Source organism: Amycolatopsis sp. 505, from assembly GCF_031625235.1.
Taxonomy (GTDB): domain Bacteria; phylum Actinomycetota; class Actinomycetes; order Mycobacteriales; family Pseudonocardiaceae; genus Amycolatopsis.
This window is the reverse complement of the sequence record NZ_JACKQP010000005.1, coordinates 309,554-422,193: the sequence shown is the minus strand read 5'-3', so window position 1 is coordinate 422,193 and position 112,640 is coordinate 309,554. Positions and strand designations below refer to the sequence as shown.

122 protein-coding genes and 4 pseudogenes (1 of these 126 cut by a window edge) are annotated in these 112,640 nt (G+C 70.6%); 74 read left to right on the top strand and 52 right to left on the bottom strand.

Annotated features, from left to right (window positions below):
- Positions 1-269 carry the 3' portion of a M20 family metallopeptidase gene (locus tag H5965_RS21230; RefSeq protein WP_310971783.1) on the top strand. 874 nt of this gene lie to the left of the window's left edge, so 269 of the gene's 1,143 nt are visible here — the last part of the coding sequence; the start codon falls outside the window, past its left edge; its stop codon occupies positions 267-269.
- A 12-nt stretch (positions 270-281) separates the two neighbouring features.
- On the top strand, positions 282-1,568 hold the full coding sequence (locus H5965_RS21225) for an MFS transporter (RefSeq protein ID WP_310971782.1): 1,287 nt from the start codon (positions 282-284) through the stop codon (positions 1,566-1,568).
- Here H5965_RS21225 and H5965_RS21220 read toward each other — a convergent pair whose 3' ends face one another.
- Genes H5965_RS21220 through H5965_RS21200 form a run of 5 tightly spaced genes read right to left on the bottom strand, consistent with a single transcriptional unit; the run spans position 1,569 to position 6,497 of the window.
- Positions 1,569-2,594 carry a zinc-binding dehydrogenase gene (locus H5965_RS21220; RefSeq protein ID WP_310971781.1) on the bottom strand — a complete coding sequence of 342 codons (1,026 nt, stop codon included), beginning with the start codon at positions 2,592-2,594 and terminating at the stop codon, positions 1,569-1,571.
- Complete coding sequence (locus H5965_RS21215) at positions 2,591-3,388, bottom strand: MaoC family dehydratase N-terminal domain-containing protein (RefSeq protein WP_310971780.1); 798 nt, start codon at positions 3,386-3,388, stop codon at positions 2,591-2,593. Before H5965_RS21215 ends, H5965_RS21220 begins: the two co-directional genes overlap by 4 nt.
- Entirely contained in the window at positions 3,385-4,530 is a 1,146-nt protein-coding gene (locus H5965_RS21210) for a CaiB/BaiF CoA-transferase family protein (RefSeq protein WP_310971779.1), read from the bottom strand. The genes H5965_RS21215 and H5965_RS21210 overlap by 4 nt, the downstream gene beginning before the upstream one ends.
- A gap of 24 nt (positions 4,531-4,554) precedes the next feature.
- Positions 4,555-5,346, bottom strand: coding sequence for a CoA ester lyase (locus tag H5965_RS21205; protein WP_310971778.1), 792 nt, complete (start codon positions 5,344-5,346; stop codon positions 4,555-4,557).
- Positions 5,343-6,497 carry an acyl-CoA dehydrogenase family protein gene (locus H5965_RS21200; protein WP_310971777.1) on the bottom strand — a complete coding sequence of 385 codons (1,155 nt, stop codon included), beginning with the start codon at positions 6,495-6,497 and terminating at the stop codon, positions 5,343-5,345. The genes H5965_RS21205 and H5965_RS21200 overlap by 4 nt, the downstream gene beginning before the upstream one ends.
- 86 nt (positions 6,498-6,583) lie before the next feature.
- On the opposite strand from H5965_RS21200, the gene H5965_RS21195 reads away from it, so the two are divergent.
- The 4 genes from H5965_RS21195 to H5965_RS21180 all read left to right on the top strand — a co-directional run bounded on the left by H5965_RS21195 (position 6,584) and on the right by H5965_RS21180 (position 8,497).
- Positions 6,584-7,498 (top strand): LysR family transcriptional regulator, encoded by a 915-nt coding sequence (locus tag H5965_RS21195; RefSeq protein ID WP_310971776.1) that lies wholly within the window; start codon positions 6,584-6,586, stop codon positions 7,496-7,498.
- A gap of 162 nt (positions 7,499-7,660) precedes the next feature.
- Positions 7,661-7,846, top strand: a complete 186-nt coding sequence (locus H5965_RS21190; RefSeq protein WP_310971775.1) for a cyclase family protein — start codon at positions 7,661-7,663, stop codon at positions 7,844-7,846.
- A 91-nt stretch (positions 7,847-7,937) separates the two neighbouring features.
- Positions 7,938-8,060 (top strand): hypothetical protein, encoded by a 123-nt coding sequence (locus tag H5965_RS21185; RefSeq protein WP_310971774.1) that lies wholly within the window; start codon positions 7,938-7,940, stop codon positions 8,058-8,060.
- Between the two features lie 119 nt (positions 8,061-8,179).
- Positions 8,180-8,497 carry a hypothetical protein gene (locus tag H5965_RS21180; protein WP_310971773.1) on the top strand — a complete coding sequence of 106 codons (318 nt, stop codon included), beginning with the start codon at positions 8,180-8,182 and terminating at the stop codon, positions 8,495-8,497.
- 73 nt (positions 8,498-8,570) lie between these two features.
- On the opposite strand, the gene H5965_RS21175 is transcribed toward H5965_RS21180, so the two are convergent.
- Positions 8,571-9,434: an oxygenase MpaB family protein gene (locus H5965_RS21175; protein ID WP_310971772.1), complete on the bottom strand. Its 864-nt coding sequence runs from the start codon at positions 9,432-9,434 to the stop codon at positions 8,571-8,573.
- 341 nt (positions 9,435-9,775) lie between these two features.
- Here H5965_RS21175 and H5965_RS21170 point away from each other — a divergent pair, with 341 nt between their 5' ends.
- On the top strand, positions 9,776-11,155 hold the full coding sequence (locus H5965_RS21170) for a DUF2867 domain-containing protein (RefSeq protein ID WP_310971771.1): 1,380 nt from the start codon (positions 9,776-9,778) through the stop codon (positions 11,153-11,155).
- 22 nt (positions 11,156-11,177) lie between these two features.
- Here the strand turns inward: H5965_RS21170 and H5965_RS21165 are convergent, their stop codons facing one another.
- Both H5965_RS21165 and H5965_RS21160 read right to left on the bottom strand, forming a co-directional pair.
- Positions 11,178-13,964: a hypothetical protein gene (locus tag H5965_RS21165; protein WP_310971770.1), complete on the bottom strand. Its 2,787-nt coding sequence runs from the start codon at positions 13,962-13,964 to the stop codon at positions 11,178-11,180.
- Between the two features lie 134 nt (positions 13,965-14,098).
- Entirely contained in the window at positions 14,099-14,521 is a 423-nt protein-coding gene (locus H5965_RS21160) for a hypothetical protein (RefSeq protein WP_310971769.1), read from the bottom strand.
- Between the two features lie 418 nt (positions 14,522-14,939).
- On the opposite strand from H5965_RS21160, the gene H5965_RS21155 reads away from it, so the two are divergent.
- The 6 genes from H5965_RS21155 to H5965_RS21130 all read left to right on the top strand — a co-directional run bounded on the left by H5965_RS21155 (position 14,940) and on the right by H5965_RS21130 (position 18,686).
- A complete protein-coding gene (locus tag H5965_RS21155; protein ID WP_310971768.1) occupies positions 14,940-16,166 on the top strand; it encodes a cytochrome P450 in 1,227 nt (408 codons plus the stop codon).
- Between the two features lie 441 nt (positions 16,167-16,607).
- Complete coding sequence (locus tag H5965_RS21150) at positions 16,608-16,805, top strand: hypothetical protein (protein WP_310971767.1); 198 nt, start codon at positions 16,608-16,610, stop codon at positions 16,803-16,805.
- Positions 16,802-16,990, top strand: a complete 189-nt coding sequence (locus H5965_RS21145) for a hypothetical protein (protein WP_310971766.1) — start codon at positions 16,802-16,804, stop codon at positions 16,988-16,990. Before H5965_RS21150 ends, H5965_RS21145 begins: the two co-directional genes overlap by 4 nt.
- Positions 16,987-17,292, top strand: a complete 306-nt coding sequence (locus tag H5965_RS21140) for a hypothetical protein (RefSeq protein ID WP_310971765.1) — start codon at positions 16,987-16,989, stop codon at positions 17,290-17,292. The genes H5965_RS21145 and H5965_RS21140 overlap by 4 nt, the downstream gene beginning before the upstream one ends.
- Positions 17,289-17,579 (top strand): hypothetical protein, encoded by a 291-nt coding sequence (locus H5965_RS21135; protein WP_310971764.1) that lies wholly within the window; start codon positions 17,289-17,291, stop codon positions 17,577-17,579. Before H5965_RS21140 ends, H5965_RS21135 begins: the two co-directional genes overlap by 4 nt.
- 304 nt (positions 17,580-17,883) lie before the next feature.
- Positions 17,884-18,686, top strand: a protein-coding gene (locus H5965_RS21130; protein ID WP_310971763.1) for an IS5 family transposase whose coding sequence is annotated in 2 segments (ribosomal slippage) — positions 17,884-18,220 and positions 18,220-18,686 — 804 coding nt in all. Because the reading frame shifts where the segments join, the coding sequence is not laid out codon by codon here.
- Between the two features lie 548 nt (positions 18,687-19,234).
- Here the strand turns inward: H5965_RS21130 and H5965_RS21125 are convergent.
- The 5 genes from H5965_RS21125 to H5965_RS21105 form a co-directional block, all read right to left on the bottom strand.
- Complete coding sequence (locus H5965_RS21125; protein ID WP_310971762.1) at positions 19,235-20,137, bottom strand: endo-beta-N-acetylglucosaminidase H; 903 nt, start codon at positions 20,135-20,137, stop codon at positions 19,235-19,237.
- Between the two features lie 274 nt (positions 20,138-20,411).
- Positions 20,412-21,287: an SAM-dependent methyltransferase gene (locus H5965_RS21120; RefSeq protein ID WP_310971761.1), complete on the bottom strand. Its 876-nt coding sequence runs from the start codon at positions 21,285-21,287 to the stop codon at positions 20,412-20,414.
- Positions 21,239-21,883: an isochorismatase family cysteine hydrolase gene (locus H5965_RS21115; protein ID WP_310971760.1), complete on the bottom strand. Its 645-nt coding sequence runs from the start codon at positions 21,881-21,883 to the stop codon at positions 21,239-21,241. The genes H5965_RS21120 and H5965_RS21115 overlap by 49 nt, the downstream gene beginning before the upstream one ends.
- A complete protein-coding gene (locus H5965_RS21110; protein WP_310971759.1) occupies positions 21,880-22,941 on the bottom strand; it encodes an isocitrate/isopropylmalate family dehydrogenase in 1,062 nt (353 codons plus the stop codon). The genes H5965_RS21115 and H5965_RS21110 overlap by 4 nt, the downstream gene beginning before the upstream one ends.
- Positions 22,942-22,956: 15 nt before the next feature.
- Positions 22,957-23,712 carry an EF-hand domain-containing protein gene (locus tag H5965_RS21105; RefSeq protein WP_310971758.1) on the bottom strand — a complete coding sequence of 252 codons (756 nt, stop codon included), beginning with the start codon at positions 23,710-23,712 and terminating at the stop codon, positions 22,957-22,959.
- 79 nt (positions 23,713-23,791) lie between these two features.
- Here H5965_RS21105 and H5965_RS21100 point away from each other — a divergent pair, with 79 nt between their 5' ends.
- Positions 23,792-24,652, top strand: a complete 861-nt coding sequence (locus H5965_RS21100) for an SDR family NAD(P)-dependent oxidoreductase (protein ID WP_310971757.1) — start codon at positions 23,792-23,794, stop codon at positions 24,650-24,652.
- A 10-nt stretch (positions 24,653-24,662) separates the two neighbouring features.
- On the top strand, positions 24,663-25,160 hold the full coding sequence (locus tag H5965_RS21095) for a MerR family transcriptional regulator (RefSeq protein WP_310971756.1): 498 nt from the start codon (positions 24,663-24,665) through the stop codon (positions 25,158-25,160).
- Positions 25,161-25,166: 6 nt separating this feature from the next.
- Here H5965_RS21095 and H5965_RS21090 read toward each other — a convergent pair whose 3' ends face one another.
- Complete coding sequence (locus tag H5965_RS21090; protein WP_310971755.1) at positions 25,167-26,342, bottom strand: NAD(P)/FAD-dependent oxidoreductase; 1,176 nt, start codon at positions 26,340-26,342, stop codon at positions 25,167-25,169.
- A gap of 109 nt (positions 26,343-26,451) precedes the next feature.
- The gene (locus tag H5965_RS21085) at positions 26,452-27,519 is read right to left on the bottom strand and encodes a hypothetical protein (RefSeq protein WP_310971754.1); all 1,068 of its coding nucleotides are present in this window, start codon (positions 27,517-27,519) and stop codon (positions 26,452-26,454) included.
- A 386-nt stretch (positions 27,520-27,905) separates the two neighbouring features.
- Here H5965_RS21085 and H5965_RS21080 point away from each other — a divergent pair, with 386 nt between their 5' ends.
- From H5965_RS21080 to H5965_RS21070, 3 genes are all read left to right on the top strand, one after another.
- Positions 27,906-28,856 carry a Leg1-related protein gene (locus tag H5965_RS21080; protein ID WP_310971753.1) on the top strand — a complete coding sequence of 317 codons (951 nt, stop codon included), beginning with the start codon at positions 27,906-27,908 and terminating at the stop codon, positions 28,854-28,856.
- A 173-nt stretch (positions 28,857-29,029) separates the two neighbouring features.
- A complete protein-coding gene (locus tag H5965_RS21075; protein ID WP_310971752.1) occupies positions 29,030-29,569 on the top strand; it encodes a hypothetical protein in 540 nt (179 codons plus the stop codon).
- Between the two features lie 217 nt (positions 29,570-29,786).
- Positions 29,787-30,488, top strand: a complete 702-nt coding sequence (locus H5965_RS21070; protein WP_310971751.1) for a methyltransferase domain-containing protein — start codon at positions 29,787-29,789, stop codon at positions 30,486-30,488.
- 336 nt (positions 30,489-30,824) lie between these two features.
- Here H5965_RS21070 and H5965_RS21065 read toward each other — a convergent pair whose 3' ends face one another.
- Positions 30,825-31,667, bottom strand: a complete 843-nt coding sequence (locus H5965_RS21065; RefSeq protein ID WP_310971750.1) for a sigma-70 family RNA polymerase sigma factor — start codon at positions 31,665-31,667, stop codon at positions 30,825-30,827.
- 75 nt (positions 31,668-31,742) lie between these two features.
- Complete coding sequence (locus H5965_RS21060) at positions 31,743-33,065, bottom strand: MFS transporter (protein WP_310971749.1); 1,323 nt, start codon at positions 33,063-33,065, stop codon at positions 31,743-31,745.
- Positions 33,066-33,119: 54 nt separating this feature from the next.
- On the opposite strand from H5965_RS21060, the gene H5965_RS21055 reads away from it, so the two are divergent.
- Positions 33,120-33,833 (top strand): helix-turn-helix transcriptional regulator, encoded by a 714-nt coding sequence (locus tag H5965_RS21055; RefSeq protein WP_310971748.1) that lies wholly within the window; start codon positions 33,120-33,122, stop codon positions 33,831-33,833.
- Here H5965_RS21055 and H5965_RS21050 read toward each other — a convergent pair.
- Positions 33,818-34,252: a hypothetical protein gene (locus H5965_RS21050; RefSeq protein WP_310971747.1), complete on the bottom strand. Its 435-nt coding sequence runs from the start codon at positions 34,250-34,252 to the stop codon at positions 33,818-33,820. The two genes, H5965_RS21055 and H5965_RS21050, sit on opposite strands and share 16 nt — an antisense overlap.
- 34 nt (positions 34,253-34,286) lie before the next feature.
- Positions 34,287-35,414, bottom strand: a complete 1,128-nt coding sequence (locus tag H5965_RS21045) for a Vms1/Ankzf1 family peptidyl-tRNA hydrolase (RefSeq protein ID WP_310971746.1) — start codon at positions 35,412-35,414, stop codon at positions 34,287-34,289.
- Between the two features lie 108 nt (positions 35,415-35,522).
- On the opposite strand from H5965_RS21045, the gene H5965_RS21040 reads away from it, so the two are divergent.
- On the top strand, positions 35,523-35,987 hold the full coding sequence (locus H5965_RS21040) for a hypothetical protein (RefSeq protein WP_310971745.1): 465 nt from the start codon (positions 35,523-35,525) through the stop codon (positions 35,985-35,987).
- Here H5965_RS21040 and H5965_RS21035 read toward each other — a convergent pair.
- The 5 genes from H5965_RS21035 to H5965_RS21015 all read right to left on the bottom strand — a co-directional run bounded on the left by H5965_RS21035 (position 35,968) and on the right by H5965_RS21015 (position 40,636).
- Complete coding sequence (locus H5965_RS21035; RefSeq protein WP_310971744.1) at positions 35,968-37,320, bottom strand: PepSY domain-containing protein; 1,353 nt, start codon at positions 37,318-37,320, stop codon at positions 35,968-35,970. The genes H5965_RS21040 and H5965_RS21035 overlap by 20 nt on opposite strands.
- A gap of 719 nt (positions 37,321-38,039) precedes the next feature.
- Positions 38,040-38,213 carry a hypothetical protein gene (locus H5965_RS21030; protein WP_310971743.1) on the bottom strand — a complete coding sequence of 58 codons (174 nt, stop codon included), beginning with the start codon at positions 38,211-38,213 and terminating at the stop codon, positions 38,040-38,042.
- 44 nt (positions 38,214-38,257) lie between these two features.
- On the bottom strand, positions 38,258-39,127 hold the full coding sequence (locus H5965_RS21025) for an aldo/keto reductase (protein WP_310971742.1): 870 nt from the start codon (positions 39,125-39,127) through the stop codon (positions 38,258-38,260).
- Positions 39,096-39,764, bottom strand: a complete 669-nt coding sequence (locus H5965_RS21020) for a dienelactone hydrolase family protein (RefSeq protein ID WP_310971741.1) — start codon at positions 39,762-39,764, stop codon at positions 39,096-39,098. The genes H5965_RS21025 and H5965_RS21020 overlap by 32 nt, the downstream gene beginning before the upstream one ends.
- Positions 39,765-39,778: 14 nt before the next feature.
- Complete coding sequence (locus H5965_RS21015; protein ID WP_310971740.1) at positions 39,779-40,636, bottom strand: NAD-dependent epimerase/dehydratase family protein; 858 nt, start codon at positions 40,634-40,636, stop codon at positions 39,779-39,781.
- A gap of 139 nt (positions 40,637-40,775) precedes the next feature.
- Here H5965_RS21015 and H5965_RS21010 point away from each other — a divergent pair, with 139 nt between their 5' ends.
- Entirely contained in the window at positions 40,776-41,633 is an 858-nt protein-coding gene (locus H5965_RS21010; RefSeq protein WP_310971739.1) for a LysR substrate-binding domain-containing protein, read from the top strand.
- A gap of 29 nt (positions 41,634-41,662) precedes the next feature.
- Here H5965_RS21010 and H5965_RS21005 read toward each other — a convergent pair whose 3' ends face one another.
- A complete protein-coding gene (locus tag H5965_RS21005; protein WP_310971738.1) occupies positions 41,663-42,241 on the bottom strand; it encodes a TetR/AcrR family transcriptional regulator in 579 nt (192 codons plus the stop codon).
- A gap of 104 nt (positions 42,242-42,345) precedes the next feature.
- Here H5965_RS21005 and H5965_RS21000 point away from each other — a divergent pair, with 104 nt between their 5' ends.
- Positions 42,346-42,723, top strand: a complete 378-nt coding sequence (locus H5965_RS21000) for a VOC family protein (protein WP_310971737.1) — start codon at positions 42,346-42,348, stop codon at positions 42,721-42,723.
- 208 nt (positions 42,724-42,931) lie between these two features.
- Entirely contained in the window at positions 42,932-43,384 is a 453-nt protein-coding gene (locus tag H5965_RS20995; RefSeq protein ID WP_310971736.1) for an ATP-binding protein, read from the top strand.
- 299 nt (positions 43,385-43,683) lie between these two features.
- Here H5965_RS20995 and H5965_RS20990 read toward each other — a convergent pair whose 3' ends face one another.
- Positions 43,684-44,505, bottom strand: coding sequence for a GAF and ANTAR domain-containing protein (locus H5965_RS20990; RefSeq protein ID WP_310971735.1), 822 nt, complete (start codon positions 44,503-44,505; stop codon positions 43,684-43,686).
- A 395-nt stretch (positions 44,506-44,900) separates the two neighbouring features.
- On the opposite strand from H5965_RS20990, the gene H5965_RS20985 reads away from it, so the two are divergent.
- Complete coding sequence (locus H5965_RS20985; protein ID WP_310971734.1) at positions 44,901-45,272, top strand: STAS domain-containing protein; 372 nt, start codon at positions 44,901-44,903, stop codon at positions 45,270-45,272.
- 155 nt (positions 45,273-45,427) lie between these two features.
- Here H5965_RS20985 and H5965_RS20980 read toward each other — a convergent pair whose 3' ends face one another.
- Both H5965_RS20980 and H5965_RS20975 read right to left on the bottom strand, forming a co-directional pair.
- Complete coding sequence (locus tag H5965_RS20980) at positions 45,428-45,721, bottom strand: hypothetical protein (RefSeq protein WP_310971733.1); 294 nt, start codon at positions 45,719-45,721, stop codon at positions 45,428-45,430.
- A gap of 262 nt (positions 45,722-45,983) precedes the next feature.
- Complete coding sequence (locus H5965_RS20975) at positions 45,984-46,916, bottom strand: hypothetical protein (RefSeq protein ID WP_310971732.1); 933 nt, start codon at positions 46,914-46,916, stop codon at positions 45,984-45,986.
- A gap of 265 nt (positions 46,917-47,181) precedes the next feature.
- Between H5965_RS20975 and H5965_RS20970 the strand changes: the two genes are divergently transcribed.
- Entirely contained in the window at positions 47,182-47,940 is a 759-nt protein-coding gene (locus tag H5965_RS20970) for a trypsin-like serine protease (RefSeq protein ID WP_310971731.1), read from the top strand.
- On the opposite strand, the gene H5965_RS20965 is transcribed toward H5965_RS20970, so the two are convergent.
- The gene (locus H5965_RS20965) at positions 47,927-48,481 is read right to left on the bottom strand and encodes an AbfB domain-containing protein (protein ID WP_310971730.1); all 555 of its coding nucleotides are present in this window, start codon (positions 48,479-48,481) and stop codon (positions 47,927-47,929) included. The genes H5965_RS20970 and H5965_RS20965 overlap by 14 nt on opposite strands.
- 111 nt (positions 48,482-48,592) lie before the next feature.
- Positions 48,593-49,039 carry a hypothetical protein gene (locus H5965_RS20960; RefSeq protein ID WP_310971728.1) on the bottom strand — a complete coding sequence of 149 codons (447 nt, stop codon included), beginning with the start codon at positions 49,037-49,039 and terminating at the stop codon, positions 48,593-48,595.
- A 55-nt stretch (positions 49,040-49,094) separates the two neighbouring features.
- Between H5965_RS20960 and H5965_RS20955 the strand changes: the two are divergent.
- Positions 49,095-49,318, top strand: a pseudogene (locus H5965_RS20955) (IS5/IS1182 family transposase); the annotation flags it as partial.
- A 53-nt stretch (positions 49,319-49,371) separates the two neighbouring features.
- Positions 49,372-49,845: a hypothetical protein gene (locus tag H5965_RS20950; protein ID WP_310971727.1), complete on the top strand. Its 474-nt coding sequence runs from the start codon at positions 49,372-49,374 to the stop codon at positions 49,843-49,845.
- On the opposite strand, the gene H5965_RS20945 is transcribed toward H5965_RS20950, so the two are convergent.
- Entirely contained in the window at positions 49,823-50,059 is a 237-nt protein-coding gene (locus H5965_RS20945; protein ID WP_310971726.1) for an ABC transporter permease, read from the bottom strand. The two genes, H5965_RS20950 and H5965_RS20945, sit on opposite strands and share 23 nt — an antisense overlap.
- On the opposite strand from H5965_RS20945, the gene H5965_RS20940 reads away from it, so the two are divergent.
- Entirely contained in the window at positions 49,959-50,216 is a 258-nt protein-coding gene (locus tag H5965_RS20940; RefSeq protein WP_310972041.1) for a hypothetical protein, read from the top strand. The genes H5965_RS20945 and H5965_RS20940 overlap by 101 nt on opposite strands.
- A gap of 26 nt (positions 50,217-50,242) precedes the next feature.
- A complete protein-coding gene (locus H5965_RS20935) occupies positions 50,243-50,485 on the top strand; it encodes a hypothetical protein (protein WP_310972040.1) in 243 nt (80 codons plus the stop codon).
- A 392-nt stretch (positions 50,486-50,877) separates the two neighbouring features.
- On the opposite strand, the gene H5965_RS20930 is transcribed toward H5965_RS20935, so the two are convergent.
- Positions 50,878-51,549 (bottom strand): TetR/AcrR family transcriptional regulator, encoded by a 672-nt coding sequence (locus H5965_RS20930; RefSeq protein WP_310971725.1) that lies wholly within the window; start codon positions 51,547-51,549, stop codon positions 50,878-50,880.
- Between the two features lie 91 nt (positions 51,550-51,640).
- Here H5965_RS20930 and H5965_RS20925 point away from each other — a divergent pair, with 91 nt between their 5' ends.
- The 5 genes from H5965_RS20925 (at position 51,641) to H5965_RS20905 (ending at position 56,373) form a co-directional block, all read left to right on the top strand.
- Positions 51,641-53,092 carry an MFS transporter gene (locus H5965_RS20925; protein ID WP_310971724.1) on the top strand — a complete coding sequence of 484 codons (1,452 nt, stop codon included), beginning with the start codon at positions 51,641-51,643 and terminating at the stop codon, positions 53,090-53,092.
- Positions 53,093-53,109: 17 nt separating this feature from the next.
- Positions 53,110-53,517, top strand: coding sequence for a PPOX class F420-dependent oxidoreductase (locus H5965_RS20920; protein WP_310971723.1), 408 nt, complete (start codon positions 53,110-53,112; stop codon positions 53,515-53,517).
- Between the two features lie 15 nt (positions 53,518-53,532).
- Positions 53,533-54,447, top strand: coding sequence for an NADP-dependent oxidoreductase (locus H5965_RS20915; protein WP_310971722.1), 915 nt, complete (start codon positions 53,533-53,535; stop codon positions 54,445-54,447).
- Positions 54,448-54,471: 24 nt separating this feature from the next.
- Positions 54,472-55,152 (top strand): SDR family oxidoreductase, encoded by a 681-nt coding sequence (locus H5965_RS20910; RefSeq protein WP_310972026.1) that lies wholly within the window; start codon positions 54,472-54,474, stop codon positions 55,150-55,152.
- 237 nt (positions 55,153-55,389) lie between these two features.
- Positions 55,390-56,373: a YdcF family protein gene (locus tag H5965_RS20905; RefSeq protein WP_310971721.1), complete on the top strand. Its 984-nt coding sequence runs from the start codon at positions 55,390-55,392 to the stop codon at positions 56,371-56,373.
- An 86-nt stretch (positions 56,374-56,459) separates the two neighbouring features.
- On the opposite strand, the gene H5965_RS20900 is transcribed toward H5965_RS20905, so the two are convergent.
- On the bottom strand, positions 56,460-56,669 hold the full coding sequence (locus H5965_RS20900; RefSeq protein ID WP_310971720.1) for a CsbD family protein: 210 nt from the start codon (positions 56,667-56,669) through the stop codon (positions 56,460-56,462).
- 182 nt (positions 56,670-56,851) lie between these two features.
- Between H5965_RS20900 and H5965_RS20895 the strand changes: the two genes are divergently transcribed.
- From H5965_RS20895 to H5965_RS20850, 10 genes are all read left to right on the top strand, one after another.
- The gene (locus H5965_RS20895) at positions 56,852-57,304 is read left to right on the top strand and encodes an Asp23/Gls24 family envelope stress response protein (protein ID WP_310971719.1); all 453 of its coding nucleotides are present in this window, start codon (positions 56,852-56,854) and stop codon (positions 57,302-57,304) included.
- Complete coding sequence (locus tag H5965_RS20890) at positions 57,301-57,576, top strand: hypothetical protein (protein WP_310971718.1); 276 nt, start codon at positions 57,301-57,303, stop codon at positions 57,574-57,576. The genes H5965_RS20895 and H5965_RS20890 overlap by 4 nt, the downstream gene beginning before the upstream one ends.
- Positions 57,577-57,587: 11 nt before the next feature.
- Positions 57,588-57,764: a hypothetical protein gene (locus H5965_RS20885; protein ID WP_310971717.1), complete on the top strand. Its 177-nt coding sequence runs from the start codon at positions 57,588-57,590 to the stop codon at positions 57,762-57,764.
- A 3-nt stretch (positions 57,765-57,767) separates the two neighbouring features.
- A complete protein-coding gene (locus H5965_RS20880; RefSeq protein WP_310971716.1) occupies positions 57,768-58,142 on the top strand; it encodes an Asp23/Gls24 family envelope stress response protein in 375 nt (124 codons plus the stop codon).
- Positions 58,139-58,666: a DUF6286 domain-containing protein gene (locus H5965_RS20875; RefSeq protein WP_310971715.1), complete on the top strand. Its 528-nt coding sequence runs from the start codon at positions 58,139-58,141 to the stop codon at positions 58,664-58,666. The genes H5965_RS20880 and H5965_RS20875 overlap by 4 nt, the downstream gene beginning before the upstream one ends.
- A complete protein-coding gene (locus tag H5965_RS20870) occupies positions 58,663-59,220 on the top strand; it encodes an alkaline shock response membrane anchor protein AmaP (RefSeq protein WP_310971714.1) in 558 nt (185 codons plus the stop codon). Before H5965_RS20875 ends, H5965_RS20870 begins: the two co-directional genes overlap by 4 nt.
- Before the next feature lie 64 nt (positions 59,221-59,284).
- Positions 59,285-59,548, top strand: a complete 264-nt coding sequence (locus H5965_RS20865) for a PhzF family phenazine biosynthesis protein (protein ID WP_310971713.1) — start codon at positions 59,285-59,287, stop codon at positions 59,546-59,548.
- Positions 59,442-59,927 (top strand): PhzF family phenazine biosynthesis protein, encoded by a 486-nt coding sequence (locus H5965_RS20860; protein ID WP_310971712.1) that lies wholly within the window; start codon positions 59,442-59,444, stop codon positions 59,925-59,927. The genes H5965_RS20865 and H5965_RS20860 overlap by 107 nt, the downstream gene beginning before the upstream one ends.
- A gap of 91 nt (positions 59,928-60,018) precedes the next feature.
- Positions 60,019-60,645 carry a hypothetical protein gene (locus H5965_RS20855; protein ID WP_310971711.1) on the top strand — a complete coding sequence of 209 codons (627 nt, stop codon included), beginning with the start codon at positions 60,019-60,021 and terminating at the stop codon, positions 60,643-60,645.
- Between the two features lie 659 nt (positions 60,646-61,304).
- Positions 61,305-62,222, top strand: a complete 918-nt coding sequence (locus H5965_RS20850; RefSeq protein ID WP_310971710.1) for a DUF1996 domain-containing protein — start codon at positions 61,305-61,307, stop codon at positions 62,220-62,222.
- 52 nt (positions 62,223-62,274) lie between these two features.
- Here H5965_RS20850 and H5965_RS20845 read toward each other — a convergent pair whose 3' ends face one another.
- From H5965_RS20845 to H5965_RS20825, 5 genes are all read right to left on the bottom strand, one after another.
- Complete coding sequence (locus H5965_RS20845) at positions 62,275-62,814, bottom strand: DUF305 domain-containing protein (protein WP_310971709.1); 540 nt, start codon at positions 62,812-62,814, stop codon at positions 62,275-62,277.
- Positions 62,815-62,867: 53 nt separating this feature from the next.
- Positions 62,868-64,208, bottom strand: a complete 1,341-nt coding sequence (locus tag H5965_RS20840) for a GH1 family beta-glucosidase (protein WP_310971708.1) — start codon at positions 64,206-64,208, stop codon at positions 62,868-62,870.
- Between the two features lie 33 nt (positions 64,209-64,241).
- Complete coding sequence (locus H5965_RS20835) at positions 64,242-65,081, bottom strand: carbohydrate ABC transporter permease (RefSeq protein WP_310971707.1); 840 nt, start codon at positions 65,079-65,081, stop codon at positions 64,242-64,244.
- On the bottom strand, positions 65,074-65,913 hold the full coding sequence (locus H5965_RS20830; protein ID WP_310971706.1) for a sugar ABC transporter permease: 840 nt from the start codon (positions 65,911-65,913) through the stop codon (positions 65,074-65,076). The genes H5965_RS20835 and H5965_RS20830 overlap by 8 nt, the downstream gene beginning before the upstream one ends.
- 126 nt (positions 65,914-66,039) lie before the next feature.
- Entirely contained in the window at positions 66,040-67,356 is a 1,317-nt protein-coding gene (locus H5965_RS20825) for a sugar ABC transporter substrate-binding protein (protein WP_310971705.1), read from the bottom strand.
- Positions 67,357-67,517: 161 nt separating this feature from the next.
- Between H5965_RS20825 and H5965_RS20820 the strand changes: the two genes are divergently transcribed.
- From H5965_RS20820 to H5965_RS20800, 5 genes are all read left to right on the top strand, one after another.
- Positions 67,518-68,675: an ROK family protein gene (locus H5965_RS20820; RefSeq protein WP_310971704.1), complete on the top strand. Its 1,158-nt coding sequence runs from the start codon at positions 67,518-67,520 to the stop codon at positions 68,673-68,675.
- 176 nt (positions 68,676-68,851) lie between these two features.
- The gene (locus H5965_RS20815; protein ID WP_310971703.1) at positions 68,852-69,205 is read left to right on the top strand and encodes a hypothetical protein; all 354 of its coding nucleotides are present in this window, start codon (positions 68,852-68,854) and stop codon (positions 69,203-69,205) included.
- A gap of 243 nt (positions 69,206-69,448) precedes the next feature.
- Positions 69,449-70,708 carry a lipase gene (locus tag H5965_RS20810; protein ID WP_310971702.1) on the top strand — a complete coding sequence of 420 codons (1,260 nt, stop codon included), beginning with the start codon at positions 69,449-69,451 and terminating at the stop codon, positions 70,706-70,708.
- Between the two features lie 11 nt (positions 70,709-70,719).
- Positions 70,720-71,775: an alpha/beta hydrolase gene (locus H5965_RS20805; protein WP_310971701.1), complete on the top strand. Its 1,056-nt coding sequence runs from the start codon at positions 70,720-70,722 to the stop codon at positions 71,773-71,775.
- Between the two features lie 28 nt (positions 71,776-71,803).
- On the top strand, positions 71,804-72,331 hold the full coding sequence (locus H5965_RS20800) for an AAA family ATPase (RefSeq protein ID WP_310971700.1): 528 nt from the start codon (positions 71,804-71,806) through the stop codon (positions 72,329-72,331).
- A gap of 231 nt (positions 72,332-72,562) precedes the next feature.
- Here H5965_RS20800 and H5965_RS20795 read toward each other — a convergent pair whose 3' ends face one another.
- Both H5965_RS20795 and H5965_RS20790 read right to left on the bottom strand, forming a co-directional pair.
- On the bottom strand, positions 72,563-72,901 hold the full coding sequence (locus tag H5965_RS20795) for a 3'-5' exonuclease (RefSeq protein ID WP_310971699.1): 339 nt from the start codon (positions 72,899-72,901) through the stop codon (positions 72,563-72,565).
- Positions 72,853-73,938, bottom strand: coding sequence for a UvrD-helicase domain-containing protein (locus H5965_RS20790; RefSeq protein ID WP_310971698.1), 1,086 nt, complete (start codon positions 73,936-73,938; stop codon positions 72,853-72,855). The genes H5965_RS20795 and H5965_RS20790 overlap by 49 nt, the downstream gene beginning before the upstream one ends.
- Positions 73,939-74,003: 65 nt before the next feature.
- Between H5965_RS20790 and H5965_RS46190 the strand changes: the two are divergent.
- Positions 74,004-74,211: pseudogene (locus H5965_RS46190) on the top strand (RNA polymerase sigma factor SigF); the annotation flags it as partial.
- A 30-nt stretch (positions 74,212-74,241) separates the two neighbouring features.
- Here the strand turns inward: H5965_RS46190 and H5965_RS20780 are convergent.
- On the bottom strand, positions 74,242-75,165 hold the full coding sequence (locus H5965_RS20780) for an alpha/beta fold hydrolase (RefSeq protein WP_310971697.1): 924 nt from the start codon (positions 75,163-75,165) through the stop codon (positions 74,242-74,244).
- A 57-nt stretch (positions 75,166-75,222) separates the two neighbouring features.
- Here H5965_RS20780 and H5965_RS20775 point away from each other — a divergent pair, with 57 nt between their 5' ends.
- The 4 genes from H5965_RS20775 (at position 75,223) to H5965_RS20760 (ending at position 79,453) form a co-directional block, all read left to right on the top strand.
- Positions 75,223-75,747 carry a helix-turn-helix domain-containing protein gene (locus H5965_RS20775; protein ID WP_310971696.1) on the top strand — a complete coding sequence of 175 codons (525 nt, stop codon included), beginning with the start codon at positions 75,223-75,225 and terminating at the stop codon, positions 75,745-75,747.
- Between the two features lie 211 nt (positions 75,748-75,958).
- Positions 75,959-77,503, top strand: coding sequence for an alpha/beta fold hydrolase (locus H5965_RS20770; protein ID WP_310971695.1), 1,545 nt, complete (start codon positions 75,959-75,961; stop codon positions 77,501-77,503).
- Between the two features lie 118 nt (positions 77,504-77,621).
- Positions 77,622-78,782 (top strand): histidine kinase, encoded by a 1,161-nt coding sequence (locus tag H5965_RS20765; protein WP_310971694.1) that lies wholly within the window; start codon positions 77,622-77,624, stop codon positions 78,780-78,782.
- Positions 78,779-79,453 carry a response regulator transcription factor gene (locus tag H5965_RS20760; protein ID WP_310971693.1) on the top strand — a complete coding sequence of 225 codons (675 nt, stop codon included), beginning with the start codon at positions 78,779-78,781 and terminating at the stop codon, positions 79,451-79,453. Before H5965_RS20765 ends, H5965_RS20760 begins: the two co-directional genes overlap by 4 nt.
- On the opposite strand, the gene H5965_RS20755 is transcribed toward H5965_RS20760, so the two are convergent.
- Positions 79,437-80,258, bottom strand: coding sequence for a CPBP family intramembrane glutamic endopeptidase (locus H5965_RS20755; protein WP_310971692.1), 822 nt, complete (start codon positions 80,256-80,258; stop codon positions 79,437-79,439). The genes H5965_RS20760 and H5965_RS20755 overlap by 17 nt on opposite strands.
- Positions 80,259-80,379: 121 nt before the next feature.
- Positions 80,380-80,961, bottom strand: a complete 582-nt coding sequence (locus H5965_RS20750) for a helix-turn-helix domain-containing protein (RefSeq protein WP_310971691.1) — start codon at positions 80,959-80,961, stop codon at positions 80,380-80,382.
- A 109-nt stretch (positions 80,962-81,070) separates the two neighbouring features.
- Between H5965_RS20750 and H5965_RS20745 the strand changes: the two genes are divergently transcribed.
- Both H5965_RS20745 and H5965_RS20740 read left to right on the top strand, forming a co-directional pair.
- The gene (locus H5965_RS20745) at positions 81,071-82,633 is read left to right on the top strand and encodes a GMC oxidoreductase (RefSeq protein WP_310971690.1); all 1,563 of its coding nucleotides are present in this window, start codon (positions 81,071-81,073) and stop codon (positions 82,631-82,633) included.
- Positions 82,634-82,829: 196 nt separating this feature from the next.
- Positions 82,830-83,840 (top strand): lipase family protein, encoded by a 1,011-nt coding sequence (locus tag H5965_RS20740; protein ID WP_310971689.1) that lies wholly within the window; start codon positions 82,830-82,832, stop codon positions 83,838-83,840.
- Between the two features lie 37 nt (positions 83,841-83,877).
- Here H5965_RS20740 and H5965_RS20735 read toward each other — a convergent pair whose 3' ends face one another.
- The gene (locus H5965_RS20735; protein WP_310971688.1) at positions 83,878-84,852 is read right to left on the bottom strand and encodes an amidohydrolase family protein; all 975 of its coding nucleotides are present in this window, start codon (positions 84,850-84,852) and stop codon (positions 83,878-83,880) included.
- 140 nt (positions 84,853-84,992) lie between these two features.
- On the opposite strand from H5965_RS20735, the gene H5965_RS20730 reads away from it, so the two are divergent.
- Both H5965_RS20730 and H5965_RS20725 read left to right on the top strand, forming a co-directional pair.
- Positions 84,993-85,430: a MarR family winged helix-turn-helix transcriptional regulator gene (locus H5965_RS20730; protein WP_310971687.1), complete on the top strand. Its 438-nt coding sequence runs from the start codon at positions 84,993-84,995 to the stop codon at positions 85,428-85,430.
- Between the two features lie 177 nt (positions 85,431-85,607).
- The gene (locus tag H5965_RS20725) at positions 85,608-86,057 is read left to right on the top strand and encodes an SRPBCC family protein (protein WP_310972025.1); all 450 of its coding nucleotides are present in this window, start codon (positions 85,608-85,610) and stop codon (positions 86,055-86,057) included.
- Positions 86,058-86,112: 55 nt separating this feature from the next.
- Here the strand turns inward: H5965_RS20725 and H5965_RS20720 are convergent, their stop codons facing one another.
- On the bottom strand, positions 86,113-86,427 hold the full coding sequence (locus H5965_RS20720; RefSeq protein ID WP_310971686.1) for an alpha/beta hydrolase: 315 nt from the start codon (positions 86,425-86,427) through the stop codon (positions 86,113-86,115).
- Positions 86,428-86,492: 65 nt separating this feature from the next.
- Here H5965_RS20720 and H5965_RS46185 point away from each other — a divergent pair.
- Positions 86,493-86,681, top strand: a pseudogene (locus H5965_RS46185) (TIGR03769 domain-containing protein); the annotation flags it as partial.
- A 147-nt stretch (positions 86,682-86,828) separates the two neighbouring features.
- Here the strand turns inward: H5965_RS46185 and H5965_RS20710 are convergent.
- The 3 genes from H5965_RS20710 to H5965_RS20700 all read right to left on the bottom strand — a co-directional run bounded on the left by H5965_RS20710 (position 86,829) and on the right by H5965_RS20700 (position 89,782).
- Positions 86,829-87,125 carry a hypothetical protein gene (locus H5965_RS20710; protein ID WP_310971684.1) on the bottom strand — a complete coding sequence of 99 codons (297 nt, stop codon included), beginning with the start codon at positions 87,123-87,125 and terminating at the stop codon, positions 86,829-86,831.
- Positions 87,126-87,161: 36 nt separating this feature from the next.
- Positions 87,162-88,064: an exo-alpha-sialidase gene (locus tag H5965_RS20705; RefSeq protein ID WP_310971683.1), complete on the bottom strand. Its 903-nt coding sequence runs from the start codon at positions 88,062-88,064 to the stop codon at positions 87,162-87,164.
- Positions 88,065-88,525: 461 nt separating this feature from the next.
- The gene (locus H5965_RS20700) at positions 88,526-89,782 is read right to left on the bottom strand and encodes a beta-ketoacyl reductase (protein WP_310971682.1); all 1,257 of its coding nucleotides are present in this window, start codon (positions 89,780-89,782) and stop codon (positions 88,526-88,528) included.
- On the opposite strand from H5965_RS20700, the gene H5965_RS20695 reads away from it, so the two are divergent.
- Entirely contained in the window at positions 89,747-90,130 is a 384-nt protein-coding gene (locus H5965_RS20695) for a hypothetical protein (protein WP_310971681.1), read from the top strand. The genes H5965_RS20700 and H5965_RS20695 overlap by 36 nt on opposite strands.
- A 47-nt stretch (positions 90,131-90,177) precedes the next feature.
- Here H5965_RS20695 and H5965_RS20690 read toward each other — a convergent pair whose 3' ends face one another.
- On the bottom strand, positions 90,178-91,056 hold the full coding sequence (locus tag H5965_RS20690) for an alpha/beta hydrolase (protein ID WP_310971680.1): 879 nt from the start codon (positions 91,054-91,056) through the stop codon (positions 90,178-90,180).
- Between the two features lie 112 nt (positions 91,057-91,168).
- Between H5965_RS20690 and H5965_RS20685 the strand changes: the two genes are divergently transcribed.
- Positions 91,169-93,130 (top strand): BTAD domain-containing putative transcriptional regulator, encoded by a 1,962-nt coding sequence (locus H5965_RS20685; RefSeq protein WP_310971679.1) that lies wholly within the window; start codon positions 91,169-91,171, stop codon positions 93,128-93,130.
- Here the strand turns inward: H5965_RS20685 and H5965_RS20680 are convergent.
- The gene (locus H5965_RS20680) at positions 93,085-94,383 is read right to left on the bottom strand and encodes an FAD-binding protein (protein ID WP_310971678.1); all 1,299 of its coding nucleotides are present in this window, start codon (positions 94,381-94,383) and stop codon (positions 93,085-93,087) included. The two genes, H5965_RS20685 and H5965_RS20680, sit on opposite strands and share 46 nt — an antisense overlap.
- 368 nt (positions 94,384-94,751) lie before the next feature.
- Here H5965_RS20680 and H5965_RS20675 point away from each other — a divergent pair, with 368 nt between their 5' ends.
- The 6 genes from H5965_RS20675 (at position 94,752) to H5965_RS20650 (ending at position 101,978) form a co-directional block, all read left to right on the top strand.
- Positions 94,752-96,407 (top strand): lectin, encoded by a 1,656-nt coding sequence (locus tag H5965_RS20675; RefSeq protein WP_310971677.1) that lies wholly within the window; start codon positions 94,752-94,754, stop codon positions 96,405-96,407.
- Between the two features lie 421 nt (positions 96,408-96,828).
- A complete protein-coding gene (locus H5965_RS20670; RefSeq protein ID WP_310971676.1) occupies positions 96,829-98,076 on the top strand; it encodes a recombinase family protein in 1,248 nt (415 codons plus the stop codon).
- Between the two features lie 281 nt (positions 98,077-98,357).
- Positions 98,358-99,728: an NAD-dependent succinate-semialdehyde dehydrogenase gene (locus tag H5965_RS20665; protein ID WP_310971675.1), complete on the top strand. Its 1,371-nt coding sequence runs from the start codon at positions 98,358-98,360 to the stop codon at positions 99,726-99,728.
- Between the two features lie 16 nt (positions 99,729-99,744).
- On the top strand, positions 99,745-99,918 hold the full coding sequence (locus H5965_RS20660; RefSeq protein WP_310971674.1) for a hypothetical protein: 174 nt from the start codon (positions 99,745-99,747) through the stop codon (positions 99,916-99,918).
- Between the two features lie 46 nt (positions 99,919-99,964).
- Positions 99,965-100,828 carry an NAD(P)-dependent oxidoreductase gene (locus tag H5965_RS20655; protein WP_310971673.1) on the top strand — a complete coding sequence of 288 codons (864 nt, stop codon included), beginning with the start codon at positions 99,965-99,967 and terminating at the stop codon, positions 100,826-100,828.
- A gap of 4 nt (positions 100,829-100,832) precedes the next feature.
- Positions 100,833-101,978, top strand: coding sequence for a permease (locus tag H5965_RS20650; protein WP_310971672.1), 1,146 nt, complete (start codon positions 100,833-100,835; stop codon positions 101,976-101,978).
- On the opposite strand, the gene H5965_RS20645 is transcribed toward H5965_RS20650, so the two are convergent.
- Both H5965_RS20645 and H5965_RS20640 read right to left on the bottom strand, forming a co-directional pair.
- On the bottom strand, positions 101,979-103,064 hold the full coding sequence (locus H5965_RS20645; protein ID WP_310971671.1) for an acetate kinase: 1,086 nt from the start codon (positions 103,062-103,064) through the stop codon (positions 101,979-101,981).
- Complete coding sequence (locus H5965_RS20640) at positions 103,052-105,343, bottom strand: phosphoketolase family protein (protein ID WP_310971670.1); 2,292 nt, start codon at positions 105,341-105,343, stop codon at positions 103,052-103,054. The genes H5965_RS20645 and H5965_RS20640 overlap by 13 nt, the downstream gene beginning before the upstream one ends.
- A 146-nt stretch (positions 105,344-105,489) precedes the next feature.
- On the opposite strand from H5965_RS20640, the gene H5965_RS20635 reads away from it, so the two are divergent.
- The 7 genes and pseudogenes from H5965_RS20635 to H5965_RS20615 form a co-directional block, all read left to right on the top strand.
- Entirely contained in the window at positions 105,490-108,684 is a 3,195-nt protein-coding gene (locus tag H5965_RS20635) for a chemotaxis protein CheB (protein WP_310971669.1), read from the top strand.
- Positions 108,685-108,692: 8 nt separating this feature from the next.
- Positions 108,693-108,890, top strand: coding sequence for a hypothetical protein (locus tag H5965_RS20630; RefSeq protein ID WP_310971668.1), 198 nt, complete (start codon positions 108,693-108,695; stop codon positions 108,888-108,890).
- A gap of 374 nt (positions 108,891-109,264) precedes the next feature.
- A complete protein-coding gene (locus H5965_RS20625; RefSeq protein ID WP_396136919.1) occupies positions 109,265-109,855 on the top strand; it encodes a hypothetical protein in 591 nt (196 codons plus the stop codon).
- A 267-nt stretch (positions 109,856-110,122) separates the two neighbouring features.
- The gene (locus H5965_RS20620) at positions 110,123-110,557 is read left to right on the top strand and encodes a hypothetical protein (protein ID WP_310971666.1); all 435 of its coding nucleotides are present in this window, start codon (positions 110,123-110,125) and stop codon (positions 110,555-110,557) included.
- Positions 110,554-110,829 (top strand): annotated as a pseudogene (locus H5965_RS46180) (DEAD/DEAH box helicase family protein); the annotation flags it as partial. The gene H5965_RS20620 and the pseudogene H5965_RS46180, both read left to right, overlap by 4 nt.
- A gap of 52 nt (positions 110,830-110,881) precedes the next feature.
- The gene (locus tag H5965_RS46175; RefSeq protein WP_396136918.1) at positions 110,882-111,007 is read left to right on the top strand and encodes a DEAD/DEAH box helicase family protein; all 126 of its coding nucleotides are present in this window, start codon (positions 110,882-110,884) and stop codon (positions 111,005-111,007) included.
- Positions 110,967-112,640 (top strand): recombinase family protein (locus H5965_RS20615; protein ID WP_310972023.1); only part of this gene is annotated, 1,674 nt, incomplete at its 3' end. The genes H5965_RS46175 and H5965_RS20615, both read left to right, overlap by 41 nt.

The following is a 112,640-nucleotide window of genomic DNA, read 5'->3' as shown; positions in this document are numbered from 1 at the left end:
TGGGCCGCACGTTCCCGGACTACCCGGACAAGCTCTTCGGCTCGACCGACATGGGCAACGTCTCGCAGGTGATCCCCGCGCTGCACCCGATGCTGTCGTTCGACCTCCCGGCGGAAGACGGGAACCACACCGCCGCCTTCGCGTCCGCGGCCGGCAGCGCGGAAGGCGACCGGTTCGTCCGCGACGGCGGCCTGGCGATGGCGCTCACGATCGCGGACGTCGCGCGGTCCGCACCGATCCGGGCCCGGCTGATGGCCCCCGAAAACTGAGGGAGAACGACCATGGAAGCCACTCGGCTCGGCACCGCGGCGGAAGCGACCGGGCGGGGCAACCGCCGGGCGCTCGTCGCCGGCAGCATCGGCAACGCCGTCGAGTTCATCGACTGGGCGGTGTACACGACGTTCTCGTCCGTCTTCGCGCACCACTTCTTCCCGCCGGGCAACGACAGCGCGGCCCTGCTGTCCACTTTGGCCATCTTCGCCGTCGGCTTCGTCGTGCGGCCGATCGGCGCCGCGATCATGGGCGCCTACGCCGACCGGCACGGCCGCAAGAAGGGCCTGGTGCTCACGATCGGCCTGATGGCGGCGGCGACGTTCGTCATCGGCGTCTCGCCGTCCTACGCCCAGGTCGGCTTCGCGGCGCCCGTCATCCTGGTGATCGCGCGCATGGCGCAGGGTTTCGCCGCCGGAGGCGAATTCGGTTCGGCGTCGGCCTTCCTCGTGGAGTCCGCCGGCCCCGGCCGCCGGGCGTTCGCCGGCTCGTGGCAGCAGGTGTCGGTCGGTGTCGGCATTCTCATCGCTTCGGGTATGGGCGCGATCGTGACGTCGGCGCTGCCCCGGCAGGCGGTGGACAGCTGGGGCTGGCGCCTGGCGTTCGTGGTCGCTTCGCTGTTCGGGCTCATCGGCCTCTGGCTGCGCCGCTCGGTGGCGGAAACGGCGTCGTTCCACCGCGCCCGCGGCCCCCGGCGCAACGCCCTGGTGACGATGCTTCGAGAGCAGCCGAAAGCGGCGTTGCGCGTCTTCGGCCTCAACATCGCCGGAGTCGTGCTCTACAACATGTGGCTGACGTACCTGCCCACCTACGCGGCCGTGTCCACGCACATCCCGCTCAATCAGGCGTTGCTGGCCAACGTCATCGGGCTCGTCACCTTCGTCGTCCTGCTGCCGTTCGCCGGGATGCTGTCCGACCGGATCGGCCGCAAGCCCACCCTGGTGGCGTTCGCCGGCGGGTTCCTGCTGCTCGCGTGGCCCGCGTTCCGGCTGCTGAACGGGGATTTCCGGCTGCTGCTCCTCGTCCAGGTGGCCGGGCTGGTCCTGCTGCTCGGCTACTCGGCCAACGTCGCTGCGGTCATGGCGGAGCAGTTCCCGCCGGAGGTCCGGGCGACCGGCATCGGTCTCCCCTACGCGTTGTCGGTCGCGGTGTTCGGCGGCACCGTCCCGTACCTCACGACGTGGCTGACCACCCACGGGCTCGGGTCGTGGGTGTGGCTGTACTGCGCGATCGCCGCCGCGATCGGCCTCATCGTCTACCTGACGATGCCCGAGACGAAGGACAAGGCGATCGGCTGATCAGCCGATCATCAGCACGACCTTGCCGAAGCGGTCCGGGCTCACCAGTCGTTCGTGGGCCCGGACCAGGTCGGTCAAGGGGAACACCGAGTCGACCACGGGCCGCACCTTCCCCGCGGCGAGCAGCGCGAGGACGTCGGGGACTTCGCGCAGGTCCCCGGCGTGGGCCCCGCGGAAGTCGATCTCGTGGCGGTAGAGGCTGTACAGGTCGATGTCGGCGCGCGGACCGGAATGCGATCCCATGCCGATCAGCCGGCCGCCGGGACGCAGTGCGTGGATGGACTCCTGGATGGTCGCGCCGCCCGCCGAGTTGTGGACGAGGTCGACGCCCCGCCCGTCCGTCAGCGAGCGGACCGCGGCGCCGAATCCCGGCACCTGCCGGTAGTTCACGACGTCGTCGGCGCCGATTTCCCGCAGCAGCTCTCGCTTGTCTTCGGTGCCGGTCGTGGCGATGACCCGCGCGCCGACGGCGTGGGCGAGCTGCACCGCGGCTGTGCCCACGCCGCTCCCGGCGCCGACGACCAGCGCGGTTTCACCGGGCTGCAGGCCGCCGCGTGTCACCAGCATGTGCCAGGCCGTCAGGTACGCGAGCAGGCTCGCCGCCAGGTCCAGGTAGGTCAGCGACTCCGGCGCCGGGATGGCGTTGCGGGCCGGGACGGCGAGGTATTCGGCGTAGGTGCCGTCGGTGTGCTCGCCGAGGAACTTCAGCTCGCGGCAACGACTGTCCCCATCAGACCGGCAGGCGGCACACACGCCGCAGCCGAGCATGGGCAGCACGACCACGCGTTGCCCGACCTCGACGTTCGTGACCGCGCTGCCGACCGCCGCGACGTCTCCGGCGCCTTCGACACCGAGGATGATCGGGAATGGCGGTTGTTCGGCGAACTTTCCGTCCCGGACGAGCACGTCGGCGCGGTTGAGCCCGGCGGCCCGGATGCGGACCAGGACGTCCCCCTCGTCGATCGAGGGACGAGGCACGTCGTCGATCTCGACGACGCCGGCTTGCCGGACGATTGCGGCCTTCATCGTGCTTTCCCTTCTCCAGTAAGCGTTTCGACCTGGCCGGTCGCGGTGATCCGGCCACTGTGGTCACGAACGGAAACCCCGTCGCCGATGGCGCGCACCACCAGACCCTGGTGGTCGAACAGCGGCGCGACGACGCGGTAGCCGATCGAGGTGGCCGTGGCGCCGGTTGCGCGGACGGTTTCCGCCATGGCCAGCGCCTGCAGCGGGCCGTGGACGACCAGCCCCGGGTAGCCCTCGACGTCTCGGGCGTAGTCGCGGTCGTAGTGGATGCGGTGGGCGTTGTAGGTCAACGCCGAGAAGCGGAACAGGACGGTGGGGTCGACCGGGAACTCCCGCTCGTCCGCTTCAAGGGGCACCGGCGGGCTCGCCGACGCCGAGACCGGCGTGGAGGCGGCGGCGCGGTAGACGATGTCCTGGTCCTCGACGACCTTCACCGCGCCGTCCTGGCTGATGGTGTGCCGGACGACGACGAAGGTCAGCGGGCCCGAACGGCCCGCCTTGTCCGTCGTCGACACGACTTCGCTGCGCCGGGTCGCAGGCCGCCCGACGACCAGCGGCGCGATGCGGGTGACCCGGCCCCCGGCCGCCATGCGCCGGCGGCCCGGCGCCGGGACGACCCCACGCACGGGATGGCCGTCCGGCCCCAGTTCGGCCTGGTGCGGCCGATCGAGCAGGTAGACCCAGTGCCACAGCAGCGGAAGTCCGTCGGTCTCCAGGTCCGGCAGATCGACGCCGAGCAGCCGGGCGAGGGCCACGGCGGGCTCCGGTTGCAGCACTTCGGTGTGCTCGGTCACGGGGTGACCTCCTCGAATTCGGCGCGGAGGGCGTCGTTGTGCTCGCCCAGCCGGGGCACCGGGCCCGGCACCGGCTCGACTTCGTCGATGTCGACCGGCGGCAGCAAGGCCCGGACGGCACCACCGGGAGTCCGGACCTGCAGCCAGCGATCACGCCCGGCGAGCTGCGGATGGTCGAGGAGCTCACCCGGCCGGCGGAGGCGGGCGCAGGCGATCCCGGCCTCGCCGAGCAGTGCGACGACCTGGTCGGCGCCGGACGCGGCGAACGCCGCTTCGATCAGCGGCCCGATCAGGTGGTCGTGGGCGACGCGTTCCGGGTTGTGGGCGAACCGCGGGTCGTCGGCCAGGTCCGGCCGCCGGAGCACCTCCCGGCACAGCCGAGCCCATTCGCGGTCGCTTTGGACGGCCAGGAAAACCTGGTTGCCGTCGCCGGCCCGATAAGGACCGTAAGGGGCGATCGACGCGTGCTTCGCCCCGGTCCGGCGGGTCTCCGCACCGCCGTAGACCGCGTTATACGCCGGTTGCACCATCCACTCCCCCAGCGCGTCGAGCATGGCGACCTCGACGGTCGCACCGACGCCCGTGGTGGCTCGGCGCAGCAGCGCGGTGAGGATGCCCGAGTAGGCGTACATGCCCGTCGCGATGTCCGCGACCGAAATCCCGGCCTTGCTCGGCTCCTCCGGCGTGCCGGTGGCGGCGACGAGCCCGGCCTCGCACTGGATCAACAGGTCGTAAGCCTTCTTCCCCGCGTATGGGCCGCCGGAGCCGTAGCCCGAGATCGAGCAGTGGACGAGGTCGGGACGGGCCGCCCGCAGCGTCGCGGCGTCGAGCCCGAGGCGGCCCACCGCACCCGGTGCGAGGTTCTGGACCACCACGTCGGCGGCCGCGATCATCGCGTCGAGCACCCGGCGGTCGGCCGGGTCCTTGATGTCCAGCTCGATCGACTCCTTGCCACGGTTGAGCCAGACGAAGTAGCTGGAGTCGCCGTGGACCGTCCGGTCGTAGCCGCGGGCGAAGTCCCCGGCGCCGGGGCGTTCGACCTTGATGACGCGGGCGCCGAGGTCGGCGAGCTGCCGCGTCGCGAAGGGCGCGGCGACCGCTTGTTCCAGCGCGACGACGGTCGTGCCTTCGAGAGGAAGCATGGAAACCCTTTCTTAGCCGCCGTTTCAGAACCGGAGGATCGCGTGGGCCCGGTCGAGCACCGGTCTGTCGATCATTCGCCCGTCGGGACCGGTGACCGCGCCTGCCGATCCCTCGGCCGCCCGAAGCACTGCACGAGCCCACGCGATTTCGTCTTCGCTGGGGGCCAGGCCCCGGCCCGTGGGCGCGATCTGGGCAGGGTGGATGCAGAGCTTGCCGCGGAAACCGAGGCTCCGGGCGTAGCGAGCCGCCGTGGTGACCGCGTCGGCGTCGTCGATGACGGTCGTGACGCCGTCGATCGGCGCCGGCAGGCCGGCCACCCGGGAGGCGAGCACGATCGTGCTTCGCGCGAACAGCATCGCCTCGGCGGTGTCGTCGGCTCCGAGGTCGGCGGCCAGGTCGAGCGAGCCGAACGCGAGCCGGGTCACCCCGGGCGCGGCGGCGACGTCGTGCACGCGGTGCAGTCCGGCCGCGGTCTCGACCAGCGCGACCACCGCGGTGTCCAGCCGCGCCGACAACGCGGCCAAGGCCGCCGGGTCCTCGGACTTCGGCACGAGCACGCCGAGTAGCCCGGACGCGCCGGCGACAGCGTCGACGTCCGCGTCGAACCACGGCGTTCCGGCGGCGTTGAGACGAACCCAGGCCTGGCCGCCTTCGGACAGCCAGCGGAGCGTCTCGGCACGGGCGGTGTCCTTGTCCTCGGGCCGCACCGCGTCTTCGAGGTCGATGACGACGGCGTCGGCGCCCGCGGCCGCCGCCTTGGCGAAGCGCCGAGGGACGTTGCCGGGCACGAAGAGCCAGGTGGCTTCGGGCCTCATCGGACCGGGTTCCGCTTGATGAGCTGGCGCGCGATGACGGTCCGCTGGATCTCGTTGGTGCCCTCGCCCACGATCATCAGCGGCGCGTCGCGGAAGTACCGCTCGACGTCGAACTCCGTCGAGTAGCCGTAGCCGCCGTGGATCCGCACCGCGTCGAGCGCGATCTTCATGGCCGTCTCGGAGGCGAACAGCTTCGCCATCCCCGCTTCCATGTCCGCGCGCTCGCCGGAGTCGTAGCGGCGGGCGGCGTACTGCACGAGCTGCCGGGCCGCGGTCAGCCCGGTCGCCATGTCGGCCAGGTGGTTGCCGATCGACTGGTGCTGCCAGATCGGCTGCCCGAAGCTTTCGCGCTCCTGGCTGTAGCGAATCGACCGGGCGAGCGCGGCGGCGCCGACCCCGAGCGCTCGCGCCGCCACCTGGATGCGGCCGATCTCGAGCCCGCGCATCATCTGCGTGAACCCCTCGCCTTCGACGGTGCCCAGCAACGAGCTGCGGGGCACGCGGAAGTCGCTGAAGGACAGCTCGCAGCTTTCGACGCCCTTGTAGCCGAGCTTCGGCAGGTCCCGGGACACTTCGAAACCGGGCCCCTTCTCGACCAGCAGGATGCTGATGCCGCGGTGCTTCGGCTCGGCGGTCCGATCGGTGCGGCACAGCAGCGCGACGAGCTGGGCGCGGCGGGCGTTGGTGATCCAGGTCTTGGAGCCGTTGACGACGTAGCTGTCTCCGTCCTTGCGCGCCTCGGTCCGGATGGCCTGCAGGTCGGAGCCGCCGCCGGGTTCGGTGAGCGCCATGGTGGCCCGGATCTCGCCGGTGGCCAGCTTCGGCAGGTAATGGTCCCGCTGCGCCGGGGTTCCGTAGTGGAGCAGGAGCTTGGCGACGACGCTGTGCCCGCCCATGGCGCCGGCGAGGCTCATCCACCCGCGGGCGAGCTCCTCGGTCACGGCCGCGTAGCACGGGGTGGACACCCCGGCGTCGTTCCACGGCTCCGGGACGGCGAGCCCGAAGATGCCCATGCGCTTCATCTGCTCGATCAGGGCTTCGGGGTAGGTGTCGGCGTGTTCGAGGTCTCGCACCACGGGCTCGACCTCGCGGTCGACCCACTCGCGGACGACGTCGACGATCGCGGTCTCGTCTGCGCTGAGTTCGTACATGGCTGTCATCCTGACCTGTGATGACAAGTCGAGGGAAATGCCAATCCGTGATATCCCTAGACCGGTCCGGCATGGCGGGAGGACGGGTGGAACTCAAACAGCTCTTGGCGCTGGTGACCGTTGCCGACACCGGGAGCGTCACCAAAGCGGCGCGCCTGCTCCACGTCGTGCAGCCCGCGGTCAGCCGGTACATCCGCGCCCTCGAGGACGAGATCGGGGTGCCGCTCTTCGAGCGCAGCCGCCAGGGGATGACCCTCACCCCGGCGGGCGAGGTCCTCGCCGAGCGCGCGAGACGCGCGCTGCTCGAACTGGACCGGGCTCGCGCCGAAATCCGCCCGGACCGCGAGCACGTGCGCGGCATCGTGACGATCGGGCTGCTGGAGAGCACCGTCGAACTCGTGGCCGCGCCGTTGGTGGAGGTGCTGGGGCGCCGGCACCCGGGCATCGAGGTGCGAATCCTGAGCGCGTTTTCCGGTCACCTGCGGCAGTGGCTCGACGACGGCGCGGTGGACATGAGCCTGCTGTACAACGTGAACTCGACACCGTCGATCGCCGTCACCCCGTTGCTGAGCGAAGCTTTGTGGGCGATCGCTCCCCCCGACGCGGAACTCGGCCGCGAAGCGCTCACCTGGGACCGGGTGTGCGAGAACCCGCTGATCCTGCCGGTCGCGGGACACGGCCTGCGCACCCTCGTGGACGAAGCACTCGGCACGGTGCCCACGATCGCGTGCCAGACCAACTCGATGCCGGTGCAGAAGAAGCTGGTGGCCGCCGGCACCGGGTGGAGCGTCCTCCCCGCGGCGGGCGTCGCCGAAGACGTGGCAGCCGGGCGCCTGCGAGGCGGCCCGATCGCCGATCCCGCGATCTCCCGCACGATCGTCCTGGCATTGCCGCGAGCCGGCCGTATCCCGCCCGCTGCCGAGGTAGCCGCCACCGAGGTCCTCCGGGTCACCCACCGCCTGGTCGAGGACGGCACCTGGCCGACCGCCAGCGTCGCCTAGCCGCCGCGGGCGATTCGTCCGCGCAGCCTGCTGATCGAACGGCTGGAGCACCATCCGGGACGCGGAACTGAGGTCGAACAGCTATTCCGGGAAGGCGTCGTCACGCTAACGGGTTGACCTCGCGAGGCACCGTAGACACCGTTCGACCTGCAGCGGCACAGCATGCCGGGTGCCTGGGCGACCCACGTGGACGCGCCCGCGCACATGTGTGCGGGCGGACGCACAGTGGATCAGTTGCGGCCGGACGAACTGGTGCTGCCGTTGGTGGTCATCGACCTGTCCGCCGAACCGTCCCGCCGGAGGCTACGAGACGATCGACACCGACCCGGGCCACCGGGTCACCCGTGACGCCGACGGATCGGACGCCGAGGAGATCGCCGGCAGGCAACACCCGGCGGAGGCCCGGATCTTCGAGCACGACCGCTACCAGGTGGAGATGATGGCCGGCCTGTCCGAAGTGCCGCCGCTCGGCGCCACGGTCGTCGTCGGCGTCGGCGTCGGCAAGGCCCGTAGCGCCACAGCGTTTCCCGCCCGCGTTCTGGCGTTGGTGCCGGGCGCATGAGCCGGGATGTCGACAGGGCTTGCTGGCTCCGATACCCGGCTTGCCGGACATGGTGTTCACCGCCCACGGCGCGGTCGTGGTCGGCGGCCGTGCGTTCGTGGCACGGTTACACCGTCGCGATGTCCGAAGCGCTCGGCGAGGGAGAGGGCGATTTCCCCTTCACCGGACGGCATGTCCTGGCGGGCACCGGCTTCCGCACCGAACACGACACGCATCTGGAGGCTCAGGAGTTCCTCGGCTACCCGGTGATCCCCCTGCGGTTGGTCTACGCGTGCTTCTACCACCTGGACACCGCCCTGCTGCCTCTCGACGCCGACACCATCGCCCACTACCCCGGCGCGTTCTCGGCAGGCAGCAGACGCCTGCTCGACCGGGGCTACGAACCTGCACCCTGGAACTGCGCCCAGCCTGATGCCACCATCTCGGTTGCCGCCTGATCGGCGCGGCGGCGAGGATGAGCAGAATCCCGGCCCTACGCATCGACGTACGGGATGCGGATCCGGGCGCCGCTCAGGCCGCGGTCATCGCCCAGCGCACGACCTTCACCAAGCTGTGCCCGGCAAGCCGGACGACGGTCGCTTCGGCGACCGGCAGCCGCGGGAGGCGCAGTTGCGGCCGCGTCCACGCCGGCAGCATCGCCACCGCCGAGGCTGCCAGTGCCGCGTAAGGAAGCCGCGCCGGCCACGGGACCGGCGGGGTGAGCAGGAGGAACCGGGCGGCTTGCCGAGCTTCCGGGGTACCGCGCAACTCCGGCCGGTACGCGGCGAGCGCCAGGTCGAGCCCGGCCCGGGTCACCGGCGGGTCGGGCACCCCGAGTGCCCGGGCGATCACGGCTGTCTCGGCGACGTAGGCGTCGCACCCCGCCTCGTCGAGAGGCTGCGCACCGTACCGCTGGTGGGCGCGCAAGAAGCTGTCGACTTCGGCGATGTGCACCCACGCCAGCAGCTGCGGGTCGTCGGCCCGGTACGGCCGCCCGTCCGGGGCCACTCCCCGCACCCGCCGGTGGACCGAGCGCACGGTCTCGACCGCGCGCTGGGCGTCTTCGGCCGTGCCGAACGTCGTCTCGGCAAGGAACGTGCTCGTGCGCTGCAGCCGGCCCCACGGATCGCCGCGGTAGCCCGAGTGCGCGGCGACCGCCGCCATCGCCAGTGGGTGCAGTGACTGCAGCAGCAGCGCGCGCAGACCGCCCACGAACATGGCCGTGTCCCCGTGCACCCGCCGGATCGCGCTGTCCGGCCCGAACCAGCGTTCCCCCGGCGCACCGTGGATGCGGGCGCGGTTGCGCGGCCCGTCGGGTCCCGCCACCCGAGCGAAAAGTGCGTCGCGCATCCGTTCCCGGATCAGCGACACCCCGAGAGGGAAGTTCGGCTGCATGGCACCTCCGCGGCGCGGTGTCGAGCCCGCCATCCGGCACTGCGATACAAAGACGATGCAAATCCTTGGGCTGGGCGACATCCAGGGTAGTCGTCCGACGCTGAGTCTACCTGCACTTATCCCGCACAGCGCGCGAGAACCAACCGGCAGCATCGCTTGCCCCGAGCGCGTGACAGCTCCTCTCCCCAGGCAGTCGCGGCCCCGACGCCTTACGTTTGTGACGCCTCTGCATCGCCTAGGGAAGGACGCCGCATGGCCGGCAGCAGCCCGCCGCACCCTTACGCCTGCCCCGGCGACGCCGGGCGCGGCACCGTCGTCGGCCGGCCGATCCCGGGCTCGCGATGACGCCGGAACCGCACGCTCCCCGCTGCACGGTGCTGGGCGCGACCGGTTTCGTCGGCCGGGCGCTCGTCGCCGACCTTGCCGCCGCCGGGCACCCGGTCCATGTCCTCTCCCGCACGGCTGAGCACGGCTTCCCGCACCGGATCGGCGTGACGCTCGGGGACGCCGCGGACCCGCGCGCCCTCGAGACCGCGTGCGACGGCGCGGACGTGGTCTTCCACCTCGTGCACTCGCTGGCCCGCCCGGACTTCGCCCGCCGAGACCGCGTCATCGCACAGCGCCTCGCCGCCACGGCCTCAGCCGCCGGGGTCCGGCAGCTCGTATACCTGGGCGGGCCACGACCGGCGGCCACGACGTCGCCACACCTGGCGTCCCGCTCCGAGGTGGCCGGCATCCTGCTCGACGGCGAGGTTCCGGCCATCGCGCTGCAGGCGTCGATGATCCTCGGCCGCGGATCGGCCGGGGTGGAGCTGCTGTCGCGCACCGCCCGGCTGCCGTTCCGGCCGCGGCCCCGGTGGACCGCCCGCCGCAGCCGCCCGGTCGCGCTCGCCGACGTCCGCCACTACCTGCGGGCGGCGGCCGGCCACTCGCCGCTGCGAGGCCGGTTCGATGTCAGCGGGCCGGAAGCCATCAGCTACGACGGCCTCGTGCGGCGCTGCGCCCGCCTCCTGCGGCGGCCCGCCGCGCTCGCCTTGCCGGCACCGTTCTGGTCCCACCACGCCGCCGCGCGGATCGCCGGGCTGACCTCGCCCGTGCCCGCCGCCGTCGCGGGCCCGTTGTTCGCGTCGCTCGAACACGACCTGCTTCCGGCCGACACCCCGGTCGAATCCGTCCTGCCGCCCCCGCCCGGCGGACCGACAAGCCTCGACAACGCCCTGCGCACGGCACTCGGGGTTCCGGTGCAGCAGGCACCCGCCGGTCCGGCGTACCTGGAGGAGCACACGCGGCTCGCAAAAGCGGCCCCGCAACGGCTGTGGCAGGCGATCACCGCCCTCGGCGGCGACCACGGCCGGTTCCCACCCGCACCGGCTTGGGCCCTGCGCGGGCTGCTCGACGGGCTGCTCGGCGGAGCGGGGGCCTACCGCGGTCGCCCCGACCGGCCGGTGACCGGGGACGTCGTCGACTTCTGGACGGTCCGCCGCCGCGACGACACCCACCGCGAGCTCGTGTTGACCGCGGACATGCGCCTGCCCGGCGACGCCGAACTCACCCTGCGCGCGGACCCGGCCGGTTCCGGGAGCCTGCTGCGGCAGCGGGTGCGGTTCGCCCCGGCCTCACCACTGGGCCACGCCTACTGGCACCTCCAGAAACCGGCGCACAACCAGGTGTTCGCGTGGCTCGCCCGCTCGATCGTCCGCGACGCCGAACGCGCGACCTGATGCCGGACCGGCCCGCAGCTGCTCACCGAAGGCGCACCTGAAGTTCGCCCGAGCCGCTGGCGACGTCCGCTTCGACCTGGTCGCCTCGGGCAGTGGAGAGCAGCCGGTAGGGCACCGGACGGCCGCCGAAAGAGACGCCGGTGACCGTTCTCCCCGGCGGCAGGACGGCGCCGACCGTGATCGCGGCGGTTCCGGTCCAGGAGAACCAGGTGGTCAGGCTCGCCCCGGTGGTCGTCGCCCGGACGGCGAGGGAGCCGGTGCCGAGCCGGAGGTCCGAACCGGAGATGCGGTTCTGCCCCTGCGGGATCTGGGGAACGACCGCGATGCGGCCGTGGGGCAGGTCGGGGTCGACGCCGAGTTGCTGGTGCACGACCGGCCAGAGCACGCCGTAGGTCCCCCACGCCTGCAGCACCATCGAGCGGTCGGTGAAGGGCCGGTCGATGTTCGCCGCGAAGTCGGGCGACGGAGCCACTTCCGGCATCGCCCCCGGCTTCTCCCAGATCGCCGGATCGAGCTGGATCCGGGTGTTCGCGGTGGTGTAGCGCTGCTGCTGGGTGCGGCCGAGCCGGCCGTGGTTGCCTTCGGCCACGGCCATGATCGCCGTGTTCAGCGAGTACACGGCCCGCTCGGCCGGCACCGCGGTGACAACCTGGTCGCAACTGGGGCCGGGGTTGCCGCCGGGAGCGCTGGTCGGGCCCGTCCCGGTGTGGTAGAGGCCGAGGTCGCCGCTGTAGCAGGCCTGTTCCCGGCGTCGCAGGGTTTCCTGCGCGTGGCGCCGGGATGCCAGTTCCCGCGCGCCCGGCACGGCGGCTTCGAGCGGGGTCAGGCCGATCCAGTGCCGCTGGAAGACGGGCGTGTTGTCCTCTCCCAGCGAGTCGCCGTAGCCGGCGGCGTCGTCGCCCGCCCACCAGGTGGCGTCGAACCGGCCGCGCAGATCGTCGAACCGGGCTCGGGCCCAGCGGGCGGTCGCGTGGTCCCCACGGCTCTCGGCCATGTCGGCGAGGTCGGCGAGGCCGCGGAGGTAGTAGACGGCGTTGTCGAGCTTTTCCGCGCCCATGCCGGGACGCTCGACGTTGCCCAGCCCCTCGGGCCAGCCGTCGTGGTCGGCGTCGAGGTTCGTGGCGATGTACTTCAGCGCGCGGGCGGAGAGGTCGTAGAAGTCGTCGAGGACCCGGTTGTCCCCGGTCCACCGCCACAGCAACGCCACCACGCTCGGGAACTTCGCGGTCTCGTCGGTGTTGCCCGGGTCGCCGTTGGCGCCGAAGTACACGTCACCGGTGGAAACGACCTCGTGCACGATCTTTCCGCTGCGCTGGTTGACCAGGTCGCTGACGTCGCGCAGGGCACGCAGGTGGTCGCGGACCAGGTCGAAGCGGCCGGCCGCCACGGCCGCGAAGGCGCTGTACTCCCCGTCGGTGCCGAACAGCCACGGGTAGTCGGGAAACCCGGCACCGATCCACCGGGCGGACGATACGGTACCGGCCGCTGGCGGGTAGCTCGTTCCCGCCGACACCGGCCGGACCTGCAGGTTCCGGGCCTGCTGCACCGAATCCGCGAGGTTGCTTTTGCTCCACCGGACAGCGGCCTGGAGCGCGCGGTCACCCGGCAGATCCACCTGGGTCGGCGCGACGGCGGCACGTCGTCCGGCGAGCTTGCCCGCCCAGGCGGCGGCCGGGCCGGCCAGCGCCGTCTGGACAGAACGAGTCGCTTCGGTCACGTTCGTCGTCGAGCCGGCCACCGCGAACCACAGCGTTTCCGTGCGGCGGGCCGAGACGTCGACCCGGTAGTCGAGGGCACCCCCGGCGCCCTTGCCGGCATCGCTGTCATCGCAGCGAGGCGGAGCCGTCCCGGTCGGCGGGCACAGCACGGGCGGGTCCTGCGGACCTCGGTGCGTGCCCGTCGTGGCGGTCGCCACCGGTCGCCGGCTGCCGGCGACGACCGCGCTGTAGTCGTGCGGGCGCGCTCCCGGCGACGTCCCGGTCTCGCGGAAAGTCAGAGCCGTTCCGTCGGTGCTCACGGTGTCGGGCAAGTCGACGGCGGCCGAGGACGGCGTGGTCGACGTCCACGGGTAGGCCGGCAACAGCTCCGAGTGAGCGTCGACCCGCAGATCGACCGTGCGGCTCACCGGGCTGCGCAGGCTGAGCGCGATGAGGGTGGTGGCGGATCCGTCCGGCACGAACTGGACGCGCTCGGCTGTCAGGCCGCCCGTGGTCTGGTAGCGGAAGCGTTCGTAGCCGTCGCCGCTGGTGTAGCCGACGGCGGTGGTACCGCTGCCCAGCCACTGGTCCCCCACCCGGAACCAGAGGCCGTCGAGCAGTTTGATCGGCGGCGCCCAGAACCCGCCCATTTCCCCGCGGATGTGGAACCCGGCGGCCGGGTACTGCCCCGACGCGTCGCCCAGCACGTACGCCCCCGGACCGGTGATCAGCGAACGCCGGTCGGCCAGGCGGGTGCTGGTGGTCAGTTCGCTCGCCCCGGAACCCGCGACCAGCGCGGGGTCGAGAGGGCTCTTCCCATCGTGTGTCCCCGCCACCGCGGCGGCGGGGACACCGGTCAGGCCGAGCGGGATGAGTACGGCGAGCACCCCGAATCGCGTGCGCAACACGGATACCTCCAAAAGTCGCGTCCGGCGCGGCACGGTGACGACGACACCGGCCGCCATCTGCGTGGCGAAGGGCTGGTCGAAGCTGCACGCGCCGTAACAGCATGAGGCGTAGAAGCGACTGCTGCACCGCGGTGCCCCGATCGGCGAAGTCTCCGGCCAGAAGCCGTCCCACGTGTAGTTGTGGCGGTAGGGCGCTCGCGTCACCGTGCCACCCGCCTCGGTGGCCACCAGGATCCGGGTGATCGTGTCCGTGTTGTACGGGTGGCCGGTGTTCTTCTCGGCCTGGGCGTAGGCGACCGTGAGGTCGTACGGCCCGGGGCCGCTGGTTCGCGGGATCGTCAGCGTCCCGCCGTTGCCGAGATAGCCGACGTACGAGCCCCCCAGACGCCCAGGCGCCGGTCGCCGTCGCCGCGCCGCCCGCGAACTGCCCCGATCCGGCCTCGACGTGGACCGCGTTCCGGAGCGCGCCGGTGCCGTGGTCCACCGTGCCGCCCGAGCGGCGGGCGTCGGCGAGCGGGTACTCCGCCCGTTCCGGGCCGGTCGTCTCGGTCAGGTCGGTCGAGCGTGACGTCCGGCGAGCCGCCGAGGAAACCGCTCGGATCGCTGGTGCGCACGGAGACGTGGTGCCGGCCCGCGGCCAGCGCGAGCGGGGTGTCCAGCCGGCCGACGAAGGTGTTGGTGCCGTAGAACACGCCCAGCCGGTACGTCCCGGCACGCGGGACGTCGACGTCCACCGTGTCGCGGGACGCGGGCGTGTTCATCGACCCGAGTCCGTGCGGATGTCGATGCTGCAAGGGTAAGCGTGTGCGGTTGTTCCTGCACCACTCTTCAAGAAGCTGCGTCGGCGGACGTCGTAGCTGGGGCGGACGGAAACTCGGACTGCCCGTCAAGAAATCGAATTGGTCACCCATTGTTCACCTGATCCGGGCTCTAATACCCCCCATGCGGGTGACTCCATTGGGATGGCGAATCAGCACTGTTCGCTCGTCATTTCACTCGTTGAGGGCACGCGAGCCACGTCCTCGCGATGGCACAATTATCAATGCTGTCGATCGCGCGATCCTTAGGGGGTGACACCATAGCGAGAAACCGGAAGGCCATGTACTGGATCACCGCCGCAGGCGTATTCCGTATCCCAGTTCGGCCGGGATCCGCGCGAGAACCGGTGGGGAAATGAGAATGGAACAGCCGATCACCCTCGACATCCACGCCTCCGACGTGCACGCCGAGGGTGCCCGCCTGCGAGAACGGGGGCCGGTCACCCGGATCGAACTGCCCGGTGGCGTTCCAGCCTGGGCCGCCACCGGGAACGACGTCCTCCGTCGGCTGCTGGCCGACCCCCGGGTGTCCAAGGACGCGTTCCAGCACTGGCCCGCGTTCACCAACGGCCAAATCGCCGACGACTGGCCGCTGCGGATCTGGGTGTCGATCCGGAACATGTTCACCGCCTACGGTGCCGACCACCGCCGGCTGCGTTCCCTGACGGCCGCCGCCTTCACGGTCCGCCGCACCGAGGCGCTCCGTTCGAAAGTCGAAGAAATCACCCGGGACCTGCTCGACGCCATCGAGGCGGATTCCCGTGACGCGTCCGTCGACCTGCGGGCGCGGTACGCCTACCCGCTGCCGATCGAGGTCATCTGCCGGCTGTTCGGCGTCCCGGGCGACAAACAGGCCGGAATCCGCGAAGTAGTGGACGGCTTCTTCGACAGCGCGATCACCGCCGAACAGGCCCAGGCGAACGTGGCGGCGGCATACGCCCTGTTCACCGAACTGATCTCGCAGAAGCGCGCGGCGCCCGCCGACGACCTGACCAGCGCCCTGATCGCCGCGCGCGACGACCGGGACGGCGCGCTGACCGAAACCGAGCTCGTCGACACGCTGATGCTGATGATGACCGCCGGCCACGAGACCACGGTGAACCTGCTCGACCACGCCATCACCGCGCTGCTGACCCACCCTGATCAGCTCGCCCTGGTCCGGTCCGGGCGAGCGTCCTGGACCGCCGTGGTGGAGGAGACGCTGCGCTGGCAGGCGCCGATCCCGTACACGCCGCTGCGGTACGCGGTCGAGGACATCGAGGTGGACGACACGGTGATCCGCCGCGGCGACGCGATCCTGGTCGGATTCGGCGCCGCCGGGCGCGACCCCGCCCAGCACGGCGACACCGCCGACGAGTTCGACATCACCCGCGCGGCCGCACCACACCTCACCTTCGGCTACGGCGTGCACCACTGCCCCGGCGCGCCGCTGGCCCGGCTCGAAGCCGAGGTGGCGCTCCCGGCGCTGTTCGACCGCTTTCCGGACCTGACCCTCGCCGTGCCGCCGGAGAAACTGACCACCCTGCCCACGTTCCTGTCCAACGGGCACACCAGCCTGCCCGTCCACCTCCGGACCGCACCTCGCTGACACCGAAACCGTGAACACGGACGCCTGACACCGATCACCGGGACCACGCAGTGATCGGCTGGCACTACGAGCACCTCGCCGACCAGACAGCAGTCTGCCCTTCGATGCTCATCCCTGACCTGGTTCGCACACCGGAACACGACCTCAGTGTCCACCAGCACCTACATCACCGACTCCGATGCACTGAGCCGCTAACGCGAACCCGCGACCCGGTTGCGAACCTGGGTCTGATCACCGTCGGCGACACAGCGGAACAACTGCGGCTGGGCGCACCACTTCCCGCTGGCCCCTGTCTCCGGGACCATCGTGACCTACGCCGCTCTCTGCCAGTTCCGCTTGCACCGCGGCACTGTCGCAGTAAGGTGCACGCCGGGCACGTTCTGTCATTTTCGGCAGAACCTGGAGTAGGGGAATCAGTATGTACACCGTCGTGGCGCCATCATGACCGCACCACACCGCGACCTGCGGCTTCTACAGCAGCAAGCCGCCGAAATCGACGCGCAGCTGGCGGCCGGACGCCACACCGCGCACTCAGCCGACCAGCTGATCACCGCGACCGTGACCGGCCAGGAAAGCTCCTCGACCTGCGTATCGACGACCGTGCCCTGCACGGCGCTCACGTCCAGAAGCTCGGGTTGAGCATCGTCGAAGCCGTCCGCGCCGCCCGCACCGCGGCCCATGCGTCGGCGCTGCCACACCTGAACGACCTTTTCGGCAAACAACCGCCGCCGTCGCCCACCACCACGCCGGCCGACGACGAGAGCTTCGAGGAACTCGACTTCCTCACCGACGACAAGCCCGAGGCCGGAGGTGGTCGCTGGTGAACAGCGAAGAGCGGCTTTACCACCTCGCGAAGGAAATCGACGCCCGCGTCGCCGCCGTCGAGCATGCTGCGAAGACCGGGGAAAGCTTGCCGCTGGTCCTCGACATCGGCGCCAACCTCGGCACGGTCGCCGTCGACGGCCTGGGCGGTCTCGTCTCGGTCGACCTCGACCAGAACGCGGTCGCCGCGCAGACCGGCGCCAGCCTCGCCGGGCACGTGCTGCGCGCGATCACCAACGCCGAATCCGCGACCGCGACCCGGCGCAAGAACATGCTCGACGATGCGGCACGGGAGACCCGATGAGCAGCGGCAACTTCAACCCGTACGGCAACGCCGCAGCCGGTTCGAGCTTCGAGGTCTACCCCGAGGCCCTGCGCAAAGCCACCGACGACATCTGCGCCGCCCGCGACAAGGTCGCAACGTTCGCCCTGTTCGGGCAAGCCTTCGAAACCTTGGGCAAGTTGCGCGGGCAGGCCATCGCCTTCGTCCAAGGCAATACCGAATTCCCGGACATGCCCCCGATGCCGGGCAACTCCGGCATCGACGACCAACGGCAATGGCGGGTCGACCCGTCGGCGGCACCGGCATGAGGGCACCCGCGATCGCGTGCGCGACACTCCTGTCGGTCAGCCTGCTCGCCGGCTGCGGACCGTCCGCACCGGAACGAGTGCTCTCCCAGCCACCAGCACCGGCACAGACCGGCGCTCCCCTGCCGCTCGACCGCGTCGACACCCCCGTCGACCTGGCGAAGTTCGACGCCGACCCGTGCAGCCTGCTAACCAAGGAGCAAGCCGCAGCCGTGGTGTCCGACCCGCCGGACGGGCTAAGGGGTCAGTTCAGAATGAGTCGGCGTGTCGTCTTGCGTGACCTGCCGGGGTTTCCAGAATCTTTGGTATGCGTGAGGAGGTTCTGACCGATCAGCTGCGGGAGCGGCTCGAGCCGCTGCTTCCGGTGCATCCGCGGCGGTTCCGCTATCCCGGTCGCAAGCGTGCCGATGACCGTGCCGCACTGGAAGGCATCCTGTACGTGATCCGCACCGGCATCGGCTGGAACCGCCTGCCCACGGCGCTGTTCGGCGCGTCCGGGGCCACCTGCTGGCGGCGGCTGACCGAATGGCACGAGGCCGGTGTCTGGCAGCAGTTGCACGAACGCCTGCTCGCCGAGCTGCGTGCGGCTGGGCTGCTGGACCTGTCGGCCGCGCTGGTCGACTCCACCCACCTGCGTGCTCTCAAAGGGGGGACCACACCGGGCCCAGCCCGGTCGACCGCCGCAAACCCGGCTCCAAGCATCACCTGATCACCGACGCCACCGGCATCCCGCTCGCGGTCACGCTGACCGGCGGACACCGCAACGACGTCACCCAACTGATCCCGCTGCTCGACGCCATCCCACCGATCCGCGGCACGGTCGGCAAACCCCGGCGCCGGCCACGCCGGCTCTACGCCGACCGCGGCTACGACCACGACAAGTACCGCCGCCTCGTCAGCGCCCGCGGCATCACCCCGCTCATCGCCCGCCGCGGCGTCGAACACGGCTCAGGCCTCGGCACCATCCGCTGGCCGGTCGAACGCACCTTCGCCTGGCTCAAGAACTTCCGACGCCTGCGCATCCGCACCGAACGACGAGCCGACGTCCACCAAGCCATCCTCAGCCTGGCCTGCTCCCTGATCTGCCTCCGCAAACTCATTCTGAACTGACTTCTAAAGCCGTTCAGGCGCACGAGCCTCCCGGCGTTCGGGGTGCTCCTGGCCGAACCCAGCCGGCGCTCTGCTGGTGGCGTTGAAGCCGGTCCAGGCCCGAAAACGCTCACCGAGCTCTCGACGTCCCCGTTGAAGCGCAGCGGCGAACTGGAGCCGTGTACGGAAACGTCGATCCGCGGTCTCCCCGCAGTCGTCTACCACCAGTTGGGGTCGACCACGGATGGCTTCACGACCTGTTCCACCCTGACAACCGCGACCGAACCGCAGCAGCCCTATTGGGATCGGACGGCAGCCCGGCCAGCGGCGGGCCGCTGGAGGCGGCGCGAAACCGGCCGGCAGACGCGGAGGCGCGGCTTCAGCGCTACCAAGCGGCGATTACGGCCGGGGTCGAGCCCGAAGCACTCGTCGACCCGCTGCGCCGGACCTGCGGCTATCGGTGTGGTTCGACGAACCCGCCTTCCCGTCCACCCAGCTGATCAAGGTGCACGCCAGGGTCACCGACGTCGAGACGGCGACCGCGGTAGCCGGCCCCGGCACCGAGGTGACTAGGGCCGGTACACGGCGTCCTTCCCGTACAGCGGCTTGGTGAAGCTCGAGATGTAGGTGTGCGAGTCGGCGGCGCCGAGGTTGTAGGTCAGGTACACGCCGTAGCCTTCGTTCACGGTTCGCTGGGCGAGACTGGCGGCGGTGCTGGTGGAGGTCGCCGCGATCTGGACCGCCGCGGGGGAAAGCCCGGATTTGGGGAGGGCGATGTTCGGTACGCCCCAGGTGCCGTAGTACGGATTCCAGGCGTAGTTGAACTTCGAGGTGATGTCGGTGCCGCCGTAGGACAACCGCGATGCGGCCGGGCCGATGTTGTACAGCGAGATCAGCTTGGTGGGCATCGCCGCCCGCAGGGCCGTGACGAGGTGGACGAACGAGCTGGCGTTGGGCTGGCCGGTACCGTTGTTGCCGTACTCGGCGTATTCGTCGTCGAAGTCGATGCCGTCGAGCCCGTACTTGGCCACGGCGTCGGACAGCTGCTTGGCGAAGGCCGCGGCCGCCTGCTGGGACGGGAAGTTGGCGAACCCGGCGCCCTGATGGTTGCCGAGGATCGACAACATGACCTTGATGCCCTTGGCCTGCAGCGGGCGGACCTGGGTGCTCACGTTGTCGAGGACGCGCTGCACGTTCGGGTTGAAGTACAGGTACGCCGACTTCGTCGCGGTGTCGTAGTTGATGTTGGCGGCGAAGATGACGCCGATGTCGAACACGTTGCCGCCGTCCTGGGCGAGGGCGTACTTGCCCACGTTCAGCATGCTGTTGTTGTTCACCTCGACGTAGGCCACGGTGATCGGCCCGCTCTTGCGCGACGCGGCGGACGTGCTCGCCGCGCTCGTGCCTGTCGTCATGGCCGCCAGGAGGGCGGCGCCTGCCAGCAACGCGGTGATCCGGCCGAGTTTGACCACGATAGCTCAACTCCTGACGAGTGGTTTGAACCACTGTCCATGTATGGGCTTTTCCGGCTCCTTGTCAAGAGAAGTGATCAAGCAACGCGATCGGCACCTCGATCGGCCCACGCCGTTCGTCGCATCGACCCACGGCACTTCTCGAATTCAGGCGAGTTTCCTCGGGGCCGCCGGTGTCGTCGGGTTGCTCACGCTGACTGCCGCTGCGCAAGCGGCGAAGGTGCCCCTCTGCGTGGTCACCGACCAGCGCCCTGACCGAACTGGCCCATGACGCCTACCTGAGCGCGAAGACCCACCGGTTGCTCGCCAACGAGTCGTCAGGCACCGGATCCAGACCGGCGCCGAACTCCGCCGAGAATGCGAACGGCGTGCGCACCGACGTCGCCCAGCCGCGGGCTCGCAGCGCCCCCGCGGAGTCCGGGCGGGGTTCGGCGTCGAACAGCGCTGTCAGGTCCACCCCGATCTGCTCGCGCGCCGCGCGGTAGACCGGTCCCGAGCGGACCGCCGGCGTCTCGTGCCAGAACTTGGCCTCGAACGCGCACGCGCTACCCGGCGCAGCCCACCCGTCGACCGTCTCGACGAGCCGGCGCTCGGCGTCCGCGGGCAGGTAGAGGAACAGTCCCTCCGCCAGCCACACGGACGGGCGATCCGGATCGAACCCCGCCTCGCGCAGCGGTCCCGCCCAGTCGCCGCCCAGGTCCACCGCCACGGTCACCCGGGCCGCCTCCGCCCTCGCCCCCGCGTCGTCGAGGACGTCCTGCTTGAACGCCAGCACGCCGGGCCGGTCCAGCTCGAAGACCCGGCACCCGGGCGGCCAGCCGAGCCGGAAAGCCCGCGTGTCCAGCCCGGCTCCCAGCAACACCACCTGCCGAGCTCCGTCGCGGGTGACGCCGAGCAGGAAATCGTCCAGCACCCGGGTGCGCAGACCGAAGTACCGGCCCAGCCGCCCCCACAGCGGGTTCGCCGGCCCGCCGGGTACGTCGCTCCAGCGCACCGGCCACCGGCCCGAAGGCGCCGCAGCGCGCACGAAATACCGCGCCAACCCGTCGTGCGCCAGCGAATCGGGGCGAGTCGCCTCGATCGCCCGTGCTGCGGCGACCATCAGCGCGGTCCGGCCGACTCCGTGGTCGAGGTCTGCGGTGGTGCCCACTCGTCCTCCTCCTCGGGGAACCTCGTCCAGCTCGCCGGCTGGTCGTGCGTGGCGGTCCGGGCGCCGTAGACGACCTCCATGAACCGCACCGCCTCCTCGTCGCCGCGGTGCAGCGCCGTCGTGCAGTCGGTCAGGATCGTGAGGTGGAAACCCAGCTGGAACGCGGTTCTCGCCGTCGAATCCACGCACACGTCGGCGTAGACACCCGCGAACACGAGGTGACCGATCCCCCGGTGACGCAGGTACCCGCCGAAGCCGTCGACGAGGAACGCGTCGAAGCACGCGCGTTTGGTGAAAACGCGTTCGCCCACCGCCGGCGCCACCCGGTGGAACTCCGCACCCCAGCTGCCTTCCCGGCACTTCGGCCGCTTGCCGAGGAGCCGGTCGCGGCGCCGCCAGCTCGGCCGCTGGAACTCGACGTCCCCGGCGAACCGCACGAAGACGACCTCGACGCCGGCCTCCCGCGCGAGGTCGATCGCGCGCGCCGCGTTCGCCGCGAGCCGCTCCAGCTTCGCCGGGTCACCGTGCCGGGCCGTCGCGACCGGACCGGTGCAGAAGTCGTTCTGCAGGTCCACCACGACCAGCCCCGACCTCACGTCCCGGCCACCGGGAGCTGATCGGTGGCCGGCCGCAGCTCCGCCAAGACCGCCGCGACGACCTCGTCCGTCGCATGCGTGCCACCGGTGTCCGGGGTGCCCACGCCCCGGCTCCGGGCCGCTCGCAGGGCGTCTTCGAGCGCCGCGATCGCACCCGGGCAGCCCGCGTGGCGCTCCGCGATCGCCGCCGCGGCCCGCAAGGTCGCGGTCGGGTTGACCCGGCCCGTGCCGGCCAGGTCGTCGGCCGACCCGTGCACGGTCTGGTACTCGACCAGGCCGGCCACCTCCGGGTGCAGGTGCACGTTCTCAGTGCACCGGTCCTCCTGCCGCGCCCCGCCGAACCGGTCGAGCAGCACCACGTGCATGACGTCGCCCCACTCGTTGCCCGCCACGACCAGCGTCCGCCCGGTCAAGCCGTGTTCGATCAGGTTCCGGTTCACGGTGTCCGGCTGGCACAGCTCGACGCGGACGCCGTGGCGGTGCGCGATCTCCGCCACCCACGCCCCGAACGCGCCGTCGAGCAGGTGGAACTTGTACGCCAGGACGATCCGGTCCGGCCCGGCGCCCGGCCACTGCGCCCGGGCCCGGCGCAGCGCGAACACGATGACCTTCTCGGTGAGCTCACGGGTGAAGATCGTCGTGCGGGTCACCGTTCCGGGCCCGTGCCGGTTCTCGCCGGTGTAGAAGCCCTGCACCTGGTCGCGGACCATCAGCAGCGACGGCGTCACCGCATCGACCTTGACCGCCTGCAGCCGCTCGCGGACCAGGTACAGCGACTGCGCGTTCATCGCCGTGCGGAAGACCGCGGTGACGCCCGCCCGGGCCTGTTCGCGGCAGAACCGTTCGTAGTGCGCCGCGTCGGCACGGGTGATACGGCGGATCTCCTCGGCGCCACCTTCCTCCGCCAGCGAGAAATAGGAATGGTAGGTGCGAGCCGAGCGGGTGATTCGGATTTCCGCCGAGAACAGGTCGCCGATCCGGTCCAGTGCGGCGGCGAAAACGTCGGCCAGTTCCGGTCCGGTTCCGCGGCCGACCGCCAGTCCGACGGTCGCTCGCACCCGAGGGTTTCCCATTCAGCGGGCCGCGTTCGCGACCAAGTGATCGCCCGCGATCCCGACCTTCGCCGGGTCGTAGTAGTCCTTGATCCCTTCGGCCCACACCTCGACCCCGATGCGGTCTTCGCCGTCCGGCCCGAACGCGTCGAAGAGCGCGTCGATGTTGGGCCGGCCGAACCCGATGGCCGTCATCAGGGCGGTGAACACCGGACGTTCGATCTTCCCGTCGCCGTCGGGATCCCCAAGGGCCGCCAGGGATTCCGCGAAGTCGGCGACCGTGCCGCCGAACCGCTCCGGCGACAGCACACAGGTTGTGAACTCCTCGTAGCTCACCCGGCCGTCCCGGTTCCGGTCCAGTTCGCGTTCCAGGGTCCGCCAATAGTGCACGAAGGCGCTTTCCATCGCCTGTTTCGCGGCCGCACCGGATCCCTCGGCCGCGCGCACCACATTCGCCGCCATCGCCGAGAAGTCACGCTCCTCCAGGTAGCCGTTACGGTCCACGTCGAACAGCGAGAAAATGATCTTCACCCGATCTTCGGCCGTCACACTCATCGAACGATCGCCTTCCCGTCGAATTGCCCCCTTGATCAATCCTGCCCGAGAAAGGCGTGCTCCGGAATCATCGTCAACCCAAGGTGGGACGGCATCCCGTCCAGCCGGTTCCGGAAGTAAAGCAACGCAGGGCAGGCCCTGGGACAAACGGGGAGCGACTGCCACCGCCGGGTCAGCCAGCACGAGATTCGCGCACTGACCGTGACGGCTTGCCGAAGCCACGCCGCACCCGCACGGGCCGGACGTCCGCTTCGCCTACGGCCTTGCGTTCGAGCGCGCTCGAAGCCTTAACGTCGCCGGCATGACGACACAGACCTGGATCATCACCGGCGCGACCCGCGGCCTCGGGCGCGCCCTGGCGGAATCGGCGCTCGCGGCGGGTGACAACGTGGTGACCGCCGTGCGCCGGCCCGAAAGCATGTCCGCCCTGGAGGCCGAGTACCCGAAACGCTGCCTGGTCGTGAAGTTCGACGCCCGCGACACGACCGCGGCCGCGGACCTCGTGAAGGACACCATCGACCACTTCGGGCAGCTGGACGTCCTGGTCAACAACGCCGGCCGGGCGGTGGTCGGCGCCGTCGAAGAAATCAGCGACGCGCAGCTGCGGGAGCTGATGGACCTGCACCTGTTCGGCCCGGCCGCGCTGGTCCGCGCGGCGCTGCCAGCCATGCGCGAGCGCGGGACCGGGACGATCGTGCAGATGAGCAGCCAGGGCGGGCGGCAGTCCTTCCCCGGGGTGTCGGCGTATTCGGCGTCGAAGTTCGCCCTCGAAGGCTGGTCGGAGTCCCTGGCCGGCGAGGTCGCCGGGTTCGGGATCCGGGTGCTGCTCGTGGAGCCGAGCCGGTTCCGCACCGGGTTCAACGAGGCCGACGTCCTGGAGTTCGCCGAGCCGTCCGAGACCTACCGAGACGTGCTCGCCCGGGTGCGCGCGGACATGGCCGGTGCCGACGGCCGCCAGGAAGGCGACCCGGTGCGGGCCGCGGACATTCTCGTGTCCCTCGTGCACGGCGACGACGTGCCACTGCGGCTGCCGCTGGGCAGCGAGGCCGTCGAGCGGCTCACCCGGGCCTACCGGCGCGACCTCGAAGGCGTCGAGCGGTGGGCCGAAACCGCCCGCAGCGCCGATTTCGCCGACGTCCCGCCCTCTTCGCGGCCGATCTAGGCTGGACGGCATGGCCACGGACGAACTGCTGACCAGGGCGCTGGCGATGCTGGGCGAAGACGACGTGTCGGTCGAGGCGATCCACCGGCTGACCGACGTGGGCGGGATGACCGAGCCGATGACGATCGCCGAGGTCGCCGACATGCTCGACATCTCGCCGCACACCCTCCGCTACTACGAACGCGCCGGGCTCGTCGAGGTCGGCCGCGACAGCAGCGGATACCGCGTCTACGACGAAGAAGCGGTGCGGCGCCTGGTGTTCCTGACCCGGATGCGGCTGTCCGGGATGCCGATGCGCGACCTGCAGCACTACATCGAGCTCGTCGACGCCGGGGCGGACACCGTGCCCGAGCGGCTCGACATGCTCGTCGAGCACCGCGACACGATCCGGCGGCGCATCCGCGAACTGACGCTGTCGCTCGCCGCGACCGAATACAAGATCGCCACGTACGGCGGCTCGACCGGCCCGGAGGTGACAGTCACGTCACCGGGTTCGGAGCGAACCTAGCGGCGATCAGTCCGTCCACTCGATGTGGTGCTGCGTGAGCCACGCCGCGGTGTTGCGCGGGCCGCTCTTGAGCCATCGGGAGATCGCGATGTCCCGGATGAGCCGCTTGACGAGCCCCGGCGTGGCCGTGCCGCCCATCTTCGCGCTGGTCGCCACCAGGCGCTCGACCCGCTCCCGGCGCTGCTGTTCGTAGGCACGGAACGCCGCCGCCGGCTCACGGAGGTCACGCAGGCACTTGGCCAGGACCACGGCGTCCTCCATCGCCATCGACGCCCCGTGGCCGGCGTTCGGCGCCGCAGCGTGGGCGGCGTCGCCGATGACGATCATCGGACCGGCGTGCCACCGCGGCGTCGAGGCGATGTCGTAGCCGTTGTTCGCCCGGATCTGCTCCGACGCCTCGACGATCGCCGCCGCCGGTGACCGGTCCCGGCGCAGCAGCGCCGTCGCCTGCCGCTTCCACTCCTCCAGCGACGTCGCCGCCAGCTCAGCCTTGGACAGCTCCGGGCGCGGGATGTTCACGAACCACCACGTTTCGCCGTCCGGCGCGGTCGTGTAGGCGAAGAAGACGCGCTTGCCGTAGATCATCCGGTACACGCCGGGCATCGGCTCGACCGGCGCTTGCCGGGCGTAGCCGCACAACACGACCGTTCCGGTGTAGCGCGGCCGCGGCGCGTGCGGGTCGATGATTTCGCGGGTGGCCGAGTGGACGCCGTCGGCGCCGATCAGCAGGTCGCCTTCGCGGCGGGAGCCGTCCTCGAAGAACGCCGCGATGCCGTGCTCGGCGTAGATGTCCACGTCGCCGAGCCGTTCACCGTGCTCCATCGTGATCCCGCGGCGGGTGGCTTCCTCGTGCAAGACCCGGTACAGCTCGGACCGCTTGATCATGTGCGGCCCGTACGCGCCGGCCGTACCGCTGCCGATGGGTGCCTCGCCGAGCTTCTTGCCCGAGCCGCTCCAGAACAACGCGTGATCGGCGGGGAACGACGCCTGCAGCACCGGCTTGTCGGCGTCGATGGCGTGCAGGGCGTCGAAGCCGTTGTTCATGATCGTCATGAAGGCGCCGACGTCGTCCGCACCCGGCTCCTGGGCCTCGTAGACGACGGAAGTGATGCCCGCCTTCTGTAGGGCCATGGCCGTGACCGGTCCGGCGATGCCTCCGCCGATGATCAACGCCTTGGTCATCTCGCTTCCCTCGTCTCCCGGACCCGCGCCGGCCGCGTGGGCGGCACTCGACGACCCGGGGATAGTAGCGGCGATGCACGCCTCGCCGGGCGAAAGACCCGGCCTCGGGTCAGCGGTCACCTCGTCGCCGCGCCACGGCGAGCAGGGTCAGGCCGGCCCCGAGCAGGACCAGCAGCGCGGCCGCCTGGGCGGGCAGCCCGGCGACGCCGGTTCCGGGGAGGCCGCCGGTCGTCGGCGGGCTGCCGGGCGAGCCGGGAGACGGCGAGCCGGCCGCAGTGCTCGACGCGGTCGTCGGCGTCACGGTGGCACCGGTCGTCGTCGCCGAGGTCGATGCCGAAGCCGAGGTCGAGGTCGAGGTCGAGGTCGAGGTCGGCGTGGAGGTCGGCGTGGAGGACGTGGTTCGCGTGGTCGTTTTCGAACTGGTCGGGGTGGTCGTCGGCGGCCGGGGCTCGCAGTGTGCCTCGGCTTCGCCGAGCCGCAACGACGTCAACGGCCCGTCGTACACCGGCTTGCCGTCGTTGTCCTTCAGCGACGCGGTGACGTCGATGTCCAGCCAGGCCCGGGCGTAGCCCTGGCGGCTCTGCGCGGACGGGTCCTGCATCGGTGTCACCACGACCGTCAGCGTGCTCTTGCCGATCTCACGGGCGCCCAGCTGGGCTCCGGTCACGCTCAGCCCGTTCCGGCCCGGCCGCACGGTGTGCCCGAGCACCTCGATCGTGCCGCCGTTCGTGCGGTTGTACGCCAGCGCCCACGGGCCCACCGGCGGCGGTACGCATTCGGCGTAGGAGTCGAGCGAAGCCACCTTGAGGAACGGCTTCCGCCCGAGCTTCACCTCCAGCGCCGTCAGCTGCGCCTGCGCCCAGTTCCTGGCCGGGTCGGCGACGGTCCGGGCCTGCTTGGTGGCGACGCCGATCCTGCGCAGAACCCCGTCGGGGTCGCTGAAGTCCCCGTTGTCGGTCTGTCCGGGACCGGAGGACTCCGCGACGCCGTACCGGCCGGTGTAGGCCTCGAGACCGAGCGCCTCGACCGGCGAAGTCGTCAAGCGGACGAGCACCGCGGAGGCGGGCGCGGAAGTCCGCGCAACCGGGACGACCGCCGGCTCGGCTACCGCGAGCACCGCAACGCCGGCGGAGAGAACCGAGCCGGTCAGAACGTGGGCGAGGCGAAACGAAGGCACGGGGTCAACGAAACACAGGTGACCACGCCCGGCGAGCGGGATCGCTGGTTCGGGCTTGGTGATCAACCGAAGGAGTGAGACCGCCGCTCGAACCAGAAGGCAGGCGCTCCCGCCGTGCCGGGTCCGCCCGATCTCGTCGTCGGCGGCGGACACCCACCACCGACGCCGTCACCCGCGCCGTACTGCAGGCCGCGCACCTGCACGAAGCGAGAGCCGGGACTGATCGGGCAGGCCAAGGGCATCATCATGGCCCGCCGCGGCGTCGACGTCGGCGACGCGCCCCACCGAAATCGACTTCCCGACCCGCTGAACAACGGCCCACCGCAGGCCCCACTGGGCTGCTCGCCCAGCCGGGTCGACCCGCTTGACCGCGCTACATTGTGTTCGTGAGCTCCGTCCACCCTCGGGAACTGGCCGGCCTGGACCTGTACGCGGTCTGGGTTTCCGCGGCGGAACTGACGGACCGGTTCGACCCGTTCCGGTTCGAGCACCGGATGGCGGCCTACCGGCAGCTCATCGCGGCCACGAACGCGGGCGGCCTGTTCGGCGCCGACAACCGGCACAATCCCTTGTGGGCCTGGACGTTCCAGCTCCAGTGGCAGTGCCGCACCGGGCGGCTGGGCGCCACCACGCACGCTGACGGGACGATCGAGCCGGACTCGCCGTGGGCCTACGGCAACTACACGCTGAGCGTGCTCCCGTGGCTGGGCGCGCAAGGGGCCGGCGTGGTCGCTCCGCTCGAAATCGCCGACGCCCCCGGCCCGGCCCGGTTCGGGTACGTGCGGGGCGGCGTGGTGCCGGACGAGCTGGCACCCAGCGTCGAGCAGTGGCGGCGCTACTTCGCGATGGTGCAGCAAACCCGGGCCACGACCGACTTCGAGCCGCTCCGGATCGCGCTGTGGAAGGCGCACAAGACCTGTCTCGACGTCGTGGTCACGAAGATCGCGGGCATCGACCCGGCTCCGTATGCGCCGCTCGAACTGACGTTCCTGCGTGGCTGGTGCCGGATGGTCGACTACCTCGGGGCGGCCGCCTGGCGGACCGACTTCGGCTTCATGACCGAGCACGGCCTGGACGTGTTGCCGGAAATACTGCTCGAGCAGCGTTCCGACCTGCGCACCCTGCCGGACAGCGTCCGACGCAACGTCACCAACGTCATCCGCCTGGCCACCGCTTCACCCGGCCGCCACGCGCTGAACCTGTGGCTGTGGCGGCGGATCATGCGCACCAGGGCCGCCCGGGACGAGGTACTGACCCTGCTCGACGCGGTCTTCGATCCCCGGCGGGACAACGCCGCGGCCCGCCGGCGGACGATCGGCCACCTCCTGCGTCCGTGACGACGCCGGGACTGACGAGCCGACTTCCGGAAGTGGCCGAAAAGGCAGAATTGCCCGTCGCCGGTTGACGACGCCTCCCGTCGGACACCAGGATCCCGCCGATGAAGCTCGAAGCCGGTCGCAGCGGCCGAACGAGGAGAAAGTCCCTGCCCGGCCGGGCAATCGTCCCGCTGGTGGCACCGATGGTCCTGCTCGCGGCGGCGTGCGGCCCGGTTCGCGTGGCCGGGTCGGCGAGCCCGGCCACGACCAGCCCGGACGCCCCGACGTCGAGCGGCACCGCCCCGACGTCGGCGGCGCAACCCGCTTCCGGCGCCGAGACGCCCGGCGCCGCCGTCGAGCGCTGGGTCACCCAGATCCTGCAGGAGCAGTACGTCGAGGCGTGCCTGTCCAGTGCTCCCGCACTCCCCGCCGGTCAGGACGCCCAGTCCTTGTGTGCCGAGCCCGCGGCTTCGGCGAGCGCGAAGTCATTGCGTTCGGCTTGGGCGAAACCGGGCGTCACCCTGCCTCCCGAGGGGAAGGTCGAGGTCGCCGCCGTGGCGGCGAAGGGCGACAAGGTCACCGTGCCGGACACGGCGGTCAAGCTCGACGGCCGTACGTTGCGCAGTCTCGAACTCATCGGCGCCACCGGCGAAACCGGCTCGTTCGCCCTCAGCTTCCGCGTGGAGAAGCACGCCGGATCCTGGTACGTCACGGGTTTCGACCTCAAGGCGTGACAACCGTCCTCGGTGGACTGTGGCCGTCTTCTACGGCTACGGCAGTCCATTGCCCGGGCGGCCAACCCGGCGTAGAGTTCATGATGCGGACACGTTGTCTCACCATTCGAGAAATGGGGTTGGCCATGGCAGGGAAGGACGTGTACACCCACGGCCACGCCGAGGTCGTCGTCGCGAGCCACGCACCGCGGCCAGTTCGGCGGCCTACCTCCTGCCCTTGCTCCGCCCGGGGCTGGACCTGCTCGACGTCGGCTGCGGTCCGGGCAGCATCACCGCCGACCTCGCCGAAGCCGTCGCACCCGGGCGGGTGCGCGGAGTCGAAATCACCGAAGCCCCGCTCCCCGCCGCCCGGGCGAACGCCGCTCGGCGCGGGGTGTCCGTCGAGTTCGCCGTCGACGACGCGTACTCGCTCTCCGATCCCGACGACAGCTACGACGTCACCCACGCCCACCAGGTGCTCCAGCACCTGTCCGACCCCGTCGCCGCCCTCCGCGAACTGCGGCGCGTGACACGCCCCGGTGGAGTCGTCGCCGCGCGCGACGCCGACTACGGCGCGTTCAGCTGGTGGCCCGAGGACTCGCGCCTCGACGACTGGCAGGACCTGTACCGGGCGGTGGCCCGCGGCAACGACGCCGAGCCCGACGCCGGCCGGCGGTTGCTCGCGTGGGCCCACGAAGCCGGGTTGACCGAGGTCACACCGTCCGCTTCGGTCTGGTGCTACGCAACCCCGGAGGAACGCTCGACGTGGGGTGACATGTGGGCCGAGCGGATCCACTCGTCCGTCGGCAAGATGGCCCTCGAACGCGGACTGGCCACCCAGGCCGATCTCGACGCCATCGCCCAGGCGTGGCTGACCTGGGCGGACCACCCCGACGGCTGGCTGCTGATCCCCCACGGAGAAGTGCTCGCCCGCGCCTGACTGTGGAACCCCGGGCGCCGGCTGCGAGCGCCACGCTCGCTTGCGTCGGCGCACCGTGGCCGATGAACTGTACGGCGACCAGCGCGAGCACGACGAGTGCGCCGAAGCCGAGCAGCGCCGAAGCCACCCGGAAACCGAACCACGCCCATTCGAGCCGCCGTCGGTGCCGGTTGTGGACGACCTCCGCGTCGTGACGCTGTTGAAGCCGCGTCTCGACGAGCTTCAGCACCCGGTCCGCGCTGTCGGGCTGCTCCTTGTACAGGTCGCGTACGTGCTCGAGGACTCGCATGCCCAGCCATTCGTCGACCAGCGAAGCACCAGGCGTGGTCTGCTCCGTCATGATCGGTCACCACCCTGCCGCGCGACGGTGTCATGCTCCGAAAGGACCGTCATGAGAGCCTCTAACGTGTCTCGGGTCGCGCTGGTGACATCGCGGCAAGCGCCGACGACGAGGTCGTCTCCGGGCACGGGCTCGAACGGCGGCGGTGGCAGAACGCCGAAGAATCGACCGAATGCTTCCACCACGCGACGGGCCTTACCCCGCTGAGGCGCCGGCAGCGTATTGACACGAGCCCGCGCTCGCAACGCTTTCTCGAGTTCTTCGCGAGCCGAGTTCCCAAGGGGGCTCGGCGGTCTTGCCGGGAGCGCGTCGATCAACCTCCGGACTTTCTCGAGAACTCGATCCCGGGTTGGCCCGACGCTCCCGACGGGCATATCGACGGCCTTCGCGATCTCGGCGTAGCTCATGCCGCCAGGCAAAATCAGCTGGAGCAGCCGGCGCTCCCCGCTGGACAACCGGGTGAAGGCCCGGTCGATCTGGGCGTACCGAGAAGCGGCGAGCTCCGGTTCGTACCGGGTCTCGGACCATGCTCTTCCAGTCCGCACCTCCCGCGCCGCGACGCGGGCGACCCAGCTCAGCAGCTCACCTACATCGTGGATCCGGTCCAAGTTTCGCGCCATGCGCAAGTACACCTGCTCCGCGATCAGGTCGGCGGCTGCCTTGCCGACCTCCGCGGACCGCAGCACTGCCCACAGCAACGGTGCGGTCCGGTCGACGAGCTCGTCCCAGGCGGCCTCGTCACCGGCGCGCGCGGCGACCAGAGCGGCGGCGACCCGGTCCTGACCGCTCTGCTCCCACCACGGAGGAGGTGACACGGACGTCCGCCCCGGCTCGTTCATACCTGTCACTGTCGTGGTTGGCCGCCCGTCGGGCTAGAGCCGGACCGGTGACGTAGGGAGCCAAGTTCCTGCGGATCACCAGCCTTCCGCACCCGGCCTGGCGCGGTGGCCGTCCGCACGATGAGCAGCACCCTCCTTTGTGGACCTTTCGGCAACGCCTTCAGCGGGCGTGTAGCGCCAGAAGGGCCGCACCAACAGGGCAGCGGCCAGGACGAGCGCCCCGCACACCACCGCAGTCCCGGACCACGCCACCGCCAGCGGCAGCGCCGACGCCATCAGCCCGGCGCGAAGGTCACCAAGGCGGGGACCTCCCGCCACCACGACCGTGTACACGCCCTGCAGGCGGCCGCGCATCCGGTCGGGGACGGCGGTCTGCAGGATCGTCTGCCGGTACACCGCGCTGACGAGGTCGGCCGCGCCCGCGATGACGAGCAGGGTCACCGCGAGCCAGAGGCTCGGGGCGAGGCCGGCCAAGGCGACGGCCCCCGCCCAGGCCACGACCGCCGCGGTGAGGGCGGCGCCTTGGCGCCGCACCCGGCCGATCCAGCCGCTGAGCAGCCCGGCGAGGACCGAGCCGGCCGCGATCGAGGAGTACAGCAGGCCGACTCCGCCGTGCCACCGCGTCTCGGCGGCTTGGGGAAACAAAGCCGTCGGCATGGCCAGCACCATCGCGGCGATGTCCACCAGGAACGACATCAGCAGGACCCGGCGGCCCGCGAGGAAGCGCAGGCCGTCGAGGACCGACCGCAGCCCGGGGCGGCCGATCGGGTCCGCCGCGGGCAACGGCGGGAGCCGGAAGGTGGCGTAGAGCGCCGCGGTGAACAGCACCGCGTCGGCGCCGTAGGCGTAGCAGAACCCGTCCGGGAGCCCGAGGAGGACTCCCGCGAGAAGGGGGCCCAGCACCTGGCCGACCGTCGAGACGGTGAACGTGAGCGAGTTGGCTGCGGGCACCACCTCCGGCGGGACGAGGGCGGGCGTGATGGCGCCGCGCACGGCGGAGGAGACGGCGAAGCCGCCGGACTGGACGGCGACGAGCCCGAGGATCAGCGGCACCGACCGGACCCCGGCCAGCGCCTGGGCGAACAGCGCCAGCGTGACCGTCCAGGTGAGCGCCGACGAGGCCAGGTACAGAAGCCGCCGGTCCACGGCGTCGGCGACCGCGCCGCCGTAGAGCCCGAACACGAGGATCGGGACGAGCCCGGCCAGCCCGGCGAGACCGACGTCGAACGAAGAGTGCGAGAGGTCGTAGATCTGCACCGGAACGGCGACTTCGGTGACCATCGTCCCGATGACCGCGGCACCCTGGCCGAGGAACGTCCGGCGGAACACGGGATGCGTCAGCGGCCGGGTGTCCATCGCGACGCGGCGCAGGCGGTTCTTCGACGGACTGGTCGTCATGCGCTCACCGTCGCAGGAGCCACCCGTGTCGCACTTCCGATAATCTGTCTTCTTGTGTCGGAAAACCGCCACCGGCACGCGGCCGGGCAGGTCATCGAGCGCCACCGCCACGACGAGCACCAGCTGGTGTACGTCCACCGGGGCGTGCTCGCGGTCCGCACCGACCACGGCACGTGGGTCGCCTCCGCCGACCGTGCCGTCTGGACGCCGGCCGGCACCTGGCACGAGCACCGCGTCTACGGCGATTCCGAGGTGCTCACCCTGATGTTCCCCACCGATGACGCGCCCTTGGACGGCACCGCGCCCACGGTCATCGGCGTCAGCGCGCTGCTGCGCGAACTGCTCGTCGCCACCACCGAACCCGGTCTCGGCACCGCCGAAGCCGCCCGGATCCACGCCGTGCTGCGCGACCGGCTCCGCCGGACCCACGGCCGGCCGCTGACCTTGCCCGAGGCCCGCGACCCCCGGCTGGCGCACGCGTGCCGGCTCGTCACCGACGACCTCAGCCGGCCTCGCACGACGGCGTGGCTGGCCCAGCGCACCGGCACCAGCGAGCGCACGCTGTCCCGGCTGTTCCGCGTCGAGTTCGGCACCACCTACCCCCAGTGGCGCACGACGACCCGCGTGTTCCACGCGATGATCCACCTCGCGGAGGGCGCCACCGTCACCCAGACCGCGCACCGGTGCGGCTGGGCCACCCCGAGCGCGTTCGTCGAAACGTTCACCCGGACCATGGGCCGGACACCCGGCAGCTACCGAGCCCGGTGACCGGGTCCGCCGCTGACAGCCGGGGTGGCGCGAAGGCCCGCCGTGACGAACGCGATCAGCAGTTCGCGTTCGCCTCGGCCGGACAGGCCCGGGCCCGAGGACAGGGCGGCGAAGGCGAGGATCGTCCCCACCGCGAGGCGGACCCGCTGCGCCGCCTCCCCGGCAGGAACGAGGCCGCGATCCCGGAGTTCGGCGATCAGCCTGCCCACGCCCGCATCCTCGAGCACCCGGTCGAGCGGCCGCCGGTCCGCCGTCGAATCGGACACGACGGCCGACAGCACCCCCCGGACGGTGGCCGTCGGCTCGTCGCTGAGCGCTCCGAGGACGCGATCGACGCCGTCAGCCGCGAGGTCCGGCGGGCGGCCCGCCTGGCCGAAGCGGGACTCGCCACTTTCCCGGCACCACGCTGACCTGCCCACACGCCCGCCGACCGCGAGGAACGCGGCCGGACGATCAGGAGTGCCGCAGGATCGCCCCGAATCCCTCCTTCAGGTCGACCCGCTCGTCCATGACCGTCACCGACGCGCCCGACACGAGCGCCGTCCACGGTACGGCTTCGTCCGCCCGCTGCCGCCGTCCGTCCTCGACGCCGAACGCCGCCAACCCGTCGCGGTCCAGCGCGATTTCGCCGGCGTTGCGGCCGACCCAGACCTCGGCGTCGCCGGGGTCGCCGATCAACAGCGTGTCCACGTTGGCCTCGGCCAGCGCCCGGACGACCTCGGCCAGCCCGGTCACCGCGAGCCCGTCCTCCCGGCCCAGCCCGGTGCGGAAGCTCTCGGCCAGCTCGTCCAGCACCTTCAGCCGCTCACCGGCCAGCACGGTCCGGATCTCCTGCTCCAGGCCCTCCCGCGAGCCCCCCGCGGCCCGGCTCCCGGCGTCCACTTCGCGGGTGACGTCCTGGACCGCCGTCGGCAGCTTCGCGTGCAACGCCCGGCGCGCCTGCACCTCCCCCACCAGCAGCACCAGCCCCGGGTGCAGCGCCGCGACCCGCTCGGCGACGTGTCCGGCGACGTCCTCCAGGTTCTGGTCACGGGTTTCCTCGACGTTGGCCTGCATCCTGCGGTGCGCCATCCCGCCGCCGCGCACCTTGTGCAGCGGCCAGTCCTCCCCCGTCACCGTCTCGGTGGCGACCTCGCGGCCCTCGCCGTCGTGGGTCACCAGGTCCGCGCCCCGGTGGTCCACCGTCACCAGCAGGTACGGGATCGACGGCGAGCCGTGCGAGAAGAACGGCAGCAGGTACGGCAGCGGCGAGACGCGCTCGACCTGGGTGGCCGGCGCGTCCGCGAGCCGCCGGTCCACCACCACCCGGCCCCCGGCGGCGACGACACCGCGCCCGCTCCGGCCGACCGGGGGCTCGCTGTCGCGGATCGCCGTCACGACCGCCTCGGCCGTCGCGTCGCCGGCCCCCTGCTCGCCGAGCCGAGCGGCGATCTCCCGCAGCTTCAGCTCGAGCTGCCGCTCCGCGTCCTCGGTGTCGTGCGAATCTTCGAGGAACACCGACGCGAACGGCCCTTCCGCCGCCAGCACAGCTTTTACCTGGTCCTCGTCCACAGTGCTCTCCTCGATCGTCGAACCGGCCAAACCACCGCCTTACCCGCCGGGTTCGCGAACAAACGGCGACAGGACAAATAGGTGACCCACCCTGCCGACAGTGCAATTGTTGAAAATTCGTCCACAACCATGCACGAGATGACGATCAAGCAGCGGCGAACAGAGGAACGGGTGACGCCATCCCGGATCGCCACCGTCGCCGCTCACTTCGGGCGGGACGTCGCGTTCGGTACTGCGCTGGCCGCGGAAATGGTCATGTGCTTCGGCTACACCGAAGCAGATCCACGAGGCGAGCGGTACTCGGCTGCGGCGTGCGTGTCCGGCAACGGTGTGCGCGGCCGGGTCGGCATGCTGCTCGACTACGAGAGAGCCTTCCCCGAGCCCAGTCTCGGCCTCGCCGTCGACGGGCCGAAATCATCGCCTGCTTGTGTGCGGGCCGTCGAAAACCAGGTGGTTTTCGTCTGCGCCAACCAAGCCGGGGTGCCAAACGGAACCCGGTTCCCGGGTTCGGCCGAAATCGACGTCGCAGCGGAAATTGCGGCGGCGCGCGACGTCCGCGACCACCTCGGGGAACGGAAGGCCACTACGCCGAGCGTCGCTTGATCCGGATCAGCAAAGCGTCGAAGGCCAGGAACACCACCAGGCTCGCGCCGACGAGCGGCAGGACCCACGCCAGCACCGCGACTCCGAGCAGCGTCACGATCAGCGGCGCGCCGGCCAGCTGCCGCCACACCGGGCGCGGCAACGACGCCCACCGCCCCTTGTACGGGTTGTGGATCCACCACATGCGGTACCCGAGCGCGAGCAGGACGAGCGTCGCGACCGCCACCAGCGCGAGGACGATCTGGTTGGCCAGGCCGAACAGCGTGCCGGTGTGGAACTCGGTGGCCAGTGCGCTGAGCTTCGCCGGCAGCGAGTAGTCGCTCCAGGCGATCCGCTCGGTCACCTCCGCCGTGTAGGGATCGATCGCGACCGCGCCGCGGTGGACCGGCAGTCCTTCCTCGATCTCGGTGACGGTGTACGGCGCTTCCGGCCGGGGCGGTACCGAAACGGCCAGCTCGCCGCTCAGTCCCGCGGCCTCGGCGGCCGCCGCCGCGCGGTCGAGGCCGATCGGCCCGGCGCCCGGCCGGACCGGCACCGGGGCCGCCGTGAGCACGGGGGCTCGCAGGTGGACCGGGTCGGCCGCCGCGTCCGCGCGACCACCCGCGAACTGGCTCATCGCCAACCCGGTGACCGCCACCGCCAGCAGTCCCGCCGTGAGCCACAGGCCGGCGGCACCGTGGATCGCCCGCACCCGCGTCCACCCCGTCTTGTCCCGAGTGGACGGCACGAGCACCTCGCGCAGCGGACGTTTCCGGCGCGTGCGGGCCAGCCACAGCACCAGGCCACCCACGGCGACGAGGGGAACCCAGCTCGCGGCGAGCTCGGCGTAGAGCCGGCCCGGCGCGCCCAGGTGCAGATCGCCGTGCAGCCGGCGCAGCCACGTGTTCGCGGGCAGCCGGTTCTCGACCGTGGTCAGCTCGCCGTTGATCAACCCGGTGTACGGGTCGACGAACACCGTGCGGTCGGTGGTCCCGGCCGGACCGGGAACCGCCAGCACCACACGGGTGGTGCGGTCGGGGGCGGGCGGGGTCAGGACCGACTCGAGCGTCCCCTCCGGGTGCGCCGTGAGGGCCGCGCGGACCTGCTCGGAGAGAGGGCGCGGCGCGTCGCCGACCTGGTTCACGTGCAGGTCGGACCGGTAGAGGCTGTCGTGGATCTGCGGGCTGAACACGTAGACGAGCCCGGTCAGGCACAGCACGGCGAGGAAGGGCGCGACCACGATACCGGCCAGGAAGTGCAGCCGCCGGGCGACGAGCTGGAGGACGGTGCTCAGGCGCGGCCGCGGGGACGGACGGGCGGCCCGGTGCGAGGGAACGGTGGAGGTCGAGGACAAGGCGGCTCCCGCGCGGCTGGAAGAGGCGGTCAACGGACGTCGATGGGCTGCTTGACCGTCTGCGTGCGGCCGTCTCCGGGCCGTGCAGGTCGATGACCCACGGCTCGGCAGCCAGGGCACCAGCCATCCCGGTCGGGTGTTCGGATGGGCACCGTGTGCGTTCCGACGCTTGGTGGCTTGGGCTTCGTGCGACTGGGCTTTGCGTTCCGCGGCGGCACGGCGCCCGGAGCTGAGCCGCTCGATGATGCTCCTTCGGTCGCGGATGACGCCCTTGGCGTCGGCCGCGTCCGCACACCGCGCCCGCGCCGCATCGACACGCCTCGGCCCCGGCAACCGCTTCCCGTTGGTCCGCCACCCCGGCCACGAGAACGCCGTGGCGTTCAAGCGCCTGGCGTACGGCGGCTCGCTCGGCGTACGACAGCCCGCGCTGGTCGCTGACCCCGCGCGTGCTCAGCGTCGGCCAGCACCACTCGACCTCGCACGCCATGAGCGAGACCGCCCAGCCGATGCTGATGAGCCTCGCCGAGGAAACCGGCGAATCGGCGTCACTGGCCGCGCTGGACGGCTCCGATGTCGTCTACGTCGCCCGCGTCCCGGTGCGGCGGATCACAAGCATCAACGCCTCGCTCGGCACGTGCTCGGTGCCGCTGTCAGGATGTTCCAGGACGCGCCGTTGGTGCCGGCTGCTGAGCCGAGGAAGCTCCCGTCCGCCTGTCGCGTCAGGCCCCCACCGGGTGGCCGTCGGCCCGCAAGACGAACGAGCTGGGAGCGGTCAACCGGACCAGAACCTCCGGGCCGCCGACGAGGTCCGGCCGCGGGTTGGACGCGGTGGCGATGGTGACGCCGGGCCCGCCGTGCGCGGACGCGATCGCCGGCAGCGCAACGCACGCCACTGCGATTACCGTGGACCAGGTTCCGCGGAGCGGGAGTCACATGCTCACACCTCCGTGGCGAGGCCGGTGATCACCGCGACGTCCTCGCCGGACAGCTCGATGTCCGCGGCCGCCAGGTTCTCCTCGAGGTGCGTGACGCTGCTCGTACCGGGGATGGGCAGCATCACCGGCGAGCGGTGCAGCAACCACGCCAGCGCGATCTGCCGGACGGTCGCCCCGTGCCGGGCGGCGATCGGCTCGAGCACCGTCATGACCTTGCCCGTGTCGGGGCCTTCGGTGAGCGTGACCGGGTGCCATGGCGAAAAGATCGCACCGCTGTCCTCGGCGGCCCGCAGCAGGTCCGCGCCGGTGCGCGCGCTCGCGTTGAAATGGGCGGTGACCGCCGCGATCTCCACGATCTCCCGCGCGGACCGGAACTGTTCGAGCGTCACATTGGACAGTCCGATGTGCCGGATCAGTCCTTCCTCCCGCAACGCGGCGAGGGTGGCGACCTGGTCCTCGAACGGCGCATCGGTGGCGCGGCCGCTGTGCAGGTAGTACAGGTCGATCGTGTCGACACCCAGCCGGCGCGCGCTGAGGTGGGCGCTTTGCCGCAGGTAGTTGGGGTTGCCGACGGCACCAAGCGTGGCGTAGTCGAAGCCGCCGCGCACGAATCCGCCCTTGGTCGCGATGACCAGGTCTTCGGGGTAGGGGTGCAGTGCGTCTCGGATGAGGGCCTCGTTGGTGTGCGGGCCGTAGACGTCGGCGGTGTCGATGAACGTGACACCGGCGTCGACGGCCGCGCGCAGGACGGCGATGCCGCCGTCGCGATCGGGGTACTCGCCCCAGACCTGCTTCCCCGTCAGCTGCATGGCGCCGAAACCGATCCGGCCGGCACGCAGGTCACCGCCGATGGTGAGGACTCTCGAAGTCATCCGGACCTCCTGCTGAAGTGATCTGCTTGCCGACGAAGGTGGCGACGTCGTCGATCTCCTGGCCGCGGACGTCGTGGCCCAGCCCGGGATAGACGTGAACCTCGGCGGTGGCGTGGCGAGCGAGCCACCGTTCGGTCCGCGCGAGCGCCCCGGGCGGGATGATCCGGTCTTCCCGCCCGCGTCCCCAGTAGACCGGCGGCCGCGTGCCGCCCAGCGCCGCGTCGCCGGGCTGCTCGTCGCGCACGACGAACCCCGCCAGGTTCACGCAGTAGGCGAACCGGTGCGGCGCCCACCGCATGAGCTGGTGCGCCATCGCCGCACCTTGCGAAAAGCCGAGCAGCCCGATCGACGGCGCCTCGACGGTCTCCAGCCACGACAGCACGTCCAGCGCCGCCGCGTTCGCCACCTGCGGCCGCGGATCACCGATCGGGTTGCCCGCACTGGGGAACCACGCGTACCCACCGGCTTCGGGAATCCGCGCCCGCACCGAGGCGACCACGACCTCGTCGGGCAGGCGCGGGGTGATCAGCCGGTGCAGGTGTGTCTCGTCGTAGCTCCAGCCGTGCAGCATCACCAGCAGTGGCCGTGAGCCGCGGGCACGCTCCTCTTCGGACCACAGCACCGCTTCGCGGTCCATTCCCGGTTCCTGGTTCATCGTACGGTGAACTCGGTCAGCGGGTCGGTGTGCACCGGTGTCCACCCGAGCTCGCGTTGTGCCTTGGCCGAGGTCAGCTGCTGGTCGAGGGCGAAGGCGTCGGCGATCGGGCCCATCTGCTCGCGGGCCTGCTCGAGGCTGAGGGAGACGGTCTTGCCGTCGAGCCCGGCGGCGTGGGCGCAGGCCTCGGCGACCTCCTTGGCGGTCGGGTTGATCCCGCCCACGCCGAGGTACACCGAGCCCGCCGGAGCGGACAGTGCGGCCACGTAGAGGCGGGCGAGGTCGTCGAGGTGGATCAGGGCCCAGTGGTTGCCGCCGTCGCCGAGGTACGGGATCGCGCCGCTTTCCTTGCCCGGCTGCACGAAGAAGAGGTCGATCAGGCGGTTGTCGCCGCCGTAGAGCAGGCCGGGCTGCACGATGACCGGCCGGCCGCCGTTCTTCGCGCGGGCCAGCACCGCGTCTTCGACGGGCTTGCGCCACGCGACGACGCCCGGCGGGTTCCACGGCGCGGTCTCGTCCCGCACGCCGCCGGTGTCGCCGTAGACCCAGCTGCCGCCGGTGTGCACGTAGGTGCCGCCGCCGACGCCGTCCTGCATCGCGGTGGCGGCCGCCAGATCCTCCTCGCCGCTGGTGGCCTGGGCGAGGTGGATCACGGCTTCCGCCCGCGCCGCCGCCTGGTTGAGCACGTCGAGGTCGGAAAGGCCACCGCGGACCGCGCTCGCCCCGGCGGCCACCACCGCCGCCTCGGCGCGGTCGCTGCGTGCGAGCGCCTCGACGGTGTGCCCCTGCCGGACCAGCTCGCCGATGGTCGCCCGGCCGATGTAGCCCGAGCCGCCCGTGAGGAAGATCTTCATCACTGTCCTTTCGATCGTGTTTTCGTTCCTCCTCCACGGTGGCCGGTGCCCCCGCCCTGCGTCCAAGACCCGTTCCGCGCGCTGTGATGCCGCGGCGGCATCACAAAACTGCGATGATGGGCGCGGGAGGTGGGCCGACGTGGACTTCGACCTGCGGAAGCTGCGCTACTTCGTCGCGGTCGCCGAAGAGCTGCACTTCGGCCGGGCCGCCGCGCGCCTGCACATCGCCCAGCCCGCGCTGTCGCGCCAGATCCGCGCCCTCGAAGACGAGCTGAAGACGCCGCTGTTCGTCCGCGACCGCCGGAGCACGGTCCTCACCGCGGCGGGCGAACAGCTCCTCACCGACGCCCGCGACCTGCTGGCCGCGGCCGAAGCCGTGCACCGCCGGGTCACGGCCGCGGCCGAAGCGAAGCCGGTCCTCACGGTCGGGTTCATGCCGGGCCTCGTGGTCACCCCGGCGGTGCGGGCACTGGCCCGGCAGGGCATCGCCGTCCGGCTGCTGCGCACCAGCTGGCACGACCAGGTCGAAGTTCTGCACGACGGCCGCGTGGACGTCAGCATCATCAGGCTGCCGGCCGACCAGCGCGGGCTGACCGTGCGGCCACTGTTCACCGAACCCCGCGTCGTCATGGTGCCCGCCGGGCACCGCCTGGCCGGGAAGGAGTCCGTGCCGGTCACCGAACTCGCCGACGAGCACCTGCTGCAGGACCCCGACGCCGTCCCGGAATGGCGGGACATCGCGCTCGAGCTCCGCCGGCCCGACCGCCCGGAAGTCCCGCGGATCGACAGCGTCGAAGAGAAGCTCGAACTGGTCGCGGCGGGCGCCGGGATCAGCGTGATCCCGTTGTCGACGGCCACGTTCTACACCCGGCCGGACATCATCGGCGTCCCGGTCGAAGACATCGGGCCGAACCAGGTGTCCCTGGCCTGGCTCGCGACGCGCCGATCACCCCTGATCGACGCCTTCCTCGCCGCCGCGGGCAACCTGGTCCCCTAGACTCGGGTCCGCTCGTCATGTCGAACGGGTCAGGCGCCGAGATGGCCGAGGGCGTCCTCGACCACGCGCGCGACGAACGCGGCGTCGAGGGGTTCGCGGGAGAACCAGCGACGGTAGAACAGCGGCCCGGCGACGGCGGCGGTGACGTCGGCCGGCCCACGATCCGCGGCGAGCTCGCCGCGAGCTTGCGCGCGTTCGGTCACCACACCGAACGGAGCCATCAACCGGGCGTGCAGATCCGCATGCAGCCCGGCCAACTCGGGATCGCGCTCGGCGGCGTCCACGATGGAGGGCAAGACCGCCGCCCAGCGGGCACTCCGCAGCTGCTCGGCCAACGCCTCGATCAAGGCGACGAGATCCCCGCCGAAGCTGCCCGTGTCGGGGACCGGAGGCGCCGACCCGATCGTCGAGCACGCCTCGATCAGCAGCGCGGCCCGTGACGGCCAGTGGCGGTAGATCGTGGTCTTGGAGACGCCCGAGCGTCGCGACACCTCGTCGATGCTGACGCCGCCGATGCCGCCGGCCGAGAGCAACTCGTACGTCTGGGCGAGCACCGCCGCCTTGGACCGCTGGACTCGAACGTCGACGAAGTCCCCGGATCGGGCCACCTGGTGATCTCCGTTCTTCTCCTCACCGGAACAGTACGATACTGTACCGTACTGTTTCGCAAAGCCGGACAGCCCGGCTCGCCGAGAGCAGCCAGGAGAACGCCGTGAAGCTCGCCTCAGTACGCCTCGTCACCGATGACCTGCCCGCCCTGACCGCTTTCTACTCCACGCTCACGAACACCGAGCCGGTGACCCCCTTCGGGTCCGGCGACTACGCCGAACTGCACACCGAAGGCAGCATCATCGCGCTGGCCAGCAGCGCGGGGGTCAAGCGGTTCAACAACAACGCCGCCGTAGCCGCCGCCAACCGATCCGCCATCATCGAATTCGAGGTCGACGACGTCGACGCCGAACGCGCCCGCCTGGGCGACCAGGTCACCGCCTGGGTCCAGGAACCCACCAACCAGCCATGGGGAAACCGATCGATGCTCCTGCGCGACCCCGACGGCAACCTCATCAACATCTACTCCACCGGACACTGACGGCACCGGCACCTGCCCGAACGCCGGGCTGAGGTCCGGCTGGGCTCGAGGCAAGGGCCACGGCGCGTTACCCATGCCCCGGTGAACTGTGCCCAGTGCCGCAGCAGCGATCGCCGCTTCGCGGGATTGACGCCGCCGAGGGCTGGGTACCGCTGGTGTGCGGACGTCTTCAGCAGGGAGGACGGAGCCCGGAAAGGGACGATCGGTCATGCCCGAGGGGAGCGACGCCGGAAGCGAGGCGGCGCCGTGGTCGTTGGACCTTCGCGGCACCACCGCCCCGGTCCTGGTGCAGGTCCGCCGTTGGGCCTCGCGCACGCTGACGCAGGTCGACGACGCTCACCTGGGTGATGTGCTGCTCGTCGCCACCGAGCTGGTGACCAACGCCTACGACCATAGCCAAGGGCCGCTGCAGATCCGGATGAGCCACACGCCGACGCCGTGCCGGGTGCGGATCGAGGTCGACGACAGCTCCCCGGACCAGCCCGTCGTCGCGGCACCGTCTCCGCAGCGGCTCGGCGGCCGCGGCATGCAGATCGTCGACAAGCTCGCCGAGACCTGGGGCGTGCTCGCGCACCCGGCGGGCGGCAAGACGGTGTGGGCCGAAGTGTCCTGCGCCGGGCTGGACGCGATGTCCTGCACTGCGGCGCGCGCCCACCCGTGACGGCGGCCATCACCTGGGCGACCGCGGCCGGCAATCCCGGGACCGCGGCCTCGACGGAGCCGACCTGATCGAGGAGCCTCCCCGGACAGCGATCCAAGAGCGCCCGGTGCACCGACGTACGGGATCCCGGCAGCCCGAGGCGGTTCCGCCGGCCCGAGGTCTGGACCGGCGGAACCTCGGTCCGGGCCTTCTGCGCGCGGAAGGCCCGGACTTGGCGACTGACTACCCAACCCGAAATTGATTCACACCGTTCGGCGGCAGTCATTGCTCTGTTCGGACCCACTACCCGCCGGGGCAGTTCAGCCGTCGAGCTCATGGTGCCGCTGGGTCAGCGTGCGGGCCAGCTCCGCCAGCTTCACGTTCAGTTCCTGCGACGTGCGGCGGAGAATGTCGAACGCCTCGTCGGCCGACACCCCGCGGCGGTTCATCAGGATGCCTTTGGCCTGCCCGATCACGTCCCGGCCGTCGATGGCCCGCTGCAGGTTCTCCTCCCGCAACGCGGCCGCGGTGTGCGCGGCCGACCCGGCCAGCGCCAGCGACGCGTGCGACGACAAGATCAGCGCGTGGTCGACCGCATTGTCACTGAACGCGCCCGTGCGCCGGCTGTAGAGGTTGATCGCGCCCGGCGGCAGGCCGGACTTGCGATCCGGCAGCAACGTCGTGGCCAGCAACGACCGGAACCCCAACCGCGCCGCCCGCGGCCCGAACTCCGGGAACGCCACCGAGCCGGCCAGGTCGTCGCTCAGGCAGTGCCCGGGCCCGTCGTGCCGCGCGGCCTCCAGGCACGGCCCCTGGCCGGTCCGGTACTGGATCCGGTCCAGCTCCTCGGCCTCCGCACCGGTCCGGACGGGGGTGTGGAACCCGCCGTCGGGCGAGCGCATCGTGATGCTCGCCAGTTCGGCGCCGGGAACGATCCGCAGCGCGGCGGACACCACGCGTTCCATCGCCTCGTGCAGGGAACCGGCCTCGAGGAGCACCGAGGCGAGCGCGCCGAACCGCTGCGCCAGCGGCCCGTCACCATCAACGCCACACCGGTCCCAGCCGTCACCGGCCGGCTCCGCTCCGAACGTGACCCGATCGGCCTCCCACGGGTCGTCGGTCTGCGCGTAGACGTCGGTCAATCCGGTCTCCTCTTACCCGCCCGATCGCCGGGCACCGCGCCCACACCCTACCGACCGGCAGGAGCAGCTGCTTGCTCCGGCGGAATCGCCCGCATGGCCATGAGGGACGCGTCGGTCGGCGGTAGAGCGATTCAAATACGATGCAAGCTGGCTACCCAGCATCGCGGGCTTCCACTCGTTCTGCACCGCTTGGACCTCGCCACATGCCGTCCGTGCCTCGTGATTACCCGAGCACACTGGATCGCCGCTCTGTCAGGACACTCTGCCGACTCGGCATTCCCGAGCTCCGCAGCGTAGATTCGCATCGTTCCTGCATCGCAGACCGGAGGTCCCATGGCACCCGACCAGCTCGCCTGCCGGGCACATCGGTCCGCGACCGCACCGAAGCCACGGAGATGACCGCAGACCCGCCACCGGCGCCGGCCGCGTTCACCATCTCCGCGCATCGGGAAGGCCCGGTCACCCTGTTGCGCCTGGACGGCGAATTCGATCTGAACGCCCAGGACGCGCTGGCCGAAGCGCTGGCCGCCGCAGGTGCCACCACGGTCGTCGACGGGCGGAACATCACCTTCTGCGGCGCCGGCTGCCTGGGCCGCCTCCTCGCGGCGGCTTACCAAGCCGGGCGCCGAGGCGGCCGGATCATCCTGGCCACGACGGCTGCCAGGGTGTTACGACCGCTGTCCGTGCTCGACACCGGCCACCACCTGACGGTGACCGCGCTTCCCGACGAGGCGCTGGCCCTGCTATCGGCTACCGATCCGCGGTGATCCCGCCTACGCTGCGAGGGCGCCCGGCAAGCGAGAGGATGTCGTCCTCGTGACCGAGTCCGCCGCCGAACCGGTCGCCGGAGGGCGATGATCGGAGCCGGCACGGCCGCCACCCGAGCCGATACGGGACGTTGTGACGACCGGGCCGCGCGGCGTCAGATCGGGCGTTCGGACAGCTCGCTTTCGAGGATCTCCTGGAGCTTCGCTTCCTCGTGGATCCACCGCCACCGCAGCGCGGCGAACAGCGCCACGAAGCCCGCGACCACGCCTCCTACGACCATTCCGGACGGAGTATCGGCGACCGGAACCGCGACCGCGACGGCGAGCAGCCCCAGCAGCGGCCACCATCGCCACGACCGCTCGCGCGCATGCCGGGGACGATAGGCCACCATTCCGAACAGCGGCTGGCGCACGCTCATTTGATCGTCCTCCACGGTGTCGGCGGTCACCTCGGCGGGCAGTGTGACGATGCGTAGTCGCACACCCCCCAATTGTTCGCCAGCCTCAACGATCGAGGTACGTCTGCACGCACCAACCACACCTCCGTGTCACAGTGATCACCCGGGCGGATCAGTGACTCTTCGCCTCGGTAGCACCAGCGAGACAGCCACGAGATGTCGGCGCCGGCGGCTGTCGACGGGGACATTCGGCTGAGGGGGCTTCTTCAGCGAGCCGGCAGCATGCTCGAGGAGAACCTACGGCCGTGACCGATCAGGGCCAGCCCCAGCGCAGCCCGCGGATGCCGGCGCTCACCTCGCTCGCGAAGCAGAGGGCAGGCGTCTCCGGCGCCACCGGGACAGCGGCGACGTCGCGCTCCACACCACCCGGCCCGTCCAGCCGGTAAGCGTGGCAGGCCGAGGGCAACGCCTCCGGCGCGAAGTGCACCTCCACCAGGTGCTCGGCCACCGGATGCCGGAAGCGGCGATCGTAGCTGGTGTCGGGTACGTCATCGGTGTATTCGAACTCGTACTCGAGGATCGCGATCTCGCCGACCGCCAGCGGGCGGACCGGGACCAGCTCGCTGATCACGAACCCCGGCTCCGCCAGGACTTCGGTGCGCACCGCCCGGCAGTACCGCGTCGACTCCAGCCGCGGCGGGCGGCCGGGGGCGCAGCCACGGAGAGCCACCACCCTGGCCTGGACCGGTTCCTCGATCGCCCGCACGACCTCGCGCACCCGCAGGCGGGTGAGGCACCGGTCGGCGCCCACATACACGGCCTCGTGCAGGCTGAGCACCAGCAACGATGTCTCGTCGGCCGCGTCGAACGAACGCAGGACCGGCAGCACGCCGTTGCGCGGACCCCACAACCGTTCCCAGCCCACCGGATCGGGCGCGCCGCTGTGGCCGGGGCGGGACAGGAGGCCGGTCAGCGAGCGGGCCGGCAAACCGAGGACGTCTTCCAGCACCGTCACCGCGCGCAGGGAATGCGGCCGCTCGGGGCGAGTCCGCCCGGTGCGCCAGTAGCTGAGCGTCGTCGTGCTGACCGGAACACCCGCGGCCGTCAAGCGGCTGCCGAGGCGGGCAAGTCCCAGGCCGCTGCGGTCGATGGCCAGCGAGAGCGCGCGGCTGAACGGGCCTTCGGCGAGGACCTGCGCCAGGTCCCGCCTGGCGGCCTCCGGCGGCGGCACCGCGAACAACGGCATGGCGATCCTCGGCGTCGGTGCGGAGAAACGAGGTGCCGTCGGCGGATCGCGCCGGCGTGGCGGAAGTGTCCGGTCGTGCCGGATCACCACCGGTCTAACAGGCGCGGACCACGCCTGTCACCCGACGAACGTCGGCGGACGACGCACAACCCGCCGAAAGATCCGTCTTCTTCCGTTGATCCTCTCCGATCTTCCGACGGTTACCGAAGCAACACCAGCTAATTACGTTCGGTGAGTCCCCACCGGTCCCCGTCAAGGAGCCCTGATGCGCAATCCTCTCGCCCGATCCGCCGCTCTGCTCGCCGTGTCCTGCGCCGCGTTCGCCACCCTCGCGGCCGCCCCGGCGTCGGCGAGCACCCCGGTCACGCCGGTTCCGTCCGGTGCCGAACCGTCGATCATCGACGGCAGCACGGCCCAGAACCCCGGCTACATCACCCGGTTCAACGGCCACGCCAACGGCTACACCTTCTTCTGCACCAGCACGTTGATCGGCGCACGCTGGGTGCTGACGGCCAAGCACTGCATGTACGACGACAACGGGCGGCGGCTGACCGACATCGACCTCTACGTCGGCTCCAACAGCGCCTCCGGTGGCGTGCACGCGAAGGCGTCCTCGACATACGTGTACTCCGGCGGCGACCTCGCCCTGATCAAGCTGAACACCAACGGAGGCAGCACCTTCGCCCGGCTCGCCGGCAGCTCGTCGGACGCACAGGAAGGCGACTCCGCCCGCGTCTACGGCTGGGGCGCGACCCAATCCACCGACGAAGGCAACCACCAGTCGGCCGTCCTGAAGCAGGCTTCGGTGCGGATCGCCGACACCAGTGCCACCGACTACTTCGGCGGCCCGGCCATCGCGGCCGACACCCTCGACGGCGCGGTGGCCGGCGGCGACTCCGGCGGCCCGATGATCGACGACGGCGTGCAGGTCGGGGTCTGCTCGACCAGCGACCGGTCCAGCACCACCACCTACGGCAGCGTCGCGGCGGGCCGCAGCTGGATCCGCCAGGTCAGCGGTATCTGACGACTGCCGCGCGGCGGTGTCGCCGACGGTCCACCCGGACCGTCGGCGACCTCGCACGGCGGCCGCCCGGTGAATCGCCCGCGCGAGCACGGTCTGGGTCAGCCAAGGCGTCGTCGGCATTCAGCCGGAGCCGGAACGCGTAGTGGCGCAGGAACCGGCTGGGCTGGTCGGCGGACTCGAAGGTCAGGCAGGAGCAGTTGGCCAGGCCCGCCCGGACGATCCAGGTGGCCTCGGCGTTCGTGGTGGCCGGGCCGGCCGAGTCGACCGCGGAGAGGACGACCTGGTCGCCGGCGTCGTTGGGGCGCAGGATTTCCGCGCGCGGACAAGGCCCACCACGGACCGGACCGAAACCAGCCACGACCACCACCAGCGCACCGGCCGCCGCAAGCCACCACGGCAACCCGGAGTCCGACACCGCCGCGACCGACGACACTCCGGTGCCGTGGCGCGCTGCGCCGGTCTCACCCGTCAGCGCAACGTCATTGCCGTCGCCGCCGTGGTAGGTGAGCCGGAGTGCGCCGACCGCCGCCCCCTCGGGCAAGCCGGCGAAAGTGTCCGGCGTCGAAACCGGTGACCATCGTGATCGCAATCGCCGCGGTTCTGGCCGCCGCGTGAAACACGGTGGGACGCCGAAGCGCCCCACCGCCACTATTCACTTAGGCCAGTAATTGAACCTGTAGCCGCTGTAACAGATACCTGCGCAGCTGGGGTCACGAGGAAAGTACTCGATCGGCCCAACTTTGTAGTATCGAGCGAATTCGCTCCGCTCAACAACACAGCTATTGTAGTTTTCGCCACACCATTTGCTGTTGACATCCGCCACGCCGACACTGGTAGACGCCGCCGCGGCGCCGCCCTGAGCAGCCATCGCGACACCCGGAACAGTCAACGCCGCTACTGCGGCACCGGCCACAACGAACGTCTTTACAAGATTCTTCACAATCCCCCTTGGAAAATTGCAGGCGGAATTCGGATTCCGCTTGTTCGCGCAGATGACGCATGAGTTACCGAGCTCAATGCACAGCGAAACGCGAAATAGAATCCGTTTTCCCCGGTCAGGTTCGAATACGCCTGAGGAGGCTAGCATCAAGTTGATCATCCCGCCAGGCCAACCCCGGACTCCCGCGCCGGACGGGTGCGGCAGCCGGCCACCGGCCGCGCAGGCACCGGCCCTGGAACCGGCGTTGCCGGCCGCGAAGATGGCCGGGTACAGCCACGTCGGCATCGACGGCACCCTGATCGAGACCGACCGGTGCCGCACCTCCGGCCCGACCGAGGGAGTGGACCTGTGATGGTCGAGCAAACACGCCAACCACGGGGGAACATCCAGGTCATCACCACACCCGACGGCTGGCCCTTGTGGACCTCCGAGGTCCGCGCCGCGTCGGCGTAGAGCCGGCGCGGCCGCTGGCGTGGCTTACCGGCCATGCCGTGGATCGGAGGGATGGCGCCGATCAGCTCGCCCGCGGCGACACCGACACCGGCCTGCGCCTGTGGCGGCAGACCGCCGACCGGCTCCGATCCACAAAGGACACCGATCCCGGCGCCGACGGCTGGGCGTGGGAAACCCAAGCCGTCACCGTGGTAGCCCACGCCCACTACGGACGCCTCGACCTCGTCGCCGAGATCGCCGATGACCTCCCCCGCGCGCTGCCCGGCCTGCTCGAAGACCCGGGGACGTCGGTCCCGGTCTGCGGCGCCCTTCTGCTGGCACTGGCCCTGACCGACCTCGACCGCGCGCGGACGGCCGCCGAGCGCGCCGCGGCAGTGCGCCTGATCGCCCTCGCCGAACGCTTCCGGTACGTGCGGGGGTTCCACCCGGCGATGTCCTCGGCCCGCATCCGCGAGGAGCTGCGTGCCGCCGCGATCGCGGCACCGGCACTCAGGCCGCGGGATCGCGCCTGAACAACGCCCGCGCCCACACGTACCCCGCGACGGCGAACCCCGCGCACCAGGCCACGGCGATCCACGCACTGGTCCCGACCGGCGTACCCAGAAGCAACCCGCGCAGGGTGTCGATGACCGGAGTGAACGGCTCGTTGCGGGCGAACCAGCGCACGGCTCCCGACATCGTGTCCGTCGGCACGAACGCACCGCTGACGAACGGCAACACCTGCACCAGCAGGATGAACAGATTCGCGCCCTCGGCGTTCTTCGCCGCCAGCCCGACCGCGACGGCCAGTCAGGTCAGCGCCGACGCCAGCAGCAACACCAGTCCCGGCGTACCGGCGCAGGTGCTTCAGGTTGCGCCGCAGCATGGTCGCCGAATCGCGTAGTTCATCGAGCGGCCTCCTTCTCGGTCGTGAGGGCGAAGAAGACGTCGTCGAGGTCCGGGGTGTGCACCGACAGCGTGAACGCGGACTCGTCCCGCGTCCCTTCGCCGAGTGCCCGGGCGCCTGCAGCCGGACGTGCCCGCCGGCGACTCGCCAACGAGGTCGTCCGCGGCGCCCTCGCCCTCGAGACGCACCTGACCAAGGCGGAGCAGGAACTGCTCAACCCGATCGGCGTCAACTGCGTGCGGTCGTTCTCCGGCAAGGGGATGTAGAGGGAATCCCGTGCGCCGCTGACGACTGCACGGTGATGTTCGCGACGCCGTTTCCGCCGCTCAATGGCGCGGTCCAGCTCACGGTCGCCGCTCGCCGGGGCGGTGCCGCTGCCACCGCCGACGAGCAGCAACGCACCGTCGCCGGTGGAGGCCGGGCCGCTTTCGCACCACTCCGGTGCCCTGCCCGAAGCGGTCAGGGAGCCTGACGCCGCCTCGGGCAACGGCGGACCACGGAGTTGACGGCGAAGCGGCGGTTCGGGTGGCAGCCGGCGTGGCTGCTTGCGGAGGCCGAGGAACCACGGCCGCACTTGCGCCGGCTACCTCGCGCCGCATTCGGCCTTGTCTACGGGCAGATGTGCTACGGGTTCGCGAGTTCGGCGAGCCCGCCGCGCTCAGGTCTTGGCCAGAAGCCGGTCGAGCACCCGGTCGAGCCCGAAGACGAACAGCTCGTCGTCCGGCCACCCGGCGTCGACGAACCCGGACGTGCTGAGCGTCGGATAGCGTTCGGCGGAATCGAGGATGTGCGCGCGGACCTTGGCGATCGCGGCCGGGTCGTCCAGCCGGCGCCAGGTGGCGTCCGCCAGCGACGCGCCGAGCACGAAGCCGGCGAGGGTGCGGGTCGCGGCCGCGAGCTCCAGCCCGGCCAGCCCGGCCTGGACGAGGTTCGCCTGGATGAACTCGGTCCGCGCCAGCACGTTGGGCCCGAGCAGCGGGCGGCCGAGCAGCGCGGGCGACCACGGATGGGCGAGCATCGCGGCGCGCCAGCCGACGAGCAGCGTCCGGAGCCCGTCCCGGGGCTCCGAGCCGGGCGGGGGCACCGGCACTTCGCCGACGACGTGGTCGAGCGCGAGGTCGAGCAGGTCTTCCTTGGTCGCGACGTGCCAGTAGAGCGCGGTGGACGTCACCTCGAGCCGTTCGGCGAGCCTGCGCATCGTCAGCCGTTCCGCGCCCGCCGCGTCGAGTTCGGCGATCGCCGCGGTGATGATCCGGTCCAGGGTGAGCGGCGTGTTGCGCCTCGGCGGTCGCGGCGGCTCGTCCCGCAGCCAGAGGACGTCGTCGGTCATGACCTGTCACCTTACCCGTCCACATTTGACTTATCGTTGATAAGTTAATATAACATCGGTAAGTCAAGCCCGTGACGATCGAAGGTCTCCCATGAAATCCGTAGCCGTCCCGAACCGGTGGCTCGCGCTGGCCGTCCTCAGCCTGGCCCAGCTGACGGTCATCCTGGACTCCACGATCGTGAACATCGCCCTGCCCACCGCCCAGCACGACCTGGGCTTCTCCGATGACAACCGCCAATGGGTCGTCACCGGCTACGCCCTCGCCTTCGGCAGCCTCCTGCTCCTCGGCGGCCGCCTCGGCGACCTCCTCGGCCGTAAACGGCTGTTCATCACCGGCATGCTCGGGTTCGCCGCCGCCTCCGCCCTCGGCGGCGCCGCGGACGGGTTCACCCTGCTGCTGATCGCCCGTATCGCCCAAGGCGCGTTCGCCGCGATCCTCGCTCCTGCCGCACTGGCCATGGTTTCGGTGACCTTCGCCGGCAACGCCGGCGAACGCGGCCGCGCCTTCGGCGTCTTCGGCGCCATCTCCGGCGCCGGCGGCGCACTCGGCCTGCTGCTCGGCGGCGTGCTCACCCAGAGCCTGTCCTGGCGGTGGTGCCTCTACGTCAACGTCGTCATCGCCGCGATCGCGATTGCGGGCGCACTGGTCTTCCTCGTCGACCACGCCCAACCGGAGCGCACCCGGCTCGACCTCGCAGGCACCGTCCTGGCCCTGCTCGGCCTGTTCGGGATCGTCTACGGTCTCGGCCACGCCGCGACGCGCGGGTGGACCGACGCCTGGACCCTCGGCCCGACCGCGTTCGGGGTGCTCCTCGTCGTCGCGTTCGTCGTGGTCGAACGCCGGGTCCGCGACCCCCTGCTACCGCTGTCGGTGGTCATGGACCGCGACCGGGGCGCGTCCTACCTGACGATCGGCATTTCCGGCACCGGCGGCTTCGCGGTCTTCCTGTTCGTCACCTACTACCTCACCGACACCCTGAAGTTCACCCCGGTGCAGAGCGGCCTGGCGTTCCTGCCCATGGTCGTCCTCGTCATAGCCGGCGCGGTCGTCTCCGGCGCGGTGCTGCTTCCCCGCTTCGGGCCCCGCCCGATCGTCCCGCTCGGCAGCCTCCTCGCCGCGGCCGGCATGGTCCTGCTCACCGGCATCGACGCGGACTCGACCTACACCGGGGGCGTGCTGCCGGGCCTGCTCGTCATCGGCCTCGGTCTCGGCCTGATCTTCGGACCGGGGCAGAACGCGGCCACCAGCGGCGTCCGACCGCACGAAACCGGGGTCGCGTCCGCGATGGCCAACATCACCCAACAGGTCGGCGGCTCGATCGGCCTCGCGGTGTTCAGCTCCCTCGGCGCGACCGCCACCACGAGCTACCTCTCCGCCCACGCCGCGACCGACCCCGCCACCCTCGCCGCGGCGACCTTCGCCGGCTACCACTTCGTGTTCCGGATCGCCGCCGCGCTGTTCTTCGTCGGTGCCCTGCTCGCCGCCGGCCTCTTCCGCAGCGGCCCGCTCGCGGTCGCCCCCGACCCCGTCCTCACCCACTGACTGACCCGAGGAGCCACATGTTCACCGATAAGGAAATCCAGTACCTGCACGACCAGCCCCTGTGCCGCGTGGCCACCGCACAGCCCGACGGAACCCTCCAGGTCAGCCCGGTCGGCTTCACCTACAACCCCGACACGCAGACCATCGACCTGATGGGCCTGCACCTCCGCAAGAGCCGCCGCTTCCGCAACGTCGCCGACAACGGCCGCATCGCCCTCGTCATCGACGACGTCCCCAGCACCGACCCCTGGCGAGTCCGTTCCCTGGAAATCCGCGGCCACGCCGAAGCCATCACCGACGTCGACACTCCCGGCCACCACGACGACGCGATGATCCGCGTCCACCCGAAACGCATCATCGCCATCGGCGTCGAGGACTGGGACGTCGACTACACCAAGCAGACTCCCCACAGCCGCAACGTCTGACCGGAGACAACCACCATGAAAGCAGTGCAGTTCAAGCACTACGGCGGCCCCGAGGTCCTCGAACTGGTCGACCTCCCCGACCCGCACCCCGGCCCCGGCCAGGTCCGGATCACCGTCCGCGCGGCCGGGATCAGCGCCAGCGACACGAAAATCCGCCGCGGCGAACTCAGCTTCGGCGCCACCCTCCCCCAGACCACGGGCGCCGACGTCGCCGGCGTCGTCGACGAGATCGGCGATGACGTCACCGACGTCGCCGTCGGCGACCGCATCTTCGGCATCTCCGACAACCAGGCCGCCGCCGCCGAATACGCGCTGCTGACCTACCGGGCGCCGATCCCGCCCTCGCTCGGGTTCGCCGACGCCGCCGGCATCCCCGCGGCTCTCGAAACCGCCACCCGCGGCCTCGACCAGCTCCACGTCACCGCCGGCACCACCCTGTTCGTCAACGGCGCCTCCGGCGGCGTCGGCACCGCCACCGTCCAGCTCGCCCTCGCCCGCGGCGCCCGGGTCATCGGCTCCGCCGGCGCCCGCAACAGCGGCTTCCTCGGGACCCTGGGCGCGGAACCGGTGGTCTACGGGAACGGCATGACCGACCGCGTCCGCGCCCTCGCTCCCGACGGCGTCGACGTCGCCCTCGACGTCGCCGGGAACGGCGTCCTGCCCGAGCTCATCGCCCTCGCCGGCGGAGAAGCGAAGAACGTCATCACCGTCGCCGACTTCGCCAGCGCTGAAGCGCACGGCGTGCACTTCAGCAACGGCTTCGCCGACGGCAACGCCTTCCACGCCCTCGCCACCATCGGCGACCTCATCGAAGCCGGGAAGTTCTGGCTGCCGGTCGAACGGACCTACCCGCTGGCCGACATCGCCGAAGCCCACCACGCCGCAGAGACCGGCCACGTCCGCGGCCGCCTGGTCCTCATCGTCAACTGAAGGAAACCCCATGAGCGACACCGAATCCGCCCCACCGAACTCCTGGGCGCTCGTCACGGGTTCGACCAGCGGGCCGCGGAAACCCGTAAGGCCATCGAGTCCGCCGGCGGCCGGGCGGTCGACCTGATCGCCGACTTCGCCGACCCCACCGACGTCCGGCGGCTCATCGCCGAAACCCGGGAAGCGACCGCGAGCGGCACCGTCGACGTCCTGGTCAACAACGCCGGCGGCGGTGGGTTCGCGCCCACCGAGGACACCAGCGAGGACATGTTCGACACGGCGTTCGCCGTCAACGTCAAGGCGCCCTACCTCCTGACCGCCGCGTTCGCTCCCGCGATGGCCGAACGCGGCCGCGGCGCGATCGTCAACGTCGGCAGTCTCAGCACCACCATGGCCGCGTCGGGAACCAGCGCCTTCCAAGCGGCGAAAGCCGCCCTGAGCATGCTGACCAAGTCCTGGACCGCCGAATACGGCCCGCGCGGGGTGCGGGTCAACTCAATCGACCCCGGCTACGTCCTCACCCGCGTCAACGAGCACATCCGCGACATGTTCAGCGGCTATCTCGCCACCCTCCCCACCGGCCGCGGCGCCCAACCCGGAGAAGTCGCCGAAGCCATCCGGTTCCTGGTTTCCCCGCAGGCGTCCTACATCCAGGGTGCGACGCTTTCCGTCGACGGCGGCAAAAACGCGGTCGTCACGATGTGAGCCCGGTCCGAACGGGCGGCCCGCGCGACGGTCCGATGCCGGCCGGGTGCCTGCACCGGCCGGCACAGCACACCTCGTTCGGATCGGCCGCCCCGCGGCGATTTCCCCGGCAACGTCCGGTCAGGTGAACAACCGGCGCCAAAGAGTGACACACCCGGCCCGTCGGACCCTGAAGTCCGAAAATCCTTACTGCCGATCCGACACCGAGACCCGGAGGCGACAGCCATTCTCTATGCCTTGGCCGCGCTGTTCCTTGTCGTCGCGCTGGTGAGCATCCGGCAGGACCGCCGTCGGTTCCGCAACGCGGTCCTGCTCGGCCTGGCCGTCGCCAGCCTCATCATCGCGCTGCTCGGCGACATCGACCGGCTTCCCCTCGACGTGGCCGGCATCGTCGTGTTCTTCGTCCTCCTGATACCGCTGATCACCGTTCTGGTGCTGGCGGTCTTCCTGCTCGCCAACGGTGTGACCATGATCCGGCGCGAGAGCAGGTCACTGGGCAACCTCCTCTCCTTCCTCACCGGTCTGGGCCTGCTCGCCCTCGTCGTCCTGCTGATCGCCGCCGAGTACACCCAGCACCCGGGCATCGGCGCGGTCGCCGTTTCGGCGCTGGCCGCCGTGGCCTACGTGAGCTTCCTGTTCTGCTGCTACCTGGGTTACGCCTTCCTCTACGGCCGGCTCCGCGTCCGTTCCGGCGTCGACTTCGTGGTCGTGCTCGGCTCCCGGATCATCAACGGCCGGATCCCGCCGCTGCTGGCCTCCCGGCTCGACAAAGCGATCGCCCTCTACCGGAACGAACGCGACCAGGGCGGCAAGCCGATCGTCATCACCTCAGGCGGCCAGGGAAGGGACGAAAACCAGCCCGAATCCCACGCCATGGCCGACTACCTCGTCGCGCACGGTGTTCCCGACGGCGAAGTGCTCCGCGAAGACCGCTCGGCGACCACCGCGCAAAACATCACCTTCAGCCGCGAACTCATGCAGCAGCACCGGCCCGGGTACCGGTGCGTGGTCGTCACCAACAACTTCCACGCCTTCCGCGCCGCAATCCTCGCCCGCACGGCGAAGGTGAACGGTCAGGTCGTCGGCGCCCCCACCGCCCTCTATTACTGGCCCAGCGCCACCATCCGGGAGTTCACCGCCATCCTCATGGAGCACCGGCTGGTCAACTTCGGGGTGACAGGGCTGCTCGCGCTCACTGGCTTCCTGGCCGCACTCCCCTGAGCCGGGCCGCACCCGCCACCGCCATCCGCGGGTGGTGGCCGGCGCGCTCCCTCTTGCCGCGCCGGCCACCGGTCTCCCGGGCGGGCTCAGTCCTTCTTCAGGACGTTCTTGATCTTGTCGGCGGCGTCGCCGACCGCGTCCTTGACGTTCTCGACCGCGTCCTTGATTCCGGCCTTGGCCTGGTCGGCCTGGCCTTCGGCGCGCAGCTCGTCGTCGCCGGTGACCTTGCCCGCCGTCTCCTTGGCCTTGCCGCCGAAGTCTTCGGCCTTGTTCCCGATCTTGTCGCCCAACGACATGAGTCGCTCCTCCCGTACCGGTCACCATCCCCTGTGGACGGTCCTGCCCATCAAGACACCGAGGGGGGCCGTTCGTCACTTCCCCGGCCGCGTGACCGTGTTCACTCGAACGTGGCCGTGATGATTCCGGCCCACCCCGGGTCTTCCCGGCACAACGGTTCACCCGACGAAGGAGGAACACCATGGCCGAGACGACCACGAAGACCCCCGCCGCCACCACCGGGACGACCGGCGCGCTCGTCACCAGCCAGGGCGCGACCACGATCGCGGACACCGTGGTGCAGAAGATCGCCGGCCTGGCCACCCGCGAGGTGCCCGGCGTCCACTCACTCGGCGGTGGGGCCGCCCGCGCGTTCTCCGCGATCCGGGAGCGCATCCCGGGTGCGACCGCTTCCGCGGGGCAGGGCGTGTCGGTCGAGGTGGGCGAAAAGCAGGCCGCGGTCGACCTGCAGCTCGTCGTGGAGTACGGCGTGTCCATCGCCGACCTCTCCCGGTCGGTGCGGCGCAACGTGATCACCGCGGTCGAGCGGATGACCGGCCTGGAGGTCGTCGAGGTCAACATCGCCGTCGGCGACCTCAACCTGCCCGGCGACGACGCCGACGACCAGGGCACCGACACCGGCCGGGTGCAGTGACGCCCGACGCGGTCGCGACCGCCGACGCGGTGGCGGGCCTGCCGGAAGTGGCGGGCCCGCACGGTGGCCGGGTCGGGGAGATCGCGACGCTGCTGCCCGGACGCCGGGTCGCCGGGGTCCGCGTCGCCGACGACGAATTGACCATCGGCGTCGTGCTGCGCTACCCGGCCACCGCCGCCGCGGCGGCGGCCGCGGTCCGCGCTGCGCTCGGCCCGCTCGACCGGCCCGTGCGCGTGTTCGTCGGCGACGTGGCCGTACCCACCACTTCTTGACGGAGGTTCCCATGAATGCCACCAGGACCGGGTTGCTGACCGGTCTCGTGCTCGGCCTCGCCCTCGCCTTCGGCGGGTTCGGCGCGTTCCTGGCCGTCCTCGTGCTCGGCGCGATCGGCTTCCTGATCGGCCGCCACCTCGACGGCGCGATCGACCTTGCCCAGCTGTTCGGCCGGGACCGGGGCTGACCCATGACCGCCACCGTGCCCGCCGAAGAGCGGGGTGAACTGGTCGTCTCCGGCCACGCGGTCGAACGGATCGCCGCGCACGCCGCCCGCGAAATCGACGGCGTCGGCGGCGCCGCCGGGCGCGTGCTGGGGGTCGCGCTCGGCGGCGAAGACGCCGACCGCTCGGTGAAGGTCGACGCCGAGGTCGACGGCGACCGGGTGCGGCTGGCCACCCGGCTGTCGATCGGCTACCCGGCCTCGGTCGCCCGCACCACCGACCACGCCCGGGCCCACCTGCGCGAACGGGTGAGCGAACTGACCGGGCTCGACGTCGAGCGGGTCGACATCACCGTCACCGCCCTGCACCCACCGGCCACGTCCTCGAGGAGGGTCTCGTGAAACGCCGCCCACGCCGCAGCACCCCCGCCGCGCTGACCGCACTCGTCCTGGCCGCGGCCGGCACGCTCGCCGCGATCGTGGCCATCCAGACGATCTTCGGCGAGCGCCCGTGGCTGGACTACGGCGCGACCGCACGGCGGCTGCACGACCTCCGCTGGGCCGACCTGCCCGTCGTCATCACCGGCGGCGTCGTCGCCCTGCTCGGCTCGGTCCTGGTGCTCGCGGCGGTGCTGCCGGGCAAGCTCACCGTGCTCCCCCTGCGCGGCGACCTCGACTCGGGGGCCTCGCGCCACAGCCTCGGCTCCACCCTCCGGACGGCCGCGGCACAGGTCGACGGCGTGGAGAAGGTGCGGCTGAAGGTCCGGCGGCGCAGCGTCCGCGTCCGGGTGCGGACCCGCCGCACCCGCCCCGACGGGATCGCCGACGCGGTCCGCGTCGCCGTCGCGGAGCGGCTGGACCGGATCGATCCGGTCCGCCGCCCCGAGGTCAAGGTCCGCCTCCGCGCAGTGAGGAGTACGTCGTGAACCGTCCCGCCGGACTCAACCGCACCCTGCTCGCCATCCTCGGGCTGCTCTTGCTCGCCGCCGGCGCGGTCCCGGCCGCGATCCGCTTCCACTGGCTGCCGGCGCTCGGCGCGGATCGGCCGATCGTGCCAGGCACCGAGCTGCCGCCGACTTGGGCGTGGTACGTGGCCGCGGCCGCCGGGATCGTCGTCGCGCTGGCCGGGCTGCGCTGGCTGGCCGCCCAGCTGATCCGCAAACCCGGCAACCGCACCTGGCACTTCGAAACCGACACCGGCACCACGGACCTGGCCACCACCACGGCCGTCGCCCCGTTCACCGAAGAAGTGCGCGGCTACTCGGGCGTGCGCACCGCGACGGCGTCCCTCACCGGCTCCCGCGAGCACCCGGAGCTGCTCGTGGTCGTCTCGGTCGAGCAGGACGGCGACCCCGCCGAGATCCGCGACCGCATCCGCGACGAGGGGGTGCCCCGGCTGTGCCAGGCCCTGGACCTCGACGACCTGCCCACCCACGTCGAACTGCGCTTCACCACCGCACCCGGCTCCCGCGTCGCCTGACGCGCCCCTGCCCAGCCGGAGCACCCGGCGCCGTACTAACGCCGACGACCTGAGCACCACCGACATGGCGGCCATCGCGCGGTGGACCAACCTGGCCGAAACCACGTTCCTCCTCACACCGTCACACCCCTCGGCCGAGTACCGCCTCCGGATCTTCACCATAAGCCGCGAACTGCCCTTCGCCGGCCGGTCAAGTCCGCATCCGCTCCGACGTCGACCTCTTGTGGTTCGCCGCGCCGCCGCTGCTGCGCGACGCCCCCGTAACCGAATCCGAGGTCCATGCTCTTGCCGCCGGGCTGCGTGTCGGGCCGCACCCAGCGGGAAGTGACGCGCAGTTCGAGGTCCGGGCGTTCACCGACGAGGGCACGCGGTGGGAGGAAGACCCGGTCACCGGCAGCCTCAACGCGGCTATCGCGCAGTGGCTGATCCCAGCGGGCGGTGCCCCCTCCCGTTATACCGCGACGCAAGGAGCAGCACTTCAGCGTCGAGGCCGAATTCGCCGACATCGAGCTGTTGAAGCGTTGTCGAAGACGGTACCGGCGCTGCCCAGCAGGACGGCGGTGATGGTCAGCGTCCACAGCGGGGGGTGGCCTCGAGTACCCAGACGGCCAACGCGCCGACGAGGACGCCGCGCAGCAGCTCGGTCCGCCCCATCAGGGCCGGGCGGTCCTAACCGTCTTCGATCACCTTGCCGGAACCAGACTTGATCGATGGCCACGGTCCACACGGACCTCGGTGTCTTCGATTTCACATAAAAGCACGTTCCTCTTCAGCAGATTCCTGCAAACGGTATCGTGAATGCGCCGGCAAATTGATCGCCGATCTGAGGGCCGCGACGTGGCGGCTGTTGTGGGCCGACGGCAACTCACCCGGGCCATCGAGTGCCAGTACACCAAAGCGCGCCTGCTGGTGCCGTTGGTGGTACTGGTGCACTCTCCGCGGGTCCTGCCCGCCCCCATGCCGGCCGCGCTGTGCGTGCATCGCGACCTGCTGCTGCCCCAGTACATGCGCCAAGCCCGCACCGATCAGAAAACAGGGCTCGTCGCCCCCGTCTACCGGTCCGAGGCCTTGGCCGCCGCGCTGCGCCGCGCCAAGCTGGCCGGCACCTCAGTCGGTGTGCGGCGGCAGCGTTCCTGGTCAGCGACCGCGCCGGTCACCCGAGCGAGGTGGTACTCCGATCGACGGCGGCTTCACGGCGCGACTTTCAAGCTGGATCCGGGACCGGCCTTCCGGCCAGCCGGATGCTCTGCGGCAACTTCTCCCGGTCCCCTGCGCCTCGCCGCGGCGCACCGCGTTGGTGGGAAAATTGCCGTCCAGAGTCTTGACGTCACCCCAATCGGGACGGTTTACTTTCAGTTGCCTCGATGGAACCGGTTCCGCGGCCGCCACTTGGAACACTCCAGCACTTCGGGTTGGTCGATGTAAATCTGCCACCTCACCCGAATGCCGAGCGAGCCGCATGCTTGCCTCGGCATCGTGACGCGCACAGTGCGCGACACGATGGATCACGACTGACCAGGTGGGCTCGATGAGATCAAGGACGTTCTCCCGACCACGACGCACCGCAGCACCATCGACCGCAGCCGTGGGACGCATCCGCCGTCCGCTCCGGCCGAGTGGTGCCCGTGTCCGCAGAATTGAGTCATTGCCGCGGGACTCCTGTGCCCACCACGGAGAATGGTGCGCCACCATCGATTCCGCGCCGCGTTCGACCGCGTTCGCCGACGCGAGCGGCAACACGACTCCCCGACAATAGGCTGCACTTTTCGCGCGCGACACTGAACGGCGCCCAGGCAATCCCCGTCACCACGACGGCGATAAGGCCATCTGCGACCACGTATGGCTGAAGCGCACACGTTCAGCCGCCCAGCGGTGTCAGCACGACCGTGCACTCCCTCGGCAACTATTGCAGTAGTTCGGATCTTCGTAGCAACTATCCAACATTTTCAAAACAAAGTGAGGAGATCTATATGCGAAGTACGCCGAATCGGGCTACCGGTTGCCGACCTCGACAGTTCCGGCTCCGGACCCGGGCCGTTCTCACCGCTGCCCTCGCTCTTGCGCTGGCCGGAAGCACCGCCTTCGTGGCCGGCGCGAGCGAAACGGGCTCCGCCGCCGCCGGCGCTTCGAGCAGCTCCGTCGCGGCGGATGCCGGCTGGGTGGACGTCGACCAGGCCCGGTACCAGCGCGAGCTGACCGACTACCAGCGCATCGTGCCGCCACCGGTGCCGGCCGGGACGACGAGGGTCCCCGAGTTCCACACCGACTGCACGATCGCGAACGAAGCCAAGGACGACGCGATCGTCTTCCCTCGCCTGCCCGGCGCCTCCCACATGCACACGTTCTTCGGGCCGCGGAACGACGCGTTCATGACAACGGAAACCCTTCTGACGGCCGGATCGACGACGTGTAACTCTCCCGGCGACAATGCCGCTTACTGGGTACCGCAGCTGCAGCGGAACGGGGTGGCCGTTCCGTTCAAGAGCATGCGCGTCTACTACGGTTCCCGGCTCCCCGACCCGTCGGCCGTCCGGCCGTTCCCGCCCGGGCTGGTGATGGTGCAGGGTGATGCCAAGCTGCAGGTGCCCACCCAGAAGGGCCAGGGAAACCAGTTCTGGTGCGCGGGCAGCGCCGAGGTCGGACGGAGCGCCGACGGGAACTGGCCTGTTTGTGCTCCTGGCGGGAACCTGATCTACCAGCTCGTGTTCGAGGACTGCTGGGACGGCAAGCACATCGACTCGCCCGACCACAAGTCGCACATGGGTGACCCGGTCGCCGGCAAGTGCCAGGGGAACTACCCGGTCGCGGTGCCGAACCTGTCGTACATGGTCAACTACGACATCCTGGGCGGCGACGGCCTCGCGCTGTCCTCGGGAATGGCGTCGTCGATGCACGGTGACTTCATGAACGGCTGGGACCACGTCAAACTGGCGGCACTGGTCAAGACCTGCCTGAACCAGAACGCCAAGTGCGGGACCACGCCGAGCTTCACCGGCGGCTGAAAGCGACGATAAGCGGCTGCCGTGCCGTCCCGATCGGCCGGCACGGCGGCCGCTATTCAACCAGCGTGGAGAGCTGGCCCTGTTCTTGCAGGACTCGCGAAGCCAGGCTCACGGTCTGCGGCTCCTTGCCCGACGTCTTCTCGCCGAGCGCCAAACGTTTTTTCTGATCCAGGTGATCACGCAGGCACTTCTTGAAGTAGTTGTCGAAGCCTGTATCGCGCAAGGCACCGGCCTGCGTGACCTGGCTGGACGAAACCATTCCCGGCATCTCCATCCCCTTGTGGGGATTCTCCGCCGGGAGGCCGGCCTGATCGTGAAGCCGCCGTAGTTCCGGCAGCTCCGACTTCGTCGAGGCGTCGGCTTTTTTGCCGAGGTCGCGGACAGCCGCGGTTCCGGTGCGGCTGTCGACAAGGGCAAGCAGCGGAACGAGCTGCTCGTCCATGGCTATGGTGATCTCGATCCAAGCGCGGTCCGTAGTGGTGTACGACGCCGCGATAGGGACGGATGGGTTTTCGGACTGACCATGGAGTCCGGCGGCGCAGCCGCCGGCGAATACCATGCCCACGATGGCCAATCCGAGAAAAATGCGCATGGATGGATTACATGCCATTCGCTCCGACGATGTCAACTAACGGGAAGCAGTACTCAGGAGCGATTTCGGTGCTCAGCGATCAGGTCGGCGTAGAAGTGGCCGCTGGCTTTGACGGTCCGGAGCTGCGTGCCGTAGTCGACCCGGACGAGGCCGAACCGTTTGTCGAGGCCGTTGTCCCACTCGAAGTTGTCCAGCAGGGACCAGGCGAAGTAGCCCTTGACCGGGGCGCCCGCCTCGGCGGCCGACGCGACCGCCGTGAGGTGTTCCTCGAAGTAGGCGATGCGGTCGTCGTCCTGGACGGAGCCGTCCTCGGCGACCTTGTCGTCGAACGCGGCACCGTTTTCGGTGATGTAGATGGCTTCCGCGCCGTAGTCGTCGTGCAGCCGGTGGATCAGGTCGGCCAGCCCCGGACCGTGGATTTCCCAGCCCATGGCGGTGGTACCCGCGCCCTCCGCCGGCACCTGCCTGGCGAAGGGCGCGGGGCCGGTGGGATCGTCCTCGACGATCTGGCGGAAGTAGTAGTTCAGTCCGTGGTAGTCCGTGGGCGCCGCGATGACGTCGAGGTCGTTGCCGAGCACGGGCGGTTCGACCCCGTAGACCTCGAGCATGTCGGCCGGATAACCGCGCCCGTTGGCCGGGTCGAGCCACCACCGGTTGACGTGCCCGTCCATCCGCTTCGCCGCGGCGACGTCCTCGTCGCGGTCCGAGGCGGGTTCGATTCCCGACAGGTTGCAGACGAGACCGATGTTCGCAGGGCGAGCGGCGTGCGCCCGGATTGCTTCCACACCGAGCCCGTGAGCCAGCAGCAGGTGGTGCGATGCGGGTACGGCCTGCTCCAGATCCTTGACGCCGGGAGCGAACCGGCCCTCGAGGTACCCGAGCCAGGCGGCACACAGCGGTTCGTTGACGGTGCTCCAGTCCCGCACCCGGTCGCCGAGCCGGGCGGCGACGACCGCGGCGTACTCCGCGTAGGCGTAGGCGGTGTCCCGCTCGGGCCACCCGCCCGCGGCCTGCAGCGCCGAAGGCAGGTCCCAGTGGTACAGGGTGACGAACGGGCGGATCCCGGCTTCGCACAAGGCGTCGACGAAGCGGTCGTAGTGGTCGAGGCCTCGGGGGTTGACCTCACCGCGGCCGGTGGGGATCACCCGTGGCCAGGCGATGGAGAAGCGGTAAGCGTCCAGTCCCAGCTGCTTCATGATCGCCAGGTCCTCGGGCCAGCGCCGGTAGTGGTCGCACACGACGTCACCGGTGTCGCCGTTGTCGATGGCACCGGGTACCCGGCAGAAATCGTCCCAGATGGACGGCAGGCGGCCGTCGACGTCGACGGCGCCCTCGATCTGGTACGCGGCGGTGGCCGCACCCCACACGAAATCCGCGGGCAGCGAGAGCTTCAAGGCAAAACCTCATTCAGGGAGGGCGTGGGTGGGCTACTTGACGGCGCCGGCGGTGAGCCCGGACACCAGGTAGCGCTGGAAGAGGAGGAATCCGGCGACGATGGGAACCGAGACGATCAGGCTCGCGGCCATGACCTGGTTCCAGTACACCTGCACCTGGGTCGAGTACTCCTGGAGGCCGACGGCGAGCGTCCTGGTGTCGGAGTCCGTCATGACGGAGGCGAACAGCACCTCGCCCCAGGCCGTCATGAAGGAGTAGATCGACACGGCGACGATGCCGGGAACCGCGGCGGGGATGACGACGCGGATGAGCGCGCCCACCGGCCCGTTGCCATCGACCATCGCGGCTTCGTCGAGCTCCTTCGGGATGGAGTCGAAGTAGCCCGCGAGCATCCAGATCGCGAACGGCAGGGAGAAGGTCAGGTAGGTCAGCGTCAGGCCGAGGCGGGAACCGTACAGGACGATACCGGTGGTGTTGCCGATGCTGACGAAGATCAGGAACAGCGGCAGCAGGAAGAGGATGCCGGGGAACATCTGGGTCGACAGGACGGTCATGGCGAAGAAGTTCCGGCCGCGGAACTTGTACCGGTTGATGGCGTAGGCCGCGAAGATCGCGATCAGCACCGAGCAGACGGTGGCCGCGCCGGAGATGACCAAGCTGTTCAGGAAGTACTTGGCGAGCGGGATGGTCTCCCAGATGTCGAGGAACGGCTGGATCGTCACCGTTGTCGGAATCCACTGCCACACCCCTTGGACGTCCCCGAGGGGTTTCAGCGACGTGGACACCATCACGTACAGCGGCAGCAGGGTGAACAGCGCGAGGAAGCCGAGGACGACGCGGCGGGCCCAGGGGACCCAACGGGGCTCAGACACTGGCCGTCCTCCTCCGGCGGGCGGTCAACGCGAGGTACGCGGCGCTGACCAGCATCAGGAACAGCAGCAACAGCACCGACATGGCGGAGCCGAGACCGAAGTTCCAGGTCACGAACGAACTCTGGTAGATGTGGATGGAGATCAGCGACGCCTCGCGCGGCGCGGACTTCCCGAACAGGACGTACGGGGTGTTGAAGTCGTTGAACGTCCACAGGAACAGCACGAGCAGCAGCACTTGGTTGACCGGCCGCAGCATGGGCTGCGTGATCGCCCGGAACTGGGTCCACCAGCCGGCACCGTCGATCGAGGCCGCTTCGTACAGCTCTCCCGGGATGTTCTGCAGCCCCGCCATGACGATGAGGAACGCGAACGGCCAGTTCCGCCACACCGACACGGTGAGCAGCGACCAGAAGCTGTTGTCCCCGATCAGCCAGAACGAGTGGGTGCCGAGCAGGCTGTTCACCAGGCCGGTGTCGCGCTGGAACATGAACGACCAGGTGATGACGGCGGCGTACATCGGCAGCGCGTACGGAACGAGGAACAGCGTCCGCAGCAGCCCGCGCCCGCGGAAGCTGCGCTGCATCAGGACCGCGGCGGACGTGCCGAAGAGCCAGCAGAAGCCCACCGACAGCACCGTGTACTCGACGGTGATCCCGAACGAGTGCGCCAGCGCCTTGCCCGTGGCGGTGTCGAAGTCGAGGACGAACTTGTAGTTGTCGAGCCCGGCACCCGGGGCTGCCGACCAGTTCCGGATGTAGTACTGGGTCAGCTTGACGAAGCTCATCACGACGCCGACGAGCATCGGGACGACGTGGATGAGCAGTTCGAGCAACAGAGCGGGTAACAGCAGGAGGTACGGGAGGGCCGGCCGGCGGCGGGTGCGCCGCGGGCTTCCGGGCCGGGGGGCTCCGGCCGACTTTGCGGCCGGAGCCCCCCGAACAGCGGTCGTCATTCCGGGTCAGCTCCCGGCCGCGATCTGCTGGTCGGCTTGGGCCAGCTGATCCTTGATCTTGCCTGCCTCGACCGTCCGGCCCGCCGCGACGTCGGCGAACATCGTCTTCATGGCGGTGCCGATCAGCGTCTCGAACTGCGACTCCTGGGGAACCTGCGGCATGGGTTCGGCCGTGGTGCTCAGGACGGACTGGAACACCTTGACGTCCTCGGTCTGGAACGCCGGGTCACTGTAGGCGTCCTGGACGGTGGGCAGCGAGCCGTAGGTCTTGTTCAGCTGCGCCTGCTCGGGCGCCGAGACCATGAACTTGACGAAATCCAGTGCGGCTTGCTGGTTCTTGGTGGACTTGAAGACCGCCAAGTTGATCCCCGCGACGAAGCTGGTGACCTTCCGGCTGTTCGCGGGCGGGGTGGCCGGCAGCGGGATCGGCGCGACGCCGATGTTGGCCAGGTCCGCGCCGATGTTCTTGAACGAACCGGCGGACGCCTGGTTCATGAACATCGCGGCTTTGCCGTCCGCGAGGTCCTTGAGGGACTTGGCGGTGTCGGCGTACTCCGCGTTCGACGGGTTGACGATCTTGTCCTTCTGCATGAGGTCCACGTACTGCTGGACGGCCGCGACGGCCGGGTCCGACGCCAGCTGCGGCTTGCCGTCCGGGGAGAAGAAGTTCGCCCCGTGCTGAGCGCCGAGGATCGCGGCGTGGTGGCTGTTCTCGGTCACCTGGCCTGCCTGAAGCGACAGCCCCCACTGCCCCTTCTGCGGATCGGTGAGCTTCTTGCCGTCCGCGACGAGCTCTTCCCACGTCGCCGGGGGCGCGGTGATACCGGCGTCTTTGAACAGCTTCTTGTTGTAGTAGAGGCCGTAGGCCTGGCCGTAGAGCGGAACGCCGACGGGAGGCTGGCCGCTCGCACCGGTCGCGGCCAGCGAAGGTCCGAGGAACCGGGACTTGCCGCCGACCTTCTCGAGGTTGGCGTCGTCGAACGGCAGGAAAGCGCCGGTCGCCTGGAGCGACGCCGACCACGTGTTGCCGATGTTGAGGACGTCGGGCCCCTGGCCGGAGGTCGTGGCGGCCAGGATCCGGTTGAGCAGATCCGACCAGGGAACGACCTCGAGCTTGACCTTGACGCCGGTGGCCTTCTCGAACTTGTCGAGTTCGGGCTGCAGGACCGCTTTGTCGTTGTCGAGGCTCGTGCCCTGGTTGGAGGCCCAGTAGGTGAGTTCCTTGGGGCCGTCGGCCGATGTGGAGTCCCCGCCGCCGCAGGCGGCGGTGGTGGCGGCGGCCAGCGCCAGGACGAGCGCTGACGCGGTGGTTCTCATTCGCATCTGAAGTCCTCGGGGTGCGCGGACGAGCCACGAAGGGTCTTTGTGACTCAGGACACAGCTTAATTCGCGCCTTGATTTAACTCGTGTGACCAACAAGAGTCAAGGGCGTGAACCGCCTTCGTTCACGCGTGGAAGAAGTGGTTACCGGGAGAATCCAGACCATGACGCAGCGCCAACCGAGCACCGTGGGCGCTCTGGGTCGAGACAACCGCTCGCTCTTGCTGCGGTCGCTGTACTTCAGCGCTCCGGCCAGTCGCCAGGCTCTGGGAGCGGCCACCGGACTGAGTGCGGCCTCGGTCGGCAAAGTGGTGCGCGAACTGGTCGGCGAAGGCATCGTGACCGAGGACGGCTCGCTGGACTCCGACGGCGGGCGGCCGCGAAAGCTGTTGCGCATCGCCCCCGGCTACGGCTTCGTGGTCGGAGTGGACGTCGGCGAAGCGAGGATCCGGATCGGGCTGTTCGACCTGGCGATGACCGAGCTCGCCAAAGCCGACCGGCTCATCGACTCCCGCCGGCACGGTCCGGAAACGGTCGCTTCGCGAATTCTCGCGGGCTTGACCACTGTGCTGACGAAGAGCGCCGTTGCCTCCGACGCAGTCCTCGGAATCGGCGTGGGCATACCCCGGCAGACGCCCGAGAGGACGAAGAGGCTCAGTTGGAACCCCGTTGTCCTCGAACAGCTGCTGGGCAGGGGAACCGACCTGCCGCTGCATTGCGAAAGTCGCGCCGGCACCATGGGACGGGCCGAGCTGTGGTTCGGCAGCGGCCGGGAAACGCCCGGCACGGTGGTCGCATTGCTGGGCTCGGACGTGGGAGCCAGTGTCGTTTTCGGAGGCCCCACCACCCACGGCACCTCGACAGGCGTGGGCGAGTTCGGGCACACCGTCCTCGTCGCCGGCGGGCGTCCTTGCCGGTGCGGCAGCAAAGGCTGCCTCGAGGCCTACGTCGGCGCCGAGGCGATCCTCGACCGTTTCCGCGAAGCGGGCGGGATCATCCCGGAAGACGCCGACCTGCGACCAGCCCTTACCGCCATCGTCCACGACGACCAGGGAACCGGAGTCCTGACGGAGACTCACCACTACCTCGGCGCGGGTATCGGCGGGCTGATCAATCTGCTCAACCCCGCCCGCGTCGTCCTCGGCGGCTGGGCCGGCTTGCTCCTCGGCCAGCGCAACCTCGACGCGATCCGCGACGCTGCCCGCCGCCACTCGCTGAAGCACTCGTTCGCCACGACAACGATCGACCTGTGCAGCCTCGGCCCGGACGCCGCAACACGCGGTGCCGCCACCCTCCCCCTCGAGCACTTCCTGAACGGCTAAAGCAGGTCAAGCATGCTTGGAGCAGCTCAGCCTGGCTTTGACACGGGCCTGTCGGTCGCTCAAGTCGTGGGTGGCCTAGTGAAGACCGGAGAAGGGTAGCAATGGGGCCTTGGAGAAGCTTCTCGCGATCATCACCTCGGCCGACAACGCAGGCCCCGACCAGATACGGAATGCCGGTGATAGTCACCTGGCCGTCCGTTGTCCCCGATCGTTCGATCTCGACCGCGCCGCCCCGGGCAGCACCGGGATGCCGTTGCGGCGGCGCAGCGCGGACTTGGCGAGCGGCGGCCCAGCTCGCCATTACCGCCACCGGCCGCATGACCGGCCACACGACGAACGTCGAGAAGGCATGGGTCCTCGATCGACATCGCCGGCGGCAACTTCCGCTCCGCGTCATCGCTTCGCGGCTGGGCTACGATCGCCCCAGCTTCAAGATCGCGTTCCGCGATCCGTGGGGTAATACTGTGTCCGAGACCGAGTTGATCTATAACCCCACCCTGAAATTCGCCACCGACCTGCAGCTTGATTGAGCTGACTCCTGCGGGAATCTCACACGTTTCGTGTTCAAGGCAGGCCCTGTCTGCGCGTCGACGCGGCGGGCGCCCTCGCCCGAGGCACCCTGGACCGAGCACCTTCGGCGACCCGTGACCGCACCCTCGATGTGGTGCCCGCGACCATGTCCGAGGCGCGCGGGACGTGGCCGGCGCACATTGCCCCGGCTCGCTCGGTAGCCGATAGTTGCGGAGTTCCCCCGGTGTCGTGAGGAGCCCGTCGTGCGCCTGCTCAGCCTGGTGGCCGCTGCCGCCATCGTCGTCGGTGTGGAGGTCGCCGCGCCGGCGCTCCCAATTGCCTCGGCCGCTCCCTCCTACCTGACCAACGAGGCGACGTTCAGCACCGTCGCCAATGGGTGGGACAAGGTGGAGCGCTACCGCGACACCACACCGGGATTCGCCGACGACCAGTACCCGCCGGACGGACGGGGCAATCAGGACGGGCAGCGGCTGACCTTCTTCGGCGGCGTGGCGCAGCCGTCCTCGTCGCGGTTCCTGCTGTACTCCGCACCCGGCTGGTCGACCGGCGCGAAGGCTACGCCGGTGCTGCTCGTCCACGGTGCCAACGACAACCCCGACCGGGCATGGGCCAACCCGAACGAATCCGGCGGCTTCGGGTGCGGTTCGGCGACCTGCCCGTCGACCGGGCTGATGCAGTACCTCAGCTCGCGCGGGTACCGGGTGTTCGCCATCGGCTTCGCGCACAAGCAGGGCGAGAACCGCCAGCAGGCACAGCAGGTCGGTGACGCGATCGCGCTGATCAAGTCACGGCTGGGGGTGGGCCAGGTCGATCTGGTCGGTTGGAGCAAGGGCGAGCTGTCCACCCGGATGTACGTCTCCTCGGTGAAGCCCCCGTGGGGCCGGGCCTACGCCGGCGACGTGCGCAAGCTGATCACCCTCGGCGGGCCGAACGGTGGCTACGACTACCCGTTCGCGCACGGCTACGCGCACGACCTGTCGATCTGGCCGGAGTGCGGCGTCGGCATCAACGCGCCGAGCCCGCACACCAGGATGACCTGCTACGGCAGGTACACCTACCACCCGGAACTGTCGATCACCCCCACCGCCGGCTGGGACACCTACCCCGGGCAGCGGCAGATGCTGGCCCGCTTCGACAGCACGTTCGGCGTCGACGGCTCGCAACAGGACTGGTACACGACCTACTACGGCGGCCAGGGCTTCTACACCGACGGGACGGGCATCCAGGCCGCGATCGACGCCGGGTCGATGATCTCTGCCATCCAGTCCGCCGGCACCCCCGCAGGCGTCTCGGTGTACCTGCTGGCCGGCGGCTCGCCCACCATCGTCGGCGTGTTCAACGAGAACCGCGGCCCGAGCGACGGCATCGTGTTCGTGGCCAGCGCGTTGGACAGCACGGGCATCGGCCACCTCGCCGGGACCGCACTGGTCGGCTCGGTGAACCACCTGCAGCTGGGCTGGGCGTCGGCGTCGATGTCCCAGGTGACGAGCTGGCTGGCGTGAAAGGGACGACTGTGACCACACTCCTCGAAGGAATCACCTCGGCGAAGGTGCCGACCGACCGGCTGACCACGCACGTGCTGGAGGTGGCCGGCCGCGAGCACGGCGAGCCGGTCGTGTTCGTCCACGGCAACGTCTCGTCCTCCGCCTTCTGGCAGGAGTCGATGCTCGACCTGCCGGAGCGGTACCGCCCGATCGCGGTGGACCTGCGCGGCTTCGGCGGCACCGATCCGTTGCCGGTGGACGCGACGCGGGGGGTACGCGACTACGCCGACGACGTGGCCGCCACGCTGGCCGCGCTGGACGTGGCCGCCGCGCACCTGGTCGGCTGGAGCATGGGCGGCGGCGTGGTCCTGCAGCTGCTGCGCGAGCACACCGCGCTCGCACGCACCGTGACACTGGTCAACCCGGTCTCACCCTACGGCTTCGGCGGCACCAAAGGCGCGGACGGCGAGCTGGTCGACGCGGCGGGCGGCGGCTCGGGCGGCGGTGGCGGCAACCCGGACTTCGTCGCCCGGCTCAGGGACGGCGACATCTCCGACGAGTCGCCGTTCTCCCCCCGGCAGGTGCTACTGGCCTTCTACGTCAAACCGCCGTTCCATCCTGGCCGCCTCGACGACCTCGTCGAGTCGATGCTCACCACCCGCGTCGGCGACGACCACTACCCCGGCGACTTCACCACGACCGACGCGTGGCCGGGCGTCGCGCCGGGCACCCGTGGCGTGCTCAACACCCTGGCACCCGGCCATTTCCGCCTCGACGACCTCGACGCGATCGAGCGCAAGCCCCCGATCCTCTGGGTGCGGGGAGCCGACGACCAGATCGTGTCCGACACGTCCATGTTCGACCTCGCCCACCTCGGCCGGCTCGGTGCGGTGCCCGGCTGGCCGGGCGAGGCCACCCACCCCGCGCAGCCGATGGTCACCCAGACCAGAGCCGTCCTCGACCGCTACGCCTCGGCGGGCGGCCACTACCGCGAGGTGGTCATCCCAGACACCGGCCACAGCCCGCACATCGAGAAGCCGAAGGAGTTCTCAGCGGCGCTGCTCGAGGGGTTGGCCCAGGGCTGAAAAGCATCCGACACCGCCATCCGCCGCCTTGGCGGGATCACGATCGGTCCCGCGGGCTGTTGCAGGCCGCGACGCCACTACCGACCTTCCGGCTTCGCCGGGGACCGGCAAGACCTACGTCGCCCGGAAGCCGGCGGAGTGGATCGCGAAGTCCGCTGACCGGGTGCGACTGGTGCAGATCCACCCGACCTACTCCTACGAAGACTTCGTCGACGGCTACCGGCCACGGCAGGACGGCAGCGGGTTCGACCTCACCAAAGGACCGCTGCTGCGCATCGCGGAAGAAGCAGCCGCGCACCCGGACAACCAATACGTGCTCGTCATCGATGAGCTGAACCGGGCGAACGTCGCCCAAGTCTTCGGGGAGCTGCCGCCGAACTCGACGAACCGGCGGCGCGGCGGGTCAAGTCGTGTCCGGGACGAACCCCAGCTTGATCTCGACCTCCAGGTCGCTCACGCCTTGCAAGTCGATGATCCGGCCGAGGTCGGGCACCTCGACTCCCGGCGGGAACCGGTCAGTGTGCTGTGGAGGCGGTCACGGTCACAGAAATTATGACCGACAGCGACTTTACGGGCACTTGACGAGCGCAATAGGGTGTCGCAAATGCTGGTCCGCTGGACCGGCTTCGCGCGGTCACGCTGGACGGGATCCAGCCCATGAACACGGGATGCGGCCATGCAATCGGCTTCTTCGACGGATCACTCACCATCGTCGGCCTCGACTTGACCGCGACCTGGACCGAAGCGGACTGCCCCCGGACAACCGGCCCGCGCCGCGGATTCGTCCTCATTCCACACCCAGGTGCCGAAGAACGTCTCGAGCGAACCGGGAAATCCCGTATTCGTTCTTCGAACCCCAATCTGTCTCCCGGAACGAACCGTAGACCAGCACAAGGGCTCGCTTGGCCCGGGTGAGCCCGACGTAGAACGAACGCCGGTCCTGAGCCAGTCGATCCGGGTTGGGCTCGGGGTGCACGCGCAACCGCGTCGACCACCGAGGACCGGGCATGATGCCTTCGACCAGCCCCGGCAGGATCACGGCATCCCATTCCCGGCCCTTCGCGGAATGGTAGGTGGTCAACGTGACCTTGCCGGCCCGCAACGCGCCGGCGGCGATGTCCCGCACTCCAAGGCCATACGCACTGGCAGCCTCTCGGAACTTTCCCAGAGCTTGCTGGTCTCGGACGGCGGAGCTGCCTGTTCTTCCGACCGCAAACCGTTGAGCAGGCCGGCGAACTTTCGGCCTGCGGCACGACGGTCGAGCGGTGGCCGCCCGGCGGCTTCGCGCACCGGAGCGTATGCCCGTACCAGGTCGCCCAAGGTGGCGACGGAGGTCGCACCGACGTCCGGGCCCAGTACAGCCGGCTGATGTCCGGCGACGGCGCGGGCCGCGCAGTCGCGAACGAAGTCGGCAAGCTCACCGCTGGGCAGCCGTTCATCCCGTTCGTTCACGTAGGGAATGCGCCTGGCGTCGAACTCGTCGATCAAAGCGGATAGCAAGGGTCCCCGGGCGGGGTACAAGACCGCGATGTCGTGGCCGGCCACACCGCTCGTGAGCAGCGCGTCGATCGTGCCTGCCACGATCGCGGCGTGTTCGTCGAGCCCTCCGTCGGCCATGATCGGCTCGATGGCCCCGTCGTCCGCCCGGCCGGGCGCCGCCCGGTAGGTGCGGGGTTCCCGGAGGGCGGCGTGGCTGGCCGCGACGATGGCTTGGCCGCACCGGTAGTTCACTCCGAGGGAGTGGTCGCGGAAGTCGCCACGTGCGGCCAATTCGCTCAGGTACCGCGGGTCAGCACCGGTGAAGCTCATCACGGACTGATCGGGGTCTCCGAACGCCGCGATACTCACGCCTGCCGCGTCGTGCAAGGCGAGCACGAGCGCGCGCAGGACCGGCCCGAGGTCCTGGTACTCGTCCACCACCAGCCACGAGTGCCGGGAGGCGAATAGTCGGCCGACGGCGGGGTGCTCGCGCACGATGCGCAGCGACCGCGCCACCATCGCGTCGAAAACCCACCGGCCGGCGCCGAGCAACCGCTCGTCGAACAGCCGCGCCGAGGCGACCATCGGACTGGTGTCGTCGTCGCCGATCAGCCCGGCGGCGAGTTCCCGACGTAGCTTGTTGATGGTGGCGGTTTCGTACTGGGCCTGGATGGAGCAGGTCATCTGGTGGTCTGACCACTGGACCACGTCAGCATGACCAGGCACGTTCCCCGTGCCAAGCGAGTGCCGCGCGGACCCGGTTCCTCCGCGCCGACGACCGCGACGACCCCCAGCGGGGCGCAGACTTCCCGTCCTTCCCGGTGCCGACCATCATGGGGAGGTCCGTCGCCACTTCCGCGACACCGGCTGGTCAATGCGCGTCCCCCGCACCTTGAAAAGCTGCAAGTAAACACTGGGCAAGGCAACCGTCGCGCTGGCCGTAACCTCGGCCGAGCGCGACGCCGAACAGGCTAAGGCTCAAGCTAGTCAGCGAAGTCGGACGGCCAGCCAGTCAGCCACGGTGGTGAGCAGTTCGTCGTCCACCGGGTCGCGCAGCAGCCGGCGGTAGGCGAAGACCGATCCTGGGCCGTCGGTGCGGCGGAGGATGTGGGTCAAGCCGGGAGTCCGGTGCGTTTCGGCTCCGCCCGGCACCAGGTTCGCGATCACGTCCAGGTCGCCCGGGCAGACCTGGGTGTCCGCGGTGCCGGTGACGGCCAGGACCGGAACCGTGATCCGAGGCAGGTCCGGGCGGGGGTCGTAGGCCAGTTGCTCGCGCCACCACCGGGCGTTGATCCGCAGGCCACCGATGCGGATGGAATCGGTGGTGGTGGCGACCAGCCGGGCCACCTGCCGGGTGGCGGTGCGCCGCAGGACCGGCAGCAGGGGACGGAGGGGCCGTGGCACGGTGTCGGCGAACCGGGCGGCCTGCCAGCGCAACGCCTGTTCGCCGGAGCGGGCGTAGCCGGCTAGGAGGACGGCCGCGGCGGCTTGGGCGTGGGCGGCCAGCCACATCGCGTGGACGGCGCCTTCGCTGTGCCCGACCACGCCGACGGCCCGCGGATGGATCTCCGGGTGACCGCGCAGAGCGTGCAGGGCGGCTGCGGCGTCGGCCCGGTTGTCCAGGAATCCCACCGTGTGCCAGTCGCCGGGGGTGGCGCCGACACCGCGGCGGTCGTAGCGCAGCGACGCGATGCCGTTCCGGGCCAAAGCCGTAGCCAGCGGGCGACCGAGGTTCATGCGTACCCGGCCGGCGTTGGAGTCGCGGTCGACCTTTCCGGAGCCGGGCAGGCAGAGCACGCCGGGGTGCGGGCCCGGACCGGCGGGGAGGGTGAGGGTGCCCGCGAGGCCGACGCCGTCGGCGGCCGGGACCGCCCACGGGAGTTCCCGCATGTTGTCTGTGCCCGTGATCATGTGCACCTCCATTGGTATCAGTTTTGATATTAGTATCAGAGGTGAGATAATGTGTCCATGGCAACTCTCGACCTGCTGCTGCACCCTGTCCGGCTCCGCATCCTGCGCACGTTCCTGGACGGTCGCCCGGCCACGACCGCCGAGCTGCGCGAGCGGCTCCCGGACATTCCGCACGCGACCATGTACCGGCACGTCGCGACACTCGCGGCCGCAGGCGTGCTGGAAGTGCTCGACGAAAAGCGCGTCCGCGGCACCGTCGAACGCACCTACCGGTTGTCCTGGCGCGATGCCGAACTCGGCCCCGCCGAGCGAGCAGCCATGACCACCGATGACCACCGCAAGACGTTCACGGCGTTCGTTGGGGGCCTACTGGCCGACTTCGATCAGTACCTGGCCCGTGAACCGGCCGACCCGACCGCCGACGGCGTGACCTACCAGCAAGCCGCGCTGTGGCTGACCGACGCCGAGATAGCCGAACTGCTGACGGCGATGCACACGCTCGTCACTGCTCGGCGGGGCCAGGATCCCGGCCAGGGCCGCACCCGCCGGATGATCAGCGTGGTGACCATGCCGGCGGAGTGACTCCGCGACCGGCCACCGAGAGTCCATTTCGGACAAACGGCGGCCGGGCCTGCCCGCACGGGCGGGTTGTCCCTCCTGCGAGCTACCGCAGCCGCTTACTCCGGGGTGACTTCTCCACCGTCCCGTTCCCGCTACCTTCGGCGCCGTCGATACGGCCGGCGGACCGGAAACGCCCGCCGGCGCCGGAAATCGGAGGGCAAGCAGAATGATCATGACACGCAGGTCCGGGCGACCGGGCCGCCGGTTCGCCGCGGCTCTGGCCGTCACCACGCTGACCGCTCTCGGGCTGACCGCCTGCGACAGCGCGGACGACGAAACCACCCCCGCGGCCCTCGGATGGGGACCGTGCCCGGCCGCGGCGCCGGGCACACCGCGGGATCCCCGGCTCACCTGCGCGAAGGTGAAGGTCCCGCTCGACTACGGCCACACCGGCGGAACGTCGATCGAAATCGCCGTCTCCCGGCTGGCAGGCACCGACCCCGCGAAACGCCACGGCGTCCTGGTGCTGAACCCCGGGGGCCCGGCGCTGGCCGGTCTCGACACGCCCAGTGCGATGGCGCCGTCGCTGCCGAAGTCCGTCCTGGACGGCTACGACCTGATCGGCTTCGACCCGCGCGGCGTGGGCACCAGCACCCCGCAGAGCTGTGGCCTTGAGAACCCCGGCTTGGCCGCGCTCTTCCCCTATCCCGCCGCCGACGGCTCGATCGACGCGAACATCCAGGCCGCCCGCGCCACTGCCCAGCAGTGCGCCGCCAAGGCCGGGGAGAGCCTGCGCTATTTCACCACCGCCAACACCGCCCGCGACCTCGACCGCATCCGCGAAGCGCTCGGCGAGGCGAAGATCTCTTATTGGGGCCAGTCCTACGGCACCTACCTCGGCACCGTCTACAGCTCGCTCTACCCCGAGCGGGCTGATCGCATGATTCTCGAAGGCAACGTCGACCCCGCGCACGTCTGGGCCGGGGAAGCCGAACGCTGGGGCAAGGGCATGGCCGAACGCTTCCCTGACGCGGCCGCGGTCGCCGCCGGGCAGAACGCGACCCTCGGGCTCGGCGCCACGCCGGAGGCGGTCACCCGCACTTACCTCGCGCTCGCCGACCGGCTCGACCACCAGCCGGCGCCGGTCCCGGGGTCCCCGCAGGCATTGAGCGGGGCGCTGCTGCGCAGCGTCACCTACGCGCTGCTCCTCCACAACAACACGCTGCCGGTGCTCGCGCAGGTGTGGAAGGCCGCGGCCGACCTGGCCGACGGTCACGTCACCGAAGCCGACGGCAAGGTGCTGCAGCAGGTGTTCGCCGATACCCCGGCCACCCCGGGCGTTCCCGCCGACAACCAGGCGACCATGTTCCTGGCCCTCACCTGCGGCGACGCGGAGTGGTCCCGCAACACCGACGACTACGCCCGCCGGAGCGCCGCCGACCGCAAGGCCTGGCCCCTGACCGCCGGCATGCCGGCCAACATCTGGCCGTGCGCCTTCTGGCCGCAGCCGATCGAAAAGCCCGTCGCCGTGACCGATCAGGGCGCGCGCAACACGTTGATCCTGCAGAACCGCCGCGACCACGCCACCCCGTGGGACGCCGGCGTCGGTCTGCGTCACGCCCTGGGCAACCGTGCCGCCTTCGTCGGCGTCGACAACGGCGGCCACTACGTCTTCCACGAAGGCTCGGCGTGCGCCGACAACGCGACCGTCGGATTCCTGGAATCCGGCCGGCTGCCGGAGAAGGACATCGACTGCACCGACGTCACAAAGCACTGATCGGAACCGGCCCGGCTGAACGGATCGGCGCGGGCGGCCTTCCCCTTCGGGAGGCCGCCCGCGTTCTCGTTCCCGCCGCCGCGCCCAGGCCCGGCCCGGCCTCGCTAGGCTCCCCGCCATGCCGAAGCTGCGACGTCTCCGGGACCGGTGGGCGGGCGTCACCCCGCAGGCCCGAGACGGGGCCCTCGCGGCGGCCGTCACGGTCGCCGCGTTCGTGCCGGGACTCGACATGATCGGGGCCCAGTTCGGTGACCTGCCGAGGCACGACGGCGGCGTGCTCGCGGTGGCGCTGGTGCTCGGGCAGACGCTCCCCCTCGCGGCGCGCAGCCGGTGGCCCGCGGCGACCCTGCTGATCATCGCGACCTGCTTCGCGGCGCACGAAGTACTCGCGTACGCCCCCACGATCGGCAGTCTCGCGCTGTACTTCGCGCTCTACTCGGCCGGAGCGCGCGAGGAACGGTTCCGCCGGGCGCTGCCCGCGGCGGCGTCGGCGGAGTATGTGGCCTTCGCGGTACTGGCCACGTTGCGCGGGTCCCCGTCCGGCCCGCTGGTTTTCGTCCTCTACTACGGGGTTCTGGTCCTGTTCTGGCTGCTGGGTGCCCTGGTGCGGCAACGACGGCGCCAGGAGGCCGAGCGGCGGCGGCTCACCGCGCTGGCCGCGGCGGCGGACGAGCGGGCGCGGCTGGCGCGCGAGCTGCACGACGTCGTCACCCACCACGTGACGGCCATGGTGGTCCAGGCCGACGCCGCCCAGTACCTTCCACCCGACAGCGTTCCCGAGGTGCTCGCCGCCATCACCGGCTCGGGCCGCAACGCCCTCACCGAACTGCGGTTCCTGCTCGGCGTCCTCGAAGCGACCGGCGCGCGCACACCGGGGCTGAGCGCGCTGCGCGGCCTCGTCGAGCAGCCGGGCCGGACCGTCGAGCTGGTCGAAGAAGGCGAACGCCCGGCGCTGCCGCCCGAAACCGAGCTCACCGCGTACCGGGTCGTGCAGGAAGCGCTGACCAACGCGGCCAAGTACGCCGCCGGCCGGCCCGCGACGGTGCACGTCGGCTACCGCGCGGACCTCCTCGAAATCGAAGTGAGCACCCAGGGGCCGGCGACCGCGCCCGGCGCACTCGGCTCCGGCGGACGCGGGCTGACCGGGCTGCGCGACCGGGTCGACACACTCGGCGGCCGGTTCACCGCCGGGCCGTCGGCGGACGGGTTCCGCGTCCGCGCCGAGTTCCCCACCGCGGGAATCCCCGCCGCCGCGGCTCGACCGAGGAGCGACCGATGACCGACGGCCCGATCCGGGTGCTGATCTGCGAGGACCAGCAGCTCATCCGCGCGGGGTACGTGGCCGTGCTCGGCGCTCAGCCGGACATGGAAGTGGTGGGCCAGGCCGCGAACGGCCGCGAAGCCCTCACCGAAATCGGCCGGCTGCACCCGGACGTCGTCGTGATGGACATCCAGATGCCGCTGCTGGACGGGATCGAGGTCACCCGCCGCGTCGCCGGCCTCGACGCGGCGACGCCGGCGAAGGTCCTCATCGTCACGACGTTCAACATCGACCAGTACGTCTATGACGCGCTGCGAGCCGGGGCGAGCGGATTCCTGCTCAAGGACGCGCCGCTGGACGAGCTCGCCGCGGGCGTCCGCACGGTCGCGCGCGGCGATTCGCTGCTCTCCCCCGCCGTGACCCGGACGCTGATCGGCCGCTACGCCGACCGCGTCCAGCCGGTCGCTCCCGCCGGTGGTCCCCTGGACCGGCTCGCACCCCGGGAGCTGGAGGTGTTGAAGCTGATCGCCGGCGGCCTGTCCAACGCCGAGATCGCGGCCGAGCTGGTGCTGGGCGTGGAGACGGTGAAGACCTACGTCTCCCGGATCCTCACCAAGCTCGACCTGCGGGACCGGGTCCAAGCCGTGGTGCTGGCCTACCGAACCGGGCTCGTCAGCGCCGCAGGATGAGCTTCGCGCGGCGGAGCAACAGCGCCGTCACCACACCGCAGCACAGCAACGCGAACAGCCCGGCTTCCGGACCGAACGAGCCACCGGTGAGCACCTCCGGTCCGGAAAGGACGGTGTGCAGCAGGCCCGGCTCGCTCGCGGCGCCGGACACCGCGGTGCCGAACACCCCGCCCTGGAGGAAATTCCAGGCGAAGTGCAGGCCGATCGGCAGCCACAGCGCCCGCGTGGCGGTGTAGGCGACCGCGAGCATGGTGCCGCCCTCGACCGCGATGGCGAGCGTGCCCCACAGGGTGGCGTTGCCGTTGATGAGGTGCGTCAGGCCGAAGAGCAGCGACGAGACCACGATCGCGACGACGCTGCCCGCGCGCTGTTCGAGGACGCGGTGGAGCACACCGCGGAACAGCAGTTCCTCGGTCACCGCCACGGAAGCCATCGAGCCGGCGACGCCCAGGCAGGCCCAGAACGAGCCGCCGGAGACGTCGGCGTCAGTGAAGACGAACAGGAGGAGCATGGTCGCGAGGAAGGCGGCGGCACCGATGAGCGCCCCGCGCCCGAGGCCACTCCACCGCCCGGCGGCGGCCAGTTCCGCGACCTCGTCCCGGTTTTCGACCAACCGGGTCACCCACCGGTAGGCGAAGACGGCTCCGGCCGCGGCACCGACCCCGACGAGCAGGCGCAGGACCGGCACCCCCGCCACGAGCGCGTCGAGGCCGCGGGCCGCGACCAGCAGCACGGCGGTGGCGACGAGCAGGACGGGGACCCGCAGCCGCAGCAATCGCGACTTTGGCTCGGTGGGGCTGGTCATGGCAATTCCTCTCGCCGCACGTTCCGAAGTGCGGCGAGATTACGAGCGCGGCGCGGGATGCCGCGTCACTCCGTGACAGACAATCGCAGTAGCTCTCGAGAGGGACAAGCCGTTCGGAAAGCTAGCCCGTGTCCGCGGTGTGGCTGCGTTGGTCGGCGAGGCCGTCGAGGAACACCCGCACCAAGCGCTCCGCCGGCTCCGTCGGCTCCCGCGTCACCAGCCCCGACACCAGCGCTGCCTCGTGCATCTCGAACAGCAGGGCCAGGTCCGCGGGTTCGATGTCCGAACGCACCGTGCCTGCGCGTTGCGCTTCCTCCAAAGCCGGGCGCAGCAGCGAAACCACGGCGTTGGCGTGCTGGCGCTGGCTGCGCTCCGGCAGCTCCCGGAACAGCCGCACGAGCGGGCGGCGCCGGGCCTGCATGGCGAGCAACGAGCGCAGCAGCTCGCGGAACGGCTCGCGGCTGCGCACCTGGTCCTTGAGCGCGGCGAGGTGGTGGGCGGCGACAGCGAGGGCCAGCGCCCCGCGGTCGGGGAAGTGGCGGTAGACGGTCGCGCGGCCGAGGCCGGTACGGCGGGCCACCTCCTCCAGGCCGACGTCGGTGTCTTCACTGAACGCCTCGTCGGCCGCCCGGAGGATCGCCTCGCGGTTGCGCTGGGCGTCGACGCGCCGGGGCACGGCCGCGGACGGTCGCACTGCGCGCATGAAACATGCATCCTACTCGCCAGTAGTGAGACGGGCAATCCATTTCATCTCTCGTTTCGGGTTCCTACAGTCACCCACGGTCACGAACACCGCCCGGAGGAACCCGCCCATGCGCACCCTGAACCGCCGATCCGTCCTGAACGGCGCCGTGGCCCTCGCGGGCGTCGCCGCGCTCGGCGCGGGCCGCGTGCCGGTCACCCGGGAGGAGCATCGGGTCGTGATCATCGGGTCCGGGTTCGGCGGCGGGGTCACCGCGCTGCGGCTCGCCCAGGCCGGCGTGCCGGTGCTGGTGCTCGAACGCGGCCGGCGCTGGCCGACCGGGCCGAACGCCGAGACCTTCCCGCACGTCACGTCGGCGCCGGACAAGCGGATCTTCTGGCTCGGCTCGGCGCCGGCGTTGCCCGGCCTGCCCTCGTTGCCGCCGTTCGAGCGCTATACCGGGCTCCTGGAGCAGGTGAGCGGCCAGGGAATGAACATCATGTGCGCGGCCGGCGTCGGCGGTGGCTCGCTCGTCTACCAGGGCATGACGCTGCAGCCGACGGCCGAGCTGTTCCACGCGTGTTTCCCCGAGCAGCTCGACTACGCGCGGCTGGATGCCGAGTACTACCCGCGCGTCGCCCGGATGCTGGGCATCGCCACCGCCCCGGACGCCCTCGTCGCGAGCAAGCCGTACCAGGTGTCCCGGATCTTCGCCCGCAACGCGCGCAACGCCGGCTACGCCGTCGAGAAGATCCCGATGCCCATCGACTGGGACTACGCGCTGCGCGAACTGAACGGCGAGATGAAACCGTCGTACACCAACGGCGACTGCGGGCTCGGGGTGAACAACGGCGGCAAGCACTCGGTCGACGTCACCTACCTCGCGGCCGCCGAGGCCACCGGCCGCTGCACCGTCGCGAGCCTGCACAACGTCACCGGCGTCGCGCTGGCCGACGACGGCCGGTGGGAGATCCGCGCCGACCGCATCGACACCACCGGGACCGTGCTCGAGCGGAAGGTCCTGACCGCGAAGGCGCTCGTCATGGCGGCCGGGACGGCGAACACGACGCGGCTGCTGATGCGGGCGGGCGCAAAGGGCGACATCCCCGACCTGCCCGACGGGCTGGGCGCCGGCTGGGGCAGCAACGGCGACCGCATCTACACCTGGACGAACCTCGCCGACGACTTCGGCGCCCCGCAGGGCGGCCCGGTCGTCTACGGCAGCAAGGAATGGAACGATCCCGCGACGGCCAACACCGTCATCCAGGCGTCGCTGCCGCCCCTGCCGGACCTGCGGACCACGATGCTCGTCGGGTACGGCATCAGCGAAGGCCGCGGCCGGTTCGTCTACGACGCGGCCAAGGACGACGCCGTCCTGCACTGGCCCTCCGGCGCCGACGCGAAGTTGAGCGCCCGCATCCACGAACGGATCACCCGCATCGCCGGCCCGCTCGGCGTCCTGCTCGACACCACCGCCCTCGTGCCGAGCACCTGGCACCCGCTCGGCGGCGCCGCGATGGGCTCGGTGTGCGACCTGGACGGGCGCGTGCTCGGCCACCGCGGCCTCTACGTGCTCGACGGTGCCTTGATGCCCGGCACCACCGCCGCCTGCAACCCGTCGATGACCATCGCCGCCCTCGCCGAGCGTGCGCTGGACCACCTGATCGCCGAAGACGTCGACCGCGTCTTCTGATCCCGAGTCGGACTCAACGAGGAGTTCCCGTGCGCACGAAGTCCCTCTGGACGGTCCTGCTGGCCGTCGTCGTCACCCTGCTGTCCACGGTGTCCGCGAGCGTCGCGGCCGCCGACCCGCCCCGCGGCCCGGACGGCGACGCCTTCTACACGCCGCCGAGCCCGCTGCCGGACGGCGCGGACGGCGACGTCGTCTGGTGGCGCCGCTGCCGGACTCCGGCAGCGCCAAGGGCTACCTGGTGCTGTACCGGTCGCGGTCCGCGACGGACACGCCGATCGCCGTGTCGGGCCGGGTCCTGGTGCCGACGGCGCCGTGGCCGGGCCCGGGCCCCCGCCCGATCGTCTCGGTGGCCAGCGGCACCCGCGGGATCGGCGACCGCTGCGCGCCGTCGAGGTTCCAGCCGGACTACGAGAAACCGCTGTTCGTCGACGCCGTGCTGAGCCGCGGCTGGGCCGTCGCGATCACCGACTACGAGGGCCTCGGCACGCCCGGCCTGCACACCTACGTCGTCGGGCGTTCGGAAGGCCACACGGTGATCGACGCCGTCCGGGCGGCCACCCGGCTCCCCGCGGCCGGCCTGGCCGCCGGCGGGCCGGTCGCGTTCTCCGGGTACTCCCAAGGCGGCGGCGGAGCGGCCTGGGCGGGTGAGCTGGCACCGTCGTACGCCCCGGAACTGCACGTCGCCGCGATCACCGCCGGCGGCACACCCGCGGACCTGAACGTGGTGGCCAAGAATCTCGACGGCGGCGTCGGCTTCGGGTTCCTGCTGCTCGCGTCGCTCGGCTTGGACGCGGCGTACCCGGAACTGAATCTGCGGGACTACCTCAACGACCGCGGCCGGACGCTGTACGCGACCCAGCAGGACGCGTGCGTCGACGCGGTGTTCGGCTACGCCTTCGGCCACATCGCCGACTACACGACGTCGAACCCGCTCACCACCGCGAAGTGGCAGGCCCGGCTGGCCCAGAACGAACTGGGTGCGCACGCGCCGCAGGCGCCGGTCTTCCTGTTCCACGGCAGCCTCGACGAAATCATCCCGCTCTCCCAGGCCCAGACGCTGCGGCGCGAGTACTGTGCGGCCGGCGTCGACCTCATTTGGCGCACCTACGTCGGCGAGCACGTGACGACGCTGGCGTTCTCCGCGGGCGATGTCGTGAACTACCTGGCCGACCGGTTCGCGGGCAAACCGGCGAAGTCCACCTGCTGAGCGCTCTCGGACCGCGGACGCACGGAGACGGATCGAGTCAGATGTCGAGTCCGAAGAGGGCGGCGGCGTTCGCCGAGGAGAACTTGCGCCGGTCCTCTTCGGACTCGAAGTGCCCGAGGAAGGCGGTGATCTCGTCCCGGGTGGGCTGCTGGAAGGGGTAGTCGGTGGAGAAGATCAGCCGGTCGGCGGTGGTCACCGACAGGACGTGGTGCAGCAGGGCGGGGTTGAACATGCCGGAGTTGGTGATGTGGAAGTTCGACCGGATGTAGTCGGTCAGCGGCCGTTGCAGGTGGGCGACGCGGGAGAGGCTGTTGGCGCGATCCAGCCAGAACAGCAGCATCTCGCCCCAGTGGCCGAGCACGATCTGCAGCTGCGGGTGCCGGTCGAAGGTGCCGCGCAGGATGAGGCGCAGTGCCGCGGTGGCGGTGTCCAGGTGCCAGCCCCACCCGAAGGTGGCCAGGCCGAGTTCGGTCATTTCGTCGAAACCGCGGTAGGAGGCGTCGCGCAGCTTGGACGACGGAATCTGAGGGTGGATGAAGACCGGTTGACCGAGTTCCGCGGCTGCGGCGAAGAAGTCCTCGTAGACGGGATCGTCGAGGAAACGGTCACCGGACCGGCCGTAGACCATGGTGCCGACGTGGCCCAGGCCGGCCGCCCGGGCCAGTTCGTCGGCGACGTGTTCGGGAGCGGCCAGGGGCAAGGTCGACAGCGCCCGGAACCGGGTCGGGTTGCCGTCGACCGCTGCGGCGGCCATGTCGTTGGCCGAGCGGCTGAGCCGAACGGCCTGACCGGGGTCCAGCGGCTGGGTTCCCGGCGGGGTCAGCGCGAGGATCGACACGTCGATGCCTTGGGCGTCCATGGCCGCGATCCGTCCGTCGCCGAGGTCTTCCAGGCGCGGCCCGTGGTCGCCCATCTCGTTGAAGAACAGGCTTTCGTCCGGCTGCGGCGCGGCTTTGAGGGCGGTGGTGAGCTCCGGCATGATCCAGTGCTCTTCGATGGCGATGAGAGTCATGCGAGTCCTTGCGGGGATCGGAGGTCTTACCCGTCAGAGTAGTTATCATTTGATACACAAACCGTATCGACCCACACTGGAGGTCACAAGGTAGCTGTCGAGTGACAGCTATCACTTGACAGCAAAGTTAGGCTGCCCGGGTGGACGAGGGACGCAGTGCCAAGCTGTTCGAGCTGGCGGATCTGATCTTGGCAGTGGGCCGCCACATCGAGGCAGCCAAGGAAGCCGAAGCCGAGGGTGGGACGCCGCTGGAAGGCGCGGTGATGCGGTTCGTCGACCGCCACCCGGGCACCACGGCCAGGACGGCGGCCGAAGCGACCCAGCTGATCTCCAGCAACTTCAGCAGAGCGGTACGGGGCCTGGAGAGCAAGGGCCTGCTCCGCCGCGAGGTCGATCCCCACGACGCACGGCGGGTACGCCTCTACTCCACCGACAAGGCGCACCGGAACCTGCAGCGGCTACGCCACATCTGGTCCCGGCTCCTCGACGACGCCGTGACCGAGATCGACGAGGTCGACCCCGTCATCGCCACCCTTCGCCACATCGAAACCCGACTGGTCACCCGCGCCGGGCGATAGTGACGGCGCACGTAGGTCCGACGATGGCCGAAGCGGCGTGGCCAACCCACGCCTTACCCACGGTGCGGCGGCCGACATTGTGCTCGGATGGGTGATTCTTCCGATTCGGGGTATTCAGCGGCCAGGTCACCGGCCGCGGTGGCCGCTGCCCCGTGGAGAGGACTGGCCTTGGTCGACGTGACGCGCACCTTCACCGTTGCGACTGCGCCGCAGGACGTGCTGGACTACCTCGAGGACTTCGACCACGCCACCGAGTGGGACCCCCGCACGCTGTCGTGCGAGCGCATCGGCGGCGGGGCGATCGAGGTGGGTGCGCGCTGGCACAACGTCTCCAAGATCGCCGGTGTGGAAACCGAGCTGACCTGCGAGCTGATCCGGCTCGAACCCGGCCGCGTCGTGTTCGCCGGGCGCAACGACACCACCGCCACGCGGGACGACATCACCATCACTCCCACCGGCGCGGGCGGCAGCTCCCTGACCTACCACGCCACCATCGACTTCCACGGCGCCACCGAACTCGGCACCCCGATCGCCGAGGTCGTGTTCGAGAAAGTCGGCGCCGAGATCGAACACGCCCTCACCCGCGTTCTCGGCAGTCCAGCACCGGTTCCCGACCCGCATCGGTGATCCGCGCTTCCGCCTTGGCCACCCGGCAGCGCAGCCGAGGCCCGGGAGCCGCCCCCTAGTTTCCCCGGCCGACGAGGTGGGCCGGGTCGGTGCCCCCGTGACCGGCCACATAGGACGCCGGCTCCACCGGCTGGTCGGTGAAGAAGCGGACGGCCAGGTCCGCGACGTCGGCCGCGCGCTCCAGGACCACCCAATGGTCGGCATCCCGGATGCGGACGAACCCGCTGCCCGCGATCGTGGCCGCGAACTCCCGCTGCCGCTCCGGGGAGGTGATCGAGTCGTGCTCCCCGGTGAACACCAGCGCCGGCACCCCGGACAGGCCGCCGTCGAAGGCCGGGCCGCTGATCAAGGACCGGCGCAGGTACTCCATCACGTTGGCCGGGCTGGAACAGCACCGACGTCCCCACCGGCACGTTCCAGGGCAACACCCCGACGATGAGCCTGCTCAGCGTCAGCGGCGGCAACCTCAGCATCTACACCCCATCACTGGGCACACCGACGGTCCTGTTAAACAGCGGCGACGGACTGCCCGACGCCAAACCGCTGGCGGCCGGGACGCACACGCACGCGAACTGGGCGTTCAGCGCCGCCGGCACGTACACGGTGACCTTCCGCGTCAGCGGCACGCTGGCGGCCACCGGCGCGACCGTCTCGGCGGACGCGACGTACACGTTCAAGGTCCTGTGTCCCCGCCGGACGCGCCGCCTCGGCACCGGCGCGTCCGGCTCCCGACTTCGGTTCGACGCCGTGCGGACCGTCCTGCGGTTGCCGTCAAACCCTCCTCGTCCCGGCTCGCCGGACCAGGTAGTCGAAACCCGCCGCCAACGGGCTTTCCGGCCGGCACTCGGCGGCCTTCGCCCTGGCCTCCGCCGGGTCGGACCAGGATCGCACCGGCCCGGCGGCCATCGCCGTGAGCTGAGCCGTGCAGGCCCGGTCCAGCAGGACCGCGGGCATGACCGCCGCGCCCACGGTCCGACCGGCGGCCACCAGCCCGCGGTGCGGCATCAGCGAGGCGGGTGCGTCGCCGAGAGCGGCGGACAAGCCGAGCATCGAAGCAGGTCGTGCCACCAGAAGAAAGCGCAATCGCCGGAGCAGGCGGTGGCGCTATTGCCGTCGGGGGTCCGGGTTCTCGCAGTCGTCCACCGAGATGATGCCCGCCTCGATCGGCGCGGATTTTCCGTACTGGGCTCCCGTGATGACGAAGACCAGGCCACGGTTCCGAGGGCTCTGGAGACCGTCGAGGGGAAGGGTGAACCGGCTGTACCCGGCCGGCATGGGCGAGGACAGGCGCGTCCACTTCCCGGGGTTGCCGAGGTGGCGGTTGATGAAGAAGTCCTGATTGTCGTTGTCCGTGACGATGATCGTTCCATCCGGCGCACCCGAGTCCATCCACGACACCACGGGCGCTCCGTTCGGCGCAACGCCGTTCTGGTCGAGGAGCGGGGTGTCCTGGGAGAACCGGAACGACTCCGGATCCTTCGCGATCCGGTAGTGCACGTGGTAGGTGTAGTGGTCTTGATCGGGGTTGTCCGGGTCGTCGGGCGCCCCGAATTCGTAGGTCATGATCCACCGGCCCCGGTTCAGCCTCGCCACGGTGGTCATGCCCGGTCGTTCGGGGTACGTCGTCCCGGTCGCATCGTCGACCACGGGACCCCACGTGCGCAGGTCCGTGCTGGTCTGGTGGGCGAGCTTCTGACCGAACTCCGGGTCCCGCTGGTCGGAGTAGTAGCAGATCAGCCGGTTGTCGTGCAGCAGCAGGAAAGGCTCCCACACCGGCGTCGCGCCGTTCGTCGTGTCGGGCGGTCCGCCCCGGGCCACCGTGCTCAGGAACCGCCAGGTGCGGCCGCCGTCCGTGCTGGCGTGAAGCTGGATGTTGGTGCTGGTGAAGCTGTCCAGCCAGTTGCAGGCGAAGAGCAACGCGCCCTTGGGCAAGCCCGCGAACGCCCGGGGCAGTTCGTACAGGAACGGATGAAGGGAAAGTCCGGTGGCCTCATCGCCGTTGGGCACACTGCCCTGCTTCTCCCAGGTACGGCCATCGTCGTCGCTCCGGTAGAGCGGGAAACCCGGACCGCCTCCCCCTTGAAACGTCGCGAGCAGCGTCCGCGACATCCCGGCAGGCCGCCCGGCGATAAGCCGCACGGCCCGGGCGTAGGACGCCCGTCCTCCCGGGTCCGCCACGACAACGGGCCCGAACGGAGTCTCTCCACGCACCTTGCCCGTGTCCGCGAACGCCGGCCCGGCCAGTCCCAACGTCGCCCCGGCGGCAACGCCCGCGCCTGCGCCGAGGAACATCCGACGGGAGAACCGCGAACGGCCGGCGGTCGGATCATCGGCGTGTGATGCGTGGCGATCCTGCACGATTGCCTCCAACGCCTCGCCGGACCACTTCGTCCAGATAATGAACTAAACCTGCCGTCCTGACCACTGTCAAGGACAGGAAACCGTTTCCACGGCGCGAATGGCCGAATTCACGATATGTAATTTTCTTGAGGGGAACGAGCCGGGTTTCGTTCCTGCGCAGTACGCCGCAGATCCAGGAGATGCCGCGCCAGCTCGGTGACGGTGGGCCGGTCGAAGACGACGGTGGCGGGCCGGTCGAAGACGACGGTGGCGGGCAGGTCGATGCCCGACAACCCGGCGAGGCGGGTGCGCAGCTCGATCACGGTCAGGGAATCGAACCCGAGCTCCGGGAACGGGCGGTCGTCGTCGATCACGGCGGCGTTCGGGTGCCCCAGGACCGCCGCGACCTCCGCGCGCAGCAGCTCACGCATCTCCGGCTCGGCCGGGTTCTCCGGCCAGCTCGCCCGCGGCGCGGGCAAGCGTGCGGGCGAACGGCCGGTCGGCGGCGCCATCGACACCGTCGGGTCGAACCGGACGGGCACCAGCACCGGTTCGGCCGAGCCGAGCGCGGCGTCGAACAGCGCCAGGCCCTGCTCGGCCGTCAGCCCTTCCACGCCGGACGCGCGCATCCGCCGCCGGGCGGTGGCCGAGATGCGGTCGCCGAGGCCGGTGCCCAGCTCCCACAGCCCCCACGCCAGGGACAACGCCGGCCGCCCGGCCGCGTGGCGGCGGCAGGCCAGGGCGTCCAGGACCCGGTTCGCGGCCGCGTAGTTGGCCTGCCCGGCCTTGCCGAACACGCCGGTGACCGAGGAGAACAGGACGAAGGCCGTCGACGGCAGGTGCCGGGTCACCTCGTCGAGGACCAGCGCCGCGTCCGCCTTGGGGCGCAGCACGACGTCGAGGCGTTCCGGCGTCTGGGCCGACAGCACCCCGTCGTCGACCACGGCCGCGCTGTGCACGACCGCCGTCAACGGCGGCTCGCAGCTGCCGACCAGCCGCGTCACAGTCGCCCGGTCCGCGACGTCGGCCGCGACGATCCGCACGTCCGCGCCGAGGTCCCGTAGCGACGCGAGCAGTTCGCCGGCTCCGGGCGCCGCCGGCCCACTGCGGCTCACCAGCAGGAGGTGCCGGACGTCGTGCGCGGTGACGAGGTGCCGGGCCACCAGGGCGCCGAGCGCGCCCGTGCCACCGGTGATCAGCACCGTCCCGGACGGGTCGATCGGCCGCGCCGGTGCCGGGGCGGCCCGGGTGATCCGCAGGACGTGCGGCACGCCGACGCGGACGGCGATCTGCGGCTCCGTACTGGTCCGGACCGGTTCCGTGGCCGCCGACGGCGGGACCGGAATCCATTGTGGACGGTAGAGCATCGTGTCGGGCGCCGCCATCGGCCGGGTCGTCAGCGATTCGACCACGGCCACCGGGCTCCCGGCTTCGTCGTCCAGCGTGACGCGGACGGAGCCGGAGCCGAGGCGGACGCCGCGGCGCAGGACGAGCTGACCCTCGCCATCGCCGCGCGCACCGGCACCGACGCCGTCGACGACCTGTACCCGCAGGTGGTCGCGGCGGTGGTCGGCACTGTCGAACGTCGGCCGCCGGTGATCACGGCCGCGAGCTTCCAGCCCAGGTTGATCGCGTCCTGCATCGTGGCATGGGCTTCGTCGGAGACCCACCCCGACCCGGACGAAGGACGAGACGCCACCCGGCAATGGTTCGGCGTCCCGCTCAACGCCTAGGAGGATGGCCCGGGTCTGGGCGCAGCGACCCGCTGATCAAGACGTGCTCAGCGGGTCAGCAGGTCTCGGATCGCGCCCGCGATCTCGTCCGGCGCTTCCTCGGCCATAAAGTGCCCGGCGTTCGTCAGCCGGTGGTCCAGATCCGGCGCCCACGCCTTCCACACGGCGGCGGCGTCGTAGCCCAGCTGCGCGCCCCAGTCCTGCTGGACGACCGTCACCGGCATGGCCAGCTGTGACCCGGCATCCAGGTCGGCCTGATCGTGCCGGAGGTCGATGCCGGCCGAGGCGCGGTAGTCCGCGACGATCGACGGCACTGCCGCCACGCTCGCCCGGAGGTACTCCGCCCGCACGTCGTCCGGGATCGCGGCCGGGTCGTTGGCCCACGCGTCGAGGAACGAGCCGAAGAAGGCGTCCGCACTGGCCGCGATCATCGTCTCCGGCAAGCCCGGCGGCTGCGCCATCAGGAACAAGTGGTAAGCCACCGCCGCCGAGACGCCGTGCAGCACGTTCCACATGTCCAGCGTCGGAACGACGTCGAGGATGCCGAGGTGCGAGACGGTCTCGGGGTGGTCCAAGCCCGCCCGGAAGGCGACCAGGGCGCCCCGGTCGTGCCCGACGAGGGCGAAGCGCTCGTGGCCAAGTGCGGCCGCCAGAGCCACCACGTCGGCGGCCATGGTGCGCTTGGCGTACACCTCCTCGCCGGTGGCCACCGGCTTGGCGCTGGCGCCGTAACCCCGCAGGTCGGGGCAGATCACCGTGTGCTCACCGGCGAGCCGCTCGGCGACGTGCCGCCACATCAGGTGCGTCTCGGGGAAGCCGTGCAGCAGGACCACCGGGCTGCCGCTGCCGCCGACCGCGGCCGCCAGCTCGACACCGTCGGTACCGGGCAGGCGGACGTGGTCGAAACCGGGAATGGAGAGTATCATCGAAGGTCGTCTTTCGGATCGGGAACCTGACCCGGCCGAGCCTGGGCGACGGCGATCAGCAACCGATCAGTGCGCCCGGGCGCCTCCGGCCTCCAGCCCCGATGATGGGGGCATGCGAATCGACGTGCTCGGTGCCGTGCGGGCCTCGGACGACGACGGGCGCCCGGTCAACCTCGGCGGTCCCCGCCACCGCGAGGTGCTCGCCCGCCTCGTCGCCGCCGAAGGACGGCTGGTCACCACCGACACGCTCGTCGACGACCTCTGGACCGAGCCACCGGCACGCGCGGTCGGCGCGCTGCGGACGTTCGTCGCCGCCCTGCGCCGCGCCCTGGAACCCGACCGGTCACCGCGTACCCCGCCGCGGGTGATCGTCACCGAAGGCCCCGGATACGCGCTGCGCCTGCCCCGCGAAAACGTGGACGTCCACCGGTTCGAGGACGCGCTCACCCGGACCCGCCACTCCCCCGGCGCGGTGACCGAACTCAGCGCGGCGCTCGCGGCCTGGCGCGGCCCCGCCTACGCGGACGTGCCGGATTCGCCGTGGGCGCAACGCGAACGCAGCCGGCTGGAGGAACTGCGGCTGGCGGCGCTGGAACTACGCGCCCGCATCCTCCTCGACGCCGGAGAAGGCGCCGACCTCGTCGCCGAACTCGGCGCGCACGTCACCGAACACCCGTGGCGCGAACCGGCCTGGGGACTGCTGGCCCGCGCGCTGCACCACGCGGGCCGCCAGGCCGACGCGCTGTCGACCCTTCGCCGCGCCCGCGCGATGCTCGCGGGCCAGCTCGGCCTCGATCCCGGACCTGACCTGCAACGTCTGGAGGCAGACATCCTGACCGGGCCCGCTCCAGGCCCGCCGAACGCGTGGACCGGCCCGGGTGTCCGGCTCGGCCCACGCACCACCGTGGACCTCGCCCGCACGCTCGCGCTGGCCGGCGGCGACGCGCTCATCCACTCGCGGCGCGACCGCCTCGCCGCGATCCACGCCGCCGAACGCACCGGGGACCTGCACCTGACCGCCCGGATCATCGGCGCCTACGACGTTCCCGCCATCTGGAGCCGCGCCGACGACCCCGAACAGTCCCGGGCGGTCGTCACCGCCGCCGAACGCACGCTCACCCGGCTCGGACCCGACGCGCCCGCCGACCTCCGGGCGCGTCTGCTGGCCACGATCGCTGTCGAAAGCCGCACCGCCGACCTGGCCGCAGGCGTGCTGAGCCGCGCCCGGCAGGCCGCGCACCAAGCCGAGGCGCTGGCCCGGGAGCTGGGCGATCCGGCGTTGCTGGCGTTCGCGCTCAACGGCGTGTTCCTGCAGTCCTTCGCCCGCCCCGGCCTCGCGGCGGTACGCGACGGGATCGGTGCCGAGATCCTCGACGTGGCGACCAGGAACGGCCTGCCGAACTTCGCTGTCCTCGGCCGGCTCGTCCGCCTGCAATCCGCTTCGGCCCTCGGTGATCTGGACACCGCGGCCGCGCACGCGACGGCGGCCGAACATCTCGCCGCCACCACCGAGGCTCCTCTCGTCGGCGTCCTCACCGCCTGGTTCCGGGCCCGGGTCACGGCGACCCGCAGCACCGAGCCCGCCGGACCGGCCCCGGCCGCGGCTCAGTACCGTGCCGCGGAGGAGGGCCTTCGCACCGCCGGGATGCCCGGCCTGCACCGTGGCCTGTTCCCGCTCGCCCTCCTGGGACTGCGTCTGCTGCACGACCGTCCCGCGCCCACCGACCGGCACCTGGACTGGGGGCCGTATCTGCCCTGGGCATGGCCCCACGTGCTGCTGGGCCAAGGCCGTGCCGAGGAGGCCCGCACCGCCCTGGCCGCGGCGCCGGAGCCACCTCCCGACCACATGCAGGAAGCGATGTGGTGCCTGACCGCCCACGCCGCAGTCCGCCTCGACGAACCCGAAGCCGCGGCGCGGGCCGCGGCGGCCCTGCGGGACGCTCAGGCGGAAGACGCCGGCGCCGGCAGTGGAATGCTGACCCTGGGCCCGGTGGCCCGGTACCTGGCGGACGCGGAGTCCCTCGCTGCTCAGTGCACCGACTGGGGGAACCGCAGCACGAGGTCCGGGTCGTAGCGGCGCGCCACGGCACGCAGCCGGCGCAGGTTGTGCCGGTAGGACGTCTGGGCCCAGTCTTGCTGCAGAGGGTCCAGGTAGTTGATGTACGTGCCGGTGCCGACCAGGCGCGCCAACGCCTTCTGCGCCTGGTCCACCTCACGGGTGACCTGGTCGGGCGGCAGGGTGCCGACGGAGCCGAAGACTTCGATGGACGTCGGTGCGCCGCGGTGCGGATAGGCCGTGTCCGTCGGCGTCTGCCGGTCGATCGCTCCACCGAGCGCGCCCAGGATCAACAGCGCGCTGTCCATGCCGCGCACCGTGTCCGCCACCGTCTGCGGGTCGTGCCACCTGTCCACGATCCGTGACGAAGCGCGGAATGCGTTGCGGGCCGGCTGACCACCGGTCATGATCGCCGTCGCGGTCGGGTAGTCGACCTCGGCGTGTTCGATCGGTGCGTCCACGCCGGTCGCGTCGAGCAGGCGGGCGAGTTCCGCGAGCACCACGCCCTCGCGTCCGACGCCGCAGCCGAGCACGTCCACCGCGCCGTTCGGTGTGGCCACGCAGGAGGTCGACACCTCATCGGGCAGCGCCACGCTCCACGGCTGCCATCCGCCGAGGACGTCTGCCGCCGACCCGGCCGGGAACCGGACGCGGAACACGGTCAGCACCTCGGGCATCGGCGCGGTGGCGAACTCGAACGAGGTGACCACTCCGAAGTTGCCGCCGCCACCGCCGCGCAACGCCCAGAACAGTTCGGACTCGCGGTCTTCCGACGCGGTGACCACCCGGCTGGCCACCGTGACCATCCTGGCGGCACGCAGCCTGTCGCAGACGAGGCCGTACGTGCGCTGCGTCCAGCCGAGTCCGCCGCCGAGGGTGAACCCGGCGATGCCGACGGACTGGCAGTTGCCCAGCGGCAGGCACCGACCGGCGGCGGTGAGCGCCGAGTAGACCTGGCCAAGGCGCGCACCCGCACCGACCACGGCAGTGCCGTCGGACCGCACCTCGACCGCGGACATCCGCGAAAGGTCGACCACCAAGCCGTTGTGCGGTGTGGAGTAGGCGGCGTAGCTGTGCCCACCGCCACGCGCAGCCACGCGGACGCGAGACAGGCGTGCTTCCTCCAGGCACCGCTGCACGTCATGTGGCCGCACGCACCGGGCGATCGCGGCAGGCCGATGGTGGTCGAACAGCGAGTTGAACGGCAGCCGTGCGGTGTCATAGCCGTCATCACCGGGCACCAGGAGTTCGCCGTCCAGGCGAGCGCGCAACCGCTCCCACCGCGATGGGAGCGCGTCCGCGATCCCCTCCCCGCCCACACCCATCGCACCTGAGGCCACCGCCGCGCCCGCCCACCGCAACACGCCTCGCCGCGAAATCGCCACATCGTCTCCGTTCCTCGGTTCTGTGCGCCATTCCAACAAGGCGTTCAGTCAAGGCCAATTCGCGGTTCGGTGCTGTAACTTTCGCATCCGGCGCCGGAACCCCGCTGTTCGCGGACGTCGGCGGAATGCGCTCTTGTGAGCGTGAACATCGAATGCCAGACTGGCTTCCGCCTGCGCCGCTGACGGAAGTCGCTGCGTCACAGCCCCGTCGGAGAACAACCGGAACGTCGTACGCACCGAGGAGTGAGATCAGGGTGACCGCAACACGACTTCCCCGCCCTCGCAGGGCGGCCACGCTGTTGGCGGCAGGCGTGCTGCTGTCCGCGATCACGACGGTGCTGCCTACGTCGTCGGCGGAGGCGTTGGAGAACGGTGTGGCGCGCACGCCGCCGATGGGGTGGAACTCCTGGAACACCTTCGGCTGCAACATCAACGAGACGTTGATCAGGCAGATGGCCGATACGATGGTCAACTCCGGCATGCGTGCCGCGGGCTACGAGTACGTCGTGGTGGACGACTGCTGGATGAACCCGAACCGGGACTCCGCGGGCAACCTCCAAGGCGACCCGAGCCGGTTCCCCAGCGGCATGAAGGCGCTCGGCGACTACATCCACGGCAAGGGCCTCAAGTTCGGGATCTACCAGGCGCCGTTGGCCGAGACGTGCGCCCAGTACTTCAACTCCTACGCCGGTTCGACCGGGGCGCTGGGCCACGAGGAGCAGGACGCACGCCAGTTCGCGGCCTGGGGCGTGGACTACCTCAAGTACGACTGGTGCTCGCCCAGCGGCACGATCGACGACCAGGTGCGCACCTTCGCCAAGATGCGCGACGCGCTGCGCGCCGCCGGCCGCCCGATCGTCTACAGCATCAACTCCAACAGCATCCACGACAAGACCGGACCCCGCCGCAACTGGGGCGACGTGGCGAACATGTGGCGCACCACCGAGGACATCACCAACAAGTGGGACACCGGGCAGACCAACGGCTACCCGATGGGCATCCAGAACATCGTCAACGTCACCGTGCCCCTGGCGTCCTACGCCAAGCCCGGCGGGTTCAACGACCCGGACATGATGGAAGTCGGGCGCGGCGGCATGAACGACACCGAGATGCGCAGCCACTTCGCCCTGTGGGCCGTCATGGCCTCGCCCTTCATCGCGGGCAACGACCTGCGCAACATGGACGCCGCCACGTCGACCATCCTGAAGAACGCGAACCTCATCGCCATCAACCAGGACAGCCTCGGCCTGCAGGCCAGGCAGATCTCCAACGACGGCACCCGGCGCGTCCTGGCCAAGCAGCTGGCCAACGGCAACGTCGCGGTCGCCCTGTTCAACCAGGGCGGCGGCACGACCACCGTCTCGACCACGGCGAGCGCGATCGGCCTGTCGGGCAGCTCGTTCACGCTGCGCGACGCCTGGACCAACGGCACGACCACCACGTCCGGCGCCATCTCGGCCGGCGTCCCGGCGCACGGCACCGCGGTGTACGTCGTCAGCGGTGGCGGGGGCCCCGCGCCCACGTCGTTCTCCTTGGTGAGCCAGAACTCCGGCCGCTGTCTGGACATCGCCGGCAGCACGCCGACCAACGGCGCCCTGGCACAGATCTGGGACTGCAACAGCCAGACCAACCAGCGCTTCACCACGACCGCGGCCGGCGAGCTGCGCGCCTACGACGGCGCGAAGTGCCTGGACGTCTCCAACCAGGCCACGGCCAACGGCACCGCCGTGACGGTGTGGGACTGCAACGGCCAGGGCAACCAGCAGTTCCGCGTCAACTCCGACGGCAGCGTGACGGCGGTGGCGTCGGGCAGGTGCCTGGACGTCAACGGCGGCGCCACCGCCAACGGGACGAAGGTCATCATCTGGGACTGCCACGGCGGCACCAACCAGAGGTGGACCCGCAGCTGATCCCCCGGCGGCGACCGCGAACTCCGCGGTCGCCGCCGACCGGACCGGCTTCCGCGCCGCGGTCAGCGGCCGGGAACCACCCGGGCACGGCCGATCAATCCGAGTGTCACGGTCGCGCATCAGTCGGGATAGGCGGTGATGCCGGCAAAGGGACGGTCGGACCCGCGTCCTGTCTATCGGTCGCCTGAGCTGGGTGGGAAGTACGACCCGCGTAATCCGTCGCACAAGATGCTCATGAGCGTGCTCGGCAGAATGAGCGAGTCCGAATGCCAGCACGTTCAGGCTCGCGTCCGAGCGGCAATGGATGCCCAGGTGATCAACGAAGGACGGCACCAGGGCGGCCGGGCGCCGTACGGGTACGTCGTCGTGGACAGTGGTCCGCATCCGAACCCGCGGAAAGCTGGAGGGGTTCAAGCTGCGGGTGCTGGCGATCGACGAGTCGACGGCGGACGTCGTGCAACGAATCTTCGCCGAGTATCTCGACGGCAACGGCGATCGAGCGATCGCCAACCTGCTCAACCGCGACGGTATTCCTTGTCCTTCTGCGCATCGGCCGGACCAGAATCGACACCGGCTTGCCGACGGCTGGCAAGGAAGCTCCGTACGAGCGATCCTCGATAACCCGCGATACACCGGTTACGCCATCTTCGGGCGCTGGACGAAGCACGAGACGTTGCTTGATCCGGAAGACGTCGCCGCGGGCCACGTGGTGCGATTCAAGCGCGCGGCGCCGGACCGGATTGTGCGGACACGCGAGCAGGCGCATCCGGCGATCGTCTCCGTGGAGACCTTCACGCAAGCTCAACTAGTGCGGCGGTCGAAGTCTGCGGGTGGGTTGAAGACGGCACGCAAGGCCGAGCGAGGCGCCCGAAACACCGCACGGTCATATCTGCTGCGCGGACTGATCCGATGCGGAGTCTGCGGCCGGAAGATGCAAGGAACCACGATCCGGAAAGGCGCCTACTACCGCTGGACCTCGCGGACTATGGCGCCGGGCTCGCTGCAGCTGACGGAGCACCCGAAGACGGTGAACCTGCGCGAAGGCGTGGTAGTCGAAGCGCTCAACGGATGGCTTCACGAGCTGTTCCACCCGGACAACCGCGACCGAACGGCGGCCGCGCTACTCGGATCGGACGGGAGCAAGGCCGGCTGTGGTCCGCTCGAAGCGGCGCGGAACCGACTGGCGGACGCAGAGGCGAGGCTTCAGCGGTATCAGGCGGCGATCGCGGCCGGCGTCGAGCCCGACGCACTCGTCGACCCGATCAACCAGGCACAGGCCGAACGAGCCGCCGCGAAAGCACAGATCGAGAGCGTTCCAGCCGACTCGACGGTAAGCCGCGCCGAGATCTACGCGAGGATAGATGCCCTCGGCGACGTCTGCGGGACACTGGCCGACGCAACCACGGCGGGCCTGAGCCGCCTGTACCGGGCGCTGAACCTGGAGCTACGCTACGAACCAAAAGAGCTGGCCGTCTATGCGACGACCAGCCCGGGTGTAGATAGTGCGTGTGTCCGAGGGGGGACTCGAACACATGTTCGCGGCATCCCTGCGCGGGATGCGTGTTCATGCGACAACCTTAGCTCGGCATCATGGTCAGACGCCACCTGGCTCACCGTCAGCGGCAGGGCCAATCGGTTCCGGTCAGCGTGCCTACCGTCGGCACGGTGACTTCGCCGCGCCGTGCTGTTCGGTTCTGCACCAACCGGCGCCACCCTTGTCTTCGACAGCGACCACGCCGCGTGACTCCGGCCGCTTTCCGGTGTGCTTTCCTTCGTTGCAAGTGGCGTGGTCCATCACCAGCGGACCACATCCGCAACCTGGACCGACAAGACCTCGCGCGTTTCCGACTTCGGGAACGGCTGAGCAGCAACGTCCACGAAAGCACGGTTTCCGGTCGGCGCCCGGGGGAACCCGGAGCGCGAACCGCACCCCGATCCGAGGAGGCCCCCGTGGCCATCGCGTCCGTCAACCCGGCGACCGGAGAAACTCTGCGCACCTTCGACGAGCTCACCGACGACCAGGTCGAGCAGAAGATCGCCCGGGCCGCGGCCGCCTTCCACGAGCACCGTCGCACTTCCTTCGCCGAACGAGCCGACCGGCTGCGGCGGGCCGCGGACATCCTCGAAGCCGAGACCGACGACCTCGCCCGCCTGGCCACCCTCGAGATGGGCAAGACACTGGCCTCGGCCAAGGCCGAAGTCGCCAAGTGCGCGAAGGGCTGCCGCTGGTTCGCCGACCACACCGAAGCCCTGCTCGCCGACGAACCCCACGACGTCGGCGACGCCGATGCGAACGTCTTCACCCGGTACGAACCGCTAGGCCCCGTGCTCGCCGTCATGCCGTGGAACTTCCCCTACTGGCAGGTCTTCCGCTTCGCCTGCCCGGCCCTGATGGCCGGCAACGTCGGCCTGCTCAAGCACGCCTCCAACGTGCCGCAGGTGGCGCTGGCCATCGAGGACGTCCTGCGCCGCGCCGGCTTCGCCGAAGGCGTCTTCCAGACCCTGCTCGTCGGCTCGAAGAAGATCGAAGCGATCATCGACGACGACCGCGTCCGCGCGGTCACCCTCACCGGCAGCGAGCCCGCCGGACGGCAGGTCGGCGCCCGGGCCGGACAGAACGTCAAGCCCAGCGTGCTGGAACTGGGCGGCAGCGACGCCTTCATCGTCATGCCCTCGGCCGACCTGGAGGACGCCGTCGACAACGCGGTCGCGTCACGGATGCTCAACAACGCCCAGTCGTGCATCAACGCCAAGCGCTTCATCGTCCACGAAGACGTCGCCGACGAGTTCACCCGCCGCCTCGTGTCCGAACTGGAGGGACTGCGCATCGGCGACCCGATGGCCGACGACACCGACCTCGGCCCGCTGGCCTCCCCGGACGCGGTCGAGACCCTGGCCAAGCAGGTCTCGGGCACCGTCGCGGCCGGCGCCCGCCTGCTGACCGGCGGCCACCCGATCGACCGGCACGGCAACTTCTTCGAGCCCACCGTGCTCACGGACATCCCCGACGGGTCCCCCGGACACCGCGAGGAGTTCTTCGGCCCGGTCGCCCTGATCTGGACGGCGCGGGACGTCGACGACGCCATCCGCATCGCCAACGACTCGACCTTCGGCCTCGGTGGCAGCGCGTGGACCCGCGACGAGGCCGAGCAACAGCGGTTCGTGAACGAAGTCGAAACCGGGATGATCTACATCAACAAGTTCACCGCGTCGACACCGGAAGTCCCGTTCGGCGGGACCAAGAACTCCGGCTATGGCCGCGAACTCGCCGGCTTCGGGCCGCGTGCTTTCGTCAACGCCAAGACCGTCTGGATCGCGTGACGAGGAGGTCGGAACCATGCCGCACGAAGTCCCGGCCAGGCAGCCGGTCGACGAAGACCGCGACGAGCGACCGGAAACCCGGCAGGAGCCGCCGCGCCGCAACGATCCGCAAGGGCCGCTGGAAGACGACCAGGCCCGCTCCCGGGAGGGGCACCCCTCCGGTAACGAGAACTTCCGAGGCGAACCGTGACCGGCCTCCTGGGTTTCCGCGCGCCCGGGCCGGGTACCGCCGAAGCATGACCAAGACGGCAGCCGTGCTCGGCACGGGACTCATGGGCGCCGGCATGGCACGCAACCTCGCCAAGGCCGGGCTGGACGTCACCGCCTGGAACCGCACGATCGAGAAGGCCCGCCCGCTCGTCGGCGACGGCATCACCGTCGCCGAGGACCCGGCCGAGGCCGTGGCGGGCGCCGACGTCGTGCTCACCATGCTCTTCGACGTCGGCGCGGTCGCCGATGTCATGAGCCAGGCACTGCCCGCTTTCGGGCCGGACACCGTCTGGGTCCAGTCGGGCACCGTCGGCCTGGCCGGCACCACCCGGCTCGCCGACCTCGCCCGAAAGCACGGCGCCCCGTTCGTCGACGCGCCCGTGCTGGGTACCAGGCAACCGGCCGAGGAGGGCAAGCTCATCGTCCTCGCCGGCGGCCCCGCCGACCTGAAGGACACCGTGACCCCGGTCTTCGACGCCATCGGTTCCCGCACCGTCTGGGTCGGCGACCAGCCGGGCGACGGACACCGGCTCAAAATCGCCGCCAACGCCTGGGTCCTGTCGATCACCGCCGCCACCGCGCAGAGCGTCGCACTCGCCGACCGCCTCGGCATCGACCCCCGCGGGTTCCTCGACGTCATCTCCGGCGGCCCGCTCGACTGCGCCTACGCCCAGCTCAAGGGCAAGGCCATGATCTCCGACGAGCTCGAGCCGTCGTTCGGCCTGGGCGGCGCGGTCAAGGACAGCGCCCTCATCCTCGACGCGATGCGTGAAGCCGGTGTCGACGAACGGTTGATGGCCGCCCTGCACGCCCAGTACACCGCCGCCGAGGACGAGCACGGCGACGAGGACATGGCCGCGGTCATCCACGTCGTCACCGGGTCGCACTGACGCGATGTGGACCGCGATCGGCCGCGCGCTGGCCATGACGGGCTCGATGCTCTGGGAGATTCTTTGGGCGTTGATCCTGGGCTTCGCGCTGTCGGCGGTCGTGCAGGCCGTAGTGCGCAAGGCGACCGTCGCGAAGCTGCTCGGTGACGACCGGCCGCGCACCCTCGCGGTCGCCGCCGGTCTCGGCGCCGCCTCGTCGTCGTGCTCCTACGCCGCGGTTGCGCTGGCGCGCTCGCTGTTCCGCAAGGGCGCGCACTTCACCGCGGCGATGGCGTTCGAGATCGGCTCCACCAACCTCGTGGCCGAACTCGGCGTCATCCTCGCCCTGCTGCTGGGCTGGCGGTTCACGGTCGCGGAGTTCCTCGGTGGGCCCATCATGATCGTGGCGCTGGCCGTGCTGTTCCGGCTGTTCGTCCGCGGCCGGCTCCTCGAGCAGGCCCGCGAACAGGCCGAGCGCGGCCTGGCCGGGTCGATGGAAGGCCACGCGGCCATGGACATGTCCGTCCAGCGCGAGGGCTCGTTCCTGTCCCGGCTGGGCTCGGGCGAAGGCTTCACCGCCGTAGCGCACGTGTTCGTCATGGAATGGGCGGCGATCCTGCGCGACCTGCTGGTGGGCCTGCTCATCGCCGGCGCGGTCGGGGCGTGGGTGCCGGACTCGTGGTGGCACGCCTTGTTCTTCGAAGGTCACCCCGTCCTGTCGGCGGTGTGGGGACCGCTGATCGGGCCGGTGGTGGCGATCCTGTCGTTCGTCTGCTCGGTGGGCAACGTCCCGCTGGCGGCGGTGCTGTGGAACGGCGGCATCAGCTTCGGCGGCGTCGTCTCGTTCCTCTTCGCCGACCTGCTGATCCTGCCGATCCTCAACATCTACCGGAAGTACTACGGCGTCCGCATGATGCTGGTGCTGCTCGGCACCTTCTACGCCGCGATGGTCGTCGCCGGTTACGCCGTCGAGCTGCTCTTCGGCGCCACCGGGCTAACCCCGGAGGCACGGGACGCAACCGTGCTGGACCGTGGGATCTCGTGGAATTACACGACCTGGCTGAACATTGCGTTCCTGCTGCTGGCCGGCGTGCTGGTGGTCCGGTTCACCCGTACCGGCGGGCTGCCGATGCTCAAGATGATGAACGGCGCCCCGGCCGGGCAGAAGTAGTCACAGCACCGAGACGGCCGCAGCGGCGAGCGAAAGCTCTTCCCTCGACTGAACGGCCAGCACCGGAACACGCGCTCCCGGCGGGCTGATCACCGCGTCGCGCTCGCGGTTGCGGCTCAGCCCACCGCGCAGCCCGAGCACGCCGAGGCCACCGGCCACAGCTTCGGCGACCTCGGGCTGGTCCCAGCCGATGTCGCCGGTGAACACCAGCGCGTCGATCCGGTCGAGGCTGGCCGCGACGGCGGCGAGTTCGCGGCGCGTGCGGTGCTCGAACACCGCCATCGCGAACCGGGCCTTGACGTCGCCGGCCCGGCTGTCGCGGACCAGGTCGCGGGTGTCGTCGGACGTCCCGGACAGCCCCAGCAGGCCGGAGTGGTGGTAGAGCCCGTCTTCCAGCTCAGCGACGTCGAGGTGGCCTTCACGCAGCAGCCACAGCAGCATCCCGGGGTCCACCGTGCCGGAGCGTTTCGCCATCATCGTGCCTTCGAGCGGGGTGAACCCCATCGAGGTGTCGACGCTGCGCCTGCCCGCGACCGCGGCCACCGAACAACCGCCGGACAGGTGCGCCACCAGCAGGTTCAGCTCGCCGGACGGGCGGTCGAGCACCTCGGCGGCGCGGCGCACGGCCCAGGCGAACGACAGACCGTGGAAGCCGAACCGCCGCAGGTCCCACCGGGCCCGCCAGCGCGCGGGCAGCGGGTAGGTCCGGGCGATCTCGGGCAGGCCGCAGTGGAACGCGGTGTCCGGGCACACGACGTGCGGCACGTCCGGCAGTAGTTCGCTCAGCTGCTCCAGCAACGCCTCGGTGTTCGGCACGTGCTCCGGGGCAAGGGACTTCGCGGCGGCGATCGCGGCCCGCACCCGGCCGTCCACCACGGTCGGCTCGGTGAGCTCGGCACCGCCGTGGACGAGCCGGTGCGCGACCGCGGCCACTGCCAATCCAGCTACAAATGCCTTCACGTCGTCAGCCGCCTCGGCGGGCGGGCGGCCGATCTCCGCGGAATCGACCACCTCGTCGCCTTCGACCACGTGGAGGCGCAGGCTCCCGGAGCCGGGGTTGACGGTGAGCACCCTCATCCGCCCCACCGCCAGCCGGCGATCTCTTCCGGGTCTGCGCCGTCCCGATAGGACTGCACGAGCAGCGCGTCCCGGCGCTTGACCAGCTCACGGGCGAGGTCGCCACCGGCCGAGGCCCAGCCGCGGGCGCGGGCGACAGCGTCGGCGGCCAGGTCGTGACGGGTCATCCGATTGCTCGCGAGCAAGTCGAACGGCGTGGTCGTCGTACCTTCCTCGCGGTAGCCGTGCACGTGGAACCGGGCGGTGCCGGGCCGGCCGTGCAGCACTTCGTGCACCGCCGAGGGGTAGCCGTGGAAGGCGAAGACCACCGGCAGGTCGTCGCCGAAGCAGGCGGCGAACGCCTCCTCGGCCAGGCCGTGCGGATGCCGGTCCGGTGGGCACAGCGACAGCAGGTCCACGACGTTGACCACCCGAACCCGCAGGTCCGGCGCGACCTCGCGCAGCAGCTCGGCGGCCGCGACCGTCTCCAGGGTCGGGGTGGTGCCCGCGCAGGCCAGCACGACGTCGGCGGCACCGCCGGTGCTTGCCCACTCCCACACCGACGCCCCGGCCCGGCAGTGCGCACGAGCTTCCTCGGGCGAGAGCCACTGGGGACTGTCCTGCTTGCCGGCCACGACCACGTTGATCAGGTCGGTCGAGGCCAGGCAGCGGTGCATGACCTCCAGCAGTGTGTTCGCGTCCGGCGGCAGATAGACGCGCGCGGTGGTGGCCTTCTTGGTCAGCATCTGATTGATGAAGCCGGGCCCCTGGTGGCTGTAGCCGTTGTGCTCCTGACGCCAGCCGTCGCTGGAGAGCAGGTAGTTCAGGCTCGCCACCGGCGCGCGCCACGACACCTCGGCCGACATCTTAAGGAACTTGGCGTACTGGTTCACCATGCTGTCCACAATGGACACAAAAGCTTCGTAGCAAGGAAACAGGCCGTGCCGGCCGGTGAGCAGGTACCCCTGCAACCAGCCCTGGCACAGGTGCTCCGAAAGCACCTCCTGCACCCGGCCGCGGGGCGCCAGGTGTTCGGAGTAGCCGGGTACCTCGACGTCGAACTGCCGTGACGTCGTCTCCAGCAGCCCGCCCAGCTTGTTGGACTCCAGTTCGTCGGGGCAGACGACCCGGAACGTCTCCGGAGCGCGGCGGATGATCTCGGCCAGCCAGCCGGCGAGGACTTCGGGGGCGCTCGCGTCCACACCACCGGGCTTCTCGACGGCGACGGCGTACTTCCCGGTGTCGGGCAACGGCAGGTCACGGCGCAGCTGCCCGCCATTGGCCTGCGGGACCCGGCCCAGCCGCAGCTCGGGTTCGGGTGGCACTTCGAGCAGGTCGGCCGCGGGCACGCCATCGGCGCCGAACAGCTCCTCGGGCCGGTAGGAGCGAAGCCAGCGTTCGAGTGCGGCGAGCTGTTCGGGGTCCTCGGCCGCCGCGGGCAGCGGGACTTGGTGGGCGTGGAACGTCCCCTCCAGCGGCGTCCCGTCGGGGGCGGTGGCGGGCAGGCCGAGCCCCTTGGTGCTGCGCAGGACGATCATCGGCGGCGGCCCGTTCTCCTGCGCGTGCGCTCGGGCCAGCGCCTCGGCGAGCGGGGTGTCCGGGTCTTCGGCCCCGCGGACGTCGACCAGCAGCGGCGTCCAGCCGCACCCGGTGAAGTAGGCGGTCAGCTCCTCGTCCGACGTCGCTTCCCAGATCGTCGGTGACGCGATCTTGTAGCCGTTGAGGTGCAGGATCGGCAGCACCCGCCCGTCACCCGGGCCGGTGAACTTCGGGCTGTGCCACGCGGCCGCGGTCGGACCGGTCTCGGCTTCACCGTCGCCGACCACGCAGGCCACCAGCAGCCCGGGGTCGTCGAGGGCCGCGCCGAACGCCGTCGCCAGGGCGTAGCCGAGTTCGCCGCCCTCGTGGATCACGCCGGGCACCTCGGGTGAAAGGTGGCTGGGGAACCCGCCCGGCCAGGAGAACCGCCGGACCAGCTCGGCCAGGCCGTGCCCGTCGAGGGCGAGCTTGTCGTCGTACTCGGCGTGCGTGCCCTCCAGCCAGAGGTTCGCGTGGATGGCCGGGGCGCCGTGGCCGGGCCCGGTGACCAGCAGCGTCCGCTGCCCGGTCTCGGCGATCAGCCGGTTCAGCCCGGCGTAGACCAGCGTGATGCCGGGGCAGGTGCCCCAGTGCCCGAGCGGGCGCGGCTTGAGGTGCTCGGGCCGCAGCGGCTCGGTGAGCAGGACGTTGTCCTTGAGGTGGATCATCGCGGCGGCGAGGTAGTCGCACGCGCGCCGGTAGCGGCGCAGCGTCTCGGCCCGTGCAGGCAACGGTCGCTCCCTTCGCGGTCGGTCCACGCCGGGTACCCGGGGTCGCCCCGGTCAACCGGCCTCGGCCGGCCGGCCGGGGTCGGCTCCTCGCGGGAGCGCACCGGCTCGGGTCGCGCCACGTTTGTGCGGGCGAGCAAACTGGGCTGATGGTGTCACCACCTCGTGCAGTCCCGAGCGCGTCAGGCCCGCCGGTTCCGGCGCCACCGGTCGTCGCGCTGGTCGCGTCGGCGGGCGGCCTAGGGGCGATCACCTCCGTGTTGAGCACGCTGCCCGCCGAATACGGGTTCGCCGTGGTGGTCGCCCAGCACATGGGCGGGCACGGCCGGATGCTGGCCGACATCCTCCGCCGGCGGCTGACGCTGCCGGTGGGGTGGGCCGCCGACGGCGAGCCGCTGCGGCCCGGCACCGTGGTCGTGTGCCCCGCGCGGACGGTGATGGAGCTGTTGCCGGACGGGACGGTGTCGCTGGCTCCGGCCACCGGTCCCGGTTCCGGCGGCGTGCACGACGCGTTGCTGACCTCCCTCGCCGGCTCGATCGGCGAGCGCGCGGTGGCCGTGGTCCTGTCGGGCATGGGCCAGGACGGCCTGGCCGGCGCCCAGGCGATCAGGCGGGCCGGCGGCACCGTCATCGCCCAGAGCGAGCAGTCCGCCGAGCACGCGTCGATGCCGTTGGCCGTGGCCGAAGCGGGCGTGGCGAACCTGGTACTGGACCTGCCCGAGATCGGGCCGGTGCTGTGGGACGTCGCCCAGGGCGGCCTGCTGCCCCGCGGTGCGCAGGACCGCCCCGACGCCGGGTTCGTGTTCGCCGGGGCCGGAGAGGTCGCCACGCTGGCACGGAAGATCGACTGGAGCCAGACCCCGCTGGGGCCGGTCCGGCAGTGGCCGGCCCAGCTCGTCACCCTGGTGCGCACGGTGCTCGACAGCCCGGTGGGGATGTGCCTGCTGTGGGGCCCGGACCTGCTGCAGTTCTACAACGACGCCTACCGGCTGGTGATGGGAGCCAAGCACCCCGCCGGTCTCGGCCAGGCCAACCGGGAGTGCTGGCCGGAGGTGTGGCACCTCAACGAGCCCCGCTACCGGCGAGCGCTGGCCGGAGAGTCCGTCTCGCTCAAGGACGCGCTCTACCCGACCACCCGGCACGGCGACCCCGAGAACGCCTGGTTCGACTTGACCTTCAGCCCCCTGCACGACGACGGCCCGGCACCGGCAGGCGTCCTGGTCACGGCCATCGAGACGACGCACGAAGTGCTGGCCCGCCGCCGGCTCGACCTGCTGAGCACTCTGGCCGGGCACACCAGGAAGTCGGCGTCCGGGCGCGCGGCACTCGAATCCTTCATCGGCGCGCTCGGCGACGACGCGCCCGACATCCCCTTCGCCGCCGCCTACCTCAACGACCCGGCACGGCAGCGGGCGGAACTCGTGGCCGCCGTGGGCACCCCGGCCGGCGGGCCGCTGGCGCCGCACACCGCGTTGCTGTCCTGGCGGCGGCCGAAGTGGCCGCTGGCCGAGCTGGTGGCGACCGGCGAACCCGTCCTCGCCACGGACCTGGCGCACGCGTTCCGCGGGGTGACCGTCGGCGCGGGCGATGACGAGCCCGGGTCCGCGATGCTCTTCCCGCTCGGCGAAACCCCCGCCCGCGCGCCCGCCGGGATCCTGCTCCTCGGGGTGAGCCCGCGGCTGCCGCTGGACGAGCCCTACCGGCACTTCCTCGGCCTGGTCGCCGCCCAGGCCACCGCCGCGCTCACCGACGCCGTGCGCCGCCGCCGCCAGAGCGACCGGATCGACCAGCTCGCCGAGCTCGACCGCACCAAGACCCAGCTCCTCTCCACCGTCAGCCACGAGCTGCGCACCCCGCTCACCCTGCTGCTCGCCCCGCTCGACGACCTCGCCGCGCCCGTCGCGAACCTGGCCCCTCACTTGCGGGCACAGGTCGACATCGCCGCCCGCAACGCCCGCCGGCTGCTCGGGATGGTCGAAAGCCTGCTCGACTTCTCGCAGCTCGAAGCGGGCCGCCTGCGCGCCCGGTCCGAACCCACCGATCTCGCCCAGCTCACCGAAGACATCGCCAGCACCTTCCGCGGCGCGACCGACCACGCCGGGATCACCCTTGAGGTCGACTGCCCGCCCCTGAGCGCGCCGGTCCCGGTCGACCCGGAGATGTGGGAGAAGATCGTCGCCAACCTGCTGTCGAACGCCGTGAAGTTCACCTTCGCCGGCACGATCACCGTCACCCTGCGAGAACTGCCCCAGCACGCCCAGCTCACCGTGCGCGACACCGGCGTCGGCATCCCGGAAGACGAGCTGGCCAGGGTGTTCACCCGCTTCCACCGCGCCCCCGCCACCCGCTCGCGCACCCACGACGGCGCCGGCATCGGCCTGGCGCTGGTCCACGAGCTCGCCCGGCTCCTGCACGGCCGGGTCAAAGTGCGCAGCACCGTGGGCGAGGGCACCGAGTTCACCGTGTGGATCCTGCGCCGGAAGTCCCCGGACGCCGAGAAGCCCGCTTCCGGCCGCATCCACCGCGCCACCGCCGTCGCCCTCGCGGAGGCCGCGGAGCACTGGGACACCCACACCGATGACACGCCGGCCCCGGCGTGGCCGGACCGCGCCCGGCTGCTGGTGGTCGACGACAACCGCGACATGCGGGACTACCTCACCCGGCTCCTGTCGCCGAACTGGCACGTCCACGCCGTCGGCGACGCGCAGCGCACGCTCGAGTCGGCCCGCCGGGACAGGCCCGACCTGATCGTCGCCGACGTCATGATGCCGGAAATGGACGGCCTGGAGCTGGCCCGCCGCCTGCGGGCCGACCCCGCGCTGCAGAGCGTGCCGCTGATCATGCTCAGCGCCCGAGCCGGCGAGGAAGCCACCGTCGAAGGCCTCACCGCCGGTGCCGACGACTACCTGGTCAAGCCGTTCGCACCCAGCGAGCTCGTCGCCCGCGTCGCCGCCCAGCTCGAACGCCGCCGCGTCCAGGAAGTCGGCGACCGCCGGTTCCGCGCCCTCGTCGCGGCCACCTTCGACGCGGTGTACCGGATGAATCCCGACTGGAGCGAGATGCGCGGGCTCGACGGCCGCGGGTTCATCGCCGACACCACCGCTCCCAGCCACTCCTGGCTCGACAGCTACATCTCCCCGGACGACCAGCCCGGCGTGCTCGCCGCGATCGACGAGGCCGTGCGCACCAAGAGCGTGTTCGACGCCGTCCACCGCGTCCGCCGCGTCGACGGCACCCTCGGCTGGACCCACTCCCGGGCGGTCCCCCTCTGCGACGACAACGGCGAGATCGTCGAGTGGGTCGGCACCGCCACCGAAGTCCCCGGCCCCGCCGCTCGACGCTGAGGAGTCTCATGCGCGACGAAATCGAAGAACGCGTCGCTTACATCGCCCAGGCCGCGGCCAAAGCGGACGACCTGGAAGAGCGAGCGGACCGGCTGGCGGCGACCGCGGCACGCGCGTACGCCGACGCGGAAGCCGCCCACCAGCGCGCCGAGCAGCGCCGCCGCCAGACTCGGGCACGGCTGCGCTCCACCACGCCGAAGCCGTGAACCACCCGTCTTGTTCGCCGTCGCGCCCGTGGTGTCCGAGGCCGACACGACCGGCGGGCTGACCCGCGGTCCCGACCGCGCCGCCGAGGCCGTCTCGCGACGGGCACCCGGTGCATGCAGGAGTGAGGCCGTCCGGGGAGGAGGATTCGCCGGGCGCCGTCCCCGGCCCGTCCAGCCGACTCACGTGGCCAGAGGCCGCAGGGGCGCGCACGCCGCCAGGGCATCCTGACCAACTGCCACGACCGGCCCTGCGAGGAACTGGGCTGGCGAGGCTTCGCCCTGCCGCGCATACGATGCAAGTTCGGCCCACTCAACGGAATGATGACCTTCAGTGCAGCCACGGCGGCGCCGGACTGACCGCCGCGGAACCGGTCGTGCTGGTGGAGAAAATGTCCGCCGCCGGAATCCCGTCCGGGTCCGACAACGACAGCTTCGGCATCAGCATGCTCGGCAACACCATGCTGCGCTGGTCCGAACCCGCCCTGCGCACCCGCTTCCTGCCGCGGATCGCCTCGGCGAATACGTCTTCACGCAGGGATTCTCCGAACCGGGCGCCGGCTTCGATCTGGCCTCACTCGCCCGGCGCGCCGAACTCGTGCGCGTCATGGTCGAGCGTTTACCTCAACGCCCGCGCCGGCACCATCTACGCCGGCTCGTCCCAGGTGCAGCGCGGGATCGTCGGGGACTCCTGCCGGGCCTGCCGAAGGAACCGGAACGAGCCTGATGGCGGTTCACGTGGAGCGGATAGCTTGGACGGCGGTGTCGTAGAGGTCGAGCATGTCGACCTGTCCGCGCCGGCGTACCCATTCCTCGTTGGCGACCTGCAGGCAGACGATCGCCGCGGCCGCGATCGCGCGGGCGTGCTGGGTGCGATCTTGCTCACTATCTACACGCCTACAACTTCCCAGTTGACCTGCAAGTTCTCCACGGCTGGCCCCGAAGCAACCCGCGGCCCCATGGGGTAATTGAGTGTCCCAGTCCGAGTCCGAGACGATCTTGCCCGCTAACCACAACGCTTGAAGTGGGATGACCTGAGCATGAATAAGGACTGCCGAAAGGTAGCCAGCACCGGCCGGTCCGAACTTGAGCGCGACGCCAATCGGTCGGCCGTGAGGACTGGGACCATCACCCGGCCCGAAGAGCATGGCGTGTAACTCGAACGGGTCATTAACGGCTGATCCGGATGGCGGTTGACGATCGGTCGTGAGACACTCCCGCGATTATGACAGGCGATGATCGTGGCAATGGCCGGGCGGCGAAAGGGGTGGCGCTGCCCCAACGTGTGGGCGCGCACCGACTCCTTCGACGACAACCCCGTCAAGCAGCTGCTGATTCCCGCCGGCGTGTTTACTGTCGTGTCAGGCGCAGTCGGAGCGCTCGAGGTTCGCAACAACTACGGCACCTGGCCCGCTGGCAGCGCCAACCAGCCGCGCGACAGCGACAGCCTGTGGGCCAAGTTGCCCATCGGCGCCAAACCCGGCGATGCACTGACCCGCGCCACCTGGAACACCCCTAGCCCTCTGGTGCATCTGGAACCACGAGTCGTGCTCGACAGCTACAACGACGCAATCACATTCAACGAGGGAACCGTAGATACCCCTGGTCTGCGGTCGCCGCAGCTGGGCGCAATGCACGCCGTCCTGGGTACTGGACGACTAAACGCATGACGCCGGCGACCGTGGTCATGCCGACCGGCACTGGCAAGACCGAAACGATGTTGGCGCTGCTGGTCGCAGCCCGCCCCGCCCGGCTACTAGTGCTAGTGCCCTCAGATTCACTGCGCGAACAGGTAGCAACCAAGTTCGAGACGCTTGGCGTGCTGCAAGAGCTAGGCATCGTCGACAGTGCGGCACTGCGCCCCGTGGTGGGCCGTGTTCAGCACGGCTTCACCACAGTGGAGACGGCCACCGGCTTCGCGAAAGCCTGCAACGTCATCGTTGCTACCCCCCTAGTCATTAACTGCGTGCGAACCGGAAGCCCTGGATGCGCTGTTGGACGCTTGTTCACACCTGTTCATCGACGAAGCGCACCACGTCGCCGCCGTAACGTGGTCGAACATCCGCGACGCGTTCATCGATAAGCACGTCATTCAGTTCACCGCGACACCGTTTCGCTGAAATCATCAGCAATCCGTGGGCAACACTGGATGACCTTCTGGGACTTGAGGTCGCCGACGTGGCGGACGACGGGATCGGGACGTTGGCGGCCTACGGCCGGTGCTCGACCGAGGACAACCAGGACCCGGAGACGTCCCGCGGCTGGCAGTTCGGGAACGCGCGAAAGTTCGTCGAGCCGCTCGGCGGGCAGATCGTGGCAGAGTTCTTCGACGTCGGGCAGTCACGGTCTGTCCCGTGGGAACGACGAACCGAGGGCGCGCGACTGCTCGCCGAGTTGAAGAATCCGCGACGCGGATGGGACGGAATCGTCGTCGGCGAGGGCACGCGGTGTTGGTTCGGCAACCAGTTCTCGCTCATCGCGCCGAAGTTCGCCGCCTACGGGGTTGATCTCTGGGTGCCGGAACTGGGCGGGAAATACGACCCGCGGAACCCGTCTCACAAGATGCTGATGAGCGTGCTCGGCGGGATGAGCGAGTCCGAGCGTCAGCACGTTCAGGCTCGCGTCCGAGCGGCAATGGACGCGCAGGTGATCAACGAAGAGCGTGACCAGGGCGGCAGGGCGCCGTACGGCTACGTCGTCGTCGACAGTGGTCCGCATCCGAACCCGCGGAAAGCTGCGGAAGGGTTCAAGCTGCGGGTGCTGGCGATCGAGGAGACGACGGCGGACGTGGTGCGGCGAATCTTCGCCGAGTACCTCGGCGGCAACGGCGATCGAGCGATCGCCAACCTGCTCAATCGGGACGGCATTCCTTGTCCCTCCGCGCATCGGCCGGACCAAAATCGGCACCGGCTCGCGGACGGCTGGCAAGGCAGCTCGGTACGAGCGATCCTCGATAACCCGCGATACACCGGTTACGCCATCTTCGGGCGCTGGACGAAGCACGAGACGTTGCTTGATCCGGAAGACGTCGCCGCGGGCCACGTGGTGCGATTCAAGCGCGCGGCGCCGGACCGGATTGTGCGGACACGCGAGCAGGCGCATCCGGCGATCGTCTCCGTGGAGACCTTCACGCAAGCTCAACTAGTGCGGCGGTCGAAGTCTGCGGGTGGGTTGAAGACGGCACGCAAGGCCGAGCGAGGCGCCCGAAACACCGCACGGTCATATCTGCTGCGCGGACTGATCCGATGCGGAGTCTGCGGCCGGAAGATGCAAGGAACCACGATCCGGAAAGGCGCCTACTACCGCTGGACCTCGCGGACTATGGCGCCGGGCTCGCTGCAGCTGACGGAGCACCCGAAGACGGTGAACCTGCGCGAAGGCGTGGTAGTCGAAGCGCTCAACGGATGGCTTCACGAGCTGTTCCACCCGGACAACCGCGACCGAACGGCGGCCGCGCTACTCGGATCGGACGGGAGCAAGGCCGGCTGTGGTCCGCTCGAAGCGGCGCGGAACCGACTGGCGGACGCAGAGGCGAGGCTTCAGCGGTATCAGGCGGCGATCGCGGCCGGCGTCGAGCCCGACGCACTCGTCGACCCGATCAACCAGGCACAGGCCGAACGAGCCGCCGCGAAAGCACAGATCGAGAGCGTTCCAGCCGACTCGACGGTAAGCCGCGCCGAGATCTACGCGAGGATAGATGCCCTCGGCGACGTCTGCGGGACACTGGCCGACGCAACCACGGCGGGCCTGAAC

Bases quoted from the DNA above. Each gene is read 5' to 3' on its own strand.
- H5965_RS21210 (WP_310971779.1), bottom strand. From the start codon at position 4,530: ATGCTTCCTCTCGAAGGCACGACCGTCGTCGCGCTGGAACAAGCGGTC.
- H5965_RS20735 (WP_310971688.1), bottom strand. From the start codon at position 84,852: ATGACTCTCATCGCCATCGAAGAGCACTGGATCATGCCGGAGCTCACC.
- H5965_RS20940 (WP_310972041.1), top strand. From the start codon at position 49,959: ATGACCGGAGTGAACGGCTCGTTGCGGGCGAACCAGCGCACGGCTCCC.
- H5965_RS20750 (WP_310971691.1), bottom strand. From the start codon at position 80,961: ATGCGCGCAGTGCGACCGTCCGCGGCCGTGCCCCGGCGCGTCGACGCC.
- H5965_RS20845 (WP_310971709.1), bottom strand. From the start codon at position 62,814: ATGCGCATTTTTCTCGGATTGGCCATCGTGGGCATGGTATTCGCCGGC.
- H5965_RS20930 (WP_310971725.1), bottom strand. From the start codon at position 51,549: ATGACCGACGACGTCCTCTGGCTGCGGGACGAGCCGCCGCGACCGCCG.
- H5965_RS21020 (WP_310971741.1), bottom strand. From the start codon at position 39,764: ATGGACCGCGAAGCGGTGCTGTGGTCCGAAGAGGAGCGTGCCCGCGGC.
- H5965_RS20925 (WP_310971724.1), top strand. From the start codon at position 51,641: ATGAAATCCGTAGCCGTCCCGAACCGGTGGCTCGCGCTGGCCGTCCTC.
- H5965_RS21025 (WP_310971742.1), bottom strand. From the start codon at position 39,127: ATGACTTCGAGAGTCCTCACCATCGGCGGTGACCTGCGTGCCGGCCGG.
- H5965_RS21160 (WP_310971769.1), bottom strand. From the start codon at position 14,521: ATGAACACGCCCGCGTCCCGCGACACGGTGGACGTCGACGTCCCGCGT.
- H5965_RS21150 (WP_310971767.1), top strand. From the start codon at position 16,608: ATGACCGCACCACACCGCGACCTGCGGCTTCTACAGCAGCAAGCCGCC.
- H5965_RS20720 (WP_310971686.1), bottom strand. From the start codon at position 86,427: ATGGAGTACCTGCGCCGGTCCTTGATCAGCGGCCCGGCCTTCGACGGC.
- H5965_RS21185 (WP_310971774.1), top strand. From the start codon at position 7,938: ATGGCCGGCCTGTCCGAAGTGCCGCCGCTCGGCGCCACGGTCGTCGTC.
- H5965_RS20900 (WP_310971720.1), bottom strand. From the start codon at position 56,669: ATGTCGTTGGGCGACAAGATCGGGAACAAGGCCGAAGACTTCGGCGGC.
- H5965_RS20885 (WP_310971717.1), top strand. From the start codon at position 57,588: ATGAATGCCACCAGGACCGGGTTGCTGACCGGTCTCGTGCTCGGCCTC.
- H5965_RS20765 (WP_310971694.1), top strand. From the start codon at position 77,622: ATGCCGAAGCTGCGACGTCTCCGGGACCGGTGGGCGGGCGTCACCCCG.
- H5965_RS20880 (WP_310971716.1), top strand. From the start codon at position 57,768: ATGACCGCCACCGTGCCCGCCGAAGAGCGGGGTGAACTGGTCGTCTCC.
- H5965_RS20700 (WP_310971682.1), bottom strand. From the start codon at position 89,782: ATGGCGGCGCCCGACACGATGCTCTACCGTCCACAATGGATTCCGGTC.
- H5965_RS21190 (WP_310971775.1), top strand. From the start codon at position 7,661: ATGCCGGGTGCCTGGGCGACCCACGTGGACGCGCCCGCGCACATGTGT.
- H5965_RS20825 (WP_310971705.1), bottom strand. From the start codon at position 67,356: ATGCGAATGAGAACCACCGCGTCAGCGCTCGTCCTGGCGCTGGCCGCC.
- H5965_RS20760 (WP_310971693.1), top strand. From the start codon at position 78,779: ATGACCGACGGCCCGATCCGGGTGCTGATCTGCGAGGACCAGCAGCTC.
- H5965_RS21180 (WP_310971773.1), top strand. From the start codon at position 8,180: ATGTCCGAAGCGCTCGGCGAGGGAGAGGGCGATTTCCCCTTCACCGGA.
- H5965_RS21225 (WP_310971782.1), top strand. From the start codon at position 282: ATGGAAGCCACTCGGCTCGGCACCGCGGCGGAAGCGACCGGGCGGGGC.
- H5965_RS20770 (WP_310971695.1), top strand. From the start codon at position 75,959: ATGACACGCAGGTCCGGGCGACCGGGCCGCCGGTTCGCCGCGGCTCTG.
- H5965_RS20630 (WP_310971668.1), top strand. From the start codon at position 108,693: ATGCGCGACGAAATCGAAGAACGCGTCGCTTACATCGCCCAGGCCGCG.
- H5965_RS20635 (WP_310971669.1), top strand. From the start codon at position 105,490: ATGGTGTCACCACCTCGTGCAGTCCCGAGCGCGTCAGGCCCGCCGGTT.
- H5965_RS21100 (WP_310971757.1), top strand. From the start codon at position 23,792: ATGACGACACAGACCTGGATCATCACCGGCGCGACCCGCGGCCTCGGG.
- H5965_RS20790 (WP_310971698.1), bottom strand. From the start codon at position 73,938: ATGACCTGCTCCATCCAGGCCCAGTACGAAACCGCCACCATCAACAAG.
- H5965_RS20690 (WP_310971680.1), bottom strand. From the start codon at position 91,056: ATGATACTCTCCATTCCCGGTTTCGACCACGTCCGCCTGCCCGGTACC.
- H5965_RS20920 (WP_310971723.1), top strand. From the start codon at position 53,110: ATGTTCACCGATAAGGAAATCCAGTACCTGCACGACCAGCCCCTGTGC.
- H5965_RS21175 (WP_310971772.1), bottom strand. From the start codon at position 9,434: ATGCAGCCGAACTTCCCTCTCGGGGTGTCGCTGATCCGGGAACGGATG.
- H5965_RS21065 (WP_310971750.1), bottom strand. From the start codon at position 31,667: ATGAACGAGCCGGGGCGGACGTCCGTGTCACCTCCTCCGTGGTGGGAG.
- H5965_RS20895 (WP_310971719.1), top strand. From the start codon at position 56,852: ATGGCCGAGACGACCACGAAGACCCCCGCCGCCACCACCGGGACGACC.
- H5965_RS21200 (WP_310971777.1), bottom strand. From the start codon at position 6,497: ATGTACGAACTCAGCGCAGACGAGACCGCGATCGTCGACGTCGTCCGC.
- H5965_RS20755 (WP_310971692.1), bottom strand. From the start codon at position 80,258: ATGACCAGCCCCACCGAGCCAAAGTCGCGATTGCTGCGGCTGCGGGTC.
- H5965_RS20620 (WP_310971666.1), top strand. From the start codon at position 110,123: ATGATCGTGGCAATGGCCGGGCGGCGAAAGGGGTGGCGCTGCCCCAAC.
- H5965_RS20855 (WP_310971711.1), top strand. From the start codon at position 60,019: ATGCGCCGGCAAATTGATCGCCGATCTGAGGGCCGCGACGTGGCGGCT.
- H5965_RS21095 (WP_310971756.1), top strand. From the start codon at position 24,663: ATGGCCACGGACGAACTGCTGACCAGGGCGCTGGCGATGCTGGGCGAA.
- H5965_RS21015 (WP_310971740.1), bottom strand. From the start codon at position 40,636: ATGAAGATCTTCCTCACGGGCGGCTCGGGCTACATCGGCCGGGCGACC.
- H5965_RS20775 (WP_310971696.1), top strand. From the start codon at position 75,223: ATGGCAACTCTCGACCTGCTGCTGCACCCTGTCCGGCTCCGCATCCTG.
- H5965_RS20970 (WP_310971731.1), top strand. From the start codon at position 47,182: ATGCGCAATCCTCTCGCCCGATCCGCCGCTCTGCTCGCCGTGTCCTGC.
- H5965_RS21205 (WP_310971778.1), bottom strand. From the start codon at position 5,346: ATGAGGCCCGAAGCCACCTGGCTCTTCGTGCCCGGCAACGTCCCTCGG.
- H5965_RS20745 (WP_310971690.1), top strand. From the start codon at position 81,071: ATGCGCACCCTGAACCGCCGATCCGTCCTGAACGGCGCCGTGGCCCTC.
- H5965_RS20685 (WP_310971679.1), top strand. From the start codon at position 91,169: ATGCGAATCGACGTGCTCGGTGCCGTGCGGGCCTCGGACGACGACGGG.
- H5965_RS21220 (WP_310971781.1), bottom strand. From the start codon at position 2,594: ATGAAGGCCGCAATCGTCCGGCAAGCCGGCGTCGTCGAGATCGACGAC.
- H5965_RS20975 (WP_310971732.1), bottom strand. From the start codon at position 46,916: ATGCCGTTGTTCGCGGTGCCGCCGCCGGAGGCCGCCAGGCGGGACCTG.
- H5965_RS20650 (WP_310971672.1), top strand. From the start codon at position 100,833: ATGTGGACCGCGATCGGCCGCGCGCTGGCCATGACGGGCTCGATGCTC.
- H5965_RS21135 (WP_310971764.1), top strand. From the start codon at position 17,289: ATGAGCAGCGGCAACTTCAACCCGTACGGCAACGCCGCAGCCGGTTCG.
- H5965_RS21040 (WP_310971745.1), top strand. From the start codon at position 35,523: ATGACGATCAAGCAGCGGCGAACAGAGGAACGGGTGACGCCATCCCGG.
- H5965_RS20915 (WP_310971722.1), top strand. From the start codon at position 53,533: ATGAAAGCAGTGCAGTTCAAGCACTACGGCGGCCCCGAGGTCCTCGAA.
- H5965_RS20995 (WP_310971736.1), top strand. From the start codon at position 42,932: ATGCCCGAGGGGAGCGACGCCGGAAGCGAGGCGGCGCCGTGGTCGTTG.
- H5965_RS21155 (WP_310971768.1), top strand. From the start codon at position 14,940: ATGGAACAGCCGATCACCCTCGACATCCACGCCTCCGACGTGCACGCC.
- H5965_RS21060 (WP_310971749.1), bottom strand. From the start codon at position 33,065: ATGACGACCAGTCCGTCGAAGAACCGCCTGCGCCGCGTCGCGATGGAC.
- H5965_RS20660 (WP_310971674.1), top strand. From the start codon at position 99,745: ATGCCGCACGAAGTCCCGGCCAGGCAGCCGGTCGACGAAGACCGCGAC.
- H5965_RS20780 (WP_310971697.1), bottom strand. From the start codon at position 75,165: ATGATCACGGGCACAGACAACATGCGGGAACTCCCGTGGGCGGTCCCG.
- H5965_RS20655 (WP_310971673.1), top strand. From the start codon at position 99,965: ATGACCAAGACGGCAGCCGTGCTCGGCACGGGACTCATGGGCGCCGGC.
- H5965_RS20820 (WP_310971704.1), top strand. From the start codon at position 67,518: ATGACGCAGCGCCAACCGAGCACCGTGGGCGCTCTGGGTCGAGACAAC.
- H5965_RS21090 (WP_310971755.1), bottom strand. From the start codon at position 26,342: ATGACCAAGGCGTTGATCATCGGCGGAGGCATCGCCGGACCGGTCACG.
- H5965_RS20865 (WP_310971713.1), top strand. From the start codon at position 59,285: ATGGCGGCCATCGCGCGGTGGACCAACCTGGCCGAAACCACGTTCCTC.
- H5965_RS20960 (WP_310971728.1), bottom strand. From the start codon at position 49,039: ATGATCAACTTGATGCTAGCCTCCTCAGGCGTATTCGAACCTGACCGG.
- H5965_RS21170 (WP_310971771.1), top strand. From the start codon at position 9,776: ATGACGCCGGAACCGCACGCTCCCCGCTGCACGGTGCTGGGCGCGACC.
- H5965_RS20985 (WP_310971734.1), top strand. From the start codon at position 44,901: ATGACCGCAGACCCGCCACCGGCGCCGGCCGCGTTCACCATCTCCGCG.